This window comes from Stenotrophomonas sp. GQ19 (genome assembly GCF_059758695.1).
This window is the reverse complement of sequence record NZ_JCAXES010000010.1, coordinates 1-111,143: the sequence shown is the minus strand read 5'-3', so window position 1 is coordinate 111,143 and position 111,143 is coordinate 1. Positions and strand designations below refer to the sequence as shown.

Below are 111,143 nucleotides of genomic sequence, written 5' to 3'. Positions count from 1 at the left end.
TGCCGGCCGCGCTGACCTTCTACATCCCGATGTTCAAGTCGGTGGCGCTGCCGCTGGCCGGGATCAGCTTCGTGGCCATTGCCTACTTCTGGATCGTCGGCTTCTCCAACGCGGTCAACCTGACCGACGGTCTGGACGGCCTGGCGATCATGCCGACCGTGCTGGTGGCCTGCGCGCTGGGCGTGTTCGCCTATGCGTCGGGCAACGTGGTGTTCTCCAACTACCTGCAGATTCCGCAGATTCCCGGGGCCGGTGAACTGGTCATCATCTGCGCGGCCATTGCCGGTGCAGGCCTGGGCTTCCTGTGGTTCAACACCTACCCGGCCATGGTGTTCATGGGCGACATCGGCGCCCTGGCGCTGGGTGCGGTGCTGGGCACCATCGCGGTGATCACCCGCCAGGAGCTGGTGCTGGTGATCATGGGCGGCGTGTTCGTGATCGAAACGCTGTCGGTGATGATCCAGGTCGCTTCGTTCAAGCTGACCGGCAAGCGCGTGTTCAAGATGGCGCCCATCCACCACCACTTCGAGCTGAAGGGCTGGCCCGAGCCGCGCGTGATCGTGCGCTTCTGGATCATCTCGGTGGTGCTGGTGCTGATCGGCCTGGCCACGTTGAAGGTCCGCTGATGAACGACCTGTCGCGCCAGGCAACCCGCCTTGAAGCCATCGGAGGCCACTTCGACAAGTGGCTGCTGGGCGCGATCATCGCGCTCACCGGGCTGGGCGTGGTGATGGTCGCGTCGAGCTCGATCGCCTTGATGAGCAGTCCGTTCTACTACCTCAACCGCCACCTGATCTTCCTGGCCATCGGCATCGTGCTGGCGGGCATCGCCATGCGCACCGAGCTCAAGAGCATCGAGCAGTACAACCAGGTGCTGCTGCTGGGCTGCTTCGCGCTGCTGGTGGTGGTGTTCGTGCCCGGCCTGGGCAGCAGCGTCAACGGCGCCCGGCGCTGGATCAACCTGGGTATCTCCAAGTTCCAGACCGTCGAAGCGGTCAAGGTGCTCTACATCGTGTGGCTGTCCAGCTACCTGGTGCGCTTCCGCGACGAGGTCAACGCCACCTGGCCGGCGATGCTCAAGCCGCTCGGCGTAGCCGGCGCGCTGGTGGTGCTGCTGCTGCTGCAGCCCGACTTCGGTTCGTCCACGCTGCTGCTGGCCATCACCGCCGGCATGCTGGTGCTGGGCGGGGTCAACATGCCGCGCATGTCCATGCCGGTGATCATCGGCATGGTGGGCATGAGCGCACTGGCGATCATCGAGCCCTACCGCATGCGCCGCATCACCTCCTTCCTGGACCCGTGGGCCGACCAGCAGGGCGACGGCTACCAGCTGTCCAACGCGCTGATGGCCGTGGGCCGCGGCGAGTGGACCGGCGTGGGCCTGGGCAACTCGGTGCAGAAGCTGTACTACCTGCCCGAAGCGCATACCGACTTCATCTTCTCGGTCACCGCCGAGGAGCTGGGGTTCATCGGCACCTGCCTGATCATCGCGCTGTACGCACTGCTGGTGGGTCGCACCTTCTGGCTGGGCATGCGCTGCGTGGAGATGAAGCGCCACTTCTCCGGCTACATCGCCTTCGGCATCGGCCTGTGGATCAGCATGCAGAGCTTCGTCTCGATCGGGGTCAACCTGGGCATCCTGCCGACCAAGGGCCTGACCCTGCCGCTGATTTCCTCCGGTGGCTCCAGCGTGCTGATGACCTGCGTGGCGATGGGACTGCTGCTGCGCGTGTCCTACGAACTGGATCGCGCCGAGCGCCGCCAGGCGGTGCGCATGGGCGCGGCCGAAGGCGACGAACCGATGGACGCCGAGCCGGGCAGGGGCGCCAGTGCCTCGTCCGTGGCCGCCGCCATGCAGGACACCAAGGCCCATGACGGCAGCCCGCGTGATGGCCTGCCGCGTGACAGCGCCTCGCGTGGCACCAGCCGCATGCAGCAGCGCATCGAACCAACCCTGGGGAGGATGGGATGAACACCCAACCCGCTTCCTCCGAGCGCCCGGTAATGATCATGGCCGGCGGTACCGGCGGCCACATCTTCCCCGGCCTGGCCGTGGCCAAGGTGCTGCGTGCGCGCGGCATTCCGGTGACCTGGCTGGGCAGCGACGGCGGCATGGAAACGCGCCTGGTGCCGCAGCACGACATCCACATCGACACGCTGGCCATCAGCGGCCTGCGCGGCAAGGGCAAGCTGGCCCTGCTCGGCGCGCCGGGCCGCCTGCTGCGCGCGGTGCGCGCGGCCGGCTTCCTGATCCGCGACCGCCAGCCGCGTGCGGTGGTGTCCTTTGGCGGCTTCGCGTCCGGTCCTGGTGGCCTGGCCGCGCGCCTGCACGGGCTGCCGCTGCTGGTGCACGAACAGAACCGCGCGCCGGGCCTGACCAACCGCGTGCTGTCGCGCTTCGCGCGCCGCGTGCTGACCGGCTTCCCGGGCAGCTTCGCCCAGCGCGAAGAGGCCGTGGGCAACCCGGTACGCGCCGAGATCGCCGCGATCGCGCCGCCCGACGTGCGCCTGGCCAACCGCCAGGGGCCGCTGCGCCTGCTGGTGCTCGGCGGCAGCCAGGGCGCGCGCGTGCTCAACAACGCCGTGCCGAAGGCGCTGGCCGCACTGGGCAGCGCTGTCGCCATCGACGTGCGCCACCAGAGCGGCGAGAAGCTGCATGCCGAAGCCGTCAGCGCCTACCAGGCCGCCGGTGTCACCGCGCGCGTGGATGCGTTCATCGCCGACATGGCCGAGGCATTCGCCTGGGCCGACCTGGTGGTGTGCCGTGCCGGCGCCTCGACCCTGGCCGAGCTGTGCGCAGTCGGCGTGGGCAGCGTGCTGGTGCCCTTCGCTGCTGCCGTGGATGACCACCAGACCCGCAACGCGGAGTACCTGGTCGACCGTGGCGCGGCCGTATTGCTGAAGCAGGATGAAACGCTGGCCACGCACCTGGAAGGCGTGCTGCGCGATTTGTCCGAAAATTCCGCCCGTCGCATGCAGATGGCGAATGCCGCGCGTGCCCTGGCCAAGGTCGATGCCGCAGAGCGCATCGCCGACATCATCCTCGAGGAATCCAAATGAAGACCGCCACGCGCCAACGCGCCTGCCCGACGCGGGGCCGCGCATGATCCGCCGCCTGCACGACACCAACGACCTGGTGCGCGCTTTCCCGCGCGTGCACTTCGTCGGCATCGGCGGCACCGGCATGAGCGGCATCGCCGAAGTGATGCTGACCCTGGGCTATGAAGTGTCCGGGTCGGACAACGCCGACAACACCGCCACCCGCCGCCTGGCCAGCCTGGGCGCGCGCGTGATGCGCGGCCATTCGGCCGCCAATGTGCTGGGCACCGATTGCGTGGTGGTGTCCAGCGCGATCCGCGACGACAACCCCGAGCTGATGGAAGCGCGCAGCCAGCGCATTCCGATCATGCCACGCGCGGCGATGCTGGCCGAGCTGATGCGCTTCCGCCGCGGCATCGCGGTGGCCGGCACGCACGGCAAGACCACCACCACCAGCCTGACCGCAGCGGTGCTGAGCGAAGGCGGGCTGGACCCGACCTTCGTGATCGGCGGCCAGCTGCTGGCGGCCGGCGCGAACGCCAAGCTCGGCAGCGGCCAGTGGCTGGTGGCCGAAGCCGACGAAAGCGATGGCAGCTTCCTGCGCCTGAACCCGCTGGTCTCGGTGATCACCAACATCGATTCGGACCACCTGGAAAACTACGGCAACGATTTCGCCCGGGTCCAGGCCGCCTTCGCCGAATTCCTGCAGCGCCTGCCGTTCTACGGCCTGGCCGTGCTGTGCATCGATGACCCGGAAGTGGCCGCGCTGGCCGCGCAGACCCCGCGCCACGTGATGAGCTACGGCATGAGCAGCAACGCCGACGTGCGCGCCGAGGACGTGGTCCAGGACGGCCCGCGCATGCGCTTCACCCTGCGCCTGCCCGAAGGCAGCAGCTACCCGGTCACGCTGGCCCTGCCGGGTGCGCACAACGTGCTCAACGCGCTGGCCGCCGCCGCAGTGGGCTGGCAGCTGGGCGTCGCCCCGGACGCCATCGCCCGCGCGCTGGAGAGCTTTGCCGGCATCGGCCGCCGCTTCAATGATCTGGGGATCGTCACCACCCATAGCGGTGCGCGGGTGCGCCTGATCGACGACTACGGTCACCACCCGCGCGAGCTGGCCGCGGTGTTTGCCGCTGCCCGTGGCGGCTGGCCGGACCAGCGCCTGGTGGTGGCGTTCCAGCCGCACCGCTACAGCCGTACCCGCGACCAGTTCGATGCCTTTGCCGCGGTTCTGTCCGAAGTGGATGCGCTGGTGCTGAGCGAGGTCTATCCGGCCGGCGAAGCGCCGATCCCGGGCGCCGACTCGCGTTCGCTGGCGCGCGCCATCCGCGCGCGCGGCCGCAGCGAGCCGGTCGTGGTCGGCCATACCGCCGAGCTGTCGCACGTGCTGCCCGACGTGCTGCAGGACGGTGACCTGTTGTTGCTGATGGGCGCCGGCGATATCGGCCACGTGGCCCAGCTGATCGCAACCGAAGGCTTCACGGAGACCCCGGCGGCATGAACCCGATCTTCTTCCCGTCGCTGCGCGTCACCGACCCGGCCGTGTTCGGCCGCGTCGCGGTGCTGCTGGGCGGCACCTCCAGCGAACGCGAGGTGTCGCTGGATTCGGGCCGCAACGTGATCGCCGCGCTGCGCGCGCGCGGCGTCGACGCGGTGGCCGTGGACGGCATCCCGGCGCTGGCGCTGGCACTGGTCGAAAAGCGTTTCGACCGCGTCTTCAACATCCTGCACGGCCACAACGGCGGCGGTGAGGACGGCATCGTGCAGGGGCTGATGGACGCCTTCGGCGTGCCGTACACCGGCTCCAAGGTGCTCGGCTCGGCGCTGAGCATGGACAAGATCCGCACCAAGCAGGTGTGGTTGTCGCTGGGCCTGCCCACGCCGCGCTACGTCAAGCTGGTGGAGGGCGTGGAAGTGCACGCCGCCGCCGCAGAGCTGGGCCTGCCGGTGGTGGTCAAGCCGGCCAATGAAGGCTCCAGCGTGGGCATCAGCCGGGTCAGCGATGACGCCGGCCTGGACGACGCCGTGGCCCTGGCCGCGCGCTACGACGGCCAGCTGCTGATGGAACAGATGGTGGTGGGCGATGAGCTTACCGTGGCGATCCTGGGCGACCAGGCGCTGCCGTCGATCCGCATCGTGCCCAAGGGCCAGTGGTACGACTACAACGCCAAGTACATCGCCGAGGACACCCAGTACCTGTGCCCCGGCCTGGACGGCGATGACGAAGCCGAGATCCGCCGCATCGCGCTGGCCGCCTTCCAGGCTGCCGGCTGCCACGGCTGGGGCCGGGTGGATGTCATGCGCGACCGCGACAGCGGCCGCTTCTACCTGCTGGAAGTGAACACCGCGCCGGGCATGACCAGTCATTCGCTGGTGCCCAAGGCCGCCGCGCAGGCCGGCATCGGCTTTGAGGAACTGGTCTGGCGCGTGCTGGAACAGACCCTGCCGACCCACCTGCAGGACCTGGACAGGGAGCGTGCCCACGCATGAACGCGGTGCTGCGCATCTTCGTCTGGTTGCTGGCCCTGTCGGTCGTAGCGCTGCCCGTGGTGGCGGTGCTCAACGGCTGGGTCGGTGCCGAACGCTGGCCGTTGGCCAAGCTGCGCGTGCACGCCGAGTTCAAGCGGGTGCCCGCCGAACAGCTGCAGCAGGTGGTACTGCCGTACGCCAAGGCCGGGTTCTTCGCGGTCAAGCTGCAGGACGCGCAGGACGCCATCGAGCAGCTGCCGTGGGTGGAAAGCGCGCAGGTGCGCAAGCAGTGGCCCGACGTGCTGGAAATCAGCCTGGTCGAGCACAAGCCGTTTGCGCGCTGGGGCAACGACCGCCTGCTGTCCGAGCAGGGCAAGCTCTTCGCCACGCCCAAGAAGCTGCAGGACCTGGCACTGCCCGACCTGGATGGCCCGGACAGCCAGACCGAGGAAGTGGTGGCGCTCTACAACGATGCACGGGCGCTGTTCGCGCCGGCCGGGGTGGACGTCAAGCGGGTCAGCATGGACGCGCGTGGCAGCTGGTCGCTGCTGCTCAGCAATGGCACCGAAGTGGTGGTGGGCCGCGATGACGCACGTTCGCGCCTGCAGCGTTTCGTGCGCGTGCTGCCGCAGCTGAGCAACCAGGCGGCGCCGATCGAACGCGCCGACCTCCGATATACCAATGGTTTCACGCTGAGCTGGGGTACCCCGGCCGCAACCGCGCCAAAGCCGGCGCAGGACAGGACATGAATCGCAAGGGTGACAAATCACTGATCGTTGGCCTGGATATCGGCACCTCCAAGGTGGTGGCGCTGGTCGGCGAGTATTCGCCGGGCAACCCGATCGAGGTCATCGGCATCGGCTCGCACGAATCGCGCGGGCTCAAGCGCGGCGTGGTGGTGGACATCGAATCCACCGTGCAGTCGATCCAGCGCGCGGTGGAAGAGGCCGAGCTGATGGCCGGCTGCGAGATCCGCTCGGTGTATGCCTCGATCTCGGGCAACCACGTGCAGTGCAAGAACTCCCCCGGCATCGTGCCGATCCGCGACGGTGAAGTGACCTGGGGCGACCTGGACCGGGTACTCGACGCGGCCAAGGCGGTGGCGATCCCGGCCGACCAGAAGATCCTGCACGCCATTCCGCGCGAGTACGTGCTGGACGATTCGCAGGAAGGCATCCGCAACCCGGTCGGCATGACCGGCGTGCGCCTGGAGGTGCATGCGCACCTGGTGGTGTGCGCGCAGTCGGCCGCGGCCAACATCAGCAAGTGCGTGCAGCGCTGCGGCCTGCAGGTGGACGACCTGGTGCTGTCCTCGCTGGCCTCCAGCGTGGCGGTGCTCACCGCCGACGAGCGCGAGCTGGGCGTGGTCCTGGTCGACATGGGCGCCGGCACCACCGACCTGGCCGTGTTCGTGCAGGGCGCCATCTGCCACACCGCTTCGCTGCCGATCGCCGGTGACCACGTCACCAACGACATCGCCCACATGCTGCGCACGCCCACCCCGGAAGCGGAGCAGATCAAGGTGCGTTATGCCTGCGCGCTGGCCCAGCTGGCCACCGCCGAGGAAAGCATCCAGGTACCCAGCGTCGGCGATCGTCCGCCGCGCCGGATGCCGCGCCACGCACTCGCCCAGGCCGTGCAGGGCCGCTACGAAGAAATTTTCGAGATGGTGCAGGCCGAACTGCGTCGCTCCGGTTTCGAGGAACTGGTGCGCGCCGGCATGGTGCTCACCGGCGGTGCCTCGAAGATGGAAGGCGTGGTCGAACTGGCCGAGGAAATGCTGCAGATGCCGGTGCGCGTGGGCATTCCGCAGCACGTCACCGGCCTGGGCGAAGTGGTGGGCAATCCGGTGCACGCCACCGGCGTTGGCCTGCTGCTGATGGGCAGCCAGATCGAACACCCGCGCCGTCCGTCGCTGCCCACCGGGCGCGCGGGCAGCATGTTCAAAAAACTCAAGACCTGGTTCCGCGGCGAATTCTGACGCGGCCCGCGGTAGAGCCGACCGTTGGTCGGCTGCATCACCTGCACCCCCGGCACCACTGCAACGCAACGCACCACCGCAACACGGCAGCACCGGCAACACACAACCCACACAGCCGCAACGGCAACATGACGCGCGAAAGGCAGGAGGCCTGACCGCCCATGCCACCGAAAGCGGATACAACGAGGACACGGACATGGCGCATTTCGAACTGATTGAAAAGATGGCACCCAATGCGGTGATCAAGGTGATCGGCGTGGGCGGCGGCGGCGGTAACGCCGTGGCGCACATGGTCAGCACCAGCGTGGACGGCGTGGAATTCATCACCGCCAACACCGACTCGCAGGCCATCAAGAATTGCGGTGCCAAGCTGCAGCTGCAGCTGGGTACCAACGTCACCAAGGGCCTGGGCGCAGGCGCGAACCCGGAAGTCGGCCGCCAGGCCGCGCTGGAAGACCGCGAGCGCATCATGGACGCGCTGCAGGGTGCGGACATGGTGTTCATCACCGCCGGCATGGGCGGCGGCACCGGCACCGGTGCAGCACCGGTGGTGGCACAGCTGGCCAAGGAGATGGGCATCCTGACCGTCGCCGTGGTCACCAAGCCGTTCCCGTTCGAAGGCCGTCGCCGCATGCAGGTGGCGCTGAAGGGCATCGAGGAACTGAGCCAGCATTGCGATTCGCTGATCACCATCCCGAACGAAAAGCTGATCACCGTGCTGGGCCGCAACGCCACCATGATCCAGGCCTTCCGTGCCGCCAACGACGTGCTGCAGGGCGCCGTGCAGGGCATCGCCGACCTGATCGTGCGTCCGGGCCTGATCAACGTCGACTTCGCCGACGTGCGCACCGTCATGTCCGAAATGGGCCTGGCGATGATGGGTACCGGCACCGCCCGCGGCGATGACCGCGCCCAGGCCGCCGCTGAAGCGGCCATCCAGAACCCGCTGCTGGACGATGTGAACCTGGCCGGTGCCAACGGCATCCTGGTCAACATCACCGCCGGCGCCGACTTCACCATGGCCGAGTTCGACGAGATCGGCCGCACCATCGATGGCTTCGCCTCCGAAGATGCCACCGTGGTGGTCGGTACGGTGCTGGACCCGGACATGCAGGACGAAGTCCGCGTGACCGTGGTGGCCACCGGCCTGAACCGTGTCGTGGCGTCCAAGACCCAGCGTCCGGGCGAGCGCGCGCCGATCAAGCTGGTCCGCAACGCCACCACCGGCCAGCCGGAGTTCGGCGAGTTCGACACCGGCGGCGATGCGGTCTCCAAGGCGGTGGGCGGGATGGGCATGGGCATGGGCCTGCGTCGTCCGAGCGCCGACACCCCGGCGTCGTCGGCCCCGTCGTCGTCCGGCCCGGCGGCTGCTGAACTGCCCAACGATTACCTGGACATCCCGGCGTTCCTGCGCCGCCAGGCGGACTGAGGATTGCATGCCGGGGCCTTGTCCTCCCCGGTAGGCGCCTCCATGTCCCTTGCTGCCGGGCCCGGAGTGGCCCGGCAGTCTGCCGCCCGTCTTTCGGTTCAGAAAGGGGTGGTGGTACTGCGTGTTATTCTTGTTTGTCACCGTCGCGCTGACTGCGCGCTCTCCCGGTCCTGCTCCCCATGATTCCGCAACGCACCCTCAAGAACACGATCCGCGCCACCGGCGTTGGCCTGCACAGCGGTGACAAGGTCTACATGACCCTGCGCCCGGCCCCGGTCAACCATGGCATCGTGTTCCGTCGGGTCGATCTGGAGCCGGTCGTGGAAGTGCCCGCGCGCGCGGACCTGGTCACCGAAGTCACCCTGTGCACCGGGCTGACCTACCACGAGGCCAAGATCCAGACCGTCGAACACCTCATGTCGGCACTGGCCGGCCTGGGCGTGGACAACATCATCGTGGAGCTGTCCTCGGCCGAACTGCCGATCATGGATGGTTCCTCCGGGCCGTTCGTGTTCCTGCTGCAATCGGCGGGCATCGCCGAGCAGGACGCCCCCAAGCGCTTCATCCGCATTCTCAAGACGGTGGAAGTGACCGAAGGCGACAAGGTCGCCCGCTTCGAGCCCTACGAGGGCTACAAGCTCGGTTTCACCATCCAGTTCGATCACCCGATGATCCCGGCCAAGCAGTCGCGCGCCGAGATCGAGTTCTCCACGGCCGCCTACACCAAGGAAATCTCCCGCGCGCGCACCTTCGGGTTCATGCGTGACCTGGAGTACATGCGCGAGCGCAACCTGGGCCTGGGCGGTTCGATGGACAATGCCATCGTGCTCGACGAATTCCGCGTGCTCAACGACGACGGCCTGCGCTACGCCGACGAGTTCGTGCGGCACAAGATCCTCGACGCCATCGGCGACCTGTACCTGGCCGGTGGCCAGGTGCTGGGGGCCTACGAAGGCTTCAAGTCCGGCCATGCGCTCAACAACAAGCTGGTGCGCGCGCTGATGGCCGACGCCACGGCGTGGGAGTGGGTGAGCTATGACGCCGCGGCCGCTACGGCTCCGGTGGTTTATGGGGTGCCGGCTTACGCCTGATCCGGGCCTTACGTGGCAGCCACCCATGGGGTGGCTCTGCCGGCCGGGTATCGCATTGATTTCATTGAAAAACAGACGGCGCCCAGGGCGCCGTTTTGCGTTTTCGGGATCACCGCGGGGTGATCTTGATGTCAATGAACCGTGGACGTGCACAGGTCACGGAATTGTGAACCTGATCGAGGTTCTTGCTGAATTTAACGCAATTTTAATAAAAGACTAACGACTGGGCGACGTTCCACGGCTACGATGCTGGCCGGTTCCCTGACAAGTTCACGTGCTCGTGACGCGTCGGGGAAGGGGACGGATGCCCCGATGTCTTCAGGATTTGGTGAAATCCAGATCCTTCAGGCAGGCCAACGCGTCGCGTAGCCCTTTGTGCGTGGCGGCTGAAACTGCGTGGGGGCCATTCCTGTTATCGATCGCTGGGGAGCGTGGAGGAGGGGCAGCCGCAGTTTTGACGGTCACCTTGGTGACCTTCAGCCCGATGGACCGGGCCGCGTCGATCAACTGTGCTTCGGCAAGCCTCAGCTTGGCGTGCCACACGGGGGAATCGACGAGAAAAACGAGGTGCTCGCCGTTTACATTCGCCAGCCGGCAACGGGTGGCCAGTGCAGGCGGTAAATGGGGGCGCAATTGACGGTCCAGTGCGTCCAGCCACAAGGCTCGGCGCAGCGGGTTACCGGCTTTGTCCGCCATCACCGCATCCAGCGCCGGCTTCGGCGTGGATGGGGATCGCGCACTGGATTTCGGCTCAGACATGAAAACTCACTGATGGCATTCAAAAAGATCGTAATCAAAACGCGTGAAGGAAAGGCCAAGACGCCCCTGGCGCGTTTGCGTTTCTACTTCGAAGATTCACCCCGGGCCCTGCTGGGCAGCGTGCTGGGGGTTGGCTGCCTGATCGGCTTCGGTGCCGGCATCGGCGGCAGCATGTTCAATGATTCCCGGCTCCACGCCAAGGTCGCCCAGCAGGAACGCGAGCTGGCGCAGGCCCAGAAAGACGCCCAGACCCAGGTGAACGCGCTGGCAGCGCGGATGGGTGAACTGCAGGCGCAGGCCACCCGTCTCAACGCCCTGGGCGAACGGCTGACCCAGATGGGCAAGCTGGAAGACGGCGAATTCGACTTCAACGAGACCCCCGGCCTCGGTGAAGGCGAGCCCGGCCCGACCCAGGACATCCCGGTCAGCGCGGTCAACGCCGACTTACAGGTGCTGGAGCAGCGCTTTGCTGCTTCAGGCCGCCAGTTGTCGGTGATGGAGTCGCTGATGTTCGACCACCAGCTCGAACAGAACGCGGTGCCTGGCCGCATGCCCATCCGCAACACCTACATCACCTCCAACTTCGGCACCCGCAGCGATCCGTTCGGTCGCGGTGCGGCTACCCACAAGGGCATGGACTTCCACGCCAAGGTCGGTGACCCGGTGATGTCGGTGGCCGACGGCGTGGTCAGCTTTGCCGGCGTGAAGGGCGGGTACGGCAACGTGGTCGATGTGGACCACGGCAACGGCTATGTCACCCGCTACGCGCACAACTCGCGCCTGGTGGTGAAGCCGGGCGATCTGGTGCGGGCCGGCCAGGAAGTGGCCAAAGCCGGTTCCACCGGCCGTTCCACCGGTGCCCACGTGCACTTCGAGGTGTGGGAGCGTGGCCAGGTGGTCAACCCGCGCAAGTTCCTCGGTGACGGCGGCAATACCCCGGTCGGCCGCGTTTCGCGCGGCTGAACCGGTCGGGTGGTGCCGGCCGCTGGCCGGCACGCCTTCGAGGTGGCCGAATGCGGCTTCCGGCCAGCGGCCGGCACTACCGCCACGGGGTTGAAACCCCTGACGGCCGACCCAAGCTACAATGGGTATTGCCATAGACAGGGCGCAGTGCGCCCTGTTTCGTTTGCGGCCGACGCATCCCCCGGGGAGGGCGTGGCCGTTGGGGCGTCTCATTCCAACCGGTTCCTTCAATGATCAACAGCCTGCTTACCCGCGTCTTCGGCAGTCGTAATGAACGACAGCTGCGCCAGCTCAACCGCATCGTCGCCAAGGTCAATGCGTTGGAGCCGGAAATCGAAAAGCTCTCCGACGAGCAGCTCAAGGCCAAGACCCCGGAGTTCAAGCAGCGCATTGCTGACGGTGAAGCCCTGGACAAGGTGCTGCCGGAAGCGTTCGCGGTCTGCCGCGAGGCCAGCCGCCGCGTGCTGGGCATGCGCCACTACGACGTGCAGTTGATCGGCGGCATGGTGCTGCACCTGGGCAAGATCGCGGAAATGCGCACCGGTGAAGGCAAGACCCTGGTCGCCACGCTGCCGGTCTATCTGAACGCGCTGGAAGGCAAGGGCGTCCACGTGGTCACCGTGAACGACTACCTGGCCCGCCGCGACTCGGCGCAGATGGGCAAGCTGTACAACTGGCTGGGCCTGAGCGTGGGCGTGGTCTACCCGGGCATGCCGCACGGTGACAAGCGCGAGGCCTATGCCAGCGACATCACCTACGGCACCAACAACGAATTCGGTTTCGACTACCTGCGCGACAACATGGCGCTGTCGCGCGCGGACCGCTACCAGCGCGGCCTGCACTACGCCATCGTCGACGAAGTTGACTCCATCCTGATCGACGAAGCGCGTACCCCGCTGATCATCTCCGGTCCGGCCGACGATTCCCCGGAGCTGTACATCCGGGTCAACCGCGTGGTTCCGGGCCTGATCAAGCAGGAAGCCGAAGACGGCGAAGGCGATTTCTGGGTCGACGAGAAGGGCAAGCAGGTGCACCTGTCCGAAGCGGGCATGGAGCACGCCGAGGCGCTGCTGGTGGAAGCGGGCATCCTCAATGCCGAGACCGAAGGCCTGTACGCGGCGCAGAACCTGACCGTGGTCCATCACCTCAATGCCGCCCTGCGCGCGCATGCCATCTACCAGCGCGACGTGGATTACATCGTGCGCGACGGTGAAGTGGTGATCGTGGACGAATTCACCGGTCGTACCCTGGCCGGCCGCCGCTGGTCCGATGGCCTGCACCAGGCGGTGGAAGCGAAGGAAGGCGTGCCGGTCCAGCGCGAGAACCAGACGCTGGCCAGCATCACCTTCCAGAACCTGTTCCGCATGTACAAGAAGCTGTCCGGCATGACCGGTACGGCCGATACGGAAGCCTACGAATTCCAGAGCATCTACAACCTGGAAGTGGTGGTGATCCCGACCAACCGCCCGACCATCCGCAAGGACGGTTCGGACCAGGTGTTCCTCAACCGTACCGGCAAGTTCAACGCCGTGCTGGCCGACATCCAGGCCTGCAACGAGCGCGGCCAGCCGGTGCTGGTGGGTACCACGTCGATCGAAACCTCGGAGATGCTGTCCGAGCACCTGCGCAAGGCCGGCGTGCACCACGAAGTGCTCAACGCCAAGCAGCATGACCGCGAAGCCACCATCATCGCCAACGCCGGCATGCCCGGTGCGGTGACCATCGCCACCAACATGGCCGGTCGCGGTACCGACATCGTGCTCGGCGGTTCGCTGGAAGCGCAGCTGCACGAGCTGGGCGAAGACGCCACCGACGAACAGCGCGCCCAGGTCAAGGCCGAGTGGCAGAAGCGCCATGACGCGGTCAAGGCCGCCGGCGGCCTGCACATCGTGGGCACCGAACGCCACGAATCGCGCCGTATCGATAACCAGCTGCGCGGTCGTTCCGGCCGCCAGGGTGATCCGGGTTCGTCCCGTTTCTACCTGTCGCTGGAAGACAACCTGATGCGCATCTTCGCCTCGGACTGGGTCCAGAAGGCAATGCGCATGATGGGCATGAAGGAAGACGACGTCATCGAAGACCGCCTGGTCAGCCGCCAGATCGAAAAGGCGCAGCGCAAGGTGGAAGCGCACAATTTCGACATCCGCAAGAACCTGCTCGACTTCGACGACGTCAACAACGACCAGCGCAAGGTGATCTACGCCCAGCGCGACGAGCTGCTGGACGCCGAGTCGGTGAAGGACAACGTGGACGGCATCCGCGGCGACGTGATCTACGACATCGTGGCCCGTTTCGTGCCGCCGAACTCGATCGACGAGCAATGGGACCTGCCGGGCCTGGAAGCCACCCTGGCCGCCGACCTCGGCGTGCAGATGGACGTGGTGGGGCTGGTCAAGCTGCACGAAGAACTGGACGCCGAAGCCATCGCCGAGAAGGTGCAGGCGCGCATTGATGCGCACTTCGCCGAGAAGGAAACCGGCGTGGGCGAAGACACCATGCGCGCGCTGGAAAAGCACGTGATGCTGACCGTGCTCGACCAGAGCTGGAAGGAGCACCTGGCACGCATGGATTACCTGCGCCAGGGCATCTACCTGCGCGGTTACGCGCAGAAGCAGCCCAAGCAGGAATACAAGAAGGAAGCCTTCGAGCTGTTCTCGGAAATGCTCGAGAACGTCAAGCGCGAAGTGGTGACCCTGCTGGCGCGCGTGCGCATCCGCAGCGAAGAAGAAGTGGAAGCGCTGGAGCAGGCCGAACGCCAGCAGGCCCAGGCGCGCCTGATGCAGTCGCAGTTCCAGCACCAGGACGCCGGCAGCTACAGCGCCGACGAAGAGGCAGCAGAGGTGGAAGCGGCGCAGAACGGCGTGGCCCAGGTCAACCGCGACGAGCCCAAGGTGGGCCGCAACGACCCGTGCCCCTGCGGCAGTGGCAAGAAGTACAAGCACTGCCACGGTCAGCTCACCTGACCCCCGGACGCCCCGCCAAGTGCGGGGCGTCTGCTATCTGGGGTAGAGCCACGCCATGCGTGGCTGCACCTCGGCCTGGCACCGGCCGATGCTTTCCGGGATTGCGCCAGCACCGCGGTATTGGGCATGCTCCCCCCATGCCATCCCCCAAACGATCGATCCACGTCGTGGCCGGCGTCATCACCGACGCCCGCGGCCGCATCCTGCTCAACCGCCGTACCGAAGACCGCGACATGGGCGGCCTCTGGGAGTTTCCCGGCGGCAAGCGCGAGCCCGGCGAAAGCTCCGAGCAGGCGCTGGTGCGCGAACTGCGCGAGGAGCTGGGGATCGAAGCGGAGGTGGGCGAGTGGATCATGGACGTGCCGCAGATCTACCCCGACAAGCGGCTGCGGCTGGAAGTACGCCGGATCAGCAGCTGGAAGGGCAGCCCACGCGGGCGTGAGGGCCAGGCCATCACCTGGGTGACCCCGGACAAGCTGTCGCGCTATTCGATGCCGCCGGCCGACCTGCCGGTGGTGGCCGCGCTGCGCCAGCCCGACCGCTACCTGATCACCCCCGAGCCCGAGGCTGACCACGCCCAGGCCCACCACGACTGGCACCAGCGCCTGGCCCAGGCACTGGCCGCAGGGGTCAGCCGGATCCAGTTGCGCACCCCCGCCAGCCCGGCGCGGGTGGCGCTGGCCGAACAGGCCATCCAGACCCACCGTGGCCGCGTGCAGTGGCTGCTCAACCGCGACATCGACCTGGCCCAGCGGCTGGGCGTGGGCGTGCACCTGGGCAGTGAACAGCTGCTGCAGCTGGACACCCGCCCGCTGCCGGCCGACCAGCTGGTGGCCGCCTCCTGCCATGACCTGGAACAGCTGCAGGCCGCGCAACGGCTGGGCTGCGACTTCGCCGTGCTCGGCCCGGTCCAGCCCAGCGCCAGCCATCCTGGCGGCACGCCGCTGGGCTGGGACGCATTTGAAGCCCTGCGCGAGCAGGTCTCGCTGCCGCTGTATGCGCTGGGTGGCCTGCACCCGGACGACATCGAACAGGCCCGCCGACACGGCGCCCAGGGCATCGCCGCCATCCGCGCGCTCTGGCCCGCCTGACCCCGCGGTAGTGCCGGCCGCTGGCCGGCACTTCATGCCACCGGGCAGAGCCCGGCACTTCATGCCGCCGGGCCGCCATGCCTGGTGATTCCCTCTGCCGGGCAGAGCCCGGCGCTACAACGTGATCCAAAAACACCCGTACTGCCGCCGCAGCCCGAACACCGTGCGCGCCGGCGTCGCCGTGCTGCCCAGCGTCTGCTCCAGCCGCAGCCCCACCGGGCGCGGCCGGCGCGGCGCCACCTCCGCCAGCGGCAGTCCATCGCTTCCCAGCACCGGCGCAGCGTCAGGCGCCACCACCGCACTCTCATCGCTGGCCGGATACACCGGTGCGATGTCCACCAGCGGCCGCTGCACCACCGATTCCAGCCGCCCGATGATCTGGTTGGCAGTGGCGTTGGAGACGTTGTTCCACAGATAGATGGACGACAGCCGGTTCACGTCCTGCTGGCTGACTGCATCGCGGATCTGCCCGGTCAACTCGCTGAGCCGACGCGCGCACCCGGCGCGGTAGATGCCGGTGTTGCCGACGGTGGGCGTGCGGGCCGGCATCCGCTCGGTGGCGCCAAGCGCATCGCAGCGACGGTCGGTGAAGACGGTCTGGCCCTGCGCGTTGGTACACCGGTTCACGCGCTGCGCCTGCGCCGATGCCGGGGCAGGCAGGCACAGCGCGCACAGCAGGAGCGGCAGAAGCAGTTTCATCGCAGCAGAGTAGCCGCGCCGGCGTTATCTGCAAGCGATTTACGCAGGTATCAGCCCTTGAGCAGCTTCAACACCTGGGTGGTCGGCTTGGCCAGGTTGAGGGTGTAGAAATGCAGCCCCGGCGCGCCGCCAGCCACCAGCCGTTCGCACAGGCCGGCGACCACTTCGGCACCGAACGCACGCACCGATTCGGCATCGTCGCCGTAGGCCTGCATCTTCTTGCCGATCCAGCGCGGGATCTCCGCGCCGCACTGCTCGGAGAAGCGGCGCAGCTGGCTGAAGTTGGAGATCGGCATGATGCCCGGCACGATCGGCACGGTGACCCCGAGCGCGCGCACCGCATCGACGAAATGGAAATACGCATCGGCGTTGAAGAAGTACTGGGTGATCGCGGCATCGGCGCCGGCATCGATCTTGGTCTTGAAGTGCTTCAGGTCCAGCAGCGCATCGTTGGCCTGCGGGTGCGTCTCGGGGTAGGCGCCCACTTCGATGCGGAACGCATCACCGTGCTCGGCCCGGATGAAGCTGATCAGGTCCGACGCATAGCGCAGGTCGCCGGGGTGGCCCATGCCCGAGGGCAGGTCGCCGCGCAGGGCGACGATGCGGCGGCACCCGATGGCGCGGTACAGCTTGAGCAGTTCGCGGATTTCCTCGCGGCTGCCGCCCACACAGGACAGGTGCGGTGCGGCCTCGAACCCGTGGTGCTGCTTGAGGTGGCGCACGGTTTCGGAGGTGTAGCTGAGGGTCGAGCCGCCGGCACCGAACGTACACGACACATACTCCGGCGCGAACGCCTTCAGCTTGGCCGCGGTGCGGTCGAGCTGGGCGCGCTGGTCATCGGTCTTGGGCGGGTAGAACTCGAAGCTGATGGCGGTCATGGGCGGCGGCGGCAGCGGGTGTGCGGCCATCATATCGCTTCATCGCGATGAATGTAAAAGAGTGCTGCCGTGACCTGCACGCGATGTCGATTACAGTGCCTGTCCAGAGAGGGCGGAGTGAAGATGGACATCCTGATCACCGGCGGCACGGGTTTCATTGGGCGCCAGTTATGCGAACGTCTGCTGGAACAGGGCCACCGGGTCAGCGTGCTGACCCGTACCCCCGGCCGCACCTCGCCGCCGGGCGTGCAGTACGTGGGGCGGCTGGACGACGTGGGGCCGGTGCAGGCGGTGGTGAACCTGGCCGGCGAACCGCTGACCGAGGGCCGTTGGACCGACGCCCGCAAGCAGGCCTTCCACGCCTCCCGGATCGGCACCACGCGCGCGCTGCTGGCGTGGATGCAGGCATTGCCGACGCCGCCGCAGGTGCTGGTATCCGGTTCGGCGATTGGCTACTACGGGCCGGGGGATGCCACCCCGCTGGACGAGGCCGCCTCGCCCGGGCATGACTTCGCCGCGATGCTGTGCCGGCAGTGGGAGGCCGAGGCGTTCAAGGCCGACGCGTTGGGCGTCCGCACCTGCGTGGTGCGCACCGGCATCGTGCTCGATCGCGACGGCGGCGCGCTGGCGCGGATGCTTCCACCGTTCCGGCTGGGCCTGGGCGGGCCGATGGGCGATGGCGACCAATGGATGAGCTGGATCCATCGTGCCGACCTGGTCGGGCTGATCCTGTGGCTGCTGAGCAACGACACTGCCCGCGGCGCCTACAACGGCACTGCACCGGCGGCGGTGACCAATGCCGAGTTCGCGCGCACGCTGGCCAAGGTGCTGGGCCGGCCTGCGCTGCTGACCACGCCCGCCTTCGCGCTGAAGCTGGCGTTCGGGGAAATGGCCGGGCTGCTGCTCACCGGCCAGAACGTGGTGCCGGCGCGCGCGCTGGAGGGCGGCTACGTGTTCAAGCACCCGAGATTGGAACAGGCACTGGAGGCGATCCTGGGCTGATGGCGTAGCGTGTCATGCAGACCGGGGCTGGACGATCAGAGCTCCGCGCTGACCGGGCTGCGCAGGAAACCCCACACCAGCTTGGCCGACACCGCGGGTGATCGCGCCTGGGCGCGGGCGAACGCCAACAGGTCGTCCAAGTGTTTCCGGTCGTGCAATCGCCCGCCCATGAACACGGCTTGGATCCGGCGTGTATGGGCGATGTCTTCCAGGGGATTTGCATCGAGCAGAACCATGTCGGCGAGCATGCCGACCTCCACCGAACCATGCTCGTGTTCCTTCCCCGCGTAGCGGGCGGCATCCAGTGTCGCCGCGCGCAGTACATCGGCCGGCGACAGTCCGGCGCGCACCAGCAGCGCCATCTCGTCGTGGAAGCGGAAGCCCCCAATGGCCGTATCCGTACCGACCAGCACCGGTACGCCTGCGCGGTACGCCGCGGCGGTCAACGCCAGGCCGTGATCGAAGTAGCGGTTGAGTGCGGCGTGGCCACGTGGACCCGGGTATCGCGCGGCCGTCGCGGCCAGATCGTCCTTGTAGGCCCAGCGCGACAGCGGGTCGAGATAGACCAGCCGTGGGTCGTCGAGGAACGAGGGATCCGTCGCGCGCGCATCCTCTTCGCGGGTGACGTGGGTGGGGACCCACCAGCTGCCTGCTGCGCGCATCGCATCGATGCCCCGCTGGCAGGCCGCCGCGTCATACCCGGCCACCATGCGTTCGGTCAGCTCGATGGGATCGAGCTGATCCAGCGCACCGCTGCGCCAGTGGTCGGCATCGCGGAAGCAGTGACGGGCGAGCAGATGGGCGTGTTCGAAGCTGTGCTGACCTTGCCGCAGGGCATCGTCCAAGCGGATTGCCTTGGGCAGGTGCCCGACCAAGGGCATGTCCAGGCGCCGGGCCTCGGCTGCCAGCCGCAGATAGGTGGCTGGCGCGACCTTGTTGTAGACCTTCAACGCGTCCACGCCCCTGGCCTGATAGACCGCCGCACGCGCTGCCGCCTGCGCCGGGGTCATCGCGGGGTCCTCGAAGTAGAAGCTGGCCACTTCCACGAAGCGCGGTGCCGTCATGCGACCGGTTTCGGCCAGTCGGGTCCAACGGCGTTTGTCGGCCACGCAGGCGATCAGGCTGTCCCGGACCTGCGGACAATCCATCATGTCGCGCGTTCCGGTGATGCCGTTGGCCACGGACACGGGGAAGTGCAGCTGGGGCGACAGCTGGAAGGCATGCGTGTGCATGTCCCAGAAGCCGGGCAGCAGGTAGCCTCCCGCGGCGTCGAACACCGGCACGCCTGCGTCGGCCTTCACCGCCGGTCCTACCTGCACGATCCGTCCTGCTTCGACCAGTACGTGGGTAGGCGAACCCGCGCTGCCAAGGCGCACGTCGATGATGCGCGCATTGACGATCAGGCGGCTGTTGGCAGCATCCGGAAGCGGAGCCGACGGGCTGGGCCACCACAGGCAAAGGACGCACAGTGCGAGCCCGCCCGCTACGCAGATCATCCCCGCGCGCAGGGCAACGCGTAACCGGCGGCGCAACGCGGTGGTGGGTCCTGCTTCCTTTGCTGCAGGCATGGCGCTTCATCCTTGGGCAGGGGCGCGACGCGACCCGGTTGCCAGAGATTCCTACACATGCGCGCGTCTTTCCAGTGCCGCGGCCTCGACCGCTGGCGCGCGGAAAGCGCGTTGACGCACACGCCCTGGGTTACCCTCTGCGCTTGCCAGCCATCGCGTGCCCCATGTCCATCGTCCTCACCGAATTCGCCCGTCCCCGCCTGTTCCCGCGCGTCCCACGCGGCAACACCATCCAGGACTGCACCGCCGAACAGTTCCAGGCGCACCTCAACGCGCATGCGCCGTTCAAGGTGCTCGACGGCTACGCGCCGTTCTGCAAGCTGTTCGTGTACGAGAACTGGACCAGCACGCGCTGCCTGACCGTGCCGATCACCGACGCCAACCGCCACCAGCTGCACAGTGCGTACGAAGCGCGCAACCGCAACGAACTGCCGGTGCTGGTGCGCTGGTTCGAGGGCGTGGAATCGCCGCGCGCGAACTACCTGGTGGTGATCCTCTACAGCGCCGAGCAGCTGGCCAAGGAAGGCTCGCCGATCGACGCCGACTGGGGCATCGTCGGCTGCATCTACACCGCCGAACCGGACGAAGTGCCGATGGCGCCGATCACCATGATGCGCAACGCGTTGGGCGTGGACGAGGGCGGATCGGGCGTGCCGCTGGATCGCGAGGCCTACCAGCGCGCGGTGGCGTTCTGGGAGAGCAACGCCAACTGGCGGCCGTAACCGTTGGATCGTGCCGGCCGGCCGGCTGGATGGGTGCACCCGCATTGCGTGCTGGTACCGACACTGCGTCCGCGATCGGATTGTTTGATATCTGCAGTTGATCGGGCCGCCACCGTTGGGATGGGCCCCACGACGAGGCGTCCAAACGCGTTGTATGTGATGTCGGCCCCGATCGCGCGCGGGTGCATTGCTAGACTCCGGCCCTTTCACGGAGGACCGACCATGCGCAATCGATGCGCCCTGCTGCTTCTGACTGCTTCGCTCTCGACAGGCTGTGCGACACCTGCCGCGGATCTGGGGGCACAGGAAGGGTGTCGAATGTTGCCCTCGAGCGGCTATATCGATTCTCGGATGTCGGCGCCGCACCTGGAGCAGGGCACGGCGGGATGCCGTTTCGAGGCGGTGGCCACCAGCGCCGCGGCGGCGCGTTCGCAGGCCTCCCTGCTGACCGCCTTGGCGACACGCCGTTGTGGCGAGGTCGTGGTGACCGATGAGAGCGAGCCGCTTGCCGGTGACGACACCGATACCCAACCGGTCCGGATGCGCCTGACGTTGACCCAGCCTGTCCCGCACAGGCGGTGCGTATTCGGTGTGGCCTCCACGCCGGAGCCGGGTCCGGAAGACAGCGACGTCTCGGTCTACAGTACCCGGATGAATCCTCCCCGGTACCCGGCCAGTGCCTACCGGCAAGGACGACAGGGGGAAGCGGTGTTGATCATGTTGATTGACGATCAGAACCGGACGCTCGGCGCGGTGCTGGAGCGATCCAGTGGCCATGCGGACCTGGATGAGGCAGCAATGGCGGCCGCGCAGGACTGGACGTTTGACGCCCGAGGCAAGCAGCCGGAGATTTCCCGGCTCCGGGTGCCGGTGAACTTCACGTTGAACTAGTCAGCCCACGTCACGTGCGGTCTTTGCCGGCGCGGGCTTCGGCAGCCACGCATGGCGTGGCTCTACCCCCGGGGTCACGATCAGCGATGCGGAAGTGGGGTCCATTCCCACCACGGCGCGTGATACTCGCGGTCGGTGCAGCGCCACCCGCGCCCGCACACGGTGCAGGTGGCGTCCTGCGTATCGCCCCAGCCACCCTCGGCGACGCCGGTCGCGATGGGCGTCACGTGGCCGTTGGCGATCTCGCGCCCGGGCTCGTAATGCATCCAGTGTGGATACAGTTGGCACAGGCAGCCACTGCGATCACGCCAGTGGCGCAGTTTGCGCAGCACGAAGTCCAGTTCGTAGTGCTCGCGGATCCACTGCGGGTCGGTGTTGTAGCGTGCCCGGGCTGCCTCCACGTACGGCAACTGCAACGCCAGGTCATCCAGCACTGCCGCCTCGCGGCTGAGGGCGATGGAGGCCGCTGCGGTGCGCAGCAGGCCGTAGTCGCCACTGCCCAGCGCCCGCAGCAGGGCGGTGCCGGGGCGGCCTTCCTGCAGCGGCGGCAGGGGCGTGCCGAACAGACGCTCGAACAGGCTGCCGATCATCGCGTCTTGCCGATCGGTGCGTATGCTCCGCCGGTGAGCTGCAGCAGGTCGGCCGGTGCCAGCGCCACTTCCAGCCCGCGCCGCCCGGCACTCACGTGCACCACCGGCAGCGCCTGCGCGCTGGCCTCCAGGAAGGTGCGGTGCCGCTTCTTCTGTCCCAGCGGACTGATGCCGCCGACCAGATAGCCGGTGGCGCGCTGCGCCTGCTCCACGTCGGCCATCTCGCACTTCTTGCAGCCGGCGGCCTCGGCCAGCGCCTTCAGGTCGAGCGTGCCGCTCACCGGCACGATCGCCACCAGCAGTTCGTGCTTCTCGGTGCTGGCCAGCAGGGTCTTGAACACCTGCGCCGGGTCCAGCCCGAGCTGCTGCACCGCTTCGCCACCGTAGGAGGCGGCATCGGGATCGTGGGGGTAGGACAGCACGCTGTGAACGATGCCGTGCTTCTTGAGCAGGTTGATGGCCGGGGTCATAGGGGCATCGTAGCGCGGTGCGGACCGGCTGCCTTGACCGAGGCTACTGCGACCGCGGCGATAATGGTGACATTCCCGTCTGGAAAGATCCCATGCGCCTCTCTGGTCAATTCAATGCGCTCAGTTTCGACAGTGATGTGGCGCGCGGACCGTATCCCCCTCAGGGGTTTGTGTCGATCGCGGAAGGCGCGCTTGGCAACGGCGATTGTTTCGGGCTGTATTGGCCGTTGGGGCGTGAAGGAGATGCGCCTTTCGTCTGCGAGATGTTCCATGACGAATGGCGTATGGAACTGCGCCATTCCTCGGTGCAGGTGTTCTCGCACTGGCTGGAACTGAACGAAGGCGAGTATGGCGAGCATGAGGTTGAAGATCCCGGTTCGCCAACCGAGCAGTTGGAGCAGGCGCGTGCGCAGGTGCTGGCGGGGCAGGTCGAGCAGGCCATTGAATTGCTGCGCGCCGCATGCGCCGCGTTCCCGGAGCTTCAGCAGGGCTGGGCGCTGCTGGCAAGCCAGTACATGCGGCAGGGGCAGCGCGATGCGGCGATCGACGCGGCACGTTCGGCCGTGCTTGCCAACTGGGCGTTTGGCATACCCACGCCCGGCGTGCTGCACATCCTGCGCGCTGCCCCGGCCAGCATCGACCCGGTGATCGCGCTGGTGCAGCGGATGGGCTTCGCCTTCGGCGGCGTCAAGACCAATCCGGACTACGCGCTGATGCAGGCCTGCATCGATGACTGCTGGGCCGCCGGTGACGCCCTGACGGCGCTGCGACTGTCGCAGAACCGCTGCTACGTGCTTGCTGGCGAAACGGTGTCTTTCCAGGAAAGGGAAGGGTTCACGCTGCCGCGCTGGCAAGCCGAATTCGCGGGGCAGTGCCAGGACGCCCTGAACGACGACCGCAGCTGTTTCGGCCAGGATTGAAGGGCCTTCCGCCACAAAAAACGGGCGCCTTTCGGCGCCCGTTCCATTTCATCGCAACAGGATCGGCAGGCCGATCAGTAGCGGTAATGATCCGGCTTGAACGGACCTTCCACCGGCACGCCGATGTAGTCGGCCTGTTCCTGGGTCAGGGTGGTCAGCTTCACGCCGATCTTCTCCAGGTGCAGGCGGGCCACTTCTTCGTCCAGGTGCTTGGGCAGCAGGTACACCTTGTTCTCGTAGCTGTCCTTGTTCGCCCACAGGTCGATCTGGGCGAGGGTCTGGTTGGCGAACGAGTTGGACATCACGAAGCTCGGGTGGCCGGTGGCGCAGCCCAGGTTCACCAGGCGGCCTTCGGCCAGCAGGAAGATCGCGTTGCCGTTGGGGAAGATGTACTTGTCCACCTGCGGCTTGATGTTCACGTGCTGCACGCCCGGGAAGCCCACCAGCGCATCGACCTGGATCTCGTTGTCGAAGTGGCCGATGTTGCAGACGATGGCCTGGTCCTTCATCGCGCTCAGGTGCTCGATGCGGATGATGTCCTTGTTGCCGGTGGTGGTGACGTACAGGTCCGCACGGCCCAGGGTGGATTCGATGGTGTTGACCTCGAAGCCTTCCATCGCCGCCTGCAGGGCGCAGATCGGGTCGATCTCGGTGACCACCACGCGCGCGCCGTAGGCACGCAGCGACGCGGCGCAGCCCTTGCCCACGTCGCCGTAGCCGCAGACCACGGCGACCTTGCCGGCCAGCATCACGTCCATCGCGCGCTTCAGGCCGTCGGCCAGCGACTCGCGGCAGCCGTACAGGTTGTCGAACTTGCTCTTGGTGACCGAGTCGTTGACGTTGATCGCCGGGATCAGCAGGGTGCCGGCCTGGGCCAGCTGGTACAGGCGGTGCACGCCGGTGGTGGTCTCTTCGGAGACGCCCTTCCAGTCCTTGACCACGCGGGCCCAGTAGCCCGGACGCTCCTTGGCCACGCGCTTGAGCAGGTCCTTGATGACCTGTTCTTCATGCGAGGCCGCCTTTTCGTTGACCCAGTCGCTGCCGTTTTCGAGCTCATAGCCCTTGTGGATCAGCAGGGTCACGTCGCCGCCGTCGTCCACCACCAGCTCCGGGCCGGTCAGGGTGCCGTCGGGCAGGGTGAAGGTCAGCGCGTCCAGCGTGCAGTCCCAGTATTCCTCCAGCGACTCGCCCTTCCAGGCGAACACCGGGGTGCCGGACTTGGCGATCGCGGCGGCCGCGTGGTCCTGGGTCGAGAAGATGTTGCAGGACGCCCAGCGCACGTCGGCGCCGATGTCCTTCAGGGTCTCGATCAGTACCGCGGTCTGGATGGTCATGTGCAGCGAGCCGGTCACGCGCACGCCCTTCAGCGGCAGGGTGGCGGCGTGCTTGCGGCGGATCGACATCAGGCCCGGCATTTCATGCTCGGCGATGTCCAGTTCCTTGCGACCCCAGTCGGCAAGGGTGATATCGGCAACCTTGTAATCACCTTCGGTGGAGAAGGTCTTGGCAACAGCATTCATTCGTAAGCTCCGGTAGTGACAAGCCATGCTCGTCAGACGCGATGTCGGCAATCAGACACCCGCATGACAGCACAACTCGCAATCGCCGGGCGCCGTTGGAACAATCCTGGCCACCGAGCCTGGCCGGCCGGACAGGGTCCGGAACGGTCGCAGCGCCCCTCGGTGGAGGGCCGCCCATTATATCGCGGCAGGGTGCGTTGGCATGAATCGGCGGCGGCCCCCAACCATCGGCAGGGGGGCGATCGGCGCCCGGCTGTTAAGGTCCAAGGTTTGCATCAGCACAGGGATCGAACATGACACGCAATGATCGTCGGCGCCGCGCGCGCTGGGGCAGCCTGGTGATGGGCATGGCCTTGCTGGCGGTGGCCCCGTGGGCGGTGGCTGCGCCCGCAGGCAAGGCCTCCGCCCCGCAGGTGGTCAGCGCCAAGGGCGAGCAGGGCTACGCGCTGCCCTCGGCCGCGCTGCAGGCAGTGGTGGATGCGCCGCGTGCGCCCACGCTGAGCCTGTCCCCGCGCCGCGATATCGCCGCGATGCTGCAGACCCCGTCGCTGCCGTCCATCGCCGAGGTGGCCCAGCCCGAGCTGAAACTGGCCGGCCTGCGCATCAACCCGGCCACGCATGCGGCCAGCCGCTTCAGCTTCGGCAACAAGCTGTGGCTGCTGAACGTGGCCGACGGCAAGGAGCGCCAGATCACCGGCCTGCCGCAGCCGCTGTCGATCGCCGGCATGGCGTGGTCGCCGGACCAGCAGTACCTGGCCTTCAACCAGGTGCATGCGGCCAGCGGCGCCAACGAGCTGTGGATTGTCGATATCGCCGCCGGGTCGGCGCGGCGCCTGCTGGCCGATCTGAACACCGTGCTGGGCGATGGCTACACCTGGCTGCCCGACAGCCGCGGCCTGGTGGTGACCCAGCAGCGCAAGGGCCAAGGCCCGGCCCCGGCGGCCGGTGGCGTGCCGGCTGGTCCTGCGATCCAGCAGACCGAGGCCGATGCGGGCGTCCGTGCGATCCGGACCTACCAGGACCTGCTCAAGAACGAGGCCGATGCGCGCCTGTTCGATTACTACGCCAGCGCTCAGCCGGTGCGCGTCACGCTCAACGGCGTGGCCACGCCGCTGTCCACCAGCGGTGTCTACCTGGATCTGGACGTGTCGCCGGACGGCCGCTTCCTGCTGGCCGAGCGCGTGCTGCGCCCGTACTCCTACCTGGTGCCGGCCGATGATTTCCCGCGCCGCATCGAAGTGCTGTCGGCCGTGGACGGCACGCTGCAGCACACCGTGAGCACGCTGCCGCTGGTGGAAGGGCTGCCGACCGGCAATGACGCGGTGCCGACCGGCGTGCGCAGCATCAGCTGGCGCGCCGACGCACCGGCCACGCTGGTGTGGGCCGAAGCGCAGGACGGGGGCGACCCCAACCGCGCGGCCAAGGTGCGCGATGCGGTGCTGATGCAGGCCGCCCCGTTCGACACCCCGCCGATCACCCTGGCCCAGCTGGGCAGCCGCTATGCCGGTATCCAGTGGGGGCGCGGCGATCTCGCGCTGCTCAACGAATCGTGGTGGAAAAGCCGCGAAGTGAAGCAGTGGCGCATCGCCCCGGACCAGGCCGAGCAGGCGCCGCAACTGCTGTCGTCGCGGTCCTCGCAGGACCGCTACAACGATCCGGGCCGGCCGGGCCTGGTGCGCGACGTCAACGGGCGCGCGCGCCTGCAGATCACCGCCGATGGCCGCAGCATCTTCCTGTACGGCCAGGGCGCCTCGCCGGAAGGCGACCGCCCGTTCGTCGATCGCTTCGACCTGGACAGCAAGCAGGCCACGCGCCTGTTCCATTCGCAGGCGCCCGGCTACGCCGCGCCGGTGGCCCTGCTCGACCAGGAGGGCACCTCGCTGCTGATCACCCGCGAGACCCCCGATGAGCCCACCAACGTGTACGTGCAGTCGCTGGCCGACGCCACCGCCGCCCCGCGCGCGCTGACCCACTTCGCCCACCCGCTGCCGCAGCTGCGTGGGGTGAGCAAGGAACAGATCCGCTACAAGCGCAACGACGGCGTCGACCTGACCGCCACGCTGATGCTGCCGCCGGGCTACAACCCGAAGAAGGACGGGCCGCTGCCGCTGCTGATGTGGGCCTACCCGGGCGAGTACAAGACCGCTGCCGCCGCCAGCCAGGTGACCGATTCGCCGTACCGCTTCAACGCGATCAGCTACTGGGGTCCGCAGGCCTTCCTGGCCAAGGGCTACGCGGTACTGGTGAGCCCGTCGATGCCGATCATCGGCGAGGGTGACAAGGAACCCAACGACACCTACCTGCCACAGCTGATCGCCAACGCCGAAGCGGCGGTGGACGAAGTGGTGCGGCGGGGCGTGACCGATCGCGACCACATCGCCATCGGCGGGCATTCCTACGGCGCGTTCATGACCGCCAACCTGCTCGCGCACACGCGCCTGTTCAAGGCCGGCATCGCCCGCAGCGGCGCGTACAACCGCACGTTGACCCCGTTCGGCTTCCAGGCCGAAGAGCGCAACTACTGGCAGGCCCAGGACGTGTACCAGAAGATGTCGCCGTTCAACTACGCCGACAAGATCAAGGACCCGATCCTCTTCATCCATGGCGTGGACGACAACAACTCCGGCACCTTCCCGATCCAGAGCGAGCGCATGTTCGCCGCGGTCAAGGGCCTGGGTGGCACGGCGCGGCTGGTGATGCTGCCCAACGAATCGCATGCGTACCGCGCACGCGAATCGATCATGACCATGCTGGCCGAAAGCGAGCGCTGGCTGGAGCAGACCGTCGGCCCGGGTACGCCGATCAAGAAGAAGCGCTGAAAAGCACCCGGTAGGTACCGGCCGCTGGCCGGTACCTGAAATGATCGGCACCTACCGGCTGCTGGCCCGTTTCCCGTGATCGGTAATGCCGGCGATTGGCCGGCACGGGAAATGACGGGTAGGTACCGGCCGTTGGCCGGTACGGATAATGATCGGCAGGTGCCGGCCAGCGGCCGGCACTACCAGATGTAACTATTTGCGCGACGCAGCATTGACCCGATTGTGGGTTAGGCTTGAGCGGATTCCGTTCCCGAGGCCAGTGCGTCGCAGATGAACGAGTACCGCAGCAGCATCGTCTTTGCCACTCCCGATATTCCCCTGCGCGACGACGTACGCCGACTTGGCGCACTGGTCGGCGACCTGCTTGCCGAGCAGGTGTCCACGCAGTTCTTCGATGACGTGGAGCAGGTGCGCACGCGCGCCATCGCCCGCCGCGAAAGCGACGCCCCGTTGTCCGACCTCAACGATGCGCTGACCGGCCTGCCGCCCGAGCGCGCCGAAGCGATGGTGCGTGCGTTCAGCACCTACTTCCAGGTGGTCAACATCGCCGAGCGCGTGCATCGCATCCGCCGTCGCCGCGACTACCAGCGCGCCGGCACCGCCGCGCCGCAGCCCGATGGCCTGCAGGATGCGCTGCTCAACCTCAAGGCGCAGGGCGTGACCCTGGCCGAGCTGGCGCAGTGGCTGCCACGCATCGACATCGAGCCGGTGTTCACCGCGCACCCGACCGAAGCGGTGCGCCGCGCGCTGCTGGAAAAAGAGCAGCTGATGGTCGCCAGCCTGGTCGACAACCTCGACGGCCAACGCACCCCCGGTGAAGCCGCCGCCGACGCCGCGCGCTTCCGCATGGCGCTCACCGCCTCCTGGCAGACCACCGATTCCTCGCCCGTGCGCCCCACCGTGGACGACGAGCGCGAGCACGTCGGCTTCTATCTGGTGCAGGTGCTGTACCGGGTGATTCCGGTGCTGTACGAATCGCTGCAGCAGGCGCTGCTGGATACCTACGGCGAAGACCTGCCGCTGCCGCGCCTGCTGCGCTTCGGCACGTGGGTGGGCGGGGACATGGACGGCAACCCCAACGTCGACGCCGGCACCATCCGGCATACCCTGGACGCGCAGCGCCAGGCGGTGCTGGGCCGTTACCAGAAAGACCTGCTGCAACTGGCCAGCCTGCTCAGCCAGTCCACCGAGCGGATCGCGGTGAGTGACGCGCTGCAGGCGCGCGTGGCGCACTACGAACAGCTGCTACCCCAGGTGAAGTCACGGCCACGCCATGCCGACATGCCGTACCGCCTGCTCAACGACCGCATGCGCGCGCGCGTGCAGGCCACCCTGGACGATGCCGACGGCGCCTATGCGTCGCCGGAGGAACTCGAGCACGACATCCAGTTGATCCTGGACAGCCTGCACGCCAACAAGGGCGACCATGCCGGCGGCTTCGCGGTGCGTCGCCTGCTGTGGCGGGTGCGCACCTTCGGCTTCCACCTGGCGCGGCTGGACGTGCGCCAGGAGTCGAGCGTGCACGGCCGCGCACTGGCCAGCGTGCTGGATGGCCAGGACGTTTGGGACGCGGCCGATGCGGTCACCCGCGCGGCCCGGCTGGCGCCGTTCGCCAGTGGCGAGCAGGCGCTGCGGCCGAGCACCGAGGAGGGCGGTCAACGCCTGGACGCGGTGTTCGCCGCACTGGCCGATGCACGCCGCCGCCACGGTGCCGACGCGCTGGGCAGCTACATTATTTCGATGGCGCACGATCGCAGCGACGTGCTTGCCGTACTGGCCTTGGCCCGTCGGGGCGGGCTGGTCGACGACGCCGGCGCGGTGCCGCTGGATATCGCCCCGCTGTTCGAAACGGTGGACGACCTCAAGCGCGGCACCGACACCCTGCGCGACCTGCTGGCCGACCCGGTCTACCGCACGCACCTGGCCGCGCGCGGGGATGTGCAGATGGTGATGCTGGGCTATTCGGACAGTGGCAAGGACGGCGGCATCGCCGCCTCGCGCTGGGGCCTGCAGCGGGCCCAGGTGGAACTGCTGGAGGTGGCCGCCGAGAACGGCATCCGCCTGACGTTCTTCCATGGCCGCGGCGGCTCGATCAGCCGCGGGGGCGGCAAGACCACCCATGCGGTGGACGCCTCCCCACGCGGCAGCATCGACGGTCGCCTGCGCGTGACCGAGCAGGGCGAAGTGATCCACCGCAAGTACGGCATCCGCGCCTTGGCGCTGCGCTCGCTGGAGCAGTCCACCGGTGCGGTGCTGCGTTCGAGCCTGCGCCCGCGTGCAGCAGAACCGCGCGAGGAACAGTGGCGCCCGGTGATGGATCGGGTGGCGCAGAAAAGCGCCGAGGCCTACCGCGCCTTCGTGGGCCAGAAAGACTTCATGCAGTACTTCCGCCAGGCCACGCCGATCGACGTGATCGAGCGGATGACGCTGGGCTCGCGCCCGTCGCGGCGGCTGGGCGAGGATGCCGCGCTGTCCAACCTGCGCGCCATTCCGTGGGTGTTCGCCTGGAGCCAGGCGCGCGCGGTGATTCCCGGCTGGTATGGCGTGGGCAGCGGCCTGCAGGCCGCGATCGAGGCCGGCCACGCGGACACCCTGAAGGAGATGGCGCGCGACTGGCCGTTCTTCAGCACCTTCCTGGACGACATCGCGATGGTGCTGAGCAAGGGCGACATCACTATTGCCGAACAGTTCTCGCAGTTGTCCGGGCCGTTGCACGGCACGTTCTTCCCGCAGATCCAGCGCGAGCTGGACCTGACCGCCCAGCAGATCCTGGCGCTGACCGGGCAGGAAGAACTGCTGCAGCACGACCAGCGCCTGGCGTTGTCGATCCGCCTGCGCAACCCCTACATCGACCCGATCAGCGTGCTGCAGGTGGACCTGCTGCGCCGCTGGCGTGCCAGCGGCGGCGAGGACGACGATGTCCTGCGCGCGCTGGTGGCGTGCGTGAACGGCGTATCGCAGGGCGTGCAGAACACCGGGTGATTGTGAGCGATGCGTACCGACCAACGGTCGGTACCTACCGGGAAATGCATCGACGCACCCGGTAGGCCATGACCGTTGGTCATGGCACGCAATGCCCGGCAATGAAGGCGCCCCGTACCGACCCACGGTCGGTACGGGGCGTGGGTTACTCCGGCGACGGCGGGTTGGACGCCAGCAACTCCAGATGGCGCTGCTCCATCTCTTCGCGCAGCTGCCGGCGGATCAGCGCGGCGGCGTGGCGGCGGCGTTCGTCGCTGGTCTCCAGTTGCAGCGGCGGCACCGCGGTGGGTTTGCCATCTTCGTCCACCGCGACCATGGTGAAGAAGCAGCTGTTGGCGTGGCGCACGCTGCGCTTGAGGATGTCCTCGGCCACCACCTTGACCCCGATCTCCATCGACGAGGTGCCGGTGTAGTTGACCGAGGCCAGGAAGGTGACCAGCTCGCCGACCGCGATCGGCTGGCGGAACATCACCTGGTCCACCGAGAGGGTGACCACGTAGCGGCCGGCATAGCGGCTGGCGCAGGCATAGGCGACCTGGTCGAGCAGCCGCAGGATCGCGCCGCCGTGGACCTTGCCGGAGAAATTGGCCATCTCCGGCGACATCAACACCGTCATGGACAGCTGGTTGGATTTGAATTCGGACATGGCGGCAGTGTAGCGCCGGTTGCCCGCCCGGTAGAGCCGACCGTTGGTCGGCTGGGCGGGGTGCCCGAACGACGACGGGCCGCTTTCGCGACCGCGCCGCGATGGCATGGATGCGCCGGGGTGATGAACGCATCGCCATGCGCCTGCGTTTTGCCGCCCGAACGACGACGGGCCGCTTTCGCGGCCCGTCGTTTATTTCGATCATTGCCGCGCTGCGCGCGGCCAGCCGACCAACGGTCGGCTCTACCGATTGATTATTTCAACTTCGCATCCGCACGCAGGGCGGCGGCGCGATCGGTCTTCTCCCAGGAGAAGGCGGTCGCGTTGACGGTTTCGCCAGCAGCGTTGAGGTAGCTGAAGTCCTTCGGCTTGCGGCCGAAGTGACCGTAGGCGGCGGTCTGCTGGTACATCGGGTGGATCAGGTCCAGCATCTTGATGATGCCGTACGGGCGCAGGTCGAAGTGCTTGCGGATCAGCTTTTCGATCTTGTCATCGCTGATCTTGCCGGTGCCGAAGGTGGTGACCGAGATCGAGGTCGGCTCGGCCACGCCGATGGCGTAGGAGACCTGCACTTCGCAACGGTCGGCCAGGCCGGCAGCCACGACGTTCTTGGCGACGTAGCGGGCAGCGTAGGCGGCCGAACGGTCGACCTTGGACGGATCCTTGCCCGAGAACGCACCACCACCGTGACGGGCCCAGCCGCCGTAGGTGTCCACGATGATCTTGCGGCCGGTCAGGCCGCAGTCGCCCACCGGGCCGCCGATCTCGAACTTGCCGGTCGGGTTGATGTGGAACTTGGTGCCCTTGTGCAGCCACTTGGCCGGCAGCACCGGCTTGATGATCTCTTCGCGGACGGCCTCGATGAGGTCCTTCTGCTTCACGCCCGGGGCGTGCTGGGTGGACAGAACGACCGCGTCGATGGCCGAGACCGCACCGTTTTCATAGCGCAGGGTGACCTGGCTCTTGGCATCCGGGCGCAGCCAGGACAGCGGCGAGTTCTTCTTCTTGCGGATCTTGGCCTGCTGCTCGACCAGACGGTGCGACAGGTGGATCGCGGCCGGCATGTAGCTGTCGGTCTCGTTGGTGGCGTAGCCGAACATCAGGCCCTGGTCGCCAGCGCCCATTTCTTCGGGCTTCTTGCGGTCAACGCCCTGGGCGATGTGCGGGGACTGCTTGCCGATCAGGTTCAGCACGCCGCAGGTCGCGCCGTCGAAGCCGACGTCGGAGCTGTCGTAGCCGATGTCCAGGATTACCTTGCGGGTCAGGGCTTCCAGGTCGATCCAGGCGCTGGTGGTGATTTCACCGGCCACGATCGCCACGCCGGTCTTGACCATGGTCTCGCAGGCCACGCGGGCGCGCTGGTCCTGGGCAAGGATCGCGTCCAGCACCGCATCGGAGATCTGGTCGGCAATCTTGTCCGGATGGCCTTCGGAGACCGATTCGGAGGTGAACAGGTAGCTGGACATCAGGCGTAATATCCTTTGATTCGGATGGAAAGATGGGCGCGAATGATACACGGCAAGTCGCGCCGTTGCATTGTGCGCCACGGGGAGTTGCCGGTGGTTAAGCCCGCGTGCCCGGCGCAGGGGCCGTCAACACGCGATTGGGCCCCAGCGTCGCGGCCCAGTGTTCCACCAGCGTGACAGCCACGAAGCCGCCACGCCGGCCTTCACACCCTATACCATCGGCCGATGGACTCCCTAAGCCAGATCGTACTGGGCGGCGCCGTTGCCGCCGTCATCGCCCCCGCCGGCCACCGCCGCGCCGCCCTGCTGGCCGGTGCTGCGCTGGGCACGCTGCCGGACCTGGATTCCCTGCTGCTGGCCTTCACCGCCGCCGACCCGGTGGCGCTGATGACCGAACATCGGAGCTATAGCCACTCGCTGCTGGTGCTGCCCTGGGTGGCCGCGCTGATCTGGTGGCTGTTCAAGCGCTTCGGCCATGGCCGGGTCGCGCAGGCACCGGGGCGCTGGTTCTGGGCGATCCTGCTGGCGCTGGTGACCCACCCGCTGCTGGACGCCTTCACCGTGTACGGCACCCAGCTGTGGTGGCCGTTCACCCCGGCGCCGACCATGTGGTCCAGCGTCTTCATCATCGACCCGCTGTACACCGTGTGGCTGCTGATCGGCTGCGCGGTGGCCTGGTTCGCCCGCGCCCGCCCGGTGGCGCAGAAGGCGCTGGTGGCCGGGCTGGTGCTCAGCTGCGGCTACCTGGGCTGGTCGCTGCTGGCCAAACACAGCGTCGAGCGCCAGGCCGACCGCGCGCTGGCGGCGATGGGGTTGGGCGATGCGCCCCGCTTCTCGGTGGCCACCCCGTTCAACACGCTGCTCTGGCAGGTGGTGGCGATGACCCCCAGCGGCTGCGTCATCGGCGAGCGCTCGCTGGTGGCCGACAAGGGCCCGATGCATTTCCAGGGCTATCCCTCCAACGTGCAGGCGCTGCGCCAGGCCGAGGCGGCGGGCATTCCGGCGGTGCAGCGGCTGCAGTGGTTCAACCGGGGCTTCATGCGCGCCCAGGTGGTGGACGGCCGGTTGCTGCTCAGCGACCTGCGCATGGGCCTGGAGCCGGATTACACCTTCACTTTCGCGGTGGCGCGTGCGCAGGGCGGGCAGTGGACCGCCATCGTGCCCGAGCAGCTGCGCCCGGCCTACGAAGGCGAACAGGGCAGGGCGAGGGTGAAGCAGCGGTTCGCGCAGATGTGGGCGCGGATCTGGCAGGCGCCGCATGGCCAGGCGGCGGCCGCCGACAGCGCAGCGGCCAACACCGTGCGCTGATCCGGCGGCGGCCCGCGCGTTAGCGCGGTCGGGCCGCCGGCGGCGCTGCGCGGTTGACCTGGATGGACCGGTGCAGGACCTGGCGCGGCACGTTGGCGATGTCGAAACCGGTGAAGGCCAGCAGGAACTGCAGCCCGGAAATGAGGGCGACCATGACGATCATGATGGTGCCTACCGGGGTGGTGACATCGGCGGATGCCGACGCGATCCAGTGGTACAGGCCGAAGATGCTGCCGAACGCGAGCAGGCCGAGGCCGGCAATCAGCTCCAGTGATGCGATGGACAGGTCGCGCAGGAAGTAGTTGTAGCCGATGCGCTTGAGCGTATTGCGCACATGCTTGAAGGCAAATTCCCCGAGGATGCGGCTCACGCGCAGGTTGCTGGTCTCATCGGCGTAGCGCGCGTCCATGGCGACGTCCTGGACGACGGCGCGGATGGTGTTGAGCCGGAACAGCATGTCAGTCTCGAAGAAGTAGCGGTCGCTGACCGCATCCAGGCGCAGATGGCTGGCCACGCGGGCATGGATGGCGGTGTAGCCGTTGGTGGGGTCGAACACCTGCCAGTAGCCGGACGAGGCCTTGGTCATGAACGACAGCATCAGGTTGCCCACCCGCCGCAGCAGGGGCATGCGCCGGATATGGCTGAGGTTCCAGAAACGGTTGCCCTTGGTGTAGTCGGCCGTGCCGTCGGCAATGGGTGCCACGAAGTCCATCAGCAGCGCCGGATCCATCTGACCGTCGCCGTCGACCTTGACCAGAATGTCCATTCCGTCGGCGATGGCGGCCTGGTAGCCGGTCTTGATCGCCCCGCCGACACCGCGGTTGTGCGGATGGAACAGCACGGTGACGCGCGGGTCGGTGGAAGTGGCCTGGATCAACGCGCCACTGCCATCGGGGCAGGCATCGTCCACGCAGTAGATGGCGGCCACGGCGTCGTCGATTGCCGCCAGCACGTCCATGACATGGCGGGTGACCTTGTAGCAGGGGATGACGACAGCGATCTTCACGGCGCATCCCCGACCGGCAACGGCGCCGGCGCGCAGTCGGCCGGCACCTTCTGGGTGCAGGGTTCGGCCAGCATCGCCGCGGCGGGCACTTCCACCAGATCGGCATACATCGACCGGGGCTCGACCACATCACTGACCATCACGTGGTGGTAGCGGTTGAACGTGGTGTTGAATGCCTCTTCGGACATCAACGGGAAGCGCTGGCGGAAGTAGGCCAGCTGCGGGAAGTACAGGGTGTGGTTGACCGCCGGGATGCCGATGCCGGAGAACATGGCCCCGTACCGCCCTTCCACGACCAGCGAACCGTCCGGTGCCAGCTGCCCACCGCGGGCCTGCATGGACTCGAGCACGGCGTCGCGGTCCATGGCGAAGATCGGCTGTGCCGACTGCACCGGGTTGAACAGGCCGTTGATCAGCACGTTGCACAGCATGGCGACCGCCAGCACCAGCGCCGCCGGGTGCGCGGCCAGCCGCGGCCGCCGTGCGGCCAGGGCCAGCACGCCCACGCACAGCAGCGGCCAGGCATCGGCGGTGGTGTGCAGCCGGCTGAAGCTTCCTTCCCCGAACGCAAGCTTGGCCAGGCTGCCGACCACCAGCAGTGCGGCCAACAGCAGCAGGCGGCCGCGGCTCAGGCGCGTGCCGCCCTGCACCAGCACGATCGCGCAGCCGATGTTCAAGAGCAGGCCGAACGCCAGCACGGCGCGGCTGGGCGGCACCATGGATAGGCCGGTCACCTTGCCCACGGCCAGCGGCACCGGCAGGAAGACCCAGCAGGCGATCAGCAGCGTGCCACCGACCAGCATTGCCACCGACAGGCGGTTGGCGCGGGCCCAGCGCACCACCTTGGCCCAGTCGGCCAGTACCGCGGTGAACAGTGGCAACAGGCTGCCGAGCACGGCGATTTCGCAGGCGTTGGAATAGTTGAAGGCCGGCAGCGGATAGAAGCCGCGGGTCATCAGGTTGGGGAAGAGGTGGGCCATCAGCGTGATCCAGCTGACGCCACCGCCCGCACTTTCGCGATGCCCGGGGTAGACCGTGTTGCGGATCACCTCGATCGCGTCGTGGAAGTAGCCGACGAACACCGCAAGGGCCAGTGCACCGGCCAGCGCGGCATCGAACAGGCGCGGCAGGGTCAGTGCATCGCGGCGGAATGCCAGCACCAGCACGGCCATGGTCAGCAGGGCAGAAATGATGAAGGGCGGGTAGGCGATGGCCAGCAGCCACACCACCAGCGCGTAGGCACTGGCCAGGATACGCAGCCAGCGGGTGTCGATGCGCAGCCAGGCCACGGCCGCCCACGGTGCCAGCGCGAAGGCGCCGGCGTTGCTGGTCCACCAGACCTGCACATAGGGCGAGAAATACAGCGTGAGCGCGATCAGCACCGCGGCCAGCGGCGGCAGCCGCAGCTGGCGCAGGAACAGGGCCCAGCCGCACAGGAAGGCCATCGACATGAACATGAAGAAGAAGGAATAGGCGTTGGCCGGCGGCAGCACGAAGAAGGCCCAGTGGTAGGGCTTGAACGGCAGCCCCCAGTCCAGCAGCGGCAACGCCTGGAACGAGCGCAGGGTCTCGTGGTACGGCGAAAACGCGTTGGTCGGACCGAAGTCGTTGGCCACGGCGATCTGCACGTAGGGTGTGTAGACCATCCATTCGTCCATGCGGATGCCGCGCGCCCTGCCCAGCAGCGGCTCGATCGGTGCCAGCCCCAGGTACTCGCTGGCCATCGCGTAGGACGAGGGCGTCAGGGCAAAGACCACATAGAGCACGCACAGCACCGCGATGACCGCCATGCAGATACGCGCCTGGCGCGGATCGAGCCCGCTCAACAGGCCGGTGTCATGGGCGGGCTGTGGCAGCCGGACATGTCCGGCCAACGTGCGTTCTTTCATGTGGCTTCCCTTCGGGCGCAGAACTCGGTGCACCACGACTGCAGTGGCAGCACGGCGAGGATCTGGCGCGCGCCTTCCTGGGCACCAACCTGAGGCCGATTCTAACCGGTTGGCTCAAACAGATAGCAGAAGGGAGTCACGTAGCGGTGGGTCAGTAAACGGTGGCGCGTGCCTGCACGAACGAAAAGAAGAACACCGCGTTGGGGTCGTTCTGGACCAGGCTGAATTCCCGACGCATGCCGTCCACGGTGTCGCGATCGACCAGCCCGGCCTCCAGCAGCGGGTCGGCCGCCGACAGCAGCAGCTGTTCCCAGAACGCGATCATGGTCTTGCGCCGCGCCGGCTCGCGGTTGTCCAGGTGGATGGTCTTGATCTCGGTGTGCACGTCGCGGAAGCCGCCGGCCAGCAGCAGGTTGCCGAGCTTGGCGCCAACGAACGGGTCGCCCCCGTGGTCGTACTGGAAATCATTGAAGGCCATCCAGTAGCGCCAGATGTGCGGCGAGTACGGGTCGAGCAGGAACGAGGCGTTCATCACTTCGGTGATGTACACCGGCGAGCCGGGGGCGAGCACGCGGCGCACTTCGCTGAGCACGCGCGCCGGTGACGGCACATGTTCCAGCACCCAGCACAGGAACGCCGAATCGAACTGGCGCGGGCCGAACGGCAGGTCGCCGGCATCGGCCTGCTGCAGGGTGTACCGCTCGCTGCACCACGGGGTCTTTTCCAGGTTGGCGCGTGCGGTGTCCAGCTGCGCCTGGCTCAGGTCCACCCCGGTGACGTGCAGCTCGGGGAAGCGGCGCAGCAGGATCTCGGTCTGCGCGCCGACGCCGCTGCCCACTTCCAGCAGCCGCTGGGCGTTGCTGTAGTCGATGCCGCTGAAGATGCTCGATTCGAACAGACGGGCCTGGGTGACCAGGCGGTGCTGCTCGGTATCGGAAAAACCGTGCAGGTAGGTGGGGGCGGTGATCGGCGGGGTCATGGGAGCAGGGTCACGTAGCGTCGAGCGTGGCTCGGCGGATCAAAGGGCAACGGCAACGTGCGCGTCGGTAGTGGCGTGGGCAAGCGGCAGGCCGGCGGAGAGCGCGTTGAAGTAGTCGGTGGTCAGCGCGATCTGGCTGGCCGCGTCGTCAGCGCGGTTGACCACCGCGCGGAAGGCGGCATTTTCCGGCCGGTCCTTGGCGTACCAGCCCAGGTGCTTGCGCGCGATGCGCACGCCCTGCGGCTCGCCGTAGAAGTCGTGCAGCGCGTGCAGGTGGCCCAGCAGGATGTCGCGCACCTCGTCCAGCGAAGGCGGGGCGAGCAGTTCACCGGTGGCCAGGTAATGCGCCACTTCGCGGAAGATCCAGGGCCGGCCCTGCGCGGCGCGGCCGATCATCACCGCATCCACCCCGGTCACGGCGAGCACGTGGGCCGCCTTCTGCGGCGAATCGATATCGCCGTTGGCCAGCACCGGAATGCGCAGCGCGGCCTTGATCGCGGCGATGGTTTCGTACTCGGCCTGGCCGGTGTAGTGCTGGTCGCGCGTGCGCCCATGCACCGCCAGCGCGGCAATGCCGCTGTCTTCGGCGATATGCGCGATGCGCGGGCCGTTGCGGTGGTCGCAATCCCACCCGGTGCGGATCTTCAGCGTCACCGGCACGTCCACCGCCTGCACCACGGCGGAGAGGATGCGGGCCACCAGGTCCTCATCGCGCATCAGCGCCGACCCGGCCCACGCGTTGCAGACCTTCTTGGCCGGGCAGCCCATGTTGATGTCGATGATCTGCGCGCCGTGGTCCACGTTGTAGCGCGCCGCGTCAGCCAGCTGCTGCGGCTCGGTGCCGGCGATCTGCACGCTGATCGGGTCCGGCTCGCCGGCATGGTCCATGCGGTGGAGCGACTTGCGGGTGGTCCAGAAGCGCGGGTCGGAGATGGTCATCTCCGAGGCGGCCAAGCCCGCGCCCAGCCGTTTGCACAGCAGGCGGAAGGGCTTGTCGGTGACACCGGCCATCGGCGCCAGCACCACGTTGGGCCGGATGTTGTAGGGGCCAATCTGCATGCGCGCATTGTAGAACGCCCCGGCCGCGCCGGCCGCGCGCGGGGGCTGCCTGTTCAGGCCGATCCGGAAGGGCCTGATGCGCTCCGGTCATGAGCATATGCTTGACCCTTGGTTCCTCCGCCCCCAGTGGACGGGGATGCTGGGGAGTTGGGTGCTGCGACGCCGGCGGTGGTCAAGGCGCCGGACCACACGCATAGGCCAACACGGCCAGATGCCGCTGTGGGTCGAGCCCGAGCAGGGCCAGCACCGCGGCATCCTCGAAGGAGCCGATCGCGCAGCCGGCGGCGTTCATCGCGGCCACTTGCTGCCCGAGCGCGCCCAACCAGACCCCGGCCTCGATCAACACGAAGCGGCCACCGCGCTCGCCGTACTTGGTCAGCGTGCCGGCCGGCTCGGCGATCAGGAACAGCACGGCCGCCGGCCGCTCCGACCAGTCCACCCCGAGCAACCTGGCCAGCGCTGGCCACGCGGGGCAGGGCGCCACCGGCACCAGCGCATGCTGCAGCGGGTCGTACCAATGGATGCCCGGCTCGGCCGCGATCGCATCGTCGGCGCCGTACAGCGCGGCATAGGCCTGGATCGGATACTTGGCCCCACCGGACGGCAGGCGCCGGGTGTCACTGTCGCCGGGTCGGGCCCGCAGCGGGGCGAGCACGCGGCCCAGCTCCTGCGCGCCCCAGCGTGCGTCACCGAAGCGGCGGCCACTGTGGCGCTGCGCCAGGGCGTCACCGGGATGCACCGGGTCCGGCAGGGCGATGCCGGCGGCCGCATGCATCGGGCGGGGTGGCGACCAGGGGCGTGCGGCATCTTCGGCGATGCGCGTGCGCATCGCCTCGGCGCGCGCTGGATTGAGTTCGCCGTTATGCCAGAACAGACGGAACAGCGGGGCAGCGTGCCAGGGGGAGGGCGGTGACGGCATGCGGACCTCGTGCATCAGCCCAACGGATGCGGAAAGGGAGTGGGGAACGCGCCGCTGTGCGGCACGCCGGGGTACCGCCAGGCCACGTCCTGGCACCGGCCGCCGAGGAACGGTGCACGCTCGTCGGCATGCAGGCCACTGAGCTGCGGCGACAGCACCCGCATCACCCGCAGTCCGGCCGCGGCCACATCGGTCGTGGTCAACTCGCGGTAGTACAGCGCGATGCCGGCACTGCTGAGCCGGCGCCGCAGCATGTCCAGCTCGGCAATTGCGCGCGGCGCGGCGGGGCGGACCGCTGCGCCCGGCGGGGGCAGCTTCAAGGTGCTGTCGTCCGCCGCCCGCAGCAGCGGCAGCTGCGGCCACAGCTCCGGGCGCAGGGTGTAGAAGGCGGCATGTTCGTCGAAGCTGCGCAGGGCGGCGGGATCGCGCGGCAGCCGGGCGCTTTCGCGCCCGCACAGATGCGCGGCAAAGGTCAGTGCCTGCTGCCATTCCAGCAGCGCTTTGTGCAGTGCCTCGCCCGGATCGGCGCGGCAGGCGATGCCGAGGACGTAGCGGGGGCGGCCGTCGAACGGCATGCCGCCGGCGACCGCGATCACCGGGTGCGGGTTCCAGTGCTGGGTCAGGTCGAACGCCTGCAGTTCACCTCCGCGCGCGTCCACATGGGCATGCCAGTGCGCCGGCAGCGCGATGCGCCGGCCGGCCACGCCATTGAGCCATGTCACTGCCAGCGCATCGCGCTCCAGCAGCTCCTGGGCCGCGCGCAGCAACGCCAGCCACGCGCCATCGCGACCATCACGCCAAGCCGCCAGCCCACTGGACGTTGACGGCACGCGCGCCACACCACTACGCGGCCCGAGGCCCACCAGTTCCTGCGGCACCCAGGCCTCGCGGTTGTCATCCAGCGCATGCACCGCGGCGAACAGATCGCCGTCGTGTTCGGGCATCGGCCACGGGAAGCCGGGGGTCGCACGTTGGCGTGCCGAGAACAAGGCGAAGACCGATTCGTCCAGGCGTTGCGCGGGCGTCAGCGCATCCCGGCGGCGCACCTCGAATCCCGCCTGCGCCGCTGCCAGCCGCTCCAGTGCCTCGGCGACCGCGCCGTCGGCGGCCGCGTCGGCATCCAGCGCGACCGCGCCTGACACGCCCTGCCAGGGATTGGCCGGGTCGGCCGGGGTGGCCGCATTGTGCACGCGCCGACCCTCGAACAGCGGGCCGGTCCAATCGCAGGCGCTGGCGTCGATGGCCTGCGCCGGGCGCACCAGACCGCAGCGCGCACGCGCCGCGCCATGCAGCAGGTGCGAAGACAGCGTGGGCGTTCCGGGCTCCGCCGCATCGACGGCGGAGCGGCTCATTTCATCACGCTCAGCCAGAGCATCATCTCGAGTGCGCCGACGGCGAACAGGCCCAGCAGCAGGGCGATGCCGATGCCGATGCCGCGCCCGAACGACCGCCCCGAGCGCTCGTAGACGAAGGCGTACAGGCCGACATACAGCCCGACGGCGACGAACAGGCCGAAGATCGGGTTGGCGGTGCCCATGAAAATGCCGCCGCCAACGGCTGCCAGCGGCAAGGCGAACAGCCCCAGCAGTATCCGCCCCGTGCGGCTCATCCCGACCACCGGCGCGGCCGATGTGGCGGGCGCGGCCAGGTCCGGATCCGGCGTGATGGCCGGTTCCTGCAGCGAGGCCGGTGGCGGGGTGTGGAGGTCGGTGTCCGTTGCGACGGTATCGACCGTGGCGCGTGCTTCGCTGCCGGGGGCGGCGGGCGCGATCGGTTCCAACCCGCCGAGCACCACCGCCGACAGCACCGAGGTGCCGAGCAGGGTAACGATGCAGGAACTGCAGGTGGTCGAGGTTGAGCCCCCGCCTGCGGCGGCAAGGTCCTGGCGCGAGGCACTGGCATCGAACTGGGTCGGCAGGCGATACATACGGTCACTCCATTGACCGAGGCGGAAACGCCCGGCGCGTAAGCCACATTATCACGGGCGCTGGAGGTCCCAGGGCAGGGACAGCGGCGGCGCCATTGCGGCTTCGCCGCCCTGGCAGGCGGGGCACCACGGCAGCCGCAGTACCCGGTCGCGCTCGCCGTGCAGGTGGTGCAGGTCGAGCCAGACGCTGCGTTCGAGATAGCCCAGCAACAGGGCGGGCTGATCCAGCAGCGGCGCGACCAGCGCCGCGATGCGCGCCGGCTGCGCTGCGACCGCCGGCATCGCCGGCACGACGGCTTCGCCCCAGCGGCGCAGCACCCGGTTGCCCAGGCAATACACGCAGGCGGTCTGGCCGGGCACCACATAGGGGCCGAGGGCCAGTGTGTGGTGATAACTGATGTCCACCAGCAGATGCGGTTGTGCCGGCATCTGCGCGCGGTAGCGGGCCAAGGCCTGTTCCCAGCCGAGCCCATGCCGGACCAGCACCCGCAGGTCGGCCTCGGCAGGCGCATCGACGCGCTGCAGATCCGCGCTGGCATGCTGGTCGAAGGCGTCGGCCAACCCGGGCAGGGGCGTGCCGAGCCAATCGAGTGCATAGCGCTGCACCCGGCGCGCGGCCGCCACCGGCACCAGCACACCCAGGCGCATCAACTGGCGGATCGCCGGGCCGCAGTCGGCGTCGTCCTGCACTGCCGCCAAGGTGTCGTTTTCCCAGTGGCCGAGGATGCGTTCGACGACGGTCGGCGTATCGGCCTCATCCACCACGTACACCTCATCGGCGCCACCGGAGACCAGCAGCAGCTGGCGCTGCGCATGGGTCTGCGAAAACAGGGCCCAGGCCGGATTGCGCGTCCAGCGCGGTGCGTCCGCGTGCGGGCCTGCATGTTCCTGACTGCCTGCTGCCACTGCGTACAGTCCCTGTATCGGCGAAAGCGCAAGAATAGCGGCAAACAGGCAGGCCACGTTCTGCTACGGTGCGCGCGTGCCCCTACCGCCTGTTGCCACCGCTCCGGTCCCCCAGCCGCCCTGGCGCGAGGCGATGCTGTGGATGCTGCTGCTCGGCGCGATGTTCATCCATGGCTACAGCTGGACCAACCAATGGGCCGCCAGCCAGCCCCATACCTACAGCCTGCACGGGCGCTGGGATGATGCGATCCCGTTCTGGGCGTGGACGATCTGGCCCTACCTGGCGCTGAATCTGCTGTACCCGCTGACGTTCTTCATCTTCCCGACCCGATCGGCCCTGCGCCGCCATGCGCTGGCCATCGCCCTGGTGCAGGCCGCCTGCATGCTCGCGTTCGTGTGCTGGCCGACCGGCAATGTCCGTGTAGTGCCACAGCCGGATGGCGCGAGCGGGCTGTTGTTCGCACAACTCCGGGCCTTCGAGGCGCCGTTCAACATGGCGCCGTCGCTGCATGCGGCGGTCGGGGTGCTGGTATGGCAGGCATGGCGGCGCTGGTTGCAGGCAGACGCGGCGCCCCTGCGTTGGCTGTGGCACGGCGCCTGTGGCCTGATCCTGGTCTCGACCGCGACCACCTGGCAGCACGATCTGCTGGACGTACTTGCCGGACTGTTGCTTGGGGCGCTGGCGCTGTGGATCACGCGGGCCCCAGTTTTGCGGTAGGCATCGTGCATTCACCGCTCCACGATGAGTACCTGCCGCCTCTCGCGTATGGCCGTGTGTGCAGGCGCCGTTTGGTTCGGCGGGCGTCTCCGATCAGGCCGGTCGCGAGCGTGAGGGCCCCGTAGTCGCCGGTAGGCCCCTGGTGCAAATGTCCCCCGGCCGCGGGGCGGCCTCCTCCTTTATTTTGCCCAGGAGCCTACCGGCGGCTACGGGGCTCGGCTTGCGGTGCAAGCGAGAAGCCGTGCTCTTTTGGTGGCCGTTGGCGGGTCGGTCGCTGGGCCCCGATGCCCTTGGAGGCGAAATAAAGGAGGAGGGGGCGGCCGCAGGCCGACGCCGGGGGCGTCGCCGGAAAGGGCATCGGGGGCCCAGCGACCGACCCACCAACAACCGCGCCTGCAAAGGGTCAACGCAGGCTTAAAAAAAAGGCCAGCGCGAACGCTGGCCTTGGTATTACGCGCCCGTGACGCTTACTTGCTTTCGGCATCACCCGGGGTGAAGTGCGGCATCGCCACGGCGGCGCCTTCCTTCTCGGTGGAGCGGCCGGCGAACTGGTTGGCAAAACGCACGTGGCGGATGAAGGCCGCGTCCGGGTCCTGCGCGATCGAGGCGCACAGGGCGCCGTTGAAGGCATCGCCGGCACCGGTGGTGTCCAGTACCTGCACCTGCTCGGCGCCCACCCGGTAGTACGGCTGGGTATCGCCGCGCGGATTGTCTTCGGCGTGGGACACGAACACGCCCACCGAACCCAGCGTCACCACCACGGTGCCGGTGCCGGTGAGCTTGCGGCACAGCGCATGCAGGCTGGCACCGTCGAGCGCGGCCACGTCGTTGGCATCCACACGCTCGCCCACATGGCGGCCGAGCAGGGCGGCGAACTCGGTCTCGTTGGGGGTCAGCACGTCGGCCAGCTTGAGCAGGCCGATGCTGGACGGGGCGTCGGCCGGGGCCGCGTTGAGCACGGTGGTGACACCGGCCTCACGGGCCAGCGCCAGCGCCGCTTCAATGGTTTCCACCGGCGATTCCAGCTGGGCCAGTACCACCTTGGCGCCGCCCAGCAGGTCGCGCTGGGCCTGCACGAAGTCCACGCTCAGCGCGGCATTGGCGCCCGGGCCGATCACGATGGTGTTGCGGCCGCGGGCATCCACGTAGATGCCACCGGTGCCGGTCGGCTCGGTGCTGGCCTCGGCGGTCAGCGCGAAGCCGTCCTGCGCGGCCAGGCCACGTGCCATCGCACCGCCGGCATCGTCGCCCAGCGCGCACAGGAAGGTGGTGGCGGCGCCAGCGCGGCACGCGGCCACGGCCTGGTTGAAGCCCTTGCCGCCGGGGCCGGTGCTGTAGCGCCCGGCGATGGTCGCGCCCGGAGCCGGGAGCGACTCGCAACGCCAGACATGATCCACGTTGAAGGAACCGACGACGACGACATTGCTACTCATAAAGACTGTTTCTCAAAGAACGGATATCAGCTGAAATGCGTCAGCACGCCGGCAATGGTCGCCGTCATGAAGGTGGCGATGGTGCCGCCCAGCACCGCACGCAGGCCGAACTTGGCCAGGTCGTGGCGGCGTTCCGGGGCCAGTCCACCAATACCACCGATCTGGATGGCGATGGAGCTGAAGTTGGCAAAACCGCACAGCGCGTAGGTGGCGATCAGGCGGCCTTCGGACGACAGGCTCATGCCCGGGACCTGGCCGTTGACGATCTTGGACAGCTCCGAGTACGCCACGAACTCATTGATGACCACCTTCTGGCCGATCAGCGAGCCTACCGTGGTGGCATCGGCCCAGGGGGTACCGATGACCCAGGCGATCGGGGCCAGCACATAGCCGAAGATCGTCGACAGGTCGGTCGGACGGCCGATCATGGCCTGCAGGCCGCTGATCTCGCCCAGCCAGGTCAGCGGAGCGTTGAGCAGGGCGATCAGGGCGATGAAGGCCAACAGCATCGCACCGATGTTCAGCGCCAGCTTGAGGCCGTCGCCGGCACCGGCCGCGGCGGCGTCGATGATGTTGCTGGAGGTCTTCTCCACTTCCATCTTGACCGTGCCGCGGGTCAGCGGGGTGCCGGTTTCGGGCACCAGCAGCTTGGCCACCACCAGGGTTGCCGGGGCCGCCATGATGCTGGCCGCCAGCAGGTGCTTGGCGTAGAAGGCCTGCTGCACCGGATCGTTGCCGCCCAGCATGCCCACGTAGGCCGCCAGCACGCCGCCGGCGATGTGCGCCATGCCGCCGATCATCATCGTGATCAGTTCGGACTGGGTCATCTTGGCGATGTACGGGCGCACCGTCAGCGGCGCCTCGGTCTGGCCGATGAAGACGCTGGCGCAGACGCTGGTGGTTTCGGCACCGGACACGCGCATGATCTTGGTGATGGCCCAGGCCATGCCGCGCACGATCGCCTGCATCACGTTGAGGTGGTACATGACCCCCATCAGCGCCGAGAAGAAGATGATCGTCGGCAGCACCTGGAAGGCGAAGATGAAACCGAACTGCTCGGTATTCATCAGGCTGCCGAAGATGAACTTGGAGCCTTCGTTGACGAAGCTCAGGATCTTGACGAAGCCCTTGCCCAGCGCATCGAACACGTCGCGGCCACCGGGCACCAGCAGCACCACCGCCGCAAAGGCGATCTGCAGCGCGATGCCGGTTACCACCAGACGCCAGTCCACAGCGCGCTTGTTGTTCGAGAACAGCCACGCGATGCCGATCAGCACCGCCAACCCGAACAGGCCGAAGCCAATCCTGCCCAAACCTTCGACCATGAGACTTCCCTTGGGGGTGCCGCGAAAAACGGGAAGCCTATAGCGGTGGCAGGGGCGGGGCAAGGAAAAGCGGCGTCTGCGGGTCGATCGGCCGTGATCGGGCAAGCATCGGCAAGGGTTTGCGGGCGGCGGGCGGCTACACTGGCCGGCACCGTTCCGGCCCGGTTGCGGGCCTGCAGCAGAGGACAATCCCATGCAATACCGACGTCTTGGATCCACCGGCCTGAAGGTGTCGGCCCTGTCCTTCGGGGCCTGGGTCACCTTTGGCGACCAGATCGGCCGCGACGAGGCCCGCAATCTGGTCGCCAGCGCCTGGGACCACGGCATCACCTTCTTCGACAATGCCGAGGGCTATGCGCGCGGCCGGGCCGAACAGGTGATGGGCGATGTGATCGCCGACCTGCGCCTGCCGCGCGACGGCTTCTGCGTGTCCAGCAAGGTGTTCTTCGGCGCCGTGGACGACCCGCGCCCGACCCAGCACGGGCTGTCGCGCAAGCACGTGACCGACGCCTGCCACGCCGCGCTCAAGCGGCTGCGGGTGGACTACCTGGACCTGTATTACTGCCACCGCCCGGACCCGGACACCCCCATTGCCGAGACCGTGCTGGCCATGGACACCCTGATCCGCCAGGGCAAGGTGCTGTACTGGGGCACCTCGGAGTGGTCGGCGGCCCAGCTGCAGGAGGCCGTGGCCGTGGCGCGCGCGCAGAACCTGCACCTGCCTTCGATGGAGCAGCCGCAGTACAACCTGCTGCACCGCGAGCGCGTGGAACAGGAGTACGCGCCGCTGTACGCCGACCCGGGCCTGGGCACCACGATCTGGTCGCCGCTGGCCTCGGGCCTGCTGACCGGCAAGTACAACGACGGCGTGGACGCGCAGTCGCGGCTGGGCCAGGAACAGATGGGCTGGCTCAAGGACATGGTGCTGGACCCGGCCGGCAACCGGCTGGACAAGGTCCGCCGCTACACCGCGCTGGCCGACGGCCTCGGCCTGTCGCCGGCGCAGCTGGCCATTGCCTGGTGCCTGCGCAACCCGAACGTCTCCAGCGTGATCCTCGGCGCCAGCCGGGTCAGCCAGCTGGAAGAGAACCTGGGCGCGCTGGACCTGCTGGCGCAGGTGGACGAGGCCACCTGGCAGCAGGTAGAGGCGATCTTCGCCTGACGCGCGTCCCGGCGCGCCCCGCGTAGTGCCGGGCTCTGCCCGGCTGAAACCAGCCCCCGTAGAGCCGGGCTCTGCCCGGCTTGCATCAGGATCCCCGTAGAGCCGGGCTCTGCCCGGCTTGCATCAGGATCCCCGTAGAGCCGGGCTCTGCCCGGCTGGATTGGCCGATCAACCCGGACATCCCGGTGGCCCAGCCGAGCAACGCTCGGCTCTACCGGGCGGTCCGAGCCCACCTTTCGATTGATGCGATCAATCGAAAAGAGCAAATCAATCATCAATGCCATCAATCAAAGTGAGAATGGTTGTTGATTGTCAACTGAGAATCATTATCATTTGACTCGCCCCTCGCACGAGTCCAGACGAATGAACACTCAAGCTGCTGTACTGCTGCGCCCCGAAACGCTGACCCTCCGCGACCGTCCGGTGCGCGTGGTCCCGCCCGAAGAAGTGATCGACAGCGAAGCCCTGCTCAAGGGACGCCGCGAAATCCTGATCCAGCACGGCGACCGCTTCTACCGCCTGCGCCATACCAGCAACGACAAGCTGATCCTGACCAAATAGAGCCGGGTAGAGCCGACCGTTGGTCGGCTGTCTACCGCCAGGCAGCCCAGCTGCACCGCTACCCGCCCGCGCATGCCCCATCGGGTCCGCACCTCCCCCCGGACCCGGCGGGCACGCCGTGCACCACCGCTCTCTCCCCCTCGATTCTTCGTCAGCGGCTTGGGTCGCTGGCGTCGGTCGGGGGTCTCCTTCCGCGTCACGCCAATCGCCCGCCCTCCATGAAGAACCGTCCGACTGCCCTGAGCGCCGCCTTGTGGCTGGCCTTGCCGATGGCCGCGCATGCGGCTGCCGATGCTGATGCTGCACCCGATGCGCGCCAGTTCGATCCCGTGCAGGTCACCGCCACGCGCACCGCACGCGCGCTGAGCGACGTGCCAGCCACTGTCGATGTGATCGACCGCGAGCAGCTGGACAACCACCTGGTGCGCGACCTGAAAGACCTGGTGCGCTACGAACCGGGCCTGTCGGTGACCAGCAGCCCGGCGCGGTTCGGCCTGGGCGGCATCCGCATCCGTGGCCTGGACGGCAACCGCGTGCTGATCCAGACCGACGGCATTGCCATGCCCAAGGCCTTCGCGATCGGCAGCTTCTCCGATGCCAACCGCAACTTCACCGATCTGGAAACGCTCAAGCGCGTGGAAATCGTGCGCGGGCCCGCCAGCGCGCTGTACGGGTCGGACGCCCTGGGCGGCGTGGTCGCCTTCTTCACCAAGGACCCGGCCGATTATCTGAAGGACGGCAAAAACAGCTACGTCGGCCTGAAGTTTGGCTACGACGGGCAGTGGGACGGGCTGCTGGGCAGCGTCACCACCGCCTTCGGCGGCGACCGCTGGAGCGGCATGGTCAACGTCAACCACCGCCAGGGCCAGGAAACCCAGAGCATGGGCGACCGGCGCAGCAATGACAGCACCCGCACCGCGGCCAACCCGCAGGACCGCGACGGTCGCAGCGTGCTGGGCAAGCTGGTGTTTGCGCCCAGCCAAGACCAGCGCTTCAAGCTGACCGTGGAAGGCAACGAAGACAGCGTGGACACCAACGTGTTGTCGTCGGTGGCGCCCCCTGCGCCGGTGATCGCCGCCGCAACCACCACCGCGATGAAGGCGCGCGACCACCAGACCCGGGCCCGCGTGTCGTTCGGCCACGAGATGGACAACCTGGCCAAGGGCTTCGCCGATGACCTGTCCTGGCAGGTGTACCGGCAGGACAGCGAAACCACCCAGCGCACCTATGAAAACCGGGGTAGCGGCGACAACGCCAGCCGCCGCGAGCGCGAATTCAATTTCGACCAGCGCGTGTACGGCCTGCAGGCGGTGTTCCACAAGGGCCTGCAGACCGGGTCGGTCGAGCATGCACTGACCTACGGGCTGGAAGGCACCTGGACGGAGACCCACCAGAAGCGCGACGGCTTCCAGGTCAACGCCAAGGGCGTGGTGAACACCACGATCCTGCCCGACACCTTCCCGGTGCGCGACTTCCCGATCAGCAAGACCACCGAGCTGGGCCTGTACGTGCAGGATGAAATGCGCTTCGCCGACGGACGCCTGTCGCTGGTGCCCGGCGTGCGCGTGGACCATTACGAACTGCGCCCGGAAGCCGATGGCATCTTCAGCACCGACAACCCCGGCGTGGCCGTGTCGGACCTGACCAAGACCAGTGTGTCGCCGAAACTGGGCCTGGTCTGGCGCTTTGCCGACCAGTGGTCGCTGTTTGCCGGGTACGCACATGGCTTCCGCTCGCCGCCGTTCAATGACGTCAACCTGGGCTTCACCAACGTGCAGTTCGGCTACACCGCCATTCCCAACCCGGACCTCAAGCCGGAAACCAGCGATGGCCTGGAACTGGGCGTGCGCTTCATCGGCGCGGCCGCGTATGCCAGCGTCAGCGGCTACTACAACCGCTACAAGGATTTCATCGAGTCGCAGGGTTTTGTCGGGTTCAACAACCAGGGCCTGCAGGTGTTCCAGTCGCGCAACGTGGCCGACGCGGACATCTACGGCGCCGAGCTGAAGGCCGGGGTCGAGTTCGGCCAGCTCAGCAGCGCGCTGGACGGCTGGTCGTTGAACGGCTCGGTGGCGTGGGCACACGGCCAGAACAAGACCGAAGACGTGCCGTTGTCGACCATCGACCCGTTGCGCGGCACTGTGGGCCTGGCCTTCGACCGCGACCGCTGGGGCGTGGAACTGGTGGGCACCTTCGCCCGGCGCAAGGACCGCCTGCCGCCGGCCGCCGTGGCCAACACCACGCCGTTCGCCCCGGCCGGCTACGGCGTGCTGGACCTGATGGCGCACTGGGACTTCGCGCCGGGCGCGAAGATCAACGTCGGGGTGTTCAACCTTGGCGACCGCCGCTACATCGACTATTCCGGGATCACCTCGTCGCTGGTGTCCACCAGCAGCGTGGCCGATCGTTTCACCAACCCTGGCCGCACCGTGTCGGCCAGCCTAGCCGTGAGCTGGTAGCCGCCATGAGCCGAGCCCTGTCTGCCGTACGTACGTTCGCCGGTGCACGCAGTACGGCACCGTTGCCATCGCCAACGCAGCTGGCGGCGTTGGGCACCGTGCTGTGCCTGTACCGGCCCGACAGCAGCGAGCTGGGCGGCTGGAAGCACGCGGTGTCGGCCCATGCCTGCCAGGGCATGGACAGCGAGGGCATCCGCGAGAGCCTGTGCTTCGCCGATGCGCGCGGACGCTGCTGCTGGCGCCTGTACCTGCTGCCCGACAGCGATTTCCTGGCCTGGGACCGGCTGGTGACGGCCTTCCCGGCGCGCCCGGAGCCGGTCAACGATGGCGGCGTGGCCGAGCGCCTGTGGCGCCGGCTGGCCACGCGCCTGGGCGGCGAGCCATGGCGGATGTGCGCGCTGCGCCTGCATGCCAACGACGGCCAGGGGCTGTCGGCCAGCCTGGCCTCGCTGTCGGCACTGGGCGCGACGGCCGCGCGGCGGATTGCACGGGTGGAAGGCGCAGACGGTGAGCTGTGGGTCGACGACTGCTGCTGCGCCACGGCGGCGCGCCAGGCGCCGGCGCCACTGGACCGCAGTGCGCCGCCGCTGGTGCGGCTGTAACCAACACGATGCGATGCAAGCCAACCTTGAAGGAACTCCTTGGATGAAACACCAGATAGCCAGTGCGTGCCTGCTGCTTGCCGGCAGTGGTATGGCCCACGCCCAGCCCTCGAACCTGCAGCGCGACCACGACAGCATCGTGGCGATGAAGGGCGAATACGTAGTCGATTTCGCCTTCGACGAGACGGTGCTGTTGAAGCCGGGTTACGAGCGCGCGCCGGCCGTGCGCAGCGGCGGCAACGAGGTGGTGATCGTGGTGGAGGACAGCCCGACGCGGGTGGTCCTGCAGCACCTGCTGGTGGATCCCAAGAGCGGCCATGTGACCAAGCACTGGCGGCAGGATTGGGTGTACGAAGCACCGCACCGGTTCGAGTTCAGTGCCGACCAGACCTGGCAGGTGCGCACCATCCCGGCCGCGGTCAACGCCGGTGCCTGGACCCAGTGCGTGTACGAAGTGAGCGATGCGCCGCGCTACTGCGGCACGGGTACCTGGGTCTACGACAACGGCGTGGCGACGTGGACCAGCGACCTGAGCTGGCGCCCGCTGCCGCGCCGTGAGTACACCCGGCGCAGCGACTACAACGCGCTGGCGGTGGTCAACCGGCACACGCTGACGCCGAACGGATGGACGCACGAGCAGTTCAACACCAAGGTCCTGCGCAACGCCGACGGCAGCCAGCAGGAGATCGCGCGCGAGTTCGGCTTCAACGACTACACCAAAACCACCGAGGTCGACTTCAAACCGGCCTACGACTACTGGACCGCCACCGCCGGCTACTGGGCCAAGGTGCGCCAGCGTTGGGACGGGTTCCTGGGGCAGGCGCCGGGCGTGCACCTGAAAACGAAGCTGGACGGGATGGCGATGATCATTCCGCTGTTCACCCAGGCCCAGGATCTGCAGGACGGCAAGAAAGTGAAGGACGCGCAGATCGACGCGGTGTTCAAGCAATGGGTGGAAAAGGCACCGGCCGACGCCGCCCGCTGAGTTCGTCCACCCGCTTAGCCAAAAGAGGTTCTTCGCCCATCTGAGGGGCAGGCAGAAACGTGCATTGGCGCTTTCCCGGCGCAGCCGGCGGCGGGTCGGGCGCTGGGCTGCCATGCCCTTTCCGGCGAATGTCCCCCGGCGTCGGCCTGCGGCCGCCACCTCCTCCTTTATTTCGCCTCCAAGGGCATGGCAGCCCAGCGCCCGACCCACCGACGGCGCCAGAGAATTCTGCTTGGTTCTTCCGCAAGCCGAGCCCCGTAGCAGCCGGTAGGCCCCTGGGCAAAATAAAGGAGGAGGCCGCCCCGCGGCCGGGGGACATTTGCGCCAGGGGCCTAGCGGCTGCTACGGGGCCCTCACGCTCGCGACCGCCCCGATCGGAGACGCTTCTTTTTTCTGGAGTGCAGTCGACCAACCCCGGCAGAACCACGCCATGCGTGGCTGCGCTTCAAACGCCAACCGACCCACGGTCGGTCGCGACGCGGCCTTAGCGCCGCGCCCGCCTCACACCTCGCGCAATGCCAGCGCCGGCGGGGTGTGCAGGATCCGCCGCGTGCCCCACCAGCCGGCCAGCATGCTCAGGCCCACCCCGATCACGCCGCCAACCAGCAGCGGTCCCCACGGCGGGCTCAGGGTCAGTTCGAACACCTGCCGCGCCACCACGCTGCCCAGCAGCGCCGCCGCGCCCACCGCCAGCAGCGCCGACAACAGCCCCAGCGCGCCGAATTCCACCAGCACCGCCCCGCGCAGCTGGGTGCGCGTGGCCCCCAGCGTGCGCAGCACCGCGCTGTCGTAACGGCGCTCGCCGGCCGTGGCCTGCAGCGCCGCCAGCAGCACCAGCAGCCCGGCCAGCAGACTGAAGCCCATCACCAGCTGCACCGCCTGGGTCACCCGGTCCACCACCTCGCGCACCCGTTGCAGGATGCCGTCGATATCCAGCAGCGAGATGTTCGGGTAATCGCGGGTCAGCGCGGCCAGCTGCGTGGCCTGCGCACGTGGCAGGTGGAAGGCGGTGATCAGGTTGTAGGGCGCATCGCCCACCGCACCTTCGTTGAGCAGCAGGAAGAAGTTGACCCGGAACGAATCCCAGTCGGCCTTGCGGATGCTGGTTACGGTGAAGCTGCGTTGCTGCTCGCCCATCTGCAGCGTCACCGTGTCGCCCAGCTTCATCCCGTAGCGCTCGGCCCAGCCCTGTTCGATGGAGGCCTCCGCCGCCGTGCTGCCGGCGGCCCAGTAGCGACCACTCAGCAGCGTGTTGGCCGGCGGGAAATCATGCCGCCAGGAGAAGTTGACCGGGCGGTTGGCATCATCGTCGTCGTTGCTGTTGTCCTGCCGTTCCTGCCGCTGCGGCGGCCGGTCGTTGACCGCCAGCAGGCGACCGGTACTGAACGGCTCGATCCCCGGCGCGGCCACGCCCAGCCCCTGCAGGGTGGTCAGCACGGCGTCGCGCTGCTCGGGCTGGATGTTCATCAGGAAGTAGTTGGGCGTGTCCACCGGCAGGCGGTCGCGCCACTGCGCCAGCAGCCCTGGCCCGATCACCGACAGCAGCAACAGCGCGCACAGCGACAGCGACAGCCCCACCAGCTGCAGCACCGCCAGACCACGGCGGCGGGTGAGGGCGGCCAGGCCCAGCTTCCAGCGCCCGCGCAGGCGCGGCTGCAGGCCACGCAGCAGCCACAGCAGAAACGCGCCCAGCGCGCCGGCCAGGGCGGCCAGGGCGGCCAATCCACCCAGCACCCAGGCGGCCAGCTTCACATCGCCGGTGGCCTGCACGGTCAGCGCCACCGTGGCGGCCAGCGCGGCCACGTAAACCAGCAGCGAGCTCGGCGGCAGGGCGGCGAAGCTGCGGTTGAGCACGCGCATCGGCGGCACCCGGCGCAGCCGCAGCAGCGGCGGCAGGCCGAAGCCCAGCAGCAGCACCAGGCCGATACCCGCGCCACTCAGCGCCGGGGTGGCCTGCGGCAGCGGCAAGCGGTTGGGAATCAACCCGCCCAGCGCCTGCACCAGCCCAGCCTGCGCAGCCATGCCCAGGCCGATACCCACCAGGCACGCCGGCACCGCCAGCATCACCAGCTGCAGCGCCATGGCGCTGAGAATGTCGCGTTGGCGCGCGCCCAGGCAGCGCAGGATGGCCACCTGGTCGATCCGGCGCAGTGCGAACCGGTTGGCGGCCAGCGCGGTGGCCACGCCGGCCAGCAGCACCGCCAGCAGGGCGGCCAACGACAGGAAGCGGCCGGCCAGGTCGAACGCACCGCGCACGCCGCGCTGGGTGTCGGCGATGCCGACGATGCGGTAGCCCTTGGCCTGCGGCGCCAGCCACGCGCGGAAGTCGGCGATGGCGTCCGGTGCGCCGGCAAACATCATCCGGTACGAGGCGCGGCTGCCGGGGCCGAGCAGGCCGGCCGCGTCGACGTCGGCGCGGTTGACCAGCAGCGGCGGAGAGAGCTGCATCAGCTCGCCGGAGGTATCCGGTTCGGCCTGCAGCACGCGGGTAACGGTGAGGCTGCCCGCGCCGAACTCCAGCGCGTCGCCCACCGTCAGGCCGAGCGCCTGCATCAGCCGCGGATCGGCGTAGGCCTGCCCGGCAGGCGGCGCGCCGGCCGGTTCAGGGGTGCCGCCCCGCAGGCCGCGGCTGACCAGCAGCTGCCCGCGCAGCGGATAGCCGTCGCTGACCGCCTTGATGTTGGCCATCTGGCTGGCCTCGCCATGGAACAGCACGGTGGGGAAGCTGACCATGCGGGTGTTGGCCAACCCACGTTCGCGCGCGGCATCGGCGAAGGCCTGCGGAATGTCGTCGCGGGCGTTCAGGCCCAGGTCGCCGCCCAGCATTTCCGCGGCGCTGCCGGTCAGGGCCAGTGTGACCCGGTTGACCAGCGTGCCCACCGCGGTCATCACCGCCACGCCGAGCACCAGCGCGGCGAAGACGGTGAGCAGGTCACCGGCAAGGAATTCGCGGCGCAGGGCGCGCGCGGCATGCGTGACCACGTTCATGCGGACACGCCGGCCGCGTTGTCCACCAAGCGGCCGCCATCAAGCCGGTAGATGCGCTGGCAGCGCTGGGCCAGGCGCAGGTCATGGGTGACCAGCACCAGCGTGGTGTCGCTGGTGGCATTGAGGGCGAACAGCAGGTCGCTGATCTGCTGGCCGGTGGCCTGGTCCAGGCTGCCGGTGGGCTCATCGGCAAACAGGATGCGCGGCTTGGCCACGAATGCCCGTGCCAGCGCCACGCGCTGCTGTTCGCCGCCGGACAGCTGGCGCGGGTAGTGGCGGGCGCGATGCGTAAGCCCCACCTGCGCCAGCACCTCGCGCACGCGCGTGGGATCTTCGCGGCCGGCCAGCTCCAGCGGCAGCGCGATGTTCTCTTCGGCGGTCAGCGCCGGCAGCAGGTGGAAGCTCTGGAACACAAAGCCCACTTCGCGGGCGCGCAGCTGCGCGCGGTCTTCCTCGTCCAGGGCATTGAGGTCCGACCCGGCCAGCGTGACCCGCCCGCGGCTGGGCAGGTCCAGTCCGGCCAGCAGGCCGAGCAGGGTGGTCTTGCCGGAACCTGAAGCGCCGACGATGGCGATGCTCTCGCCTTCATGGACGGTCATGCCAATGTTGTCCAGTATGTGGACTTCACCCTCCGGGCCACGCGCGGATTTGCCCACGTCATGGGCGGCGATGGCGACGGACGCGCTGCGGGGGGACAGGCTGTCGATGAGGATTCTCCAATGTACCGAGCGATGTGGAAGGGCCGCGCGGCCCTGATGGTCTGGATGCTGGCAGCATTGCTGCTGGCGCCGTTGCTGGCGTGTGCCAAAGGTGCCGCCCCGGCCAACGCGGTGCTGGTGGTCGGCGACAGCCTCAGTGCTGCCCACAATATCCCGGCCGAATCGGGCTGGGTGAACCTGCTTCAGCAGCGGGTCAAACAACAGGTGAAGCCGGCCCCGGCGATCATCAACGCCAGCATCAGCGGTGAGACGACTGCCGGCGCGCTCACCCGCCTGCCGGGCCTGCTGGCCAAGCACCGCCCGGCGGTGGTGGTGATCGAGTTGGGGGGCAACGACGCGCTGCGCGGGCTCACCCCGGGGCAGCTGCGCGGCAACCTGGAGAAGATGATCGTGGCCAGCCAGACGGCTGGCGCGAAGGTGCTGCTGCTGGGCATCGATGTGCCGCCCAACTACGGCCCGGCTTACCGCCAGCGCCTCAAGGACGTGTATGCCGGGCTGGCCAGCCAGTACAAGGTGCCGCTGCTGCCATTCCTGCTGGACGGCGTGGCGCTGCAGCCGGGGCTGATGCAGGGCGACGGCCTGCATCCCACCGCCGCGGCCCAGCCGCGGGTGCTGGACAACGTCTGGCCGCACCTCAAACCCCTGCTCTGACAACGATTTCGATTCCGGTGTGAGCGACTTCACACCGCCTCCACTGCCGATGCGGCATGTTTCACAAAGCTGAAGAAAGAGGGAATCCCATGCGTCAGACAAAGGAGACCTCCGGCCTGGTGCTGGTGGTCGAGGACAACCGCAATATTTCCGAGATGATCGGTGAGTATCTGGAAGGCCGCGGGTTCGAAGTCGACTATGCCCAGGACGGGCTGGACGGCTATCGCCTTGCGGCGGAGAACAGTTATGACGTGGTGGTGCTGGACCTGATGCTGCCGCGCCTGGACGGCATTGAAGTCTGCCGCCGGCTGCGCAACGACGCCCGCAAGTCGACCCCGGTGCTGATGCTGACCGCGCGCGATACGCTGGACGACAAGCTGACCGGCCTGGGCTTTGGCGCCGACGATTACCTGACCAAGCCATTCGCGATCCAGGAACTGGAGGCACGCCTGCGTGCCCTGATCCGTCGCGAACGTCGCCAGGTGGGCTCGGAAGTGCTCAAGGTGGCCGACTTGGTGCTGGATCCGGTGAGCATGCGGGCCACCCGCGCGGGCACCGAACTGCAGCTGTCGCCGATCGGTCTGCGCCTGTTGACCATCCTGATGCGCGAATCGCCCCGCGTGGTGACCCGCCAGGAAATCGAGCGCGAGATCTGGGGCAATGGCCTGCCGGACTCGGACACCCTGCGCAGCCATCTGTACAACCTGCGCAAGATCATCGACAAGCCGTTCGACCGCCCGCTGCTGCACACCGTGCAGAGCGCGGGTTACCGCATCGCCGACATCGCCCAGCCGATGAGCTGATGCACATCGCAGTGGCTGGCGCATGACCGGAGGGGCCGTGAACGGCCCCGATCGAGACAACGACCCGCGTGTTTGCGGGTCGTTGTCGTTTCTTGCACGACGGAATCACGGCGCGCTTCCCTATAATCGCGGCGAACCGCCCTGGACCCCGTAATGCCGCACGGTCTGCCGCGCAAGATACGCATCGTCTTCATTCTTCAAGCCGTGCTGGCCAGCCTGGGCATCCTGCTGGGCGCATGGCTGGTGTCGCTGGTGATCAAGCACAGCCTGGTCAGCAGCGCGCTCAAGGAGGAGGCGGCGTACTACTGGCAGCTCTACGACGCCTCGTCGATGCAGCCGCCGCCGAACACGCAGAACATCCGCGGCTACCTGCTGGAAACCGGGCGTTCGCCGTTGAGCCTGCCGGCCAACCTGCGCGCGCTGCCGCCGGGCTTCCACGAACTGAAGGCCGATGACCAGCTGGTGCTGGTGGACGCGCGCCCGGAAGGGCGCCTGTACCTGGTGTTCCTGCGCTCGCGCGCGGAGATGCTGGCGTTCTGGTTCGGCATCGTGCCGGTGCTGCTGACGTTGCTGGCAGTGTATGGCGCCTCGTGGGTGACCTATCGGGCGTCCAAGCGGCTGGTGTCGCCGGTGAATTGGCTGGCGCGGCGGGTGTCGCGCTGGGACCCCGGGCATCCGGAAGCGGCGGATCTGGCACCGGACAAGTTGCCCGCGGACATGCAGGGCGAAACGCGCCAGCTGGCGGCGGCGCTGCATTCGCTGGCCACGCGGGTCACCGCGCATGTGGCACGCGAGCGCAACTTCACCCGGGATGCGAGCCATGAGCTGCGCACGCCGTTGACCGTGATCCGGGTCGCCAGCGATATCGCCCTGGGCGACCAGGAGCTGACGCCGCGCCTGCGCCGCGGACTCAACCGCATCCAGCGGGCAGGCCGCGACATGGAGGCGGTGATCGACGCCTTCCTGATCCTGGCCCGCGAGGCGGACGTGGAGCCGCAGGTGGAACTGTTCGACGTCAACGAGATCGTGCGATACGAGGTGGACAACGCGCGCGAGCTGATGGCGGGTCGGCCGGTGGAGATTTACCTGCACAGCGCAGGCCCGGTGCAGCTGCACGCACCGCCGCGGGTGCTGCAGGTGGTGGTGAGCAACCTGTTGCGCAACGCCTGCAGTTACACCGACGAGGGGCGCATCGATGTGGATGTGCTGGACGATCGCGTGGTGGTGCGCGACACCGGGATCGGGATGTCGGTCGAGGCGTTGGGACGGGCGTTCGAGCCGTTCTACCGGGCCGAGCCGACGCGGCCGCAGGGCACGGGGCTGGGATTGTCGATCGTGCGGCGGTTGTGCGACCGGTTTGGTTGGGAAGTGCGACTGGACAGCGAGTTGGGGCAGGGCACACAGGCGGCTGTTTTGTACCGGTAGGGAGTTTCAGGGCAACGGCTGCTGGTTCTGTTTTTCTGCGTGTGGGTCGGGCCGGGTGGGGAGGGCAGGAGCAGCCGAGCATGGCTCGGCTCTACCGGTGTTGTTCAGAGGGTGTCTTTTTCGCGTGTTGATCATTGCCGCGCCGCGCGCGGCCAGCGGACCAACGGTCCGCTCTACCGATCCAGGCAGCGGACCAACGGTCCGCTCTACCGGGTGTGTTTCCGGATGGTTCCCAGCAAACGCGTTCGCGGATTGCCTCCGACAACGCACACCCGCCGTGGTAGGTGCCGACCGTTGGTCGGCACGCTCTTCCTCTTTTCCCAAACGCGCCGACCTACTGTCGAGGGTCGGGGTGGGTGAGGTGGCGGGACCGTTGGGCGCCATGGATGGCGCCCACGAGCCTCCAAGGATGGATTTACGGCGTGTCCCGCCACCTCACCCACCCCGGCCAACCCTCAGCAACCCGGCCTCAGCCGTTGCTTCAATCGCACGACACCTTCGGCGCCAACGCCGCCCGCCAGATCGCATACCCGTCCGACGTCATGTGCAGCATGTCCTCGCGGAACAACGCCGCGCGCGGCTGCCCATCCCTGCCCAGCATCGGCGTGTAGATGTCGGTGTAGCCCGTGTTCGGCAGCTTGGCCAGCGCCGCCTTGATCATCGCGTTGGCCTCGATGATCGCCGGCAACAGGTTCGCCCGCGACGGGCTCGGCTTGATCGAGATGTACTCCACCGTCGTCTTCGGCAGATCGCGGTGTACCCGCTGCACGAACGCCAGCACATCGTCGCGCACCTGCACCGCGCTGCGGCCGCTGTTGAGGTCGTTGTCGCCGGCGTAGAAGAACACCTTGCACGGCGCGTACGGCACCACCACCTGCCCGGCGTACCACGTGCTGTCGCGCACTTCCGAACCGCCGAAGCCGCGGTTGAACACCGGCTGGCCCGGGAAGTCCGCCGCCAGGGTGCCCCACATCCGGATCGAACTGCTGCCGATGAACTCGATGCCCCCGCGCGGCGGCGGGGTGGTGGCGTCTGCCTTGGCGAAAGCGGCCATGTCCTGGGCCCAGGCCACGTTGGACACCTGCGTCGGCACCTGCGGCGGCTTGGCCGGGGACAGGGCAAACGCGGGCAGGGCGGCGCCAAGCGCCAGGGCGAGCAACAGGGGGCGGGTGCAGCGGTAACGCATCGGCAGACTCCTCGGCATGGCGCCCCATCGAGCGCCCGGTTCGGTTGAAACCCCATCATAGAAGCTGGTGACCGGCACCGCTTTACCCGCCGTGGCGGGGCTGTGCGCCACGCGTTGCCGGCGCCGGGCCCGTCACTAGCACGCCCCGGCCCCGGCCGCCTCCGACGAAGGTGCGACAGGCTTGTGGCAAAATGACGGATTGCCTGCCCATTCAGCCCTGCCCATGACCCCTTGCTGCGCGCTGTTCCCCGTGTCCCGGCCCGCCCTGCGTGATGGAGCGTGCCCCCGTGGCTGACGAAATCGGGCACATGCCGCGCGGCCCCCGGCGCATCTTCAAGGCGGCGGTGTGGTCCTGGCAGGGTCTGCGGGCCGCCTGGCTGCACGAGTCCTCGTTCCGCCTGGAGGTCTACCTGCTGGTGGTGCTGGCCCCGCTGGCCCTGTGGCTGGGCCAGACCCCGGTGGAGCGCGCGCTGATGATCGGCTCGATGCTGCTGGTGCTGTCCATGGAACTGGCCAACTCGGCCATCGAAGCGGTGATCGAACGCTACGGCGCCGAATTCCACGAACTGGCCGGGCGCGCCAAGGACATGGGCTCGGCGGCCGTGTTCGTGCTGATGATGAACGTACTGCTGTGCTGGGGCCTGGTCCTGCTGCCCCGCTTCTTCTGAGCTGCCCCCACGGCGCATTCCCCCTTGTAAGGATCCATGTCCATGTTTCTTGAGTTGCTGTCCGACCCCAACGTCTGGTTGACCCTGTTCACGCTGAGCGCCCTGGAAATCGTGCTCGGCATCGACAACCTGGTCTTCATCTCCATCGCCGTGAGCAAGCTGCCCGAGTCGCGCCGTCCGTTCGCGCGCAAGCTCGGCATCGCGGTGGCCTGCATCACCCGCATCCTGCTGCTGGTGTCGCTGGCCTACCTGGCGCACATGGAAGCCAACCTGTTCACCGTGGCCGGTATCGGCATCTCCATCCGCGACCTGGTGCTGATCCTCGGCGGCCTGTTCCTGATCATCAAGGGCGGCATGGAAATCCGCGAGCTGATCACCGGCGGCGAAGACGAAGACCCCACCACCACCAAGGCCTCGGCCGTGTTCGGCATGGTCATCGCGCAGATCGCGGTGATCGACATCGTGTTCTCGCTGGACTCGGTGATCACCGCCGTCGGCATCGCCGACCACGTGCCGGTGATGGTGGCCGCGATCCTGCTGTCGGTGGCGGTCATGCTGCTGGCGGCCAACCCGCTGGGCCGCTTCATCGACGCCAACCCGACCGTGAAGATGCTGGCCCTGGCCTTCATCCTGCTGATCGGTGCGGTGCTGATCCTGGACGGTCTGGGCGTGCACGTGCCCAAGCCCTACATCTACGCGGCGATGGGCTTCTCGGTGCTGGTCGAATGGCTGAACCTGCTGATGCGCCGCCGTGCCGTGGCCCATAACGTGCCGGGCGCCGGCAACTGGTAGATACCGACCGTTGGTCGGTGTTCCGTGGGTGCCGACCCGGGTCGGCAACCCGTGGGTACCGACCAACCGCCGTTACCCACATCGGCTTTACCGCAAACGTGGCATGCTCCGGGTCCCGTTCATCGAGATCCGGAGCCGGCCATGCGATCGTTCTCCCGCCTGTTGCTGTTGGCCGTGCTGGCCGCCCTGTTGTCCGGTTGCGGCTACAACGCCATCCAGCAGAAGGATGAGCAGGTCAAGGCCGGTTGGGCCGAAGTGCTCAACCAGTACAAGCGCCGCGCCGACCTGATTCCCAACCTGGTGCAGACCGTGGAAGGCTATGCCAACCAGGAACGCCAGGTGCTCACCGACGTGACCAACGCGCGTTCGCGGGTGGGCCAGATCAACGTCAACGCCGACGATGCGGACTCGCTGAAGCAGTTCCAGCAGGCCCAGGGCGAACTGAGCGGCGCGCTGTCGCGGCTGCTGGTGGTCACCGAAAACTACCCGAACCTCAAGTCCGACCAGGGCTTCCGCGACCTGCAGGCGCAGCTGGAAGGCACCGAGAACCGCATCACCGTGGCGCGTGGCCGCTACATCCAGATGGTGCAGGACTACAACACCTTCCTGCGCCAGTTCCCGCAGTTGATCACCGCCAAGTTGTTCGGCTACCAGGTCAAGCCGAACTTCACCGTGGACAACGAAGCGCAGATCTCCCAGCCGCCGGCGGTCAAGTTCGGTTCGCAGGCCCCGGCCCCGGCCCCCGCGCCGCAGCCGCAGCAGGCCCCGGCGCAGTAACCCGATGAACCTCCTTCGCCTGCTGCGCGGCCTGGTGCTGGCCGGGTTTTGCCTGGCCGGGCCGGCGGTTGCCCAGGCCGACGCGGTGATCCCGCCGCTGTCCTCGCCGGTGGTCGATACCACCGGCACCCTGGACGCCGCCCAGGTCCAGGCGCTGCAGGCACAGGCCTTGGCCCTGCAGCAGCGCAAGGGCAGCCAGTTGCAGATCCTGATGGTGCCCAGCACCGCGCCCGAGTCGATCGAGCAGTACACCCAGCGGGTGTTCGAGCAGTGGCAGATCGGCCGCAAGGGCGTGGACGACGGCGTGCTGCTGGTGGTGGCCAAGGACGACCGCCGGGTTCGCATCGAACCCGGTTACGGGCTGGAAGGGGCGATCCCCGACGCCATCGCCAACCGCGTCATCCAGGAGTACCTGGCCCCGCGCTTCCGCGCCAACGACTACGCCGGCGGCCTGGCCGATGCCAGCGCCGCGCTGGTCAAACTGATCGACGGCGAGGCACTGCCGGCGCCGGTCAGCACCCACCGCGCCAGCCCCAACCCCGATGGCGGCGGCTGGACCTTCGCGCTGGTGATCGGCTTCTTCGTCGGCAGCTTCCTGCGCGCCATCCTCGGCTGGCTGCCGCGCCCGGTGCGCGCGCTGCTGGGCGGCGGCGGCGCGGCGGTGGTCGCCTTCCTGTTCACCTCGTTGTGGCTGGCCAGTGGTTTGGCCGGCCTGATCGGCCTGTTCGTCGGCCTGTCCTCGGGCCGGGCCGGCGCGTTCGCGCGCAATGGCGGCTGGGGCGGTGGTGGAGGCTGGGGCAGTGGCGGCGGTGGTTGGGGCGGCGGCGGTGGCTTCGGCGGCGGTGGCGGCGGCTGGGGCGGCGGCGGTGGACGTTCAGGGGGCGGTGGCGCCTCGGGAGGCTGGTGATGCGCTGGCTTCGGCACGTGTTTTCCCCTTCGGTGCGGCGCGCGTTCCCGCCCGGACGCCTGCAGGCGATCACCGACGCGATCACCGCGGGCGAGCGCCGGCACGGTGGCCAGGTGATGTTTGCGGTGGAAGCGGACCTGCCACTGCTGGCACTGTGGCAGCGGGTCAGCCCCCGCCAGCGCGCCGAGCATGCCTTCGCGCAGCTGCGCACGTGGGATACCGAACACAACAACGGCGTGCTGGTGTACCTGCTGCTGGCCGACCACGCCATCGAGCTGGTCGCCGACCGCGGCCTGCGCGGCAAGGTGGGCGAGGCGCAATGGGCGGCCATCTGCGCCCACATGCAGCAGCGCCTGCGCGACGGTGCGTTGCAGGACGCGGTACTGCTGGCCATCGAGGAGGTATCGGACCTGCTGGCCGGGCACTATCCGCCGGTTCCGGGGTCACAGGATGACGGCCTGCCGAACACGCCGCAGATTCTGGGCTGAAGCCCGGCAATCGCGCGATCGGGGCCGCCGCGAGGCCGCTCCCGGGCGGCGCTAGAATATCTGCATCCCTGCAAGGCGTCCTTCATGATCTATTTCCACGACATCGACCCCATCGCCATCTCGCTTGGGCCGGTCAAAGTGCATTGGTACGGCATCATGTACCTGCTCGGCTTCACCGCCGCCTGGTGGCTGGGGCGCAAGCGGATCGCGGCCGGGCGCCTGCCGGGGGTGAATGCCGACGGTTTCTCCGACCTGCTGTTCTACGCCATGCTTGGCGTGGTGGTGGGCGGGCGCGTGGGCTACATGCTGTTCTATGCGCTGGGCGATTTCCTGCACAACCCGCTGCTGCTGTTCAAGGTGTGGGACGGCGGCATGAGTTTCCACGGCGGCCTGCTGGGCGTGCTGTTCGCCGCGTGGTGGTGGTCGCGCAAGCACCGCCTGCACCTGTTCGATACCCTGGATTTCGTGGCCCCGCTGGTTCCGTTGGGCCTGGGCTTCGGCCGTGTCGGCAACTTCATCGGTGCCGAGCTGTGGGGCAAGTACACCGGCGGCAACTGGGGCGTGGTGTTTCCCAGTGGCCTGCCGGCGCCGTTGAACGGGCTGGACCTGGCCACGTTGAAGGCGCAGTTCGCCACCGGCGCGCTCAACCCATACGCCCGCCATCCCTCGCAGCTGTATGAAGCGCTGCTGGAAGGCCTGGTGATGTTCCTGGTGCTGTGGGCGGTGTCGGCCACGCCGCGCCACCGCTACGTCATCGCCGGCCTGTTCGCGCTGCTGTACGGCATCTTCCGCTTCGCAGTGGAGTTCGTGCGCATGCCCGACAACGGCGTGTACGTCGCCTTCGGCTGGCTGACCAAGGGCCAGATCCTGTGCGTGCCGCTGATCGCCTTCGGCCTGGTCCTGCTGGCGTTGTCGCGCCGCGCCCCGGTGCTGCAGCCGCAGTTGCCGGTGCAGACTGCGGGGGCCAAGGCATGAAGCCGTACCTGGACCTGCTGCAGCACGTGCTGGAGAACGGCACCGAGAAGTCCGACCGCACCGGCACCGGCACGCGCAGCGTGTTCGGCTGGCAGATGCGCTTCAACCTGGGCGACGGCTTCCCGCTGGTCACCACCAAGAAGCTGCACCTGCGGTCGATCATCCATGAGCTGCTGTGGTTCCTGAAGGGCGACACCAACATCGGCTACCTCACCGACAACCAGGTGCGCATCTGGGACGAGTGGGCCGATGCCAACGGCGACCTGGGCCCGATCTACGGCAAGCAGTGGCGCAGCTGGGCCACCGCCGATGGCGGCAGCATCGACCAGATGCAGTGGCTGGTGGAGGAGATCAAGCGCAACCCTGATTCGCGGCGGCTGGTGGTCAGCGCCTGGAACGTGGGCGAGCTGTCGCAGATGGCGTTGATGCCGTGCCACAACCTGTTCCAGTTCTACGTGGTGGACGGCAAGCTCAGCTGCCAGCTGTACCAGCGCAGCGGCGACATTTTCCTGGGCGTGCCGTTCAACATTGCCAGCTACGCGCTGCTCACCCACATGGTGGCGCAGGCCACCGGGCTGGGGGTGGGCGACTTCGTGCATACCCTGGGCGACGCGCACCTGTATTCCAACCACGTCGAGCAGGCGCGCGAGCAGCTGTCGCGCGCGCCGCGCGCGCTGCCGCAGCTGTGGTTGAACCCGGCGGTCACCGACCTGTTCGGCTTCCAGTTCGATGACATCCGCATCGACGGTTACGATCCGCACCCGGCGATCAAGGCGCCGGTGGCGGTATGAGGCTGACGACCGGCGCCGCATTCTGGGTGACGGCCCTGGTCTTCCTGCCGCTTACGTTGCAGGCCGCGACAGCCGAGCGCACCGCGCTGGCCGCCCAGGTCAACGCGCAGATCGTGCAGCAGCAGGAAGAGAAAATGGCGGCCTTCCTGGGCGATACTGCCCGTCAGAGCCAGACGCAAGGCGACGTGCCGGCCGCGTGCAAGGCGGAGATGCTCGAGGCAAGCAACGACCTTGGCGCCTGGAACGCGCGTTACTTCCGGAGCGGCTTCACCGACCCGGTGTACGAGCGATCCATTGAGCAACAGCTGGCCGATGCCTATTCGGCAGCGCAGCTGCAGGCCTTTCTGGATCGTCGCGGCAAGGAAGACCATGGCACGCTCAACGCAGCGGTGATGTCCGCGCCGGGCCTGCAGGACGCGCAGCTTGCCCACCTGAAAAAACTCAGCGACGCCCTTGACCAGGCTATGCATGCCGATCCAGCGTGGCTGAAGGCGCTGGCCAGGTTCCGCGTGGCCATGGATGCGTGCGATCAACTGAAGAGGGGAGGTTCGTCGCCATGAAGCTGTCGATGATCGTGGCGCTGGACCGCAACCGTGGCATCGGTCGCGACAACGACCTGCCCTGGCAGCTGCCCGACGACCTCAAGCATTTCAAGGCGTTGACCCTGGGCAAGCCGATCCTGATGGGGCGCAAGACCGCGCAGTCGCTGGGCCGCGCGCTGCCGGGCCGGTCCAACCTGGTGCTCACCCGCAGCGGCGAGGTGCCGTTCGAGGGCATGCAGGCGGTGGCCTCGGTGGACGACGCGCTGGCCTTCGCCGCGGCCAGCGGTGCGGACGAACTGTGCGTGATCGGCGGGGGCGAGGTGTATCGCCTGACGATGGCCCAGGCCACCGACCTGCACCTGACCTGGGTGGACACCACGGTGGCCGCCGACACCCACTTCCCGCCGGTCGACCCGGCGCTGTGGGTGGAAGTGGCACGCGAGCACCACCCGGCCGACGCACGGCATTCGACCGCGTTCGACTTCGTGGATTACACGCGTCACCCGTAGAGCCGGGCTTTGCCCGGCTGGTATCAGCAGCGCGCGAGGCAGCACCGTAGAGCCGGGCTCTGCCCGGCTTGTTTCAGTAGCACGCGAGGCAACATCGTAGAGCCGGGCTCTGCCCGGCTGGTATCAGCAGCGCGCGAAGCAGCATCGTAGAGCCGGGTTTTACCCGGCTTCTTTCAGCAGCACGCGCGCTTGCCGAAAGGCAGCCGGGCAGAGCCCGGCGCTACGCGGCTTGGATCAGCAGCGCGTGCACTTACAGAAACGCAGCCGGGCAGAGCCCGAGGTCATGCGCGCGTTTTGATGCCCAGCAACGTCAACGATGCGGCCAGCCGCGCCGGGTCGGCGCCGTGCTGCAGGGCATGTTGCAGGCAGGCCTTGTCGTCATCGCTCAACGCGGCATCGCGTTGCAGGCCGGCGGCCGGCATGAACGACGGTGCCGCCAGCAATGCCTCCGGTGCGGCGAAACGCGCGAACCACGGAAGCAGCACGTCGGCGGTGTAGCGCTCAAGATCGGCCAGGCAGCGCTCACGGCCATGCCCCGATGCCAGGTTGAAGCGCAGGTGGAAGCGCGACTCACGCAGTGCCAGCAACGCGTCCTGGCTGTCCGGCCCGTTCAGGGCCAGCGCCGGAAAGTCGCTGTCGAGCACGCGGACACCGGCCTGCAGACGTAGCGCCAGCGAGGTGTCGATGCTTGCCCGGCCGGCGCCTTCGCGCTGCAGGAACACGAAGCTGGCGGTATGCGCATGGCGCTGCACCCACAGCATCTTGCGCGTGCGTTGGAACCCGGTGGGCGTCAGCAGCGCGTCGAACGCGGCCTGCATGCCTGCCAATGATGCCGTGGGAGTGGCGGGAGACGGTTCGGGCATGGGCGCGTCCTTGCGGTGGCCAGCGCTCAGGCGGGCGGCCGGTAATGGCCAATGATGGTGTGGGCGAACAGCAGGTCTTCTTCCTGCGTGCCGCGCGCGATGTTGTGCAGGATCAACGGGGTGCCGTCGCTGCGCCGACGGTCGGAGACGATGCCCACGTGCAGCAGCCCGTTGCCGTTGAGCTTCCAGGCCACGATGTCGCCGGCGGCAAAGTCGGCCGCCTGGCGCGAGGCCGGTTGCTGCCAGCCCTGCCGCTCGAACCAGCGCATCAGGTTCGGTACGCGGCGATGGTCGATGTTGCGGTCCGGCCGCGACAGCCCCCACAGCGCCGGGTAGGCGTTGAACGCACCGCGCATGTCCTCGTGGATACGTTGCTGCAGGTCCAGGCCCTGGGTGCGCAGGGCGCGCACGATCACATCGGTGCACACGCCGCCGTCGAGGGGGACGTCGCCACCGGGATAGCCCAGTACGGCATAGGCGGGGTCGTAGCGCACGGTCTGCCCGATCTGGCGGCGGGCGGCGGCCACCAGCGGCGGCGAGGGCAGCGTCGGTGGCCTTGCGGCGGGGGCGGGCGTGGCGACCGGCGCGCCGGCGTCAGCGTCGGCCGGCGTCGGACTGCGCTGGCAGGCCACACCGGCCAGGGCCAGCAGTGCTGCCAGACCCACCCGCAGCCGCCGCCCCGTGCCGATCATGCCGGGGTCGGGGTGCTTCCGCCGGTGTCGCCGGCCGGTTCAGGGTTGCGGCGCGGCGACGACGGGCCGCGCGGGCCGCGTTCGCGACGCTGGCCCTGCGGCTGCCGCGGTGGACGGCCATTGCCCTGCGGCTCGCCATCGCCGGCCGGACGCCGTGCCGGCGGACGCGGCGGCGACACCGGCCGGAGCACATCGCGGCCCGGAACCTGCACCACGCGCAGCTCGTCGGTATCCAGCTGCAACGCGGTGAGCTTGCCGCCCCATACCGCGCCGGTATCGATGGCATGCACGCCCTGGGTGATGGTCAGGCCCAGGGCCGACCAGTGCCCGCACACGATCTTCAGGTCACGCTCGGCGCGCCCGGGCACTTCAAACCACGGGTACAGGCCCTGTTCCTGCGTGCCCGGGGTGCCCTTGTCCTCGATCCCGATGCGCCCACGCGGCGTGCAATAGCGCATGCGCGTGAACAGGTTGATGATCGCGCGGGAGCGGTCGTACCCGGCCAGGCCGGGCGACCAGCTGGGCTTGTCGCCATACATGTTGCGGAACAGCTTGCGGTAGCCGCTGCCGTGCAGCTGCACCTCCACTTCGCGGGCATGCTTCTCGGCCAGCTGGGTGGTCCATTTCGGGGCCAGCCCGGCGTGGATCATCATCCAGCCCAGTTCGCGGTCCACGTGCGCCAACTTCTGCAGGCGCAGCCAGTCCAGCAGCACGTCGCGGTCGTCGGCCTGCACGATGCGCAGCAGGTCCGGGTTGACCTTGCGCTGCTCTTCCTCGGTGCGGGCACCCACGGCCAGCAGGCTCAGGTCATGGTTGCCCAGCACCACCACGCTGCTGTCGCGCAGCGAATGGACCAGGCGCAGGGTTTCCAGCGACTGCCCACCGCGGTTGACCAGGTCGCCGCAGAACCACAGGGTATCCACCGCCGGGTCGAAGCGGATCTTCTCCAGCAACCGTTGGGTGACGTCGTAGCAGCCCTGCAGGTCGCCGATGGCCCATACACTCATGCGCGCGCCTCCATCAGTGCAGTGTGCGCGGAACGGTCAACACGAACGGCGCGATGGCGGCGGCGAACTCGGTGCCATCGTCGGCCACCATGTCGTAATGCCCCTGCATCGTGCCGTGTTCCGTTTCCAGCATGACACCGGAGGTGTAACGGAAGTCTTCACCCGGGCGCAGCCGCGGCTGCTCGCCGATCACCCCGTCGCCATCCACGTGTTCGATGCGGCCGTTGGCATCGGTGATGCGCCAGTGGCGCGCCACCAGGCGGGCGGCCACGCGGCCGTGGTTGTGGATGCGGATCGTATAGGCGAACGCGTAGCGCCCGTCCTCCGGCGTGGACTGGTCGTCGAGGAAGCGCGGAGCGACCTCGACCGAGATCGCATAGTGTGCAGCGTCGTTCATGCAGGCAGTTTAGAGAATGTCGTGCAGTTTGAGGTGAGCGCGCCATGGGATGGCGCGCTCCTTCAGGGAATTCAAGCGGTTTTACGTGCCTGCGCCCGGTGAGCGGCGCAGGGCGGGGCGATCATCCCTGCGGCGCGTCGTCGGCCGCCACCTGCGGAACGTTGGCCAAGGCGATGAACTGCGCCACTTCCAGCTGCTCGGCACGGGCATCGCTGCGTACGCCCGCGGCCTCGAACTGCTCGGGCGTGACCACCCCGTTCAGGGCGTTGCGCAGGGTCTTGCGGCGCTGCCCGAAGGCGGCCCGGACCACATCGGCGAAGCGCTTGCGGTCAATGATGCCGACGGTGTCCGGATCACGCGGCACCAGCCGCACCACGGCCGAGTCCACCTTCGGCGGCGGCCGGAAGGCACCGGGCGGCACCACGAACAGCGCCGTCACCTTGCACCACGCCTGCAGCATCACGCTCAGGCGGCCGTAGACCTTGCTGCCGGGGCCGGCCGCCATGCGGTCCACCACTTCCTTCTGCAGCATGAAGTGCATGTCGCGGATCACCGCCGCATGCTCCATGGCGTGGAACAGGATCGGCGAGGAGATGTTGTAGGGCAGGTTGCCCACCAGCCGGATCTGGCCGTCGCCGGCGAGCTCGGTGAAGTTCACCAGCAGCACGTCGCGGTGCACGATGGTCAGCTCGCCCAGCGGTTCAGCGGCGGCGGTCAAGGGCGCGATCAGGTCGCGATCGAACTCGATCACGGTCAGGCGCGGATGGCGGCGCAGCAGCGGCAGGGTGATGGCACCCTGGCCCGGGCCGATCTCGACCAGGCGGTCGTCGTCCTTCGGGTTGACCGCCAGCACGATCTTGTCGATGTAGCTGCGATCGGCCAGGAAGTGCTGGCCAAGCTGCTTTTTGGGCGGCGCGGTGAACCCGCCGGCCGAGGAAGAATACGAGGAAGTCATGGCACCATCTTACGTTGCCGCGCCAGCCGGGCACACAGCGCGGTGGCAGCGAGGAGGCTGGAAGGGTCGGCGATGCCCCGGCCGGCCATGTCCAGCGCGGTGCCGTGGTCAACGGCCACCCGCGGATAGGGCAGGCCCAGGGTGATGTTGACGGCCTGTTCAAAGCCGCTGTACTTGAGCACCGGCAGGCCCTGGTCGTGGTACATCGCCAGCACCGCATCGAACCCGGCCAGCTTGGCCGGCAGGAACGCGGTGTCGGCGGGCAGCGGCCCGATCAGGTCCATGCCCTGGTCGCGCAGGCGCTGCAGCAGGGGGATGATCAGGTCCAGCTCTTCACGCCCCAGGTGGCCGTCTTCCCCCGCGTGCGGGTTCAGGCCAAGCACCGCGATGCGCGGCGCGGCGATGCCGAAGTCGCGGTGCAGGGCGGCGTGCACGGTGTGCAGGGTGCGCGCCAGCCCATCGGCGGTGAGGGCATCGGCCACCGCGCGCAGCGGCAGGTGGGTGGTGGCCAGGGCCACGCGCACGATGTTGTTGGCCAGCATCATCACCACCTCCATGCCGGCCTGGTCGGCCAGCAGTTCGGTGGTGCCGCTGTAGGCAATGCCGCCCTGGTTGATCACCGCCTTGTGCACCGGGCCAGTTACCACGCCATCCAGTTCACCGGACAGGCAGGCCTGGCCGGCCTGCAGCAGCGCGCCGATCACCGCGCCGGCATTGGCCGGATCGGCGTGGCCGAAGCGCGAGGGGACGGCATTGCGCACTGCGCGCACACGCAGATCGCCCGGCTGGCGGGCGATGGCATCTTCAGGCAGGAGCTGCAGGGGCAGCGACAGCGCCGCGGCGGCGGCGTGCAGGGTGTCCGGGTCGGCGAAGGCCAGCAGCCGGCACTCGGTGCGCGGCTGCTGGGCAAGGCGGATGCAGAGTTCCGGACCGATCCCGGCGGGCTCGCCCGGTACCAGAGCGAGCTGCGGGATCATCGGGGCAACCTCAGGACTGCGGCGGCGTGGTGGTGCCGGTGCCGGTGGCGTCCGCGCCCGTACGCAGGTTGACGTAGGCTTCGCCACGCAGTTCCTGCAGGTAGCGGTTGTACTCTTCTTCCAGCTTGCGGCGACCGATGGTCTCGCGGATCTGGGCACGCTGGTTGTCGGTGGTTGCATCGGTCTGGCGCGTGGCAACGCGCTGCACGATGTGCCAGCCGGCATCGGTGCGGAAGGCCGGGCTCACGCCGCCGTCTTCCACGCCAGCCACCTGCTTGCCGAAGTCCGGGCCGAAGGCATCGGCCGGGAACCAGCCCAGATCGCCGCCCTGGCCCTTGCTGTTGTTGTCCTCCGACGCTTCCTTGGCCACCGCCTGGAAATCGGCGCCGCCGGCGATGCGGGCACGCAGCGTTTCGATCTTGGCCTTGGCCGCGGCATTGTCCTGCTGGTCGGTGATGCGCACCAGGATATGGCGGGCATGGTACTCGGTGATGGTCTGGCCGCTGGCGGCGGCGCTGGCATCGCGCACTTCCACCAGCTTGAGCAGCTGGAAGCCGCTCGGGCCGCGGATCGGGCCGACCACGTCGCCCGCCTTCATCTGCGCCATCATCTGCGCGAATGCGTTGGGAATTTCATCCAGCGAACGCCAGCCCAGGTCGCCGCCTTCCAGCGCGTTGGGGCTGTCCGAATAGCGGACGGCCGCCGCGTTGAAGTCCAGTTCGCCCTTGTCCAGCAGCGCCTTGACGCCATCGGCCTTCTTCTGGCCGGTGCTGATCTGATCGGCGGTGGCGCCTTCCGGCAGGCCGATCAGGATGTGGGCCAGATGGTACTGGGTGCCCACCGAGGCCTGCTGCTTCAGCGCGGCATCCACTTCACCCTCGCTGACGCTGATGCGGCTCTGCGCGAAGCTCTGGCGCAGGCGCTGCACGGTGATTTCATCGCGGACCGAGTTGCGGAAATCGTTGAAATCGATGCCGTCATGGGCCAGGCGCTGGCGCAGGGCGTCCAGGTTGGAACCGTTCTGCTGGGCGATCGCGTTCAGGGCCTGGTTGAGCTCCTGGTCGCCGATCTTGATCCCGCTGCTCTGGGCGCGCGCCACCTGCAGCTTGACCAGCACCAGGCGTTCAAGCACCTGGCGGCTCAGCACGTCTTCCGGCGGCAGCTGGTTCTCACGACCGGCGTACTGCGCCTTGATGTTCTGGATCGCACGGTCCAGTTCGCTCTGCAGCACCACGTCTTCATCGACGATGGCGGCAATGCGGTCCAGCGGCTGGCTCTGCTGGGCCAGCACCTGCAGCGGTGCTGAGACGGTGGATACCGCCAGCAGGGAAGCGAGTAGAACGGGAAGGGTCTTGGTCATGGGATCTGATTCGGATCGTAGTCGTCGCGGTCGGCCCCGGTGTTGCTGGGCGGCACGAGATAGAGGTCGTCTCGGTAGTACCCGAGAATAGCACGGCGCAAGGTGCGGTCCGTGTTCTGGCCGATGGAGCTCAAGCCCTTGAGCACGAACTCGATCTGGAAGGAATTGTTCAGCTCGCCCTCGCGGTTGCGCACGTAGCGGCGGGCGATGGCGCGAACCGCCAGGCAGCAGCTGTCCCACTGCACGCCACCGATGATTTCCAGCGGCTTCTTGTCTTCGAGGGAGTAGTAGTAGCGCCCCACCAGGCTCCAGCGCGGGCTGATCGGGTACAGGAACGACAGGTCGACCTGTTCAAGCAGCGTGCGTTCTTCCTTGGTCGCGGTGATCGGCGCTGCCGCGTTGATGCGGTAGCGGTAGGTCAGGTTGACGACGCCGTCGTTGGACATCAGATACCGCGCCCGCAGGCTGGCCAGGTCCTCCCGCTTGTACTTGGGATCCCACTGGTAGGTGGCCCCGAGCGTCCAGCGGTCGTTGACGGCGTAATTGGCATCGGCGATCCACGCCGACTTGCCCTGCTCGACCTGGGCCTGCTGGCCCGGCAGGGTCACCCGCGAGTCATCGAAGTACAGGATCTGGCCGATGCTGCCGGAGAAGCGCTCGCGCCCGGTGGTCTGGTCGATGAAGCGGGTGCTCAGCGCCATCGTCAGCTGGTTGGCATCGTTCTGGCGGTCGGCGCCGGTATAGCGCGAGTCGCGGAACAGCTGGCCCCAGCTGAAGGTGAAGTCGCGGGTGTCGAAGACCGGCAGCTCGCTCTGGTCGCGGTAGGGCGTGCGCAGGTAGAACAGGCGCGGCTCCAGGGTGTGCAGGAACGACTTGCCGCCGATGGTGGTCTCGCGGTCGAAGAACATGCCCGCATCCAGGCTGGCCACCGGCATGCTGCGGCTGGGCGAGGTATTGCCACGCAGCTGGTCCGGGGTGGCGGTGGCCGGATCGACGCCGGCGTCGATCAGCGCCTGGCGGCGCACATCGTTGGCCAGCCCCTGGTCCAGGTCATAGGCGGTGTAACGCCAGGCCATGGTCGGCGTCACGTACCAGGACGGACCACTGAAGGGCAGGGAGACGTAAGGCTTCACGTCCAGGCGCGAACCGTTGAACTGCTGCACCACCTGGCCGGTACGCTCGTATTCCTGCTCCGGGCCGAACTTGACGTTGATGTCGTCGTGGGTGAAGTGCACCGCTTCCGCGTATACGCCGGTTTCCAGCCACGGCAACAGCGGCTTGTCCCAGTTGAAGAACGCGCGCGGCTGGCGCGCATACGGCAGCGAGCTTTCGGTCAGGGTGTAGTCGGTGAGCTGCCAGTAATCGGCCATCAGGCCGCCGGTCCAGTTCTCACCGGTGCCGTAGATGCCCACCTGGCTCTGCAGGTTGGACGCGGTCACACCCAGCAGCTTGCTGGAGAAGTCTTCGGTATACCGCTCGTCGCTGACCCAGGCGATATTGGCGCGCGCCTGCCAGTTGGCGTTGAGGTTGTGGTAACCCTCGAACTCGACCCGGCCGCGATCCTTGTCACGCAGCTTGTCGTTGGGCAGGTAGGCGGTCAGCAGGGTGCCGCGGCCCCCGTCGTAGAGATAGCGGAACTCGTTGTCCAGCATCAGGCCGCGCTTGCTCATGTAGCGCGGGGTCAGGGTGTCGTCGTAGTTCGGCGCCAGATTGAAGTAGATCGGCTGGGCGTAATCGAAGCCGTTGCGCCCGGACAGGCCCAGCTGCGGGTACAGCAGGCCGGTCTGGCGACGGTCGTCGATCGGGAACTTGAAGTACGGGGCCCACAGCACCGGCACCTTGCCGATCCGCAGCACGGCGTTGCGCGCGGTGCCGAAGCCTTCGTCGTTGTCCACTTCAATCTGCGGTGCCGACAGCTTCCAGACCGGCTGGGACGGGTCGCAGGTGGTGTAGGTGGAGCGGTGCATCTGCCCGACCGCACCCTGCAGGTCCACCGATTCGGCGCCACCGTTGCCACGGCGATCCACCAGCTGGTACTGGATGTCGCTGATCTTGTGGGTGTCCGCTTCCTGGTTGCCTTCGGCGCGCTTGGCCACCATCCGGATCGAGGAGTCCTGGTAGCGGACGTTGCCCTCGGCGATGTAGTTGCCGCTTTCGGTGTCGAAGCTCAGGTGGTCGGTACCCAGGAACTGGTCGCCGCGCTTGAGCGCGACGTTGCCCTGGTATTGCGGCACCGTGGACGTGCCAAACAGCTGGTCGCCCTCGATGTCGGTGTCCTGCTGGTCGCGCGTGGCGGCCGCGGCCTTGTCGGCTTTGGGCGCATCGTCGAACACGGGCAGCACGTCAGTGGCCGGGCACAGGCCCCAGTTCACCGGTTTGTCGTCGGCCATGGCCGGCAGGCAGATGGCGATGCTCAGGGGGAGAGGCAGCAGGCGGAGGGCTCGGCGCACGCGGGAGTCGGATTCGGGGGAAAACGGATCGTAGCTTGCCCCATCCCTTGCATAGGGGCAATGAAGGCCTTGCCCGGCCAAGGGTTCAGGTTCATGCGCGGGCTCGACCCGCGCAGCTGCTCAGCGCAGCTGGCCGACGTGGGCCACGCTGCATTCGGCCAAGGCCTGCAGGTCGTATCCGCCCTCCAGCATGGACACCACCCGGCCACCGCCATGACGCCGGGCCAGCCCGCGCAGCTCGGCGGTGATCCAGGCGAAATCGTCGGTCTCCAGCATCAGGTCGGCCTGCGGATCGCGCAGATGCGCATCGAAACCGGCCGAGATCAGCAGCAGCTGCGGGCGGAAATCGTCGATGGCCGGCAGCATTTCATCGGCCCAGGTGTTGCGGAAGCGGAACCCGCCGCTGCCCGGCGGCAGCAGGATGTTCATCAGGTTGCCCGCACCGCGGTCGCGGCGCAGCCCGGAGTTGGGAAACAGCCCGGCCTGGTGGGTGCTGTAGTAGGCCACGCCGGGGTCGGCGATGAAGATGTCCTGGGTGCCGTTGCCGTGGTGCACGTCGAAATCGACGATGGCGATGCGTTCCAGCCCGTAGCGGTCGCGCGCATAGGCGGCGGCCACGGCGATGTTGTTGAGCAGGCAGAACCCCATCGCGGTGCTGGCCGTGGCGTGGTGGCCGGGCGGGCGCACCGCGCAGAACGCGACCGGGTCATCGCCCAGCATCACCGCGTCCACGGCGGCCACGCCGGCGCCGGCGGCATGCAGGGCCGCGCTGGCCGAGCCGGGCGAGGTCAGGGTGTCCATGTCGATCTGGCGCAGCGGCTCGGTCTGCGCCTTGAGCACCAGGTCGATCAGCTCGCTGTCGTGCACACGCGCCAGCTCGCCCAGCTTGGCCGGCGGCGCCTGGCGCCAGTCCAGCTGGTCGGGGAAGGCGGCGAGCAGGGCATCGAGCACCACCTGCAGGCGTTGCGGGGATTCGGGGTGGCCGCGGCCGGGATCGTGTTGCAGACAGGCAGGGTGGGTAAAGACCAGCATGCGGGCAGGGGTTCCGGTGGGGCGGAAGGAGGGCTCAGGCGTGGCGGCGTTCGTGGCGCCAGACCACCTCGCCGTGCCCGTCGGCGCGGGCCAGCACCCGGGCCAGCACGAACAGCAGGTCGGACAGGCGGTTGAGGTAGCCGATGGCTTCGGCGCGCACCGGCTCCAGCCGCGCCAGGGTCACCGTTTCGCGCTCGGCCCGGCGCACGATGGTGCGGGCCAGGTGGCAGCGTGCGGCCGCCTCGCCGCCGGCCGGCAGGATGAAGTCCTTCAGGGCGGGCAGATCGGCGTTGTAATGGTCGAGCTGCTGCTCCAGGGCGTCGATGTCGGCCGCCTGGATGGCCGCGTGGCCGGGAATGCAGAGCTCCCCGCCCAGGTCGAACAACTGGTGCTGCACGGTGGTCAGCAGCGCCCGGACGTCGTCGGGCAGGGCGACCGCCAGCAGCACGCCCAGCGCCGAGTTGGCCTCGTCGACGGTGCCGTAGGCGTTGACCCGCTGGGCATCCTTGGGCACCCGGCTGCCGTCGCCGAGCCCGGTGCTACCGTCATCGCCGGTGCGGGTATAGATGCGTGAAAGCCGGTTGCCCATGCGTGCCGACCGCTCAGCGCAGGACGTCGTGGCGCGCCTGCAGCAGCTTGCCGACCTGTTCGGTAGTCAGCTGCAGCGCGGCGGCCAGGCCGACATAGATCGCGGCAGTGCGCAGGTAGGGCACGAACCAGTCGGCGTAGTTCTTCAGCCAACCGGCGGCGGTCGGTTCGGCCACCATGTCGCTACTCCAGTAGAACCCGCCCTGCGCGAACAGGTGGCAGACCGCCACCGCGGCCACCAGCAGCAGGGCCGCCTTGCCGAGCGTGAGCCACTGCGCGCCGTGGTACCCCTGGCGCAGCAGCATGCCGCCGGCCCACATCGAGAAGTACGCCGGCAGCAGCATCCAGGTGCCAGGCGAGACGCAGTAATGCTGCAGGTACTGCTGGCCGCTGCTGCGGATCACCAGGATGTCGATCACGATGGCCAGCGCCATCAGCAGCGGGAACGCCCAGCGGGTCCAGCTCCTCAGGTAGAACCCGCCGATGAAGAACACGGCCCAGGAGGCATCCGGGATCGCCATGAAGTGATTGACCCGGGTGGCGGCCATCAGCAGTACGAGCACGGACAGGACGAAGGCGCGTTGGGCGGTGGTGGACATGGCAGCCACGGGAAAGGGTCAGGCATTCATTCTAGCGCCTGCTGCGGCAGGCCGCCGCACGCGCCGGGAACGGCCCAGCGCTTATCATGGCGGCATGAGTGAACGACATGACGTAGTGATCGTGGGCGGCGGGCTGGTGGGTGCCAGCCTGGCCATTGCGCTGGACCGCGCCGGGCGTGACGTCGGGCTGGTGGAAGCCACCCCGGCTGGCACCCTGCCGACGGTGTTCGACCAGCGCAACCTCAGCTTCGCCGCCGCCACGGTCAACGCGCTCACCGCGTTGGGCGTGATGCAGCGGCTGGGCACCGCGCCCGGTGCGATCACCCGCATCCATGTCAGCCGCGCCGGCGATTTCGGCCGGGTGCAGATGGACGCCGCGCAGTACCAGCGCCCGTGGTTCGGCCAGGTGGTGGTGGCGCGTGATTTCGGCACCGCGCTGGAAACCTGCCTGCAGGCGCTGTCGCACCTTACCCGCTACCGCCCGGCGCGCTTCGTGCGGCTGGGCGCCACGGTCGACGGCTACCGCCAGGTATTCATCGCCGACGACAGCGGCGAGCGCTGCCTGCTGGCGCGGCTGGTGGTCGGCGCCGACGGCACCCGCAGTGGCGTGCGCGAGGCGCTGGGCATCGGCGTGGACGAACACGATTTCGAGCAGACCCTGTTCGTGTCGCGGGTGCGTGGCGCGCGTGCGCCCGATGGAACGGCCTATGAGCGGTTCACCGACACCGGCCCCACCGCGCTGTTGCCGCGTGGCGATCGCCACTTTGGCGCCGTGCACGGGGTGGCCCGCGACCAGGCCGAGGCGGTCCACGCGCTGGACGATGCGGCGTGGCTGCAGCGGCTGCAGGACGCGATCGGCTGGCGCGCCGGGCGGTTGCTGGAAAGCGGTCCGCGCAGCGCCTACCCGCTGATCCAGGTGCTGGCGCAGGCGTTGGTGGGCGAGCGCGCGGTGCTGCTGGGCAATGCCGCGCAGACGATTCATCCGTTGGGCGCACAGGGCTTCAACCTCGGCCTGCGCGACGCGCTCACTCTCGCCGAGCTGGTGGCCGATGCGCAGGACCCCGGCAGCGACGCATTGCTGCAGGCGCACGTGGCGCGCCGCGCCGAAGACCGCGCGCAGACCATCGCCTTCTCCGGCGGGCTGGCCCGCCTGACCAGCAATCCGGCGCCGTTGATGCGGCCGCTGCGCAGCCTGGGGCTGCTGGCCGCGCAGGCCACCCCGATGCAGTCGATGCTGGTGGGCGGGGCGATGGGCTTCCGGGGCGAAGTGCCGGCACTGTGCCGCGGAGCGGGCGTATGAGCCGGCGCGCGCGCGATGTGATCGTGGTGGGCGGCGGCGTGGTGGGCGCGGCCTGTGCGCTGGCGCTGGCCGACACGGGGCTGCAGGTCACCCTGGTGGAAGGCCGCGAGCCGCCGCCGTGGCAGCCGCAGCAGCCGGACCTGCGCGTCTATGCGTTTGCGCCGGACAACGCGGCCCTGCTGGCCGCGCTCGGGGTATGGCCGGCCGTCACCGCGGCGCGTGCCTGTGCCTACCGGCGCATGCGCGTGTGGGACGCCGGCGGCGGCGATGAACTGCGCTTCGATGCCGACCACCTTGGCCGCGAGCAATTGGGCTGGATCGTGGAGAACGACCTGCTGGTGGACCGCCTGTGGGCGGCGCTGCCGGCGGCCGGCGTGCAGGTGTGCTGCCCGGCGCGCGTGGAAGCGCTGGAACAGGAGGCCGACGGCGTGCGCCTGCGGTTGGAGGATGGCCGCCGGCTGGAAGCATCGCTGGCCATTGCTGCCGACGGTGCCGAATCCACCCTGCGTCGTCTGGCCGGGCTGGAGGTCAGCCGCCAGGACTATGGCCAGCGCGGCGTGGTCGCCTACGTGGACAGCGAAAACGACAACGAAGCCACCGCGTGGCAGCGCTTCCTGGTGACCGGGCCGCTGGCGGTGCTGCCCATTGCCGGGAAGCGCAGCTCGATTGTCTGGACCCTGCCCGATGCCGAGGCCGAGCGGGTGCTTGCGCTGGACGAGGCCGCCTTCGGGCGTGAGCTCACCCAGGCCTTCGCCGGGCGGCTGGGGGCAATGACGCTGGCATCGCGGCGGGCGGCCTTCCCCTTGCGTCGTCAGCTGGCCACCGGCTACGTGGCCGGGCGCGTGCTGGCGTTGGGCGATGCGGCGCACGTGGTGCACCCGCTGGCGGGGCAGGGCGTCAACCTGGGCCTGCGCGACGTGGCCGCGCTGCGCACGCTGGTCCTGCAGGCGCAGCAGCGCCGCCAGGACTGGATGTCACCGCACCGGCTGCAGCGCTGGGCGCGTGAACGGCGCAGCGAGAACACCGTGGCCGCCTACAGTTTCGATGCGATCAACACCGTGTTCTCCAACGACGAACTGCACCTCACCCTGGCCCGCGGCCGCGTACTGGGCTGCGCCGGCAAGCTGCCGCCGCTGGTGTCGATGTTCTGGAAGCGCGCCGCCGGCGTGTGAGACCGCGCAGCCGGGCAGCGCCCGGCTCTACGTGACGGTGGCGGTGCGTTGGGCCGTAGAGCCGGGCTCTGCCCGGCTTGCGTCAGGCCATCGCAATGTCGGCAACGCGCAGCCGGGCAGAGCCCGGCGCTACGTGGCGATGGTGGTGCGCTGGGCGCGCCCGCCTCAGTCGGTCAGCCAGCCGGACAGGTCGGCACGGTCCAGCTTGCCGCGCCGCTTCACATCCAGGGCGCCGAATTCATCGGCCAACGCCGGGTTGGCCTGTGCTTCGGCGCGGCTGATGAAGCCATCCCCATCGGTGTCCAGCGTCGCGAACGCGAACCGGTACTGGCCCACCACGCTCACCGGCTGCACCGACCGCACCGTCACCGCCGCCTCGCCCGCCGGGGCGGCCAAGGTCACCTGATGGGTCACCCGGCCCTCGGACAGCGACTGCGTACGTACGCTGGCGGGGACCTCGCGCAGCGGTTCACTGATCGCCGGCGACGGCGTGTAGGCCTGCGCCAAAGCGAGCGAAGGCAGCAGGCACAGCAGCAGGATCAGGGTGGGGCGAGGTCGCATGCAGACTCCGTGAGTTACGTGGGCAGGGAGAGCCGGGCCATGCCCGGCTGTACCGCGTTGATCAGCGCAGCGGCGAGGCCAGTACCGTGATTTCCTCACGGTCGTGGTACAGCTGCTTGGCCCGCACCACCAGCGGCTTGCCGGCCTGTTCCTGGAACAGGTCCAGGCACAGGCGGGTTTCGTCCCAGCGCTTCTTCATCGGCAGCTTGAGGTTGAAGATCGCATGCCTGCACCAGCCTTCGCGGAACCAGGTGGCCATGCGCTCGGCCACCCGGCGCGGCTGTTCCACCATGTCGCAGACCATCCAGTCCAGCGGCGTGTCGGGCTGCCAATGGAAGCCGTCGGCACGCAGGTGTTCCACCAGCCCGGTCTCCAGCACGTGCTCGCGCAGCGGGCCGTTGTCCACGCTGATCACTTTGACGTGCTGGCGGGTCAGCACCCAGGTCCAGCCGCCGGGCGCAGCGCCCAGGTCGGCCGCGCGCATGCCCGGCTTGACCAGCTGTTCGCGTTCTTCCGGGGTGAGCAGGGTGAGCAGGGCTTCGTCCAGCTTCAACGCCGACCGCGACGGGGCATCGGGCAGCAGCTTCAGGCGCGGAATACCCAGCGCCCACGGCGCGCTGTCGCGGGTGTCGCTTACGCAGACGAACGCATGGCGGCCATCGACGAACACGACGTGCACGCGCGGCAGCGCGGTGTTGGCCTTGTCGGTGAGCAGGCCGGCCTTGCGCAGCGCCGGACGCAGCGCATTGCCGAACGCGCGGGCCAGGCCGGCCAGCGGCTTGCCTTCGTCCGAGTCGGGATGTTCCACCCACATGTCGCCGAAGCGCTGCTGCCCCTGCAGGGCGGCGATGATCGGGGTGATGCGGTCGCTGGGGTCCAGCTCACGCAGTTCGGCCAGCACCACCAGCTTCTGGCGCGCGAAGATCAGCGACCGCCACGGCAGCGCCTTGGACAGCGCGGCGCCTTCGTCGGTGGCGAACAGCACGTAGCCGTCATTGCGCTGGGTACGCGCATAGCCGGCGATGCCGGCATAGGCGGCGCGCTCGGACAGTTCACCGGCCAGTTCCGGCTCGAACCCCTGGCGGCACAGACACAGCAGGCCGCTCATCGCAGCGCGCCCGAGGCGCGGCGGTCAGTAATGCGCACCGTTGATCTCCCCATACTGGCGCAGCACGGCGCGCGCGGCGTCGCGTTCAATGTCGCGCACTACTTCGATGCCGCGCTTGTTGAGTTCACCGACCCAGTCGGCCGGCAGCGGGCCTTCATCGAACGGTGTGAGTTCTTCCACGTCCTGCGCACTGGCACCGATCAGCAGTCGGTCGATGCCGGCCCAGATGGTGGCGCCGTAGCACTGGCAGCACGGCTGCGACGAGGTGGCCAGGGTGATCGGGCTCAGCACGTCGTTCAGGCGCGGGGTCTGCAGGCGCTGCTGGGCCAGCATGTAGGCCATGTTCTCGGCATGGGCCAGCGAGGTGCTGTGCGGCACCACGCGGTTGACGCCGGCGGCGATGACGCGGTGGTCCGGGCCGAACACCACCGCGCCGAACGGGCCGCCGGTTTCCGCCTCGACATTCAGGCGCGACAGCTCGATCGCCAGGGCGACCTTGGCGGCATCGTCGGGATACACACGGGCCAGGTCGATCTGGTCGTGGATCCAGGCGGGCAGGGTGAGGTGGACTTGCGCGTACAGCATCGGGGCGTGGGCCTCTTCAAATATGGAGCAGCGGCAGTGTATCGGGCCGCGCGTAGGGATGCCGTGTCCGCGCTGAACGCGGCCACGGGGCTGGGGGCGCAGGGGATGCGCCGCTGGCGTGGGGAGTGGCGACGCGGCGCGGCGCAGGGGATGCGCCGCTGGCGTGGGGAGTGGCGACGCGGCGCCGCCGGTGCGGGGCCGCGCAGCAGGGTGGCCGGTGCCAGGCACCGGCCTGCAGGCTTACGCCGACCAGGTGTCGCGCAGGGTCACGCTGCGGTTGAACACCGGCGTGGCGGCGGTGTGGTCGCGGCGATCGGCGACGAAATAGCCGGTGCGCTCGAACTGGAACGACTGCTCCGGCGTGGCACTGGCCGCGGCCGGCTCGACATAGCCGGTGACGGTGCGACGCGAGTCGGGGTTGAGGTAGTCGCGGTAGGTCTTGCCGTCGGTTTCATCGTCCGGGTTGGGCACCGAGAACAGGCGGTCGTACAGACGGATCTCGGCCGCCACGGCATGCACCGCGCTGACCCAGTGGATGGTGCCCTTGACCTTGCGGTTGGCGCCTTCCATGCCCGGGCGCGATTCCGGGTCCAGCCAGCCACGCAGCTCGGTGATGGTGCCCTCGGCGTCCTTGATGACCTCATCGCAACGGATGATGCCGGCGCCGCGCAGGCGCACTTCGCCGCCCGGCACCAGGCGCTTCCAGCCCTTGGGCGGGATCTCGGCGAAGTCCTCGCGCTCGATCCACAGTTCGCGCGCGAACGGCACCTCGCGGGTACCAAACGCCTCGTCCTTGGGGTGGTTGGAGAAGGTCAGCGTTTCGGCGTGGCCTTCCGGCAGGTTGGTCAGCACCAGCTTGACCGGGTCGACCACGGCCATGCGGCGCGGCGCGGCGCTGTCCAGGTCTTCGCGCAGCGCGCCTTCGAGCACGCTGAAATCGATCATCGAATTCTGCTTGCTGATGCCCACGCGCTCGGCGAACAGGCGCATCGCCGCCGGGGTGTAGCCGCGGCGGCGCAGGCCCTGCAGGGTCGGCATGCGCGGGTCTTCCCAGCCGTCCACCAGCTGTTCGGTGACCAGCGCCATCAGTTTGCGCTTGCTCATCACCGTGTAGTTGATGTTCAACCGCGAGAACTCGATCTGACGCGGCTTGGCCGCCTCACGCGGCAGGCCGCGCTCGACCAGCGGTGCGGTCAGCGCATCGTCGTGGGCGAAGTCGACGTTGTCCACGCACCAGTCGTACAGCGGGCGGTGGTCTTCGAATTCCAGCGTGCACAACGAATGGGTGATGCCTTCAAGCGCGTCACCCAACGCGTGCGCGAAGTCGTACATCGGGTAGATCGGCCAGGCGTTGCCGGTGTTCTGGTGCTCGACGTGCTTGATCCGGTACAGCGCCGGGTCGCGCAGGTTGATGTTGCCGCTGGCCATGTCCATCTTCGCGCGCACGGTGCGGGCACCGTCCGGGAACTCGCCGGCGCGCATGCGCGCGAACAGGTCCAGATTCTCGTCCACGCTGCGCTCGCGGTACGGCGAGGGGCGGCCCGGCTCGGTCAGGGTGCCGCGGTAGGCGCGCACTTCCTCGGCCGACAGGTCGCACACGTAGGCCTTGCCGTCGCGGATCAGCTTCTGGGCGGCCAGGTAGTAGGCATCGAAGTAGTCCGAGGCGTGGCGCAGCTCGTTCCACTCAAAGCCCAGCCAGCGCACGTCGTCCTGGATGGCGGCCACGTACTCGGGGTCTTCCTTGGCCGGGTTGGTGTCGTCGAAGCGCAGGTTGCACACGCCGCCGAACTCGCCGGCAATGCCGAAGTTCAGGCAGATCGACTTGGCATGGCCGATGTGCAGGTAGCCGTTGGGCTCGGGCGGGAAGCGGGTCTTGATCGCGGCATGTTTGCCCGCGGCCAGGTCCTCACGGACGATCTGACGGATGAAATCCCGCTTTTCGTGGGCTTCCGGAAGGGCGTCGGTGGGGGCGGCAGTAGGCTCGGACATGGTGCGCGGTCGCAGTCTAAAAGGCAGAAAGACCAACAGTTTAGCCTGTCGCAAGGCGACAGGCTAAACGGGTAGGTGCCGACCGTTGGTCGGCACGACTTTTGCTGTCCGGCTCCCCATGACCCAGGAAAGAACCGGTAGTGCCGGCCGCTGGCCGGCTCCTCATGACCCAGGAAAGAACCGGTAGTGCCGGCCGCTGGCCGGCTCCTCGTGCTGCTGGCAGGGTGCAGAGCCGGCCAGCGGCCGGCACTACCCAGTGCAGAGCCGGCCAGCGGCCGGCACTACCCATGCGCAGCCGGCGATGCCGAGCGTTCCCCCACACTGTTCCGGCAGGGGGAGCGCGTGGGTCGGCATGCCTTCAGCCCCCGGGGGTATGCTGGGGCCATACCCGCCGGAGCCCGCCCATGCACGTGATCTACCAGGCCGACAACCTGTTTGACGCCCATCTGGTCAAGCATGCGCTGGAGGATGCGGGGATCCCCGCGTTCGTGTTCGGCGAGTCATTGCTGGGCGGGATGGGCGAGCTGCCGCTGTTCGGGGTGCTGCGGGTGTGCGTGCCCGACCTGGCCCGCCCGGAGGCCGAGGGCATCGTGGCCGGGCTCGACTTGGGTGGCGCCCCGGACGACCCCATATTCGACGGTGACGAAAGCGCCGGCCTGTTGCCGGCCTAGGAGACCGCCATGTTGGGAATTGCCAAGGGCCTGTTGGGCATCGGTGCGTTCAAGCAGCGCCTGCCGCGCCCGGACGAGGCGCTGCCCGGCCGGGACCAGCCGCTGCCGCTGCACAACCAGCATTACGTCAACAGCCACCCGCTCAAGGACGGTTTCGCCGGCCTGCAGCGTATCCGCGTGGCGATGGGCTGTTTCTGGGGCGCCGAGCGCAAGTTCTGGACGCTGCCGGGCGTGTACGCCACGTCGGTGGGCTATGCCGGCGGTTCCACCCCGAACCCGACCTACGAAGAGGTCTGTTCCGGCATGACCGGGCACACCGAGATCGTGGAGGTGGTGTTCGACCCGGCCATCATCTCGCTGGGCCAGGTGCTGCAGGTGTTCTGGGAGAACCATGACCCCACCCAGGGCATGCGCCAGGGCAACGACACCGGTACCCAGTACCGCTCGGCCATCCACGCCACCAGCCAGGCCCAGTTCGATGCGGCCCTCGCCAGCCGCGACGCGTACCAGCAGCGTCTGGAGGATGCCGGCCTGGGCGCGATCACCACCGAGATCGTGTTCCCGGCGCCGACGTACTTCTACGCCGAGGACTATCACCAGCAGTACCTGGCCAAGAACCCGAACGGGTACTGCGGCATCGGGGGTACGGGGGTGAGTTGCCCCATTGGTGTGGATGCGTGAGCGATGCGGTAGAGCCGACCGTTGGTCGGCTGCCGTTGCAGTGACGTGGGGGTAGCCGACCAACGGTCGGTGGGAGCAGCCGACCAACGGTCGGCTCTACCCCTGTTGTTGAGGGTTGAGAAACCAAAAGGCCCCGCAGTGCGGGGCCTTTTGTCGTCCACGAACCGGCGCGCTTACAGGCGCTCGCGGATCGTCTGGCGCAGCGCTTCGAGGTCCTTGGCGAACGCGTCGATACCGGTGGCCAGCTTCTCGGTAGCCATCGGGTCGGCGGCCAGATCGGCTGCAAAGCGGGCCGCGTCAATCGCCGCCACCTGCACCGGCTCGGCTGCACCGGCCACCAGCTTGCGCGGCAGCGCACCGTGGTCGGCGTCCAGCTTCTCCAGCAGGTCCGGCGAAATGGTGAGCCGATCGCAACCGGCCAGCGCCTCGATCTGCGCGGTCGAACGGAACGATGCGCCCATCACCACCGTCGGCGAACCGCGGCGCTTGAACTCGGCGTACACCCCGCGCACGAACACCACGCCCGGGTCGGCATCGATGTCGGCCGGGGCCTGGCCGTTGGCCACGTACCAGTCCAGGATGCGACCGACGAACGGCGAAATCAGGAACGCGCCGGCTTCACTGCAGGCCAGCGCCTGGGTCGGGTTGAAGATCAACGTCAGGTTGCAGTCGATACCCTCGGCCTGCAGCACCCGCGCCGCCTCCACGCCCGCCCACGTCGCTGCGATCTTGATCAGCACCTTGCTGCGCGGCACGCCGGCGGCGTCGTACATGGCAATGAACTGGCGCGCCTTGGCCACCGTCGCGGCGGTGTCGTGGGCCTGGTCGGCGTCCACCTCGGTGGACACCCGGCCCGGCACCAGCGAACTCAACAGCGTGCCCACGCCCACCGTCAGGCGGTCGGCCACGGCGTGCACGATGGTCTCGCGCTCGCCGGCCTGCTCGCGGCCCCAGGCCAGTTCGCGCTCGATCAGGTCCGCATACACCGGCAGGTCCAGCGCTTTCTTCACCAGGGTCGGGTTGGTCGTGCAGTCGACCGGCTTCAGGCGCTTGATCGCCTCATAGTCGCCGGTATCGGCTACCACGACGGACAGATCACGCAGCTGGCTGAGCTTGGACGGAGAAACGGTGTTCATTGCGACTCCTGGTACGAAAACGGGAACCTGCGCGGCGGCAGGAAGGTCAGGCGTGGGGCTGGTTGTGGACGGCAGTCACGCGCAGGCGCAGTTTGCGGCCACCCGGGGCGTCCCAATCCATGGTCTGGCCGACCGACAGGCCCAGCAGGGCGGTGCCCACCGGCGCAAGGATGGACACCTTGCCCTGTTCAACATCGGCTTCGCGCGGATAGACCAGCGTCAGCACGTGCTTTTCGTTCTGCAGCTCATCTTCGCATTCCACGCGCGAATGCATCATGACGGTGCCGTCGGGAATCTGGTCCGGCGCCACCACCGTGGCACGGTTGAGCTCCTTGGCCAGCGCCACGGCGGCCGGGGTCTGGCTGACGGCGGGGGATTCAAGCATGGCGTCCAGACGATCCATGTCGTGGCTGGAAACGATGATCGACGGGGGAAGTCCGCTGGAAGTGGACATGTAAAGCTCCTTGCGAGTAATGATGGCCCATGCAAAAGGCGGCGCCTGCTGGCGCCGCCTGGGTTCTATTGTGCTGCCTATCGAAGACGGATGCGACCCGTGCGGCGCAGGGACCGATGCAGCCGGTTCAGCCGGCCTGTCAGGCGTTGCCGCGTGCTGTCAGGGGCACGCCGGAATCGGCGTTGTCCAGGGTGAACAGCTCCTGCGGCAGGCGTTTGAACTGCTGCGCCAGCTGCTGCAGGAAACCGGTCATCGCCGAACTGCGCCGCCATGCCATCGCGATGCGGCGGCTGGGCCGGTCATCGCCTTGGAAATCGAGCAGGCGGATGTTTTCCGAACGCGGCACCGGCGGCTTCACCGACAAGGTCGGCAACAGCGTGATGCCCACGTCGGCCGCAACCATCTGGCGCAGCGTCTCCAGGCTGGTGGCGCGGAACTCGGACTTCTCATTGGCGCCGAACAGCCGGCACACCGCCAGCGCCTGGTCGCGCAGGCAGTGCCCGTCTTCCAGCAGCAGCAGCTTCTGGGTGGACAGCTCCTGCACGTCCAGGTGGTGCCGGCGCGCCAGCGGGTGCTGCCCGGAGACGGCCAACAGGAACGGTTCTTCGAACAGGAATTCGGCGTGCAGCTGGTCGTCGTCCAGCGGCAGCGCCAGCAACGCGGCATCCAGCTTGCCTTCGCGCAGCCGCGCCAGCAGTTCGTCGCTCTTTTCTTCCACCAGCAGCAGCTCCAGCTGCGGGAAGCGTTCGCGGATGTTGGGAATCACGTGCGGCAGCAGGTACGGGCCCAGCGTGGGGAAAATGCCCAGCCGCACCGTCCCGGCTTCGGGATCGCGGCTGCGCCGTGCGGCTTCTTTCAGCTGCTCGACCTCGGCCACGATGGTGCGCGCACGCGCCGCCGCTTCGACCCCGGCGGGGGTCAGCATCACTTTGCGTGGAGCACGCTCGACCAGGGGCAGGCCCAGTTCGTCCTCCAGCTTGCGGATCTGGGTGGACAGGGTGGGCTGGCTGACGAAGCACGCCGCCGCGGCGCGGCCGAAGTGCCGGTGGTCGGCCAGCGCCACCAGGTATTTCAGATCACGTAGGTTCATTTCCTTGGACCTCTAAGCGGTAATGGACCGGGTGACGGCGTGGCTTACCCAGCAGGTGGGTCCCGGCGAACCGGGACCCTGACGTTTCAGGCAGCTTCGGCGACAGCGCCGCTGCTCTTGGGAACGGATGTGCGGATCAGGTGATCAAAAGCACTCAGTGCGGCGGTCGAACCGGCGCCCATCGCGATGATGATCTGCTTGTACGGAACGGTAGTGCAATCGCCTGCCGCGAACACGCCGGGCACGCTGGTCTGGCCACGGTCGTCGATCACGATCTCGCCACGCGGCGACAACGCCACCGACCCCTTCAACCACTCGGTGTTGGGCAGCAACCCGATCTGCACGAAGATGCCTTCGAGTTCGATCCGGTGCGCATCGCCACCGACGCGGTCTTTGTAGACCAGCCCGGTCACCTTCTGGCCATCGCCCAGTACTTCCTGGGTGAGGGCGCTGGTGATGATGGTGACATTGCCCAGGCTGCGCAGTTTCTTCTGCAACACTTCATCGGCCCGGAGTTTGTCATCAAATTCCAGAAGGGTCACATGCGACACCAGGCCGGCCAGATCGATCGCCGCTTCCACGCCCGAGTTGCCGCCGCCCACCACCGCCACGCGCTTGCCCTTGAACAGCGGGCCATCGCAATGCGGGCAGTACGCCACGCCCTTGTTGCGGTACTGGTCTTCGCCGGGCACGTTCATCTGGCGCCAGCGCGCACCGGTGGACAGGATCACCGTGCGCGACTTCAACACCGCGCCGTTCTCCAGCGTGATCCCCACCAGGCCGTCGTCGCCGGCCGGCGTCAGCGCCGTGCCGCGCTGCAGGTTCATGATGTCCACCTCGTACTCGCGCACGTGCTGTTCCAACGCGGTGGCCAGCTTCGGGCCCTCGGTTTCCTTGACCGAAATGAAGTTCTCGATCGCCATGGTGTCCAGCACCTGGCCGCCGAAACGCTCGGCCGCCACGCCGGTGCGGATGCCCTTGCGCGCGGCATAGATCGCCGCGGCTGCACCGGCCGGACCACCGCCGATCACCAGCACGTCAAAGGGTGCTTTGGCGGCGATCTTCTCGGCGTCGCGTTTGGCCGAACCGGTGTCCAGCTTGGCCACGATCTGCTCCAGGGTCATGCGACCCTGGTCGAACATTTCCCCGTTGAGGTACACGGTGGGCACCGACATGATCTGGCGTGCCTCGACCTCCGCCGGGAACAGGCCGCCGTCGATCGCCACGTGCTGGATGCGCGGGTTGAGCACCGCGGCCAGGTTCAGCGCCTGCACCACGTCCGGGCAGTTCTGGCAGGACAGCGAGAAGTAGGTTTCGAACTTGAGCTCGCCTTCCAGCCCCTGCACCTGCTCGATCAACTCGGCGGTGGCCTTGGACGGATGACCACCCACCTGCAGCAGGGCCAGCACCAGCGAGGTGAACTCGTGGCCCATCGGCAGCCCGGCGAACGCCAGGTGGATGTCCTGGCCCGGGGTGGTCAGCGCGAACGACGGGGTGCGCTCGCTGCTGTCGCGGCGCACGTCCAGGGTGATCTTGTCCGACAGCGCGACCAGCGTGTTCAGCAGCTCCAGCATCTCCTGCGACTTGGCGCCGTCGTCCACGTGCGCCGTGATCTGGATCGGGCGGGTGACACGTTCCAGGTAGGTCTTCAGCTGGGACTGGAGGTTGGCATCCAACATCGAAAAACTCCTTGATTCAGGCAAGCAGACGGCGTCGACGAACCCCGTGGGTGCATCTGCGCGACATGGGGGTGAACCCAAACCGGCGCGTGCGCACCGGCTTGGGTTCACCCCCATTCCCGTCGAGCGGGAATGGGGATGGGAAACGGCTTAGATCTTGCCGACCAGGTCCAGCGACGGGGTCAGGGTCTTCTCGCCTTCCTTCCACTTGGCCGGGCACACCTGGTTCGGGTTGGCGGCGGTGAACTGGGCAGCCTTCAGCTTGCGCAGGGTTTCGGAGACGTCACGGGCGATCTCGTTGGAGTGGATCTCCAGGGTCTTGATCACGCCTTCCGGGTTGATGATGAAGGTGCCGCGCAGGGCCAGGCCTTCTTCTTCAATGTGCACGCCGAAGGCGCGGGTCAGCTGGTGGGTCGGGTCGCCGACCAGCGGGAACTGGGCCTTGCCGACGGCCGGCGAGGTTTCGTGCCACACCTTGTGCGAGAAGTGGGTGTCGGTGGTGACGATGTACACCTCGGCACCGGCCTTCTGGAACTCGGCGTAATGGTCGGCGGCGTCTTCAATCTCGGTCGGGCAGTTGAAGGTGAACGCGGCCGGCATGAAGATCAGCACGGACCACTGGCCCTTCAGGGTGCTGTCGGAAACCTTGATGAACTCGCCGTTCTGGTAGGCGTTGGCTTCGAACGGCTTGATCTGCGTATTGATGAGCGACATTGATGTTCCTCTTGGTGAAGGGGGTGGGTGAAGCGACCAACACAGGTTAGCGGCTCCGTTCCCATAAGGACAATCCATTGATTGCATCTATACGATAGTCACAGACTATCAATATGGGCTGATCGTGCGATGAATGTCATACCCTGTTTCGCCCGAAAGCGTTGCAGCGCAATGACATTCGGGCTGAATGGGGTAATCGGCGCAATAGCCGCTCCTTATTCCTGCGCGCGATTGGCTGAACGAAACCGACCGGCAGACCCGCGCTCGCCACGTATTGGCGATAGGTCAGCTCAACCAAATATTGGTTCATGCATTGCCGCAATCAATGCCAAGGCACGGCCACGGCCGGTCTTGGGCCGTCCTGGGGTCCCGGCCCGGTGCACTACACTGCGCCCCCGCCCATTGCCGACCTGCCCGATGACCGCCGCACCCCGTGACCTGCGCCAGCTGCTTGCCGATGCCGCCACGGCCCTGCCCGGGGTGGAGGGCCGGCATGAAGCCGAGCTGTTGCTGTTGCATGTCCTGGGCAAGCCGCGCAGCTGGCTGTTCGCGCACGCCACCGACCCGGTCGAGGCGGGCGATGTGGCGGCGTTTCACGCGTTGCTGGCCCGGCGCGTGGCCGGCGAACCGGTGGCCTACCTGCTGGGCCATCGGGGGTTCTGGACGCTGGACCTGGCGGTGAGCCCGGCCACCCTGATTCCGCGGCCGGAAACCGAGCTGCTGGTGGAACTGGCGCTGGCGCGCCTGCCGGCCGGCACCGCGTTGGCGGTGGCCGACCTGGGCACCGGCAGCGGAGCGATCGCGTTGGCCCTGGCCAGCGAGCGCCCGCAGGCCGACGTGACCGCCACCGATCTCAGCGTCGCCGCCTTGGACGTGGCGCGTAGCAATGCGGCGCGCAACGGGCTGGCGCGCGTGCGGTTCGTGCACGGCGCCTGGTTCGCGCCGCTGCAGGGCATGCGTTTCGATCTGATTGCGAGCAACCCGCCGTACATTGCCACCAACGACCCGCACCTGCAGCAGGGCGACCTGCGCCACGAACCGGCCACGGCGCTGGCCTCCGGCATCGACGGCCTGGACGACATCCGCCTGATCGTCGCCGGCGCCGGCGCGCACCTGCTGCCCGGTGGCTGGCTGCTGATCGAACACGGCTGGGACCAGGGCGCGGCGATCCGCGCACTGTTTGAACACGCCGGTTTCGAGCAGGTGCACACCGAGCGCGACCTCGAACAACGCGACCGGGTGACGCGCGGCTGTCTGCCGGGCATGCGCTGACGCTGCCTGAAACATCGCGCGGGTAGAATGGCGGTCCACTTGAAAGGAAGCGCCATGACCACTGCCAGCCCCTCTGTTTCCCACGCGCAGCTGCAGTCCCACGCGTTCCTCGCCGACATGGTCGAGGATGCGTACTTCCCGCCGGCACTGGTGGCCCAGGGCCAGCAGATCCTGCTGCGCCTGTGCGAACGCATCGAACGCGAACGCCCGGCCGACGGTGCCGCGCTGATGGCGCTCACCCATGCCGCCACGCTGGAGTTCAATGTGCTCGGCGAAGCGTTCGAAGCGCAGGACAGCGAGCTGGAAACCGCTGCCCGCGAGAACATCGGCGCCGATTTCGAGCTGATCGCGCGCAGCTACGGGTTCGATGTGGATGTTGATGATCTGACCAGCCCGCGCGAGTGGTGAACCCGCTCGTCCGCGCCTGTGCCCAACAACGGAGTTCTGTCATGCGTACGCTGTATCCCGCCATCACCCCTTACGACGTCGGCACGCTGAAGGTCGACGATCGCCACACGCTGTATTTCGAACAGTGCGGCAACCCCGACGGCAAGCCGGTGGTGATGCTGCACGGTGGCCCCGGTGGCGGCTGCAGTGAAAAAATGCGCCAGTTCCACGACCCGGCCAAGTACCGGATCATCCTGTTCGACCAGCGCGGTGCCGGGCGTTCCACCCCGCATGCCGACCTGGTGGACAACACCACGTGGGACCTGGTGGCCGACATCGAGAAACTGCGCGAGCACCTGAAGGTGGAGCGCTGGCAGGTGTTCGGCGGCAGCTGGGGGTCGACCCTGGCGCTGGCCTACGCTGAAACCCATCCGCAGCGCGTGACTGAACTGGTGCTGCGCGGCATCTTCATGCTGCGCCGCTGGGAGCTGGAATGGTTCTACCAGGAAGGCGCCAACCGCCTGTTCCCGGATGCGTGGGAGCACTACCTCAAGCCGATCCCGGAAGTGGAGCGCCACGACCTGATCTCGGCCTTCCACCGCCGCCTCACCAGCGATGACGAGGCTACCCGCCTGGCCGCCGCCAAGGCGTGGAGCGTGTGGGAAGGGGCCACCAGCTTCCTGCATGTGGACGCGGACTTCGTGGACAGCCACCAGGACGCGCAGTTCGCGCTGGCGTTTGCGCGCATCGAGAACCACTACTTCGTCAACGGTGGTTTCTTCGAGGTGGAAGAGCAGCTGCTGCGCGACGTGCACCGCATCGCCGACATCCCCGGCGTGATCGTGCATGGCCGCTACGACGTGGTGTGCCCGTTGCAGAACGCGTGGGAACTGCACAAGGCCTGGCCGAAATCGACGCTGGAAATCAGCCCGGCGTCGGGCCATTCGGCGTTCGAAGCGGAAAACGTGGACGCCCTGGTGCGCGCCACGGATCGTTTCGCCGGTTGAATCGACGCGTGCCGACCAACGGTCGGCACCTACCAATGGCCGGCCAACAATGCGTCGGCCAATACCTTCATCTTCGGTGAGGCCTGCCGCGATGGCGGGTACACCAGCGACAGCGCACGGCTGCGGCCTTCGAACGGCTGCAGCACGCGTTGCAGCCGCCCCGCGGCGAGCGCGTCGGCCACCGCGAAATCCATCACCTGCACGATGCCCACCCCGGCCAGCGCGCCTTCCACCAGCGGGTCGCCGCTGTCGAACACCATCCGCGCCGGTGGGGTGAATTCACGCAGGCGGTCGTCTTCGCGGAACTGCCAGTCCACCAGTCGCCCGCTGCGCAGGTTGCGCACCGCCAGGCAGGTGTGGTCGTGCAGGGCATCCACGCTGGCCGGTGCACCGTGCCGGGCCAGGTAGTCCGGCGAGGCCACGGTGACCCAATGCAACGGCCGCAGCGGCCGCGCCACCATCCGCACGTCGCTGATCGGCCCGGTGCGCAGGGCGGCATCGAAGCCTTCCTCGACCAGATCCACCAGCCGGTCGTTGAGCACCAGCTCGAACTGCAGCTGCGGGTGCGCTGCCATCAACTGCCCGGCCAGGGGCACCAGCACCTTGCGCCCGAACATCGACGGCGCGGTCAGCTTCAGCACGCCCGACGGCGTGCAGGGCCGGTCCCCGAGCCGACGCTCGGCGTCGTCCAGCCCGGACAGCAGCGGGGCGCAGTGGTCCACGAACTGGCGACCGTCCGGGGTCAGGCTGACGTTGCGGGTGTTGCGGTGGAGCAGGCGCACGCCCAGGGTGCCTTCCAGCCGGCTGATCGCCCGCGACAACCCCGACTGGCTGATGCCCAGCTGGCCAGCGGCCACGGTGAAACTGCGGGCGTCGGCAACCTGCACCAGCATGCGCACGGCATTGAGATCCATGGCGGGCTCCGATTGATGCAAAAATGCATGACAGAAATCGAAGTATCCGGGTTTCTTTGTTTGGCGTCATCAATGAGACTGCCCGCCTTCCCCACGCACCGACCGGCATGACCCACTCCCCGCATTCCTTCCCGCCCCGGCTGGCGTTGACCCTGTTGGCCATGGCCCAGCTGATCATCGCGCTGGACGCCACCATCATCTTCGTCGCCCTGCATGAGATGGGTGTGCAGCTGCAGATCAACGCGCAGCAGCTGCAGTGGATCGTCAGCGGCTACACGGTGGCGTTCGGCGGCTGCCTGCTGCTGGGTGGGCGTGCGGCCGACCTGCTCGGTCGGCGCCGCATCTACCGGCTGGGCATGGGCCTGTTCGCGCTGGCCTCGCTGGTCGGTGGTTTCAGCACCAGCGCCTGGCTGCTGATCGGCGCGCGCGCGGTGCAGGGCATCGGTGCGGCGTTGCTGTTCCCGGCCACGCTGGCGCTGATCAACACGCTGTACGCCGAAGGCGCGCCGCGCAACCGCGCGCTGGCGATCTGGTCGATGGCCAGTGCGGGCGGGCTGGCGCTGGGCACGCTGCTGGGCGGCGTGCTCACCCAGAGCTTCGGCTGGTCCTCGGTGCTGCTGGTGATCGTGCCCTTCGCCAGTGCCTGCGCACTGCTGGGCGGCTGGTGGCTGCCGCGCGACCCCGCACCGCAGGTGGGGCGCTCGTTCGACCTGGCCGGCTGCTTCACCGTCACCCTGGGCGGCAGCCTGCTGGTCACCACCCTGGTGCAGGGCCCGGAGTGGGGCTGGCTGGCACCGCGCACGCTGGGGTGCCTGGTGGTGTCGGCGCTGCTGCTGGTCGCCTTCGTGCAGATCGAACAGCGCAGCCGCGACCCGCTGATGCAGTTCGCGCTGCTGCGCCTGCGCAGCCTGCGTGCGGCGATGCTGCTGACCTTGTTGTTCATGAGCAGCTTCGGCGTGCAGTACTACTTCCTGGCGCTGTATTTCCAGGACGGCTACGGCTGGAGCGCGCTGCAGGCCGGCCTGGCCTTCCTGCCGCCCACGCTGGTGTGCACCTTCGGCATCAAGATCACCGAACGCATGCTCATCCGGCGCTCGCCGCGGCAGGTGCTGGCGCTGGGCATGGCCGCCGGTGCGGTCGGCATCACCGCGGTGGCGATTGCGCTGCCGTTCGGGGCCACATACTGGGCACTGCTGCCGGGCATCGTGGTGCTGAGCATCGGCCAAGGCATGACCTGGACGGCGATGTGGATCGTGGCCGGGCAGGGTGTGCCGGCCGCGCAACAGGGCGTGGCCTCGGGCATGGCCGCCACCGCACAGCAGATCGGCGGCGCGCTGGGCCTGGCGGTGCTGGTGATGCTGGCCAACGCCGGCCGCGGCGCCGGTGCGGCCGGCACCAGCCCGGAAGCGCTGCAGGGCCTGGTCAACGCGCAGTACGGCGCGGCGGTGTTCGCGCTGCTCGGGGTGGGCGTGGCGCTGTGGTTGCGGCCGCAGCCACAGCAGCCGGATGACGCGGCGCTGCCGCTGTCGCGCGTCATCGATGGCAACATGGCGCCATGACTGACCTGTTGGATCTGCGCGGTTTGCTTGACCTGATCGTGGCCTGCAACGACGACGATGCCGTGTGGAAGACCTATGGCTGGGTCTGGGCCCAGGAGGGGGATGCCGCATCGGTCGGGTTCCATCCGCAGACCAGGCGCGGTGACGACGCCACCGACGACGGCGATGGCGAACCCGAGCCCCCGATCACCACTTCACCACGGCTGTGGCTCTATCTGGAGGCGATCACCGTTGCGAGCATTCTGGACGTGCAGAAGCTGTCCCGTCCCCTGTCCGGGCTGGACGACTATGCGCAGGCGCTGGATTACTACAGCCAGCACGACACGTTCCTCGACCACGGTGAGCCAGCACCGCGTGACCGCGAGGAAGCGGATCGGCAGGGGCTGTCGCGCGGGCTGTTTGCCGCCTTCGACCTGACCCTGGAGACGGTTGAGCCACCACAGCGCAAAGCGGCGGCCAGCCTGGTGGCCGAGGTCAAGACGCTATCGGTGGGCGAGGCGCTGGCGCAGGTACGTGCGCTGCCGCTGGCAGTGGCCTGCAACATCGATCGCGCGTCAAGCGACCACCTGCAGGCCCGCTTCGCGGCGATCGGACTGGCGCTGCAGGTCACCCGCTACCGTTCGTTCCCATGGCAATCCATCGGGTAGAGCCGACCGTTGGTCGGCTGCGGTACCACCACCGCGTTCAACCCAACCCCGGCGCCAACGTCTGCAACACCCGCGCCAACCGCCGTGCCCAGGCCTGCTGCCCGGCGGCGTCGGCAATCAGGTCCTGGCGGATCTCCAGTTCCACATGTGCCAGCCCGCGCGCTTCGGCGTGCACCGGGATCGCGTAATCCGTGGCATCGCTGACCGCATAGGGCTGGTTGTCGCCCACCACCAGGTCACCTTCGGCCTGCAAGGCGTGCATCAACGCATGCGCAAAGCGCGCATCGCGCTGGTACAGCACACCGGCATGCCACGGCCGCGCCACGCCCTGCATCGCCGGCGTGAAGCTGTGCATGGCAATCAGCACGGTGGGCATGCCGGCTGCGGCGCGGGCATCCAGTTCGGTGGCAATGCGGCCGTGGTACGGCGCAAAGATGGCCTGCACGCGCACGTCCTGTGCCGCTTCATCCAACCCCTGGTTGCCCGGCACCACGGTGCCGTCGCTGAGCGGCGCGAACCGCCCCGGTGCACCCGGCGGGCGATTGCAGTCGATCACCAGCCGCGAGTAGGTCTGGGTGATCGCCCAGGCGTCCAGCAGGCGCGCCAGTTCCACCGTGACCCCGGCAATGCCGATGTCCCAGCCGATGTGGCGGTCCAGTTCGGACGCGGGCAGACCCAGGCTGCCCAGTGCGGCCGGCACCTGCTGGCCCGCATGGTCGGCGATCAGCAGGTACGGCGAGCGTCCCTGGGCCTGATGCACGGTGAACGGTGCCGGGTCGGACGGCCCCAGCAGCGCGCCCGGCGCGATCGGCGGAGCGAACGAATCAGCCACGCGGGGTGCCGTCCAGATGGTGCTCGATCATCCACAGCCCGGCCCACAGCTTGGCGTCCAGCTCGTAGCCCTGGCCGATCTTCTCCACCAGCCAGGCGGCGGCGCGCGCGCGGGGTACTTCGTGCACGGTGATGTTCTCGCTGGCATCGCCACCGCCATCGCCCACCTTGCGCAGCCCGGTAGCGCGCACGAACGCGATTTTCTCGCTGCTCGCGCCCGATGAAGTGGGGCCGATCATGAGCACTTCAGCGTGCTCGGCCGTCCAGCCGGTTTCTTCTTCCAGTTCGCGCACCGCCGACACTTCGATCGACTCACCGGCATCGATATCGCCCACCAGCCCGGCCGGCATCTCGATGGTGTTGGCCTGCAGCGGCACCCGGAACTGCTCGACGAACAGCACGTTGTCCTCCGGGGTGACCGCGATGATGATCGCGGCCAGGCCACCGGCATGGGTGCGCTCGCTGTATTCCCACGTGCCGCGCACCACCATGCGCTGGTACTTGCCTTCGTAGACGACCTTCGGGGGTTGCGTGTTGGGGCTCATGCGAACTCGCTGGCAATGGAGGGGGAATCGGGCAGGCCGGCGGCGCTGAACAGCCGGCGCCGGGTCAACGGGCCAAACCGCAGCGCATCGCACAGGCCCTGCAGCATCTGCGGGTCGGCGCTGCCGCGGCGGAAATCGGCATCGGCGCAGTCCAGCGGCGCGTCCAGCGCGATGGTGGTCAGCTGCCGCCACAGCAGCGCGTGCTCGCGCTGTTCGCGCAGCCGCACCGCCATCTGCGCCGCGCCGCGCAGGCGCAGGAACGGCACTTCGTCCAGGCGTTCGTACAGCACGTCCATGTTGCCGAAGTGGGCCAGCAGCACCGCGGCCGACTTGGCGCCCACCCCGGTGACACCGGGAATGTTGTCCACCGCATCGCCGCACAGCGCCAGGTAATCGGCGATCTGGTGCGCATGCACGCCGTGGCGGGCCTTGACCCCGGCCATGCCCCAGCGCTGGTTGCGTGCGTAGTCCCACTGTTCGTCGTGTTCGTACAGCAGCTGCGACAGGTCCTTGTCGGCCGAGATGATCACCCCGCGCATGCCGGCGTCGCGGCGTGCGTGCAGGGCGCTGCCGATCAGGTCGTCGGCCTCGTACTCGTGGTGGGCCAGCACCGCCAGCCCCAGCGCCATGCACAGGGCCTTGCAGTGGGCGAACTGGCGGCGCAGCGCGTCCGGGGCCGGATCGCGGTTGGCCTTGTAGGCGGCGTACAGCCGGTGCCGGAAGCAGCTGTCCAGGGCCTCGTCGAAGGCAATGGCGATATGCCGCGGGCGCTCGCGCTCGATCAGGTCCAGCAGGAAGCGGGCAAACCCGTGCACCGCGTTGGTCGGCCAGCCCTGTTGGTCCTGGAATTCATCGGGCATCGAATGCCACGCGCGGAACACGTACAGGCTGGCATCGACTAGGTACAGCGGTGGGCGCGGCGCGGGGGGCGCGACAGACAACTCGGCCATCTCAGCCCACCCAGTCCTGCAGCAGCGCGGCGGGGTCGGGGCGGTCGCGCTCCGGGGCTGCGGTCTTCGGGGTGCCGATATGGATGAACCCGGCGATCCGCTCGCCCTCGGCCAGGCCCAGGTGGGCATGCACGGCCGGGTCGAAGGCCATCCAGGCGGTCAGCCACTGCGCGCCGAAGCCCAGCGCCTGCGCGGCCTGCAGCAGGGCAAAGCAGACGCAGCCGGCGGTCATCAGCTGTTCCTGCTCGGGTACTTTGGGGTTGGGGCGCGGGCTGGCCACCACGGTGATGATCACCGGCGCATGCGAGAACCGCTGGCGGTCCTTGTCCAGCTGGGCCTGCGCCACCTGGGGGTCACGCTGCTGGCTGCGCTCGGCCAGGAACGCGCCCAGACTGTGACGTGCATCGCCGGCGATGCGCAGGAAGCGGTACGGCACCAGCTTGCCGTGGTCAGGCACGCGCACCGCCGATGCCAGCATCCGCAGCAGGGTGTCCGGGTCCGGGCCGGGCTCGCCAAGCTGCTTGGCGGGCACCGAGCGGCGGGCGTCCAGGGCTTGCAGCGCAGGGGATTCGGACATGTTCACTCGATCAGTTTTCACGGTGCGCCCAGTATAGTCGCGGCAGTTTGTGACGCGCCCAGCGGCGATCTCCGATCGATTTGCGACAAAGCGTGATGAACATCACCTAATCAATGGCATTGCTTCACGTGGCTGTACTCGCTTCCCGCCGACGCTGGCCGTACGATACAAGGCCTGCCGGTACCCCGGTCGTGAGGTTCAAAGTGCGGACTGTTTCACTGTCCCTGACCGGTGGGGCGACCTACCATCCGGACGCGGGTGCCTGGGGGGCACCGGTATCTGTTGTTTCCATGCTGCATTCTGTGCCTGCGAAGGTGGGGAGCCTTTTCGCATGATCGCCACGCCCAATGCATTGGGGCAGCCGGGTCATCACCCGGCACTGTTGAAGCTTGCCCGCGAGGCAGCGCTGCCCGCGCTGACCGAGTCGTTCGCGACCGTGCTGGCCCGCTTTGACGACGTTCTGTTCGACCGTGCCGGCACCGCCGGCGCGTCGCAACTGCTGTTCCTGGATGGCATGCGTGAACTGCGCCGCCGTCGCGAGGACATCGTGGCCGGCTTCCGTACCCACCTGGCGCAGGCCTGGGAGGCGCTGGAGCGCGGTCAGCCGCTGTCGGCCGAGGCCACCTTGGCCGGGCAGATCGAAGACGGTCTCAGCCTGGTGCCCGAGCATGTGCTGGAGTCCCGGCTGGCGGTGCGCAACTTCGCCACCGTGCTGCTGCGCGACTGGAAGCCGGTGCTGGCGCGGCTGGACCGCCGCCTGGGCTGGATCGCCGGCGGCCTGGAACTGAACGCCGACAGCAATCCGATCAGCCCCGAGCACATCGGCGTGGCCATCCATGAGGCCTTTGCCGATTGTGAACTGGCCCCGGAGGTGCGGCTGGTCCTGATCAAGTTGTGCGAGCGCGATCTGCACGCGCCCATCGGCAAGCGTTACGAAGCGCTGGATGAGCAGCTTGCAGCCGCCGGCGTCATGCCGCAGATGGCGGCGCCCCGGCGCCCGGCGCCCCGGCCGCCGAGCCCGCGGCACGAACTGGAGGCCCTGGTCGATGCGCTGGACCAGGACGGCCAGGTCGGGAACGACGATGCCGCCGCGCCAGCGTGGGCCCGGCGGTTTGCCGATCGCTGGGCCGAAAGCCGCGGACGGATGCAATCGGCCGGCGCCAGTCAGGCCGCCGCAGCCGAGGCGGGCGAGAGCCTCAGCGGCAATCAGGGCATGCTGCTGGAAGCGCTGCACGAACTGCTGCAGCAGACCCGGCACGTACGCGAAGACGCAACCTCGGCGGCCAGCGTGGCCGTGGGTCAGCAGCGTCCGCTGAGCCAGCGCGAAATGATGTCGGTGCTGTCGCTGCTGCAGGCCACGCCGAGTGCCACCCTGCGCGCGGCCATCGGCGAAGACGGCGAATCGCTGGCCCAGCGCCTCAAGAGTGAAGTGCTGTCGGGCGCCACCCGGCTTGGCGTGGACCCGTCGCAGGCGCGGCTGGACCCGCAGGACGAAGATGCGATCGACCTGGTGGGCATGCTGTTTGACGTGATGCTCGATGAGCGCGACCTGGAAGGCCGCTCGCGCGAGCTGATCGGGCGGCTGGTGGTGCCCTTCGTCAAGGTCGCCATGCTCGACCGCCGCATGTTCGTGCAGAAGACCCACCCCGCGCGCAAGCTGCTCAACTCGCTGGCCGAGGCCTGCGAAGGCAACACCGGCGAGAGCCAGGCCGAGCGCGTGCTGATGGGCAAGGTCGAGGAAATCATCGAACGCCTGGTGGCCGAGTTCAACGAGAACCTGGCGATCTTCCTGACCCTGGAAGAAGAATTCCGCGATTTCCTGGCCCAGCACCGGCGCCGTATCGAAATCGCCGAGCGCCGCGCGGCTGAAACCCAGCGCGGCCAGGAAAAGCTGGAGATGGCGCGTGGCCGCTCGGCCGCCGAGCTGGACCGGCGCATTGCCGATGTGACCCTGCCGCAGGCGATTGCCGAATTCCTGCGCCAGCCCTGGCAACACCACCTCACCCTGACCGTGCTGCGCGAAGGCGAAGACGGGGCGTCGGTGGGCGAGGCGCTGGCCTTGGCCGACGGCATCCTGGAAGAAGTGGCCGAGGCACGCCGGCAGATCGTCGGCAAGCCATGGCTGCAGGCCTGGCACCCGGCATTGCGCAAGGTGTTTGCCAGCGTGGGCGTGCACGCCGATGCCGCCACCGGTGCGATCGACGCCCTGCATGACACGCTGCAGGCCATTGCCGAATCACGCCCGGAACTGGAGCGCGCGCTGCCCGAACTGCCCCAGGTGGCGCTGCCCACCCCGCCCGTGCAGGAAAGCGCGGCGGTGGAGCTGGGCGGCAAGGTCGACGTGACCGATTTCGACAACGCCGACGCCGACCGCTTCCGCGGCCTGGAGATTGGCAGCTGGCTGGATTTCGTCGACAAGGACGGCAAGGTGCAGGCCGGCAAGCTGTCCTGGGTGAGCCCGATTTCCCAGCGTCTGCTGTTCGTCAACCGCCGTGGCGTGCGCTTCTGCGTGGCCTCGCCGGAAGAACTGGCGGTGATGGTGCGGCTGGGCCGCCTGCGCGCGCACATCGACGATGGCGCCTTCGACAGCGCCATGCAGGGCGTGATCGACCGGCTGGACAACAAGAACGCCACCGTTCACTGAGGCAGCGCCGGGTTCTGCCCGGCCACGCCTGCCCCACCGCCGCATGGTTTCTACTCAAACCGAACCGGTAGGTTACGATCCCCCCACACTCTGCTGATCGTCGGGGACACGCATGGCTGTCGAGGTGTTGGTGGTATCCGAACGCGCGCCAGGGGAACGGCGCGTGGCGATGACGCCGGAAACGGCACGCAAGCTGGCCGCGCTGGGCGCGACCGTGTGGTTCGAACCCGGGGCCGGCCAAGCCGCCGGTTTTCCCGATCAGGCGTACGTCGACGTCGGCGCGCATCCGGCCGATGACACGCGGCTGGGCGCGGCCGACATCGTGCTGTGCGTGCAGCCACCGGACAATGCACGGTTGGGCCAGCTCAAACCCGGCGCCAGCCTGGTCGGCATGCTGCACCCGCAGGCCGACGCCGAACGCGCCGGCCTGATCCAGTCGCGCGGGCTGCAGGCCTTTCCGCTGGAGCGCCTGCCGCGTACCACCCGTGCGCAGTCGATGGATGTGCTGAGCTCGCAGGCCGGCATGGCCGGCTACAAGGCCACGTTGATTGCCGCGCAGCTGGCGCCGCGCTTCTTCCCGATGTTGACCACCGCCGCCGGCACCATCCGCCCGTCGCGGGTGCTGGTGGTGGGCGCCGGCGTGGCCGGCCTGCAGGCCATCGCCACCGCACGCCGGCTGGGCGCGCAGGTGGAGGGCTTCGATGTACGCCCGGAAACCCGCGAGCAGATCGAATCACTGGGCGGCAAATTCCTCGACCTGGGCGTCAGCGCCGTGGGCGAGGGCGGCTATGCGCGGCCGCTGACCGACGAAGAGCGTGCCGAGCAGCAGCGCCGGCTGGGCGAGCACCTGCGCCTGGTGGACGTGGTGATCTGCACCGCGGCCGTGCCCGGGCGACCGGCGCCGAAGATCGTCAGTACCGCGATGGTGCAGGGCATGAAGCCGGGCAGCGTGATCGTGGACCTGGCCGCCGAAACCGGCGGCAACTGCGAGGCCACCCGCCCGGGCGAAACCATCGCGCTGGACGGGGTCACCGTGGACGGCCCGCTCGACCTGGCCAGCCGCGGCGCGGTGCACGCCAGCGAGATGTACGCGCGCAACCTGTACAACTTCGTGGCGCTGTTCCTCAAGGACGGGGCGATCGCCTTCGATTGGGACGACGAACTGCTGGCGAAAACCCGCTGGGTGGCCGCCGCTTGATCCAGGCAGCCACCCATGGGGTGGCTCTACCCGGCGGGAAACCGTCTGCGCCCCGGGATGCCACGAGGGGTTGATGTTGTGCAGCCACCCATGGGGTGCCGCAACCCCGCGCCCGGTAGAGCCACCCCATGGGTGGCTGCACCACCCGGCAGCACCGCAACGCCGCCGCCCGGGGTATCACCGCTTCGGCGGCGGCAGATCCTTCACCGGGTTGGCTTTCAACCATTCCTGGCGCTGCTCCGGGGTCATCTTCGACCAGCGCTCACGCAGCGCGTCGCGCTGGGCCGGGCTCAGCTCGCGCATCTGCGCGAACAGCGCGCGGGCCTGCTCGCGCTGCTCCGGGCTCATGTTCTCGAACCGATGGCGCCCGCGACGGGCGAGCTCGCGCTGTTCCGGGGTCATGCCCTGCCAGCGCTGTCCGTGCTGCAGCATGCGCTCGCGCTGCGGCGGCGGGGCATCGTTCCAGCGGTCGCGCACGGGCGCGATCAGCGCCTCGCGCTGCTGCGGGGTCAGCCGATCCCACTCCGGCAGGGTAGGGGCCTGCGCCCCGCTGGCCGCGCTCGTCGACAGCAGCGCCAAGGCCAGGATCAGTCGCGGTGTCATGTTCACTCCATTGCCAGGTCGGTCGTGCCCAGCCACACGTACAGGTCGGGATTCTCGTCGAGCACATCGCTGCTGTCATCCACCGCCGATGCCACCGTGGGCGTGGCCGGGGTGCTGGGCGGGTTGGCGGTGAAACTGTAGCCCAACGCCAGCGCGGCCACCGCCGAGCAGGCGGTGGCCATCCACCAGCCATGCGCGCGGCTGCGGCGTGGCGCGGCCGCGTGGCGGGCACTGCGCAGTCGTGCCAGGGTGGCCGGCGACACCTGCTGCAGGGCCTGCGCGTGCAAGGCGTGCAGGGCGGCGTCATCGTGCAGGGGCGGGGTAACGGGGCGGCTCACAGGGCGATCTCCAGGTGCTGCTGCAGCGCCTGCCGGGCGCGCGAAAGATGGGTTTTGACCGCGCCCTCGCTACAGCCCATGGCGGCTGCAGTAGTGGCGCCGTCCAGTTGCTGCAGCACGCGCAGGGTGAAGGCCTCGCGCTGGCGGGCGGGGAGTTCGCGCAGTGCACGCACCAGCTGCGCGTACTGTTCGCGCTGCTCATGGGCCTGTGCCGGACCGGGGGCGTGGTCGGCCCAGTCGATGTCGTGCTCGCTGCCGGCCTCGTCGCTGCTGCGCCAGAAGCGCAGCCGGAAGCCGCGCCGGCGCTGCAGGTCGACCACCCGGCGGCGCAGGATGCTCCAGAACAACGGCGCCCAGTCGGCGGCCGGTTTGTCGCGGTAGGACAGCATCCGCAGCATGCTGTCCTGCACCGCGTCCAGCGCATCGTCGCGCTGGCGCAGACCGGCCTCGGCGAAGCGGAACGCGCGCGGCCCGATGCCGGCCAGGAACGCGTCCAGCGACACCGGCAAGGCGGGGTCGGCCTCGGTGGGCAGCGTTTGCAGGGTGGGGCTCACCAGCACAGGGTAGCGCTCGCGCAGGGGGGTACCTGTGACAACGCACCGGGGCGGCATCGGTTGACCGGCCTGCAGAACGGTTCAGCGCATGGTTATGATGGGGGGACGGGATCACCGCCTGGGAGACACACTGCAATGAGCGACGGGTTCGTGGCGTTGTACATCTTCATGCTGGCCGCGATCGCCGGCCACGTGATCATTTCACGGGTGCCGGTGATCCTGCATACCCCCCTGATGTCCGGGTCCAACTTCATCCACGGCATCGTGCTGATCGGCGCGATGGTGGTGCTGGGCCACGCGCAGACGCCGCTGGAGAAGATCATCGGCTTCATCGCGGTGGTGCTGGGCGCCGGCAATGCCGCCGGTGGCTACGTGGTCACCGAGCGCATGCTGGACATGTTCAAGCCCAGCGCCAAGCGCGACGCCGGGGAGAAGGCGCCTTGAACGTGAGCACCGCGCAACTGCTGCAGTGGCTGGTGCAGGTGAGCTACCTGGTGGCCGCCACCCTGTTCCTGCTGGGCCTGCAACGCATGGCCTCGCCGATGACCGCGCGCAGCGGCATCCGCTGGGCCGGGCTGGGCATGCTGATCGCCACCGTGGCGACCTTCTTCCTGCCCGAGCTGCACAACATTCCGCTGATTCTGGCGGCGGTGGCGATCGGCACCGGCGTGGCCTGGTGGTCGGCCAAGCGCGTGGCGATCACCGACATGCCGCAGATGGTGGCCCTCTACAACGGCATGGGCGGCGGTTCGGCCGCGGCGATCGGCGCGGTGGAACTGCTGCGCTTCTCGTTCCTGGCCAACCGCGATACCACCCATTGGAGCGAGCAGGCGCTGGCCGACCTGGCCGCGCGCCAGCCGTCGGCCACCGTGCTGGCGCTGGCGGTGATCGGTTCGGCAATCGGTGCGGTGTCGCTGTCCGGCTCGATCATCGCCTGGGCCAAGCTGGACGGCCGACTCGACCGGCGCGTCACCTTCCCCGGGCAGCAGGCGTTCAACCTGCTGGTCGCGCTGGCGATGGTGGTGCTCGGCGTCTGGGCGGCGGTCACCCTGAGCCCGGTGGCGATCATCAGCTTCTTCGTGGTCGCGCTGGCGCTGGGCGTGCTGATGACGCTGCCAATCGGCGGCGCCGACATGCCGGTGGTGATCTCGCTGTACAACGCCTTCACCGGCCTGGCCGTGGCATTCGAAGGGTATGTGCTGGGCAACGAGGCCCTGATCATCGCCGGCATGATGGTCGGCGCGGCCGGCATCCTGCTGACCCGCCTGATGGCCAAGGCGATGAACCGGCCGATCAGCGGGGTGCTGTTCTCCAACTTCGGCGGCGGTGGCGTGGCGCAGGAAATCAGCGGCGCGCAGAAGCCGATCGAGGCCAGCGACGTGGCCGCCATGCTCGCCTTCGCCGAGCGCGTGGTGATCGTGCCCGGCTACGGCATGGCCGTGGCCCAGGCGCAGCACAAGGTATGGGAACTGGCCCAGCGCCTGATCGACCGCGGCATCAAGGTGAAGTTCGCCATCCACCCGGTTGCCGGGCGCATGCCGGGCCACATGAACGTGCTGCTGGCCGAAGCGGGCGTGCCTTACGACCTGATCGCCGACATGGACGACATCAACCCCGAGTTCCCCAACACCGACGTGGTGCTGGTGATCGGCGCCAACGACGTGGTCAACCCGGTGGCGCGCACCGACCCGGCCAGCCCGATCTACGGCATGCCGATCCTGGACGTGGTCAACGCGCGCAATGTGGTGGTGATCAAGCGCGGCAAGGGCACCGGCTTTGCCGGCATCGAGAATGCCCTGTTCTACGCCGACAACGCCCGCATGCTGTACGGCGATGGCGCCGGTGCGGCCAGCGCGCTGGTCAGCGAATTGAAGGCGCTCGACGGCGGACATTAAACAGAGAGGTAGTGCCGGCCGCTGGCCGGCTCCCCACGATGCGTGAATACCAACGCGTTTCCGTCCGGGGGTCATGAAGAGCCGGCCAGCGGCCGGCGCCACCGACGGACGGCGTCAGCGCATGCAGGGCGGCTACTTCGCCACCCACCACCCGATCACCAGCGCCACGCCCAGCCACAGCCATTCCACCGCGCCGTTGGCCAGGCCGAGCAGCGTCCAGGCCATGAATGGGCCCATGCGCAACGCTGAATCCCACGGATTGAGGCCCATCGAGCCGCCCAGGTAGGCCGAGGCGATGCCCCAGTTGGCCGCCAGCGCAACCAGCAGGGTCGCCAGCAGGGTCACCACCACCCGGGCCGGCCCGGCGCGGAAGGTGCCCAGGCGCAGCATGAAGGCGATATCCAGCGCCGCCAGCACCGCCATCCAGCCGGCCTGGCGGCCGCTGAGCAGGGCAATGAACAACCAGGCCAACGTGGCCGTGACGACACCAAGCAGCAACATCGGGGGCCAGAGCCAATGGCGGCTCCGGACAGGCACGGACGTGGGCGACATGCAATCTTCCTGTGAGTGCCCACAGGATACCGGCTTGCGGGGTGACCGGCGCGTGGGCGGCCGCTGGGCTAAAATGGTCGCCTTGCGGGAATTGGCCGCGACCCCCATATCGATCCACATGTATTCCCGTAGCAGTGAACCTGTCCACTTCGAACGCGACTGCGAGGCCGTCATGGTCCCGCAGGGCGAAACGGTCACGCTGCCCGCTGGCAGCTATGGCTACATCACCCAGGCCCTGGGTGGCAGCTATACCGTCTTCGTCGAAGGCAATCTGTTCCGCATCGCCGGCAAGGACGGCGACGCCATCGGCAAGGAACCGCCGCCGGCGCTGGAGCTGCCTGAAAACGCCTCCGATGACGAAGTCGAAAAACTGGTGTGGCAGCAGCTGCGCACCTGCTTCGATCCTGAAATCCCGTTCAACATCGTGGACCTGGGCCTGGTGTACGAGGTCGACCTCAAGCACCTGGACGATGGCCGGCGCGAGATCGACGTCACCATGACCCTGACCGCGCCCGGCTGCGGCATGGGCGATATCCTGGTCGATGACGTGCGCAGCAAGCTGGAGATGATTCCGACGGTGGCCCAGGCCGACGTCGAGCTGGTGTTCGACCCGCCGTGGGGCCGCCACATGATGTCCGAGGCCGCCCGGCTCGAAACCGGCATGTTGTAACCGCCCACCGCCAGCAGGCGTCGCGGCGTTCCCCGTAACCAGAACAGGAAATATCCGGTGTCCCAGTCTTCCGTGAGCTTCAACACCACCCGTTCCGCCACGCCGCGCAGCAGCGAGGAGCGCGAGCGCATCCTGGCCGCCCCCGGTTTTGGTCTGCATTTCACCGACCACATGGTGGAAGTGCGGTGGGACAAGGACACCGGCTGGCACAACGCGAACGTACGTCCGTACGGCCCGCTGCAGCTGGACCCGGCCGCGGCGGTGCTGCATTACGGCCAGGAAATCTTCGAAGGCATCAAGGCCTACCGCCACGCCGACGGCTCGATCTGGACCTTCCGCCCGGACGCCAACGGCCGCCGCCTGCAGCGCTCGGCGCAGCGCCTGGCGCTGCCGGAACTGCCGGTGGACATCTTCGTCGAATCGCTCAAGCAGCTGATCGCCGTGGATGCCAGCTGGGTGCCGTCGGCCGACGAATCCAGCCTGTACTTCCGTCCGTTCATGATCGGCGATGAAGCCTTCCTGGGCGTGCGCGGCGCGCACAAGGCCGGCTACTACGTGATCGCCAGCCCGGCGGGCCCGTACTTCGCCAAGGGCGTGGCCCCGGTGTCGATCTGGCTGTCCACCGAGTACGCACGTGCAGCCAAGGGCGGCACCGGTGCGGCCAAGTGCGGTGGCAACTATGCCGCCTCGCTGCTGCCGCAGCAGAAGGCGCAGGCCCAGGGCTGCTCGCAGGTGCTGTTCCTGGACCCCGTCGAGGGCAAGTACCTGGAAGAACTGGGCGGCATGAACGTGTTCCTGGTCTACAAGGACGGCACCCTGGTGACCCCGGCGCTGTCGGGCAGCATCCTGGAAGGCATCACCCGCGAGAGCATCCTGCAGCTGGCCCGCGACCGTGGCATGAAGGTCGAAGAGCGCAAGGTCACCATCGACGAGTGGAAGCAGGGCGTGACCTCCGGCGAGATCGCCGAGGTGTTCGCCTGCGGAACCGCTGCGGTGGTCACCCCGATCGGCCAGCTCAAGGGCGAGGGCTTCTCGGTCGGCGACATCAACGCGCCGGCCGGTGAAGTGACCATGTCGCTGCGCAAGGAGCTGACCGACATCCAGTACGGCCGCCTGCCGGACCGCCACGGTTGGCTGGTGCGTCTGGACGCGTAAGCGCCCCGCACCCGGATGACTCCTGAAAAACCCGCCTGGCAACAGGCGGGTTTTTTCATGGGCGTCGTGTTGGCGGCCGCACGCGGAGGCGCATTGTCCAGCGGTGGCAGCGCCGCGCAGGCCCCGTTGCGCAAGGCTTGTCCGCCGTTTTCCGACGCAGACAGCCGAAACAGACATTCGATGGCGCGATGTGACCGGTCGGAAGGCGCCAAGTTCCTTCACTTTCACAAACCTTCGACACGGAAAGTCTCAGATCCGACATTTCATGTCGCTGAAGTGCGGCTGAAACATTGTTGAACCCGCAGCGACCCACTAGGTTCGCGATGGGCGGTTCGATTTCAGGGGAACCGATCCAACAACCGGTCTCGATCCGCGCCATCGCGTTCAACAGCCCCCGGGTCGGGACTGGAAATTCAGCCGCGTTCGCGGCATCCACAGTCTGAAAGGGAAATCCGATGTCTCATGATTCGCAACCCCGTTTGCGTCAGCGTGCATTGGTTGTACTCGGCGCGTCCGTCCTGTCCACCCTGCTGCTGGCCGCCCCGGCATTCGCCGGCGATGTGCAGCTGAGCGGCTTGTCGTCGGCACCGACGCACCAGCGTTTCATCGTCAAATACAAGGATGGCGCCAACCTGGTCGCCACCCCGACCGCACTGGCCAGCTCGTTGAAGGCGGCGGCCTCGGCCGTACCGGCTGCGCAGGGTCGCGCGCTGGGCCTGCAGAAGCTGCGCCAGCTGGCCATCGGGCCGACCGTAGTCAAGGCCGACCGTCCGCTGGATGCGGCCGAGTCGGAACTGCTGATGCGCCGCTTGGCGGCCGACCCGAACGTGGAATACGTCGAAGTCGATCAGCTGATGCACGCCACCCTGGTGCCCAACGACGCGCGCCTGTCCGAACAGTGGGGCTTCGGCACCAGCAACGCCTCGATCAACGTGCGCCCGGCATGGGACAAGGCCACCGGTACCGGCGTGGTGGTGGCGGTGATCGACACCGGCATCACCAATCATCCGGACCTCAACGCCAACATCCTGCCCGGCTATGACTTCATCAGCGACGCGGCGATGGCGCGCGATGGTGGCGGCCGTGACAACAACGCGAACGATGAAGGCGACTGGTACGCCGCCAACGAGTGCGGCTCGGGCATTCCGGCCTCGAACTCGAGCTGGCACGGTACCCACGTGGCCGGCACCATCGCGGCGGTGACCAACAACAGCACCGGCGTGGCCGGTACGGCATTCAACGCGAAGGTTGTGCCGGTGCGTGTGCTCGGCAAGTGCGGCGGTTACACCTCCGACATCGCCGATGCGATCGTGTGGGCCTCCGGCGGCACGGTCAGCGGCGTGCCGGCCAATGCCAACCCGGCCGAAGTGATCAACATGTCGCTGGGCGGCGGTGGCACCTGCTCGACCACCTACCAGAACGCGATCAATGGCGCGGTGTCGCGCGGCACCACGGTGGTGGTGGCGGCGGGCAACAGCAACACCAACGTGTCTTCGTCGGTGCCGGCCAACTGCGCGAACGTGATCGCGGTGGCGGCCACGACGTCGGCCGGTGCGCGCGCGAGCTTCTCCAACTACGGTGCGGGCATCGATGTTTCGGCCCCGGGCCAGGCGATCCTGTCCACGCTCAACAGCGGCACGACGGTGCCGGGCACGGCGTCCTACGCGTCCTACAACGGGACGTCGATGGCGGCGCCGCACGTGGCCGGCGTGGTGGCGCTGGTGCAGTCGGTGGCACCGACGGCGTTGACGCCGGCGGCGATCGAGACGTTGCTGAAGAACACGGCACGGGCATTGCCGGGCGCATGCAGCGGCGGGTGCGGCGCGGGCATCGTGGACGCCGATGCGGCGGTCACGGCGGCGCTGGGCGGGACCAATCCGAACCCGGGCACGGGGACGGTGCTGCAGAACAATGTGCCGGTGAGCGGCCTGGGCGCGGCCAGTGGGGCGTCGCTGTCCTACACGGTGGTGGTGCCGTCGGGCCGTTCGCAGCTGAAGGTGAGCATCGCCGGTGGCAGTGGTGATGCGGATCTGTATGTGCGTTCGGGCAGCGCGCCGACCGACACGGTGTACAACTGCCGTCCGTATCTGAGCGGCAACAACGAGACCTGCACGATCACTTCACCGGCGGCCGGTACCTGGCACGTGCGGGTGAAGGGCTATTCGACCTTCTCCGGGGTCACCCTGACCGCGCAGTACTGAGCCCAGATCCCTCTCCAATGGGCACGCCCCGGCTTCGGTCGGGGCGTTTTTTTTTTGGGGGGGTGTTTTTTTTTAGAAGCTGAAAGCCGAAGCCAGAGCCAGGGCTTGAGCCGAAGCAGGATCAACGGCCGGGCGTTTGTGCCTGCGCTGGCTTGGCCGGGTACGGG

At 68.2% G+C, this 111,143-nt stretch carries 105 protein-coding genes and 1 riboswitch (1 of these 106 running past the window's edge); of the genes, 54 read left to right on the top strand and 51 right to left on the bottom strand.

The window, feature by feature from the left end; translation table 11 throughout:
- From mraY to lpxC, 9 genes are all read left to right on the top strand, one after another.
- Positions 1-626, top strand: partial view of a phospho-N-acetylmuramoyl-pentapeptide-transferase gene (gene mraY, locus AC6CHL_RS17355; protein ID WP_038690505.1) — the 3' portion only. 460 nt of this gene lie to the left of the window's left edge; the window shows 626 of its 1,086 coding nt (coding positions 461-1,086); its start codon lies beyond the left edge, outside the window; it ends in the stop codon at positions 624-626.
- Entirely contained in the window at positions 626-1,972 is a 1,347-nt protein-coding gene (gene ftsW, locus AC6CHL_RS17350) for a putative lipid II flippase FtsW (protein WP_038690504.1), read from the top strand. Before mraY ends, ftsW begins: the two co-directional genes overlap by 1 nt.
- Positions 1,969-3,060: an undecaprenyldiphospho-muramoylpentapeptide beta-N-acetylglucosaminyltransferase gene (gene murG, locus AC6CHL_RS17345; RefSeq protein ID WP_498295513.1), complete on the top strand. Its 1,092-nt coding sequence runs from the start codon at positions 1,969-1,971 to the stop codon at positions 3,058-3,060. The genes ftsW and murG overlap by 4 nt, the downstream gene beginning before the upstream one ends.
- A 43-nt stretch (positions 3,061-3,103) precedes the next feature.
- Complete coding sequence (murC, locus tag AC6CHL_RS17340; RefSeq protein ID WP_137191040.1) at positions 3,104-4,540, top strand: UDP-N-acetylmuramate--L-alanine ligase; 1,437 nt, start codon at positions 3,104-3,106, stop codon at positions 4,538-4,540.
- Complete coding sequence (locus AC6CHL_RS17335; RefSeq protein WP_051598891.1) at positions 4,537-5,529, top strand: D-alanine--D-alanine ligase; 993 nt, start codon at positions 4,537-4,539, stop codon at positions 5,527-5,529. The genes murC and AC6CHL_RS17335 overlap by 4 nt, the downstream gene beginning before the upstream one ends.
- Positions 5,526-6,257, top strand: coding sequence for a cell division protein FtsQ/DivIB (locus AC6CHL_RS17330; RefSeq protein WP_038690501.1), 732 nt, complete (start codon positions 5,526-5,528; stop codon positions 6,255-6,257). Before AC6CHL_RS17335 ends, AC6CHL_RS17330 begins: the two co-directional genes overlap by 4 nt.
- Entirely contained in the window at positions 6,254-7,489 is a 1,236-nt protein-coding gene (ftsA, locus tag AC6CHL_RS17325; protein WP_017355446.1) for a cell division protein FtsA, read from the top strand. The genes AC6CHL_RS17330 and ftsA overlap by 4 nt, the downstream gene beginning before the upstream one ends.
- A 196-nt stretch (positions 7,490-7,685) precedes the next feature.
- Positions 7,686-8,918: a cell division protein FtsZ gene (gene ftsZ, locus AC6CHL_RS17320; protein WP_038690500.1), complete on the top strand. Its 1,233-nt coding sequence runs from the start codon at positions 7,686-7,688 to the stop codon at positions 8,916-8,918.
- A 179-nt stretch (positions 8,919-9,097) separates the two neighbouring features.
- On the top strand, positions 9,098-10,009 hold the full coding sequence (lpxC, locus tag AC6CHL_RS17315; protein ID WP_038690499.1) for a UDP-3-O-acyl-N-acetylglucosamine deacetylase: 912 nt from the start codon (positions 9,098-9,100) through the stop codon (positions 10,007-10,009).
- 318 nt (positions 10,010-10,327) lie between these two features.
- Here the strand turns inward: lpxC and AC6CHL_RS17310 are convergent, their stop codons facing one another.
- Positions 10,328-10,768, bottom strand: coding sequence for a DciA family protein (locus tag AC6CHL_RS17310; RefSeq protein ID WP_498295511.1), 441 nt, complete (start codon positions 10,766-10,768; stop codon positions 10,328-10,330).
- Between the two features lie 12 nt (positions 10,769-10,780).
- Here AC6CHL_RS17310 and AC6CHL_RS17305 point away from each other — a divergent pair, with 12 nt between their 5' ends.
- The 3 genes from AC6CHL_RS17305 to AC6CHL_RS17295 all read left to right on the top strand — a co-directional run bounded on the left by AC6CHL_RS17305 (position 10,781) and on the right by AC6CHL_RS17295 (position 15,785).
- On the top strand, positions 10,781-11,731 hold the full coding sequence (locus AC6CHL_RS17305; protein WP_038690496.1) for a M23 family metallopeptidase: 951 nt from the start codon (positions 10,781-10,783) through the stop codon (positions 11,729-11,731).
- A gap of 230 nt (positions 11,732-11,961) precedes the next feature.
- Positions 11,962-14,694, top strand: a complete 2,733-nt coding sequence (gene secA, locus AC6CHL_RS17300; protein WP_038690495.1) for a preprotein translocase subunit SecA — start codon at positions 11,962-11,964, stop codon at positions 14,692-14,694.
- Between the two features lie 137 nt (positions 14,695-14,831).
- A complete protein-coding gene (locus tag AC6CHL_RS17295; RefSeq protein WP_498295509.1) occupies positions 14,832-15,785 on the top strand; it encodes a Nudix family hydrolase in 954 nt (317 codons plus the stop codon).
- A gap of 114 nt (positions 15,786-15,899) precedes the next feature.
- On the opposite strand, the gene AC6CHL_RS17290 is transcribed toward AC6CHL_RS17295, so the two are convergent.
- Both AC6CHL_RS17290 and metF read right to left on the bottom strand, forming a co-directional pair.
- Positions 15,900-16,484, bottom strand: a complete 585-nt coding sequence (locus AC6CHL_RS17290; RefSeq protein WP_498295508.1) for a DUF4124 domain-containing protein — start codon at positions 16,482-16,484, stop codon at positions 15,900-15,902.
- Positions 16,485-16,534: 50 nt separating this feature from the next.
- A complete protein-coding gene (gene metF, locus AC6CHL_RS17285; RefSeq protein WP_038692495.1) occupies positions 16,535-17,362 on the bottom strand; it encodes a methylenetetrahydrofolate reductase [NAD(P)H] in 828 nt (275 codons plus the stop codon).
- A 123-nt stretch (positions 17,363-17,485) separates the two neighbouring features.
- On the opposite strand from metF, the gene AC6CHL_RS17280 reads away from it, so the two are divergent.
- Complete coding sequence (locus tag AC6CHL_RS17280; RefSeq protein WP_498295507.1) at positions 17,486-18,364, top strand: TIGR01777 family oxidoreductase; 879 nt, start codon at positions 17,486-17,488, stop codon at positions 18,362-18,364.
- Between the two features lie 35 nt (positions 18,365-18,399).
- Here AC6CHL_RS17280 and AC6CHL_RS17275 read toward each other — a convergent pair whose 3' ends face one another.
- Positions 18,400-19,932 carry an amidohydrolase family protein gene (locus AC6CHL_RS17275; protein ID WP_498295505.1) on the bottom strand — a complete coding sequence of 511 codons (1,533 nt, stop codon included), beginning with the start codon at positions 19,930-19,932 and terminating at the stop codon, positions 18,400-18,402.
- A gap of 164 nt (positions 19,933-20,096) precedes the next feature.
- Between AC6CHL_RS17275 and AC6CHL_RS17270 the strand changes: the two genes are divergently transcribed.
- Complete coding sequence (locus tag AC6CHL_RS17270) at positions 20,097-20,654, top strand: DUF3228 family protein (protein WP_313246817.1); 558 nt, start codon at positions 20,097-20,099, stop codon at positions 20,652-20,654.
- A 318-nt stretch (positions 20,655-20,972) separates the two neighbouring features.
- Positions 20,973-21,545, top strand: coding sequence for an energy transducer TonB (locus AC6CHL_RS17265; RefSeq protein ID WP_498295504.1), 573 nt, complete (start codon positions 20,973-20,975; stop codon positions 21,543-21,545).
- A gap of 80 nt (positions 21,546-21,625) precedes the next feature.
- On the opposite strand, the gene AC6CHL_RS17260 is transcribed toward AC6CHL_RS17265, so the two are convergent.
- Entirely contained in the window at positions 21,626-22,135 is a 510-nt protein-coding gene (locus tag AC6CHL_RS17260; RefSeq protein ID WP_498295503.1) for a hypothetical protein, read from the bottom strand.
- Positions 22,132-22,605 (bottom strand): Cys-tRNA(Pro) deacylase, encoded by a 474-nt coding sequence (gene ybaK / locus AC6CHL_RS17255; protein WP_038690484.1) that lies wholly within the window; start codon positions 22,603-22,605, stop codon positions 22,132-22,134. The genes AC6CHL_RS17260 and ybaK overlap by 4 nt, the downstream gene beginning before the upstream one ends.
- 17 nt (positions 22,606-22,622) lie before the next feature.
- Here ybaK and AC6CHL_RS17250 point away from each other — a divergent pair, with 17 nt between their 5' ends.
- On the top strand, positions 22,623-23,525 hold the full coding sequence (locus AC6CHL_RS17250; protein WP_185753373.1) for a tetratricopeptide repeat protein: 903 nt from the start codon (positions 22,623-22,625) through the stop codon (positions 23,523-23,525).
- 74 nt (positions 23,526-23,599) lie between these two features.
- Here the strand turns inward: AC6CHL_RS17250 and ahcY are convergent, their stop codons facing one another.
- Positions 23,600-25,045 (bottom strand): adenosylhomocysteinase, encoded by a 1,446-nt coding sequence (ahcY, locus tag AC6CHL_RS17245; protein WP_038690480.1) that lies wholly within the window; start codon positions 25,043-25,045, stop codon positions 23,600-23,602.
- Between the two features lie 80 nt (positions 25,046-25,125).
- A riboswitch (S-adenosyl-L-homocysteine riboswitch) is annotated at positions 25,126-25,212 on the bottom strand.
- 126 nt (positions 25,213-25,338) lie between these two features.
- Here ahcY and AC6CHL_RS17240 point away from each other — a divergent pair.
- Both AC6CHL_RS17240 and ppc read left to right on the top strand, forming a co-directional pair.
- The gene (locus AC6CHL_RS17240) at positions 25,339-27,864 is read left to right on the top strand and encodes an alpha/beta hydrolase family protein (protein ID WP_498295501.1); all 2,526 of its coding nucleotides are present in this window, start codon (positions 25,339-25,341) and stop codon (positions 27,862-27,864) included.
- 270 nt (positions 27,865-28,134) lie between these two features.
- A complete protein-coding gene (ppc, locus tag AC6CHL_RS17235) occupies positions 28,135-30,846 on the top strand; it encodes a phosphoenolpyruvate carboxylase (RefSeq protein WP_498295499.1) in 2,712 nt (903 codons plus the stop codon).
- Between the two features lie 145 nt (positions 30,847-30,991).
- On the opposite strand, the gene AC6CHL_RS17230 is transcribed toward ppc, so the two are convergent.
- Positions 30,992-31,492 (bottom strand): acyl-CoA thioesterase, encoded by a 501-nt coding sequence (locus AC6CHL_RS17230; protein ID WP_038690474.1) that lies wholly within the window; start codon positions 31,490-31,492, stop codon positions 30,992-30,994.
- 101 nt (positions 31,493-31,593) lie between these two features.
- Between AC6CHL_RS17230 and AC6CHL_RS17225 the strand changes: the two genes are divergently transcribed.
- Entirely contained in the window at positions 31,594-31,746 is a 153-nt protein-coding gene (locus tag AC6CHL_RS17225) for a hypothetical protein (RefSeq protein WP_498295497.1), read from the top strand.
- Here AC6CHL_RS17225 and metK read toward each other — a convergent pair whose 3' ends face one another.
- Positions 31,747-32,958 carry a methionine adenosyltransferase gene (gene metK / locus AC6CHL_RS17220; RefSeq protein ID WP_038690472.1) on the bottom strand — a complete coding sequence of 404 codons (1,212 nt, stop codon included), beginning with the start codon at positions 32,956-32,958 and terminating at the stop codon, positions 31,747-31,749.
- 225 nt (positions 32,959-33,183) lie between these two features.
- Between metK and AC6CHL_RS17215 the strand changes: the two genes are divergently transcribed.
- Positions 33,184-34,266 (top strand): metal-dependent hydrolase, encoded by a 1,083-nt coding sequence (locus tag AC6CHL_RS17215; RefSeq protein WP_498295495.1) that lies wholly within the window; start codon positions 33,184-33,186, stop codon positions 34,264-34,266.
- 19 nt (positions 34,267-34,285) lie between these two features.
- Here AC6CHL_RS17215 and AC6CHL_RS17210 read toward each other — a convergent pair whose 3' ends face one another.
- The 8 genes from AC6CHL_RS17210 to AC6CHL_RS17175 all read right to left on the bottom strand — a co-directional run bounded on the left by AC6CHL_RS17210 (position 34,286) and on the right by AC6CHL_RS17175 (position 42,951).
- On the bottom strand, positions 34,286-35,272 hold the full coding sequence (locus AC6CHL_RS17210; protein ID WP_038690469.1) for a glycosyltransferase: 987 nt from the start codon (positions 35,270-35,272) through the stop codon (positions 34,286-34,288).
- Positions 35,269-37,161: a DUF7657 domain-containing protein gene (locus AC6CHL_RS17205; RefSeq protein WP_498295493.1), complete on the bottom strand. Its 1,893-nt coding sequence runs from the start codon at positions 37,159-37,161 to the stop codon at positions 35,269-35,271. The genes AC6CHL_RS17210 and AC6CHL_RS17205 overlap by 4 nt, the downstream gene beginning before the upstream one ends.
- 151 nt (positions 37,162-37,312) lie before the next feature.
- Positions 37,313-38,140 (bottom strand): methyltransferase domain-containing protein, encoded by an 828-nt coding sequence (locus tag AC6CHL_RS17200; RefSeq protein WP_038690467.1) that lies wholly within the window; start codon positions 38,138-38,140, stop codon positions 37,313-37,315.
- Between the two features lie 39 nt (positions 38,141-38,179).
- Positions 38,180-39,199, bottom strand: coding sequence for a tRNA dihydrouridine synthase DusB (dusB, locus tag AC6CHL_RS17195; RefSeq protein ID WP_498295492.1), 1,020 nt, complete (start codon positions 39,197-39,199; stop codon positions 38,180-38,182).
- Positions 39,200-39,371: 172 nt separating this feature from the next.
- On the bottom strand, positions 39,372-40,118 hold the full coding sequence (locus tag AC6CHL_RS17190) for a SagB/ThcOx family dehydrogenase (protein ID WP_498295491.1): 747 nt from the start codon (positions 40,116-40,118) through the stop codon (positions 39,372-39,374).
- 14 nt (positions 40,119-40,132) lie between these two features.
- A complete protein-coding gene (locus tag AC6CHL_RS17185) occupies positions 40,133-41,470 on the bottom strand; it encodes a YcaO-like family protein (protein WP_498295489.1) in 1,338 nt (445 codons plus the stop codon).
- Positions 41,467-42,045 (bottom strand): Asp23/Gls24 family envelope stress response protein, encoded by a 579-nt coding sequence (locus AC6CHL_RS17180; protein ID WP_498295487.1) that lies wholly within the window; start codon positions 42,043-42,045, stop codon positions 41,467-41,469. Before AC6CHL_RS17180 ends, AC6CHL_RS17185 begins: the two co-directional genes overlap by 4 nt.
- Before the next feature lie 51 nt (positions 42,046-42,096).
- Positions 42,097-42,951 carry a hypothetical protein gene (locus AC6CHL_RS17175; RefSeq protein WP_498295485.1) on the bottom strand — a complete coding sequence of 285 codons (855 nt, stop codon included), beginning with the start codon at positions 42,949-42,951 and terminating at the stop codon, positions 42,097-42,099.
- A gap of 133 nt (positions 42,952-43,084) precedes the next feature.
- On the opposite strand from AC6CHL_RS17175, the gene AC6CHL_RS17170 reads away from it, so the two are divergent.
- The gene (locus AC6CHL_RS17170; RefSeq protein WP_498295483.1) at positions 43,085-43,669 is read left to right on the top strand and encodes a phosphatase PAP2 family protein; all 585 of its coding nucleotides are present in this window, start codon (positions 43,085-43,087) and stop codon (positions 43,667-43,669) included.
- Between the two features lie 467 nt (positions 43,670-44,136).
- Here the strand turns inward: AC6CHL_RS17170 and AC6CHL_RS17165 are convergent, their stop codons facing one another.
- Both AC6CHL_RS17165 and AC6CHL_RS17160 read right to left on the bottom strand, forming a co-directional pair.
- On the bottom strand, positions 44,137-45,102 hold the full coding sequence (locus AC6CHL_RS17165; protein ID WP_137191019.1) for a ribokinase: 966 nt from the start codon (positions 45,100-45,102) through the stop codon (positions 44,137-44,139).
- A 26-nt stretch (positions 45,103-45,128) separates the two neighbouring features.
- A complete protein-coding gene (locus AC6CHL_RS17160; RefSeq protein WP_038690453.1) occupies positions 45,129-46,427 on the bottom strand; it encodes a NupC/NupG family nucleoside CNT transporter in 1,299 nt (432 codons plus the stop codon).
- Between the two features lie 193 nt (positions 46,428-46,620).
- On the opposite strand from AC6CHL_RS17160, the gene AC6CHL_RS17155 reads away from it, so the two are divergent.
- From AC6CHL_RS17155 to AC6CHL_RS17135, 5 genes are all read left to right on the top strand, one after another.
- Entirely contained in the window at positions 46,621-47,589 is a 969-nt protein-coding gene (locus tag AC6CHL_RS17155) for a potassium channel beta subunit family protein (protein ID WP_038690452.1), read from the top strand.
- Between the two features lie 363 nt (positions 47,590-47,952).
- Positions 47,953-48,150, top strand: coding sequence for a hemin uptake protein HemP (hemP, locus tag AC6CHL_RS17150; protein ID WP_019182448.1), 198 nt, complete (start codon positions 47,953-47,955; stop codon positions 48,148-48,150).
- A 218-nt stretch (positions 48,151-48,368) separates the two neighbouring features.
- Positions 48,369-50,609, top strand: a complete 2,241-nt coding sequence (locus AC6CHL_RS17145) for a TonB-dependent hemoglobin/transferrin/lactoferrin family receptor (RefSeq protein WP_498295480.1) — start codon at positions 48,369-48,371, stop codon at positions 50,607-50,609.
- 5 nt (positions 50,610-50,614) lie between these two features.
- The gene (locus AC6CHL_RS17140) at positions 50,615-51,211 is read left to right on the top strand and encodes a Hemin transport protein (RefSeq protein WP_498295478.1); all 597 of its coding nucleotides are present in this window, start codon (positions 50,615-50,617) and stop codon (positions 51,209-51,211) included.
- Between the two features lie 43 nt (positions 51,212-51,254).
- Entirely contained in the window at positions 51,255-52,196 is a 942-nt protein-coding gene (locus tag AC6CHL_RS17135; protein WP_498295476.1) for a DUF6607 family protein, read from the top strand.
- Between the two features lie 501 nt (positions 52,197-52,697).
- Here AC6CHL_RS17135 and AC6CHL_RS17130 read toward each other — a convergent pair.
- A complete protein-coding gene (locus AC6CHL_RS17130) occupies positions 52,698-55,184 on the bottom strand; it encodes an ABC transporter permease (protein WP_498295474.1) in 2,487 nt (828 codons plus the stop codon).
- Complete coding sequence (locus AC6CHL_RS17125; protein WP_038690444.1) at positions 55,181-55,783, bottom strand: ABC transporter ATP-binding protein; 603 nt, start codon at positions 55,781-55,783, stop codon at positions 55,181-55,183. Before AC6CHL_RS17125 ends, AC6CHL_RS17130 begins: the two co-directional genes overlap by 4 nt.
- A gap of 120 nt (positions 55,784-55,903) precedes the next feature.
- Between AC6CHL_RS17125 and AC6CHL_RS17120 the strand changes: the two genes are divergently transcribed.
- From AC6CHL_RS17120 to AC6CHL_RS17110, 3 genes are all read left to right on the top strand, one after another.
- Entirely contained in the window at positions 55,904-56,554 is a 651-nt protein-coding gene (locus AC6CHL_RS17120) for an arylesterase (RefSeq protein ID WP_498295472.1), read from the top strand.
- 89 nt (positions 56,555-56,643) lie between these two features.
- Complete coding sequence (locus AC6CHL_RS17115) at positions 56,644-57,357, top strand: response regulator transcription factor (protein WP_019182442.1); 714 nt, start codon at positions 56,644-56,646, stop codon at positions 57,355-57,357.
- Between the two features lie 153 nt (positions 57,358-57,510).
- Positions 57,511-58,782 (top strand): sensor histidine kinase, encoded by a 1,272-nt coding sequence (locus AC6CHL_RS17110; RefSeq protein WP_498295470.1) that lies wholly within the window; start codon positions 57,511-57,513, stop codon positions 58,780-58,782.
- Between the two features lie 481 nt (positions 58,783-59,263).
- Here the strand turns inward: AC6CHL_RS17110 and AC6CHL_RS17105 are convergent, their stop codons facing one another.
- Complete coding sequence (locus tag AC6CHL_RS17105) at positions 59,264-59,968, bottom strand: SGNH/GDSL hydrolase family protein (protein ID WP_498295468.1); 705 nt, start codon at positions 59,966-59,968, stop codon at positions 59,264-59,266.
- A 287-nt stretch (positions 59,969-60,255) separates the two neighbouring features.
- On the opposite strand from AC6CHL_RS17105, the gene AC6CHL_RS17100 reads away from it, so the two are divergent.
- From AC6CHL_RS17100 to AC6CHL_RS17060, 9 genes are all read left to right on the top strand, one after another.
- Positions 60,256-60,636 (top strand): diacylglycerol kinase, encoded by a 381-nt coding sequence (locus tag AC6CHL_RS17100; protein WP_038692485.1) that lies wholly within the window; start codon positions 60,256-60,258, stop codon positions 60,634-60,636.
- A 42-nt stretch (positions 60,637-60,678) separates the two neighbouring features.
- The gene (locus AC6CHL_RS17095; RefSeq protein ID WP_038692483.1) at positions 60,679-61,428 is read left to right on the top strand and encodes a TerC family protein; all 750 of its coding nucleotides are present in this window, start codon (positions 60,679-60,681) and stop codon (positions 61,426-61,428) included.
- Positions 61,429-61,569: 141 nt separating this feature from the next.
- Positions 61,570-62,205 carry a LemA family protein gene (locus AC6CHL_RS17090; protein WP_448133052.1) on the top strand — a complete coding sequence of 212 codons (636 nt, stop codon included), beginning with the start codon at positions 61,570-61,572 and terminating at the stop codon, positions 62,203-62,205.
- A 4-nt stretch (positions 62,206-62,209) separates the two neighbouring features.
- Positions 62,210-63,112, top strand: coding sequence for a TPM domain-containing protein (locus tag AC6CHL_RS17085; protein ID WP_498295467.1), 903 nt, complete (start codon positions 62,210-62,212; stop codon positions 63,110-63,112).
- Positions 63,112-63,600, top strand: coding sequence for a TPM domain-containing protein (locus AC6CHL_RS17080; protein ID WP_038690433.1), 489 nt, complete (start codon positions 63,112-63,114; stop codon positions 63,598-63,600). The genes AC6CHL_RS17085 and AC6CHL_RS17080 overlap by 1 nt, the downstream gene beginning before the upstream one ends.
- A gap of 84 nt (positions 63,601-63,684) precedes the next feature.
- On the top strand, positions 63,685-64,575 hold the full coding sequence (lgt, locus tag AC6CHL_RS17075) for a prolipoprotein diacylglyceryl transferase (protein ID WP_463600405.1): 891 nt from the start codon (positions 63,685-63,687) through the stop codon (positions 64,573-64,575).
- On the top strand, positions 64,572-65,366 hold the full coding sequence (locus AC6CHL_RS17070) for a thymidylate synthase (RefSeq protein ID WP_498295465.1): 795 nt from the start codon (positions 64,572-64,574) through the stop codon (positions 65,364-65,366). The genes lgt and AC6CHL_RS17070 overlap by 4 nt, the downstream gene beginning before the upstream one ends.
- Entirely contained in the window at positions 65,363-65,926 is a 564-nt protein-coding gene (locus tag AC6CHL_RS17065; RefSeq protein WP_498295463.1) for a hypothetical protein, read from the top strand. Before AC6CHL_RS17070 ends, AC6CHL_RS17065 begins: the two co-directional genes overlap by 4 nt.
- Entirely contained in the window at positions 65,923-66,417 is a 495-nt protein-coding gene (locus AC6CHL_RS17060) for a dihydrofolate reductase (RefSeq protein ID WP_498295461.1), read from the top strand. Before AC6CHL_RS17065 ends, AC6CHL_RS17060 begins: the two co-directional genes overlap by 4 nt.
- 281 nt (positions 66,418-66,698) lie before the next feature.
- On the opposite strand, the gene AC6CHL_RS17055 is transcribed toward AC6CHL_RS17060, so the two are convergent.
- From AC6CHL_RS17055 to AC6CHL_RS17005, 11 genes are all read right to left on the bottom strand, one after another.
- Entirely contained in the window at positions 66,699-67,280 is a 582-nt protein-coding gene (locus AC6CHL_RS17055; protein WP_498295460.1) for a hypothetical protein, read from the bottom strand.
- Between the two features lie 26 nt (positions 67,281-67,306).
- Positions 67,307-67,972 carry a DUF1287 domain-containing protein gene (locus AC6CHL_RS17050; protein ID WP_498295458.1) on the bottom strand — a complete coding sequence of 222 codons (666 nt, stop codon included), beginning with the start codon at positions 67,970-67,972 and terminating at the stop codon, positions 67,307-67,309.
- A complete protein-coding gene (locus tag AC6CHL_RS17045; protein ID WP_498295456.1) occupies positions 67,969-68,979 on the bottom strand; it encodes a symmetrical bis(5'-nucleosyl)-tetraphosphatase in 1,011 nt (336 codons plus the stop codon). Before AC6CHL_RS17045 ends, AC6CHL_RS17050 begins: the two co-directional genes overlap by 4 nt.
- Positions 68,980-68,992: 13 nt before the next feature.
- Positions 68,993-69,376: a Co2+/Mg2+ efflux facilitator ApaG/CorD gene (gene apaG, locus AC6CHL_RS17040; RefSeq protein WP_038690425.1), complete on the bottom strand. Its 384-nt coding sequence runs from the start codon at positions 69,374-69,376 to the stop codon at positions 68,993-68,995.
- Positions 69,377-69,497: 121 nt separating this feature from the next.
- Positions 69,498-70,331, bottom strand: coding sequence for a 16S rRNA (adenine(1518)-N(6)/adenine(1519)-N(6))-dimethyltransferase RsmA (rsmA, locus tag AC6CHL_RS17035; RefSeq protein ID WP_498295455.1), 834 nt, complete (start codon positions 70,329-70,331; stop codon positions 69,498-69,500).
- Positions 70,328-71,308 (bottom strand): 4-hydroxythreonine-4-phosphate dehydrogenase PdxA, encoded by a 981-nt coding sequence (gene pdxA / locus AC6CHL_RS17030; RefSeq protein ID WP_498295453.1) that lies wholly within the window; start codon positions 71,306-71,308, stop codon positions 70,328-70,330. Before pdxA ends, rsmA begins: the two co-directional genes overlap by 4 nt.
- 10 nt (positions 71,309-71,318) lie before the next feature.
- The gene (locus AC6CHL_RS17025) at positions 71,319-72,668 is read right to left on the bottom strand and encodes a peptidylprolyl isomerase (RefSeq protein WP_448133056.1); all 1,350 of its coding nucleotides are present in this window, start codon (positions 72,666-72,668) and stop codon (positions 71,319-71,321) included.
- A complete protein-coding gene (gene lptD / locus AC6CHL_RS17020) occupies positions 72,665-75,118 on the bottom strand; it encodes an LPS-assembly protein LptD (RefSeq protein WP_448133057.1) in 2,454 nt (817 codons plus the stop codon). Before lptD ends, AC6CHL_RS17025 begins: the two co-directional genes overlap by 4 nt.
- Positions 75,119-75,238: 120 nt before the next feature.
- Complete coding sequence (locus tag AC6CHL_RS17015; protein WP_038690415.1) at positions 75,239-76,150, bottom strand: histone deacetylase family protein; 912 nt, start codon at positions 76,148-76,150, stop codon at positions 75,239-75,241.
- A gap of 34 nt (positions 76,151-76,184) precedes the next feature.
- On the bottom strand, positions 76,185-76,739 hold the full coding sequence (locus AC6CHL_RS17010) for a cob(I)yrinic acid a,c-diamide adenosyltransferase (RefSeq protein ID WP_038690413.1): 555 nt from the start codon (positions 76,737-76,739) through the stop codon (positions 76,185-76,187).
- A 13-nt stretch (positions 76,740-76,752) separates the two neighbouring features.
- Entirely contained in the window at positions 76,753-77,337 is a 585-nt protein-coding gene (locus tag AC6CHL_RS17005) for a hypothetical protein (RefSeq protein ID WP_447592013.1), read from the bottom strand.
- A gap of 94 nt (positions 77,338-77,431) precedes the next feature.
- Here AC6CHL_RS17005 and ubiH point away from each other — a divergent pair, with 94 nt between their 5' ends.
- Together ubiH and AC6CHL_RS16995 are read left to right on the top strand one after the other, a co-directional pair.
- Positions 77,432-78,637 carry a 2-octaprenyl-6-methoxyphenyl hydroxylase gene (gene ubiH, locus AC6CHL_RS17000; protein ID WP_498295451.1) on the top strand — a complete coding sequence of 402 codons (1,206 nt, stop codon included), beginning with the start codon at positions 77,432-77,434 and terminating at the stop codon, positions 78,635-78,637.
- Positions 78,634-79,809, top strand: a complete 1,176-nt coding sequence (locus AC6CHL_RS16995; protein WP_428712051.1) for a UbiH/UbiF family hydroxylase — start codon at positions 78,634-78,636, stop codon at positions 79,807-79,809. The genes ubiH and AC6CHL_RS16995 overlap by 4 nt, the downstream gene beginning before the upstream one ends.
- Before the next feature lie 165 nt (positions 79,810-79,974).
- On the opposite strand, the gene AC6CHL_RS16990 is transcribed toward AC6CHL_RS16995, so the two are convergent.
- The 4 genes from AC6CHL_RS16990 to AC6CHL_RS16975 all read right to left on the bottom strand — a co-directional run bounded on the left by AC6CHL_RS16990 (position 79,975) and on the right by AC6CHL_RS16975 (position 84,052).
- Entirely contained in the window at positions 79,975-80,370 is a 396-nt protein-coding gene (locus AC6CHL_RS16990) for an EF-hand domain-containing protein (protein ID WP_498295449.1), read from the bottom strand.
- A gap of 61 nt (positions 80,371-80,431) precedes the next feature.
- A complete protein-coding gene (rlmM, locus tag AC6CHL_RS16985; protein WP_038690403.1) occupies positions 80,432-81,478 on the bottom strand; it encodes a 23S rRNA (cytidine(2498)-2'-O)-methyltransferase RlmM in 1,047 nt (348 codons plus the stop codon).
- A 24-nt stretch (positions 81,479-81,502) separates the two neighbouring features.
- The gene (locus AC6CHL_RS16980; RefSeq protein ID WP_038690401.1) at positions 81,503-82,063 is read right to left on the bottom strand and encodes a nucleoside deaminase; all 561 of its coding nucleotides are present in this window, start codon (positions 82,061-82,063) and stop codon (positions 81,503-81,505) included.
- Positions 82,064-82,303: 240 nt separating this feature from the next.
- Positions 82,304-84,052 (bottom strand): glutamine--tRNA ligase/YqeY domain fusion protein, encoded by a 1,749-nt coding sequence (locus AC6CHL_RS16975; protein ID WP_498295448.1) that lies wholly within the window; start codon positions 84,050-84,052, stop codon positions 82,304-82,306.
- A gap of 404 nt (positions 84,053-84,456) precedes the next feature.
- Here AC6CHL_RS16975 and AC6CHL_RS16970 point away from each other — a divergent pair, with 404 nt between their 5' ends.
- Together AC6CHL_RS16970 and msrA are read left to right on the top strand one after the other, a co-directional pair.
- The gene (locus tag AC6CHL_RS16970; RefSeq protein ID WP_038690397.1) at positions 84,457-84,723 is read left to right on the top strand and encodes a putative signal transducing protein; all 267 of its coding nucleotides are present in this window, start codon (positions 84,457-84,459) and stop codon (positions 84,721-84,723) included.
- Positions 84,724-84,753: 30 nt separating this feature from the next.
- Positions 84,754-85,404, top strand: a complete 651-nt coding sequence (gene msrA, locus AC6CHL_RS16965; protein ID WP_038692475.1) for a peptide-methionine (S)-S-oxide reductase MsrA — start codon at positions 84,754-84,756, stop codon at positions 85,402-85,404.
- Positions 85,405-85,577: 173 nt separating this feature from the next.
- Here the strand turns inward: msrA and AC6CHL_RS16960 are convergent, their stop codons facing one another.
- The 5 genes from AC6CHL_RS16960 to ahpC form a co-directional block, all read right to left on the bottom strand.
- On the bottom strand, positions 85,578-86,540 hold the full coding sequence (locus AC6CHL_RS16960) for a transaldolase (protein ID WP_448133060.1): 963 nt from the start codon (positions 86,538-86,540) through the stop codon (positions 85,578-85,580).
- A 46-nt stretch (positions 86,541-86,586) separates the two neighbouring features.
- Entirely contained in the window at positions 86,587-86,994 is a 408-nt protein-coding gene (rnk, locus tag AC6CHL_RS16955; protein ID WP_038690393.1) for a nucleoside diphosphate kinase regulator, read from the bottom strand.
- Between the two features lie 139 nt (positions 86,995-87,133).
- Positions 87,134-88,084 (bottom strand): DNA-binding transcriptional regulator OxyR, encoded by a 951-nt coding sequence (oxyR, locus tag AC6CHL_RS16950; RefSeq protein WP_038690391.1) that lies wholly within the window; start codon positions 88,082-88,084, stop codon positions 87,134-87,136.
- An 86-nt stretch (positions 88,085-88,170) separates the two neighbouring features.
- On the bottom strand, positions 88,171-89,763 hold the full coding sequence (gene ahpF, locus AC6CHL_RS16945; RefSeq protein ID WP_463600415.1) for an alkyl hydroperoxide reductase subunit F: 1,593 nt from the start codon (positions 89,761-89,763) through the stop codon (positions 88,171-88,173).
- A 150-nt stretch (positions 89,764-89,913) separates the two neighbouring features.
- On the bottom strand, positions 89,914-90,477 hold the full coding sequence (gene ahpC, locus AC6CHL_RS16940; protein ID WP_038690387.1) for an alkyl hydroperoxide reductase subunit C: 564 nt from the start codon (positions 90,475-90,477) through the stop codon (positions 89,914-89,916).
- Positions 90,478-90,894: 417 nt separating this feature from the next.
- On the opposite strand from ahpC, the gene prmC reads away from it, so the two are divergent.
- From prmC to pip, 3 genes are read left to right on the top strand one after another with little or no spacing between them, the layout of a single operon-like run.
- On the top strand, positions 90,895-91,749 hold the full coding sequence (prmC, locus tag AC6CHL_RS16935) for a peptide chain release factor N(5)-glutamine methyltransferase (protein ID WP_498295446.1): 855 nt from the start codon (positions 90,895-90,897) through the stop codon (positions 91,747-91,749).
- 54 nt (positions 91,750-91,803) lie between these two features.
- Complete coding sequence (locus AC6CHL_RS16930) at positions 91,804-92,157, top strand: DUF5713 family protein (protein WP_038690384.1); 354 nt, start codon at positions 91,804-91,806, stop codon at positions 92,155-92,157.
- Between the two features lie 41 nt (positions 92,158-92,198).
- On the top strand, positions 92,199-93,143 hold the full coding sequence (gene pip, locus AC6CHL_RS16925; RefSeq protein WP_463600417.1) for a prolyl aminopeptidase: 945 nt from the start codon (positions 92,199-92,201) through the stop codon (positions 93,141-93,143).
- 29 nt (positions 93,144-93,172) lie between these two features.
- On the opposite strand, the gene AC6CHL_RS16920 is transcribed toward pip, so the two are convergent.
- Complete coding sequence (locus AC6CHL_RS16920) at positions 93,173-94,057, bottom strand: LysR family transcriptional regulator (protein ID WP_448133064.1); 885 nt, start codon at positions 94,055-94,057, stop codon at positions 93,173-93,175.
- 107 nt (positions 94,058-94,164) lie between these two features.
- On the opposite strand from AC6CHL_RS16920, the gene AC6CHL_RS16915 reads away from it, so the two are divergent.
- Positions 94,165-95,616 (top strand): MFS transporter, encoded by a 1,452-nt coding sequence (locus AC6CHL_RS16915; RefSeq protein ID WP_498295444.1) that lies wholly within the window; start codon positions 94,165-94,167, stop codon positions 95,614-95,616.
- A complete protein-coding gene (locus AC6CHL_RS16910; RefSeq protein ID WP_498295443.1) occupies positions 95,613-96,263 on the top strand; it encodes a DUF7716 domain-containing protein in 651 nt (216 codons plus the stop codon). The genes AC6CHL_RS16915 and AC6CHL_RS16910 overlap by 4 nt, the downstream gene beginning before the upstream one ends.
- 37 nt (positions 96,264-96,300) lie before the next feature.
- Here the strand turns inward: AC6CHL_RS16910 and AC6CHL_RS16905 are convergent, their stop codons facing one another.
- Genes AC6CHL_RS16905 through AC6CHL_RS16890 form a run of 4 tightly spaced genes read right to left on the bottom strand, consistent with a single transcriptional unit; the run spans position 96,301 to position 99,166 of the window.
- A complete protein-coding gene (locus AC6CHL_RS16905) occupies positions 96,301-97,095 on the bottom strand; it encodes an N-formylglutamate amidohydrolase (RefSeq protein ID WP_498295441.1) in 795 nt (264 codons plus the stop codon).
- Positions 97,088-97,639, bottom strand: a complete 552-nt coding sequence (locus tag AC6CHL_RS16900) for an NUDIX hydrolase (protein ID WP_448133068.1) — start codon at positions 97,637-97,639, stop codon at positions 97,088-97,090. Before AC6CHL_RS16900 ends, AC6CHL_RS16905 begins: the two co-directional genes overlap by 8 nt.
- Positions 97,636-98,589: a 5'-3' exonuclease gene (locus AC6CHL_RS16895; protein ID WP_498295439.1), complete on the bottom strand. Its 954-nt coding sequence runs from the start codon at positions 98,587-98,589 to the stop codon at positions 97,636-97,638. Before AC6CHL_RS16895 ends, AC6CHL_RS16900 begins: the two co-directional genes overlap by 4 nt.
- A 1-nt stretch (position 98,590) precedes the next feature.
- Entirely contained in the window at positions 98,591-99,166 is a 576-nt protein-coding gene (locus tag AC6CHL_RS16890) for a nitroreductase family protein (protein WP_038690373.1), read from the bottom strand.
- 331 nt (positions 99,167-99,497) lie between these two features.
- Here AC6CHL_RS16890 and pacR point away from each other — a divergent pair, with 331 nt between their 5' ends.
- Both pacR and AC6CHL_RS16880 read left to right on the top strand, forming a co-directional pair.
- Positions 99,498-101,810, top strand: coding sequence for a PacR family protein (pacR, locus tag AC6CHL_RS16885; RefSeq protein ID WP_498295438.1), 2,313 nt, complete (start codon positions 99,498-99,500; stop codon positions 101,808-101,810).
- A gap of 112 nt (positions 101,811-101,922) precedes the next feature.
- Complete coding sequence (locus AC6CHL_RS16880) at positions 101,923-103,008, top strand: NAD(P) transhydrogenase subunit alpha (protein ID WP_038690369.1); 1,086 nt, start codon at positions 101,923-101,925, stop codon at positions 103,006-103,008.
- A 177-nt stretch (positions 103,009-103,185) separates the two neighbouring features.
- On the opposite strand, the gene AC6CHL_RS16875 is transcribed toward AC6CHL_RS16880, so the two are convergent.
- The 3 genes from AC6CHL_RS16875 to AC6CHL_RS16865 are packed head-to-tail and all read right to left on the bottom strand — an operon-like array spanning position 103,186 to position 104,560.
- A complete protein-coding gene (locus AC6CHL_RS16875; protein WP_038690367.1) occupies positions 103,186-103,611 on the bottom strand; it encodes a DUF3106 domain-containing protein in 426 nt (141 codons plus the stop codon).
- Positions 103,612-103,613: 2 nt separating this feature from the next.
- Positions 103,614-103,949: a hypothetical protein gene (locus AC6CHL_RS16870; RefSeq protein ID WP_448133071.1), complete on the bottom strand. Its 336-nt coding sequence runs from the start codon at positions 103,947-103,949 to the stop codon at positions 103,614-103,616.
- Positions 103,946-104,560 (bottom strand): RNA polymerase sigma factor, encoded by a 615-nt coding sequence (locus AC6CHL_RS16865; protein ID WP_051598885.1) that lies wholly within the window; start codon positions 104,558-104,560, stop codon positions 103,946-103,948. Before AC6CHL_RS16865 ends, AC6CHL_RS16870 begins: the two co-directional genes overlap by 4 nt.
- Before the next feature lie 78 nt (positions 104,561-104,638).
- On the opposite strand from AC6CHL_RS16865, the gene AC6CHL_RS16860 reads away from it, so the two are divergent.
- Both AC6CHL_RS16860 and AC6CHL_RS16855 read left to right on the top strand, forming a co-directional pair.
- The gene (locus AC6CHL_RS16860; RefSeq protein ID WP_019182396.1) at positions 104,639-104,947 is read left to right on the top strand and encodes an NAD(P) transhydrogenase subunit alpha part 2; all 309 of its coding nucleotides are present in this window, start codon (positions 104,639-104,641) and stop codon (positions 104,945-104,947) included.
- On the top strand, positions 104,944-106,398 hold the full coding sequence (locus AC6CHL_RS16855; protein WP_141059550.1) for an NAD(P)(+) transhydrogenase (Re/Si-specific) subunit beta: 1,455 nt from the start codon (positions 104,944-104,946) through the stop codon (positions 106,396-106,398). The genes AC6CHL_RS16860 and AC6CHL_RS16855 overlap by 4 nt, the downstream gene beginning before the upstream one ends.
- A gap of 132 nt (positions 106,399-106,530) precedes the next feature.
- Here the strand turns inward: AC6CHL_RS16855 and AC6CHL_RS16850 are convergent, their stop codons facing one another.
- On the bottom strand, positions 106,531-106,950 hold the full coding sequence (locus AC6CHL_RS16850) for a hypothetical protein (protein ID WP_038690360.1): 420 nt from the start codon (positions 106,948-106,950) through the stop codon (positions 106,531-106,533).
- A gap of 118 nt (positions 106,951-107,068) precedes the next feature.
- Between AC6CHL_RS16850 and sufT the strand changes: the two genes are divergently transcribed.
- From sufT to AC6CHL_RS16835, 3 genes are all read left to right on the top strand, one after another.
- On the top strand, positions 107,069-107,620 hold the full coding sequence (gene sufT, locus AC6CHL_RS16845) for a putative Fe-S cluster assembly protein SufT (protein WP_038690358.1): 552 nt from the start codon (positions 107,069-107,071) through the stop codon (positions 107,618-107,620).
- Between the two features lie 57 nt (positions 107,621-107,677).
- Positions 107,678-108,775: a branched-chain amino acid aminotransferase gene (locus AC6CHL_RS16840; protein WP_038690356.1), complete on the top strand. Its 1,098-nt coding sequence runs from the start codon at positions 107,678-107,680 to the stop codon at positions 108,773-108,775.
- A gap of 455 nt (positions 108,776-109,230) precedes the next feature.
- Positions 109,231-110,976 (top strand): S8 family peptidase, encoded by a 1,746-nt coding sequence (locus tag AC6CHL_RS16835; RefSeq protein ID WP_038690355.1) that lies wholly within the window; start codon positions 109,231-109,233, stop codon positions 110,974-110,976.
- The last annotated feature ends 167 nt before the right edge of the window (positions 110,977-111,143 follow it).

Excerpts from the sequence above, each read along its gene's own strand:
- ftsW (WP_038690504.1), top strand. The coding sequence starts at position 626 with ATGAACGACCTGTCGCGCCAGGCAACCCGCCTTGAAGCCATCGGAGGC.
- murG (WP_498295513.1), top strand. The coding sequence starts at position 1,969 with ATGAACACCCAACCCGCTTCCTCCGAGCGCCCGGTAATGATCATGGCC.
- murC (WP_137191040.1), top strand. The coding sequence starts at position 3,104 with ATGATCCGCCGCCTGCACGACACCAACGACCTGGTGCGCGCTTTCCCG.
- AC6CHL_RS17335 (WP_051598891.1), top strand. The coding sequence starts at position 4,537 with ATGAACCCGATCTTCTTCCCGTCGCTGCGCGTCACCGACCCGGCCGTG.
- AC6CHL_RS17330 (WP_038690501.1), top strand. The coding sequence starts at position 5,526 with ATGAACGCGGTGCTGCGCATCTTCGTCTGGTTGCTGGCCCTGTCGGTC.
- ftsA (WP_017355446.1), top strand. The coding sequence starts at position 6,254 with ATGAATCGCAAGGGTGACAAATCACTGATCGTTGGCCTGGATATCGGC.
- ftsZ (WP_038690500.1), top strand. The coding sequence starts at position 7,686 with ATGGCGCATTTCGAACTGATTGAAAAGATGGCACCCAATGCGGTGATC.
- lpxC (WP_038690499.1), top strand. The coding sequence starts at position 9,098 with ATGATTCCGCAACGCACCCTCAAGAACACGATCCGCGCCACCGGCGTT.
- AC6CHL_RS17310 (WP_498295511.1), bottom strand. The coding sequence starts at position 10,768 with ATGTCTGAGCCGAAATCCAGTGCGCGATCCCCATCCACGCCGAAGCCG.
- AC6CHL_RS17305 (WP_038690496.1), top strand. The coding sequence starts at position 10,781 with ATGGCATTCAAAAAGATCGTAATCAAAACGCGTGAAGGAAAGGCCAAG.
- secA (WP_038690495.1), top strand. The coding sequence starts at position 11,962 with ATGATCAACAGCCTGCTTACCCGCGTCTTCGGCAGTCGTAATGAACGA.
- AC6CHL_RS17295 (WP_498295509.1), top strand. The coding sequence starts at position 14,832 with ATGCCATCCCCCAAACGATCGATCCACGTCGTGGCCGGCGTCATCACC.
- AC6CHL_RS17290 (WP_498295508.1), bottom strand. The coding sequence starts at position 16,484 with ATGAAACTGCTTCTGCCGCTCCTGCTGTGCGCGCTGTGCCTGCCTGCC.
- metF (WP_038692495.1), bottom strand. The coding sequence starts at position 17,362 with ATGACCGCCATCAGCTTCGAGTTCTACCCGCCCAAGACCGATGACCAG.
- AC6CHL_RS17280 (WP_498295507.1), top strand. The coding sequence starts at position 17,486 with ATGGACATCCTGATCACCGGCGGCACGGGTTTCATTGGGCGCCAGTTA.
- AC6CHL_RS17275 (WP_498295505.1), bottom strand. The coding sequence starts at position 19,932 with ATGCCTGCAGCAAAGGAAGCAGGACCCACCACCGCGTTGCGCCGCCGG.
- AC6CHL_RS17270 (WP_313246817.1), top strand. The coding sequence starts at position 20,097 with ATGTCCATCGTCCTCACCGAATTCGCCCGTCCCCGCCTGTTCCCGCGC.
- AC6CHL_RS17265 (WP_498295504.1), top strand. The coding sequence starts at position 20,973 with ATGTTGCCCTCGAGCGGCTATATCGATTCTCGGATGTCGGCGCCGCAC.
- AC6CHL_RS17260 (WP_498295503.1), bottom strand. The coding sequence starts at position 22,135 with ATGATCGGCAGCCTGTTCGAGCGTCTGTTCGGCACGCCCCTGCCGCCG.
- ybaK (WP_038690484.1), bottom strand. The coding sequence starts at position 22,605 with ATGACCCCGGCCATCAACCTGCTCAAGAAGCACGGCATCGTTCACAGC.
- ahcY (WP_038690480.1), bottom strand. The coding sequence starts at position 25,045 with ATGAATGCTGTTGCCAAGACCTTCTCCACCGAAGGTGATTACAAGGTT.
- AC6CHL_RS17240 (WP_498295501.1), top strand. The coding sequence starts at position 25,339 with ATGACACGCAATGATCGTCGGCGCCGCGCGCGCTGGGGCAGCCTGGTG.
- ppc (WP_498295499.1), top strand. The coding sequence starts at position 28,135 with ATGAACGAGTACCGCAGCAGCATCGTCTTTGCCACTCCCGATATTCCC.
- AC6CHL_RS17230 (WP_038690474.1), bottom strand. The coding sequence starts at position 31,492 with ATGTCCGAATTCAAATCCAACCAGCTGTCCATGACGGTGTTGATGTCG.
- AC6CHL_RS17225 (WP_498295497.1), top strand. The coding sequence starts at position 31,594 with ATGGCATGGATGCGCCGGGGTGATGAACGCATCGCCATGCGCCTGCGT.
- metK (WP_038690472.1), bottom strand. The coding sequence starts at position 32,958 with ATGTCCAGCTACCTGTTCACCTCCGAATCGGTCTCCGAAGGCCATCCG.
- AC6CHL_RS17215 (WP_498295495.1), top strand. The coding sequence starts at position 33,184 with ATGGACTCCCTAAGCCAGATCGTACTGGGCGGCGCCGTTGCCGCCGTC.
- AC6CHL_RS17205 (WP_498295493.1), bottom strand. The coding sequence starts at position 37,161 with ATGAAAGAACGCACGTTGGCCGGACATGTCCGGCTGCCACAGCCCGCC.
- AC6CHL_RS17200 (WP_038690467.1), bottom strand. The coding sequence starts at position 38,140 with ATGACCCCGCCGATCACCGCCCCCACCTACCTGCACGGTTTTTCCGAT.
- dusB (WP_498295492.1), bottom strand. The coding sequence starts at position 39,199 with ATGCAGATTGGCCCCTACAACATCCGGCCCAACGTGGTGCTGGCGCCG.
- AC6CHL_RS17190 (WP_498295491.1), bottom strand. The coding sequence starts at position 40,118 with ATGCCGTCACCGCCCTCCCCCTGGCACGCTGCCCCGCTGTTCCGTCTG.
- AC6CHL_RS17185 (WP_498295489.1), bottom strand. The coding sequence starts at position 41,470 with ATGAGCCGCTCCGCCGTCGATGCGGCGGAGCCCGGAACGCCCACGCTG.
- AC6CHL_RS17180 (WP_498295487.1), bottom strand. The coding sequence starts at position 42,045 with ATGTATCGCCTGCCGACCCAGTTCGATGCCAGTGCCTCGCGCCAGGAC.
- AC6CHL_RS17170 (WP_498295483.1), top strand. The coding sequence starts at position 43,085 with ATGCTGTGGATGCTGCTGCTCGGCGCGATGTTCATCCATGGCTACAGC.
- AC6CHL_RS17165 (WP_137191019.1), bottom strand. The coding sequence starts at position 45,102 with ATGAGTAGCAATGTCGTCGTCGTCGGTTCCTTCAACGTGGATCATGTC.
- AC6CHL_RS17160 (WP_038690453.1), bottom strand. The coding sequence starts at position 46,427 with ATGGTCGAAGGTTTGGGCAGGATTGGCTTCGGCCTGTTCGGGTTGGCG.
- AC6CHL_RS17155 (WP_038690452.1), top strand. The coding sequence starts at position 46,621 with ATGCAATACCGACGTCTTGGATCCACCGGCCTGAAGGTGTCGGCCCTG.
- hemP (WP_019182448.1), top strand. The coding sequence starts at position 47,953 with ATGAACACTCAAGCTGCTGTACTGCTGCGCCCCGAAACGCTGACCCTC.
- AC6CHL_RS17145 (WP_498295480.1), top strand. The coding sequence starts at position 48,369 with ATGAAGAACCGTCCGACTGCCCTGAGCGCCGCCTTGTGGCTGGCCTTG.
- AC6CHL_RS17140 (WP_498295478.1), top strand. The coding sequence starts at position 50,615 with ATGAGCCGAGCCCTGTCTGCCGTACGTACGTTCGCCGGTGCACGCAGT.
- AC6CHL_RS17135 (WP_498295476.1), top strand. The coding sequence starts at position 51,255 with ATGAAACACCAGATAGCCAGTGCGTGCCTGCTGCTTGCCGGCAGTGGT.
- AC6CHL_RS17130 (WP_498295474.1), bottom strand. The coding sequence starts at position 55,184 with ATGAACGTGGTCACGCATGCCGCGCGCGCCCTGCGCCGCGAATTCCTT.
- AC6CHL_RS17125 (WP_038690444.1), bottom strand. The coding sequence starts at position 55,783 with ATGACCGTCCATGAAGGCGAGAGCATCGCCATCGTCGGCGCTTCAGGT.
- AC6CHL_RS17120 (WP_498295472.1), top strand. The coding sequence starts at position 55,904 with ATGTACCGAGCGATGTGGAAGGGCCGCGCGGCCCTGATGGTCTGGATG.
- AC6CHL_RS17115 (WP_019182442.1), top strand. The coding sequence starts at position 56,644 with ATGCGTCAGACAAAGGAGACCTCCGGCCTGGTGCTGGTGGTCGAGGAC.
- AC6CHL_RS17110 (WP_498295470.1), top strand. The coding sequence starts at position 57,511 with ATGCCGCACGGTCTGCCGCGCAAGATACGCATCGTCTTCATTCTTCAA.
- AC6CHL_RS17105 (WP_498295468.1), bottom strand. The coding sequence starts at position 59,968 with ATGCGTTACCGCTGCACCCGCCCCCTGTTGCTCGCCCTGGCGCTTGGC.
- AC6CHL_RS17095 (WP_038692483.1), top strand. The coding sequence starts at position 60,679 with ATGTTTCTTGAGTTGCTGTCCGACCCCAACGTCTGGTTGACCCTGTTC.
- AC6CHL_RS17090 (WP_448133052.1), top strand. The coding sequence starts at position 61,570 with ATGCGATCGTTCTCCCGCCTGTTGCTGTTGGCCGTGCTGGCCGCCCTG.
- AC6CHL_RS17085 (WP_498295467.1), top strand. The coding sequence starts at position 62,210 with ATGAACCTCCTTCGCCTGCTGCGCGGCCTGGTGCTGGCCGGGTTTTGC.
- AC6CHL_RS17080 (WP_038690433.1), top strand. The coding sequence starts at position 63,112 with ATGCGCTGGCTTCGGCACGTGTTTTCCCCTTCGGTGCGGCGCGCGTTC.
- lgt (WP_463600405.1), top strand. The coding sequence starts at position 63,685 with ATGATCTATTTCCACGACATCGACCCCATCGCCATCTCGCTTGGGCCG.
- AC6CHL_RS17070 (WP_498295465.1), top strand. The coding sequence starts at position 64,572 with ATGAAGCCGTACCTGGACCTGCTGCAGCACGTGCTGGAGAACGGCACC.
- AC6CHL_RS17065 (WP_498295463.1), top strand. The coding sequence starts at position 65,363 with ATGAGGCTGACGACCGGCGCCGCATTCTGGGTGACGGCCCTGGTCTTC.
- AC6CHL_RS17060 (WP_498295461.1), top strand. The coding sequence starts at position 65,923 with ATGAAGCTGTCGATGATCGTGGCGCTGGACCGCAACCGTGGCATCGGT.
- AC6CHL_RS17055 (WP_498295460.1), bottom strand. The coding sequence starts at position 67,280 with ATGCCCGAACCGTCTCCCGCCACTCCCACGGCATCATTGGCAGGCATG.
- AC6CHL_RS17050 (WP_498295458.1), bottom strand. The coding sequence starts at position 67,972 with ATGATCGGCACGGGGCGGCGGCTGCGGGTGGGTCTGGCAGCACTGCTG.
- AC6CHL_RS17045 (WP_498295456.1), bottom strand. The coding sequence starts at position 68,979 with ATGAGTGTATGGGCCATCGGCGACCTGCAGGGCTGCTACGACGTCACC.
- apaG (WP_038690425.1), bottom strand. The coding sequence starts at position 69,376 with ATGAACGACGCTGCACACTATGCGATCTCGGTCGAGGTCGCTCCGCGC.
- rsmA (WP_498295455.1), bottom strand. The coding sequence starts at position 70,331 with ATGACTTCCTCGTATTCTTCCTCGGCCGGCGGGTTCACCGCGCCGCCC.
- pdxA (WP_498295453.1), bottom strand. The coding sequence starts at position 71,308 with ATGATCCCGCAGCTCGCTCTGGTACCGGGCGAGCCCGCCGGGATCGGT.
- AC6CHL_RS17025 (WP_448133056.1), bottom strand. The coding sequence starts at position 72,668 with ATGACCAAGACCCTTCCCGTTCTACTCGCTTCCCTGCTGGCGGTATCC.
- AC6CHL_RS17015 (WP_038690415.1), bottom strand. The coding sequence starts at position 76,150 with ATGCTGGTCTTTACCCACCCTGCCTGTCTGCAACACGATCCCGGCCGC.
- AC6CHL_RS17010 (WP_038690413.1), bottom strand. The coding sequence starts at position 76,739 with ATGGGCAACCGGCTTTCACGCATCTATACCCGCACCGGCGATGACGGT.
- AC6CHL_RS17005 (WP_447592013.1), bottom strand. The coding sequence starts at position 77,337 with ATGTCCACCACCGCCCAACGCGCCTTCGTCCTGTCCGTGCTCGTACTG.
- ubiH (WP_498295451.1), top strand. The coding sequence starts at position 77,432 with ATGAGTGAACGACATGACGTAGTGATCGTGGGCGGCGGGCTGGTGGGT.
- AC6CHL_RS16995 (WP_428712051.1), top strand. The coding sequence starts at position 78,634 with ATGAGCCGGCGCGCGCGCGATGTGATCGTGGTGGGCGGCGGCGTGGTG.
- AC6CHL_RS16990 (WP_498295449.1), bottom strand. The coding sequence starts at position 80,370 with ATGCGACCTCGCCCCACCCTGATCCTGCTGCTGTGCCTGCTGCCTTCG.
- rlmM (WP_038690403.1), bottom strand. The coding sequence starts at position 81,478 with ATGAGCGGCCTGCTGTGTCTGTGCCGCCAGGGGTTCGAGCCGGAACTG.
- AC6CHL_RS16980 (WP_038690401.1), bottom strand. The coding sequence starts at position 82,063 with ATGCTGTACGCGCAAGTCCACCTCACCCTGCCCGCCTGGATCCACGAC.
- AC6CHL_RS16975 (WP_498295448.1), bottom strand. The coding sequence starts at position 84,052 with ATGTCCGAGCCTACTGCCGCCCCCACCGACGCCCTTCCGGAAGCCCAC.
- AC6CHL_RS16970 (WP_038690397.1), top strand. The coding sequence starts at position 84,457 with ATGCACGTGATCTACCAGGCCGACAACCTGTTTGACGCCCATCTGGTC.
- AC6CHL_RS16960 (WP_448133060.1), bottom strand. The coding sequence starts at position 86,540 with ATGAACACCGTTTCTCCGTCCAAGCTCAGCCAGCTGCGTGATCTGTCC.
- rnk (WP_038690393.1), bottom strand. The coding sequence starts at position 86,994 with ATGTCCACTTCCAGCGGACTTCCCCCGTCGATCATCGTTTCCAGCCAC.
- oxyR (WP_038690391.1), bottom strand. The coding sequence starts at position 88,084 with ATGAACCTACGTGATCTGAAATACCTGGTGGCGCTGGCCGACCACCGG.
- ahpF (WP_463600415.1), bottom strand. The coding sequence starts at position 89,763 with ATGTTGGATGCCAACCTCCAGTCCCAGCTGAAGACCTACCTGGAACGT.
- ahpC (WP_038690387.1), bottom strand. The coding sequence starts at position 90,477 with ATGTCGCTCATCAATACGCAGATCAAGCCGTTCGAAGCCAACGCCTAC.
- prmC (WP_498295446.1), top strand. The coding sequence starts at position 90,895 with ATGACCGCCGCACCCCGTGACCTGCGCCAGCTGCTTGCCGATGCCGCC.
- AC6CHL_RS16930 (WP_038690384.1), top strand. The coding sequence starts at position 91,804 with ATGACCACTGCCAGCCCCTCTGTTTCCCACGCGCAGCTGCAGTCCCAC.
- pip (WP_463600417.1), top strand. The coding sequence starts at position 92,199 with ATGCGTACGCTGTATCCCGCCATCACCCCTTACGACGTCGGCACGCTG.
- AC6CHL_RS16920 (WP_448133064.1), bottom strand. The coding sequence starts at position 94,057 with ATGGATCTCAATGCCGTGCGCATGCTGGTGCAGGTTGCCGACGCCCGC.
- AC6CHL_RS16915 (WP_498295444.1), top strand. The coding sequence starts at position 94,165 with ATGACCCACTCCCCGCATTCCTTCCCGCCCCGGCTGGCGTTGACCCTG.
- AC6CHL_RS16910 (WP_498295443.1), top strand. The coding sequence starts at position 95,613 with ATGACTGACCTGTTGGATCTGCGCGGTTTGCTTGACCTGATCGTGGCC.
- AC6CHL_RS16900 (WP_448133068.1), bottom strand. The coding sequence starts at position 97,639 with ATGAGCCCCAACACGCAACCCCCGAAGGTCGTCTACGAAGGCAAGTAC.
- AC6CHL_RS16895 (WP_498295439.1), bottom strand. The coding sequence starts at position 98,589 with ATGGCCGAGTTGTCTGTCGCGCCCCCCGCGCCGCGCCCACCGCTGTAC.
- AC6CHL_RS16890 (WP_038690373.1), bottom strand. The coding sequence starts at position 99,166 with ATGTCCGAATCCCCTGCGCTGCAAGCCCTGGACGCCCGCCGCTCGGTG.
- pacR (WP_498295438.1), top strand. The coding sequence starts at position 99,498 with ATGATCGCCACGCCCAATGCATTGGGGCAGCCGGGTCATCACCCGGCA.
- AC6CHL_RS16880 (WP_038690369.1), top strand. The coding sequence starts at position 101,923 with ATGGCTGTCGAGGTGTTGGTGGTATCCGAACGCGCGCCAGGGGAACGG.
- AC6CHL_RS16875 (WP_038690367.1), bottom strand. The coding sequence starts at position 103,611 with ATGACACCGCGACTGATCCTGGCCTTGGCGCTGCTGTCGACGAGCGCG.
- AC6CHL_RS16865 (WP_051598885.1), bottom strand. The coding sequence starts at position 104,560 with ATGCCGCCCCGGTGCGTTGTCACAGGTACCCCCCTGCGCGAGCGCTAC.
- AC6CHL_RS16860 (WP_019182396.1), top strand. The coding sequence starts at position 104,639 with ATGAGCGACGGGTTCGTGGCGTTGTACATCTTCATGCTGGCCGCGATC.
- AC6CHL_RS16850 (WP_038690360.1), bottom strand. The coding sequence starts at position 106,950 with ATGTCGCCCACGTCCGTGCCTGTCCGGAGCCGCCATTGGCTCTGGCCC.
- sufT (WP_038690358.1), top strand. The coding sequence starts at position 107,069 with ATGTATTCCCGTAGCAGTGAACCTGTCCACTTCGAACGCGACTGCGAG.
- AC6CHL_RS16835 (WP_038690355.1), top strand. The coding sequence starts at position 109,231 with ATGTCTCATGATTCGCAACCCCGTTTGCGTCAGCGTGCATTGGTTGTA.